Origin of the sequence: Mycobacterium sp. GA-1285 (assembly GCF_001499905.1) — a bacterium.
Lineage (GTDB): Bacteria > Actinomycetota > Actinomycetes > Mycobacteriales > Mycobacteriaceae > Mycobacterium.
Genome location: NZ_LQIS01000003.1, coordinates 1 through 115,343, shown reverse-complemented (window position 1 = coordinate 115,343; position 115,343 = coordinate 1). Strand labels below are relative to the sequence as shown.

Below are 115,343 nucleotides of genomic sequence, written 5' to 3'. Positions count from 1 at the left end.
CATCGGCTGAACCACCGGGATCGAACGCCCCGCGTGTGAACAACGTCGCCATCATCGCCGTGACCAGCAGGGGCGAGCCGAGGAGGACCGCCACGGTCAACCGGTTCCGGAACAGGACATCGACATTGCGGCGTGTGAGGACCCGCCATTGCCGAAACCTGCTGGTGTGCTTCACTTCTGAGTCGCTGACCGGGACACGCGCGGGCGCCGGGCCGAGCCGGGCTTCCGACGTCGGGGAGCTGTCGGCGAACCGCCGAGCCCAGATCTCGGGCGTGTGCTCACCAGCCAGCCGTTCGTACACCTTGGCAAGATCTGCGACGCCGAAGTAGCGCCGTGCCTCGGCCGGGCTGCCGGTGAAAGCCAGGTGGCCGTCGCGAGCCAGGAAGACCACCCGGTCGCATCCGTCGATGCCGGCGGGCTCATGCGTCGTGAGGACGACCGTCACCCCGCGCTGACTGAGCCGACGCAGCAGACGCATCACATCGGCCGCGGTCGACGGATCGAGCCCGGAAGTGGGTTCGTCGAGGAGGAGGAGACGAGGCCGTGTCAGTAACTCGACGGCGATACTGGCCCGCTTGCGCTGGCCGCCGGACAGCGAACGGACCGGCACCTCGGCGCGGTCAGACAGATCGAGGTCACGCATGGTGTCCTCGACCATCCGGTCCGCCTCGGTCGTCGACGTGCCGGCGGGCAACCGTAGCCGCGCGGCGTAGCGAAGCGTGCGGCGCAGGGGCATCTCGAGATGAATGATGTCGTCCTGGGGCACGTACCCGATTCGGGAACCAGTCGCGGCACGGCCACCGCGGACGACGCCGTCGTGCCGGACCAGCCCCGCAGACGGTGGTTGCACACCCGCGAGAATTTCCAGCAAGGTGCTCTTGCCGGCTCCACTGCCGCCGGCAATGGCGACCAACTCGCCCGGTTCGATCGACAACGACAGCTCCTGCAGAATCTGCCGCGCGCCGACGTGACGGCTCACGTTGCGTGCGTCGACCCGCACGCCGCCCGGCGATGCCGGCGAAGGGGGCTCTCCGAGCTGCTCGGTCGTCGATGCAGTCAGTTCGGTCATGATCGTTCTCTCCTCAGTGGTGAAGCCCGCTCGATCGGTTCTCGGCGCCGCCGCGTACGGGTTTGCCATCCACCGATATTGGGTTGCGGCCACCGGCCACACATGGGGCAATCGCCTCAACTTTCGATCGGCTCAGTCAGGCTCGCGGCCTGTCGCGTGGTTCGCACAGATGGCGTCGATGTCAGGTGCAGAATGAGGGCGTGCACCCCGTCCCGATGCCGCGTGACCCGGGGAAAGGCCTGCGTAGAGCCGAGTTGCTGGCCGCGATCTCCCTGGCGATCGACCTGGGCCTCGGGCAGCCGATGGAACACATGCTCCGGTCGTCACTGATCGCTACGCGCATCGCCGAACGGATGGGTTTCGACGCCGGCCAACGGGCGATCGTGTACTACTCGAACTTGGTGGGATGGATCGGTTGTCACGCGGACTCACACGAGCTTTCGGAACTCTTCGGAGACGACATCGCCTTTCGAGCCGACACCTACGCGGTGGACATGACAGGGCTGCCCTTCCTGCGTCTGATGCTTGACCACGTCGGGCGGGGGTTGCCGGGTTGGGAGCGCGTCATTCGTGCGGCCGCCTTCACTCTCACTGCACGCGATCGGGTCGCCAGACTGATCCAATCGCATTGCAGCTCTGCCGGGGTGCTGTCCGATCGAATGGGGCTCGACCGGCAGGTCGGTGAGGCGCTCGCGTATATCTTCGAGCGCTGGGACGGCCGCGGTATGCCCAAGGGTGCTGCGGCGGATGAGATTCCGGCTGAGATTCACATCGTGCGCCTTGCCGATGTCGTCGAGGTCCATTTGCGGACGGGTGGGCTCGGTCAGGCCCTCGAGGTGGTCCGTTCCCGGCGTGGCACGCAGTTCAGTCCTGCCGTAACCGACGTCTTCGAACGCGACGCCGCCTCGATCGTCGACGGGCTCCTCGAGATGGACGTCTGGTCCGCGGCGTTGGCACAAGCACCGGACCGCAACCGTATCCTGCAGGGCGAGGAACTCGACGAATTGTTGAGGGCCATGGCCGATTTCGTCGACCTCAAGTGTCCGTGCTCGCCCGGCTACTCGCGTGGCGTCGCGGATCTGGCGGCCGCCGCGGCACGCCACCTGGCGATGCCGAAAGCCGACGTCAGCCGCCTCTACCGGGCAGGCCTGGTGCACGGCCTCGGCAGGATGGGCGTGTCCAACCAGATCTGGGAGAAGAAGGGAGCGCTGACCACGGCCGAGCAGGAGCGGCTGCAGATGTATCCGTACTTGACCGGACGCATATTGAGCCGGGTCGGCGGCCTGGAGTCGGTGGTTTCCGTCGCGACCAAGCATGAGGAACGCATCGATGGGTCCGGCTTCCCGGGTGGCCTCGCAGGCGGCGAGTTGAGTGTGCCGGATCGATTACTCGCCGCGGCTGTGGCATATCAACAGCTTCTCGAGCCGCGCCCACAACGGCCCGCTGTCGATCCTGGCGATGCCGCCCGTCAGCTACGCGACGAGGCGCGCGCAGCACGTCTTGATTCCCAGGCGGTGGAGGCGGTGCTGGCGGCGGCCGGGCATCGGGTATCGCGCCGACCGCCCGGATCGGCGGGGCTCACCGCCCGCGAGCTCGAGGTGCTGCGACTGGTCGCACAGGGCCGGTCGAATCGCGAAATCGCCGCCGAGCTGTTCATCGCCGAGAAGACGGCACGCAACCACGTCGAGCACGTCTACACCAAGCTGGGCGTCAACAACCGCACGCAGGCGAGTCTGGCGGCGATCGATCTGGGTCTCGGCTCTCCGCCCTACCAGCGACAGGGCAGCTGACATGTTGGAGCCGTGAATGTCCGGGGCCGGGTGCGGCTTGTGAGTCAGTGCGCGCGGAGTATCTCCCCGGCGCGGCGGTGGTCGTCGTCGGCGTTGAGTGTCAGCACGCCGACGACGTCGCCGCCCGCCTCGTACCAGACCGTGAACCCGGTGTGGTGATCGACGAACCGGGCCTCTACCGGCACCCCGTCGAAGTCGACACCCCAGCCGCGGTACTTGAGCACGGAAGTGCCGATGGTGCAGGAGAATCCGGGCACGGTGTCCCACGCCGCGGGGAAACCGGCGGCGGTCAGGCCGGCGACGTGGCCCTGATGCGCGGCGTCGCGCCAGTGTTCGGCCGGGACGGGACGGCCGGCGGTGACGTTGTGCGCCAGCGCCGCATCGCCCGCGGCGTACACGTTGCGCGCCGACGTGTGCATGTGCGAGTCGACGACGATGCGCCCGTCGCGGGTCTGCAGTCCGGCGGCTTCGGCGAGGCGGATGTCGGGGCGTACGCCGGTCGCGCACACGACGAGGTCGGCGTCGACGGCCTCACCGCTGTCCAACACCACGCGGTTGCTTTCGATCGCGGCGACGGTCGTCTCGCCGGCGAACCGGACTCCGTTGTCCGACAGTAGTTTCGCGACACGTTCACCGGCCTCGAGGCCGAACCGTCGCTGTAGCGGGACATGTTCGCCAGCGACGACCATCGTCGCGACCCCACGCTCGGCCAGGCAGGACGCGGCCTCGCAGCCGATCAGTCCGCCGCCGATCACCACGGCGCAGTCGGAGTAACGGGCGGCCATCTTCAGCGCGACCGCGTCGGCGAACGACCGAAGCGTCAACGCGGACTCGATACCGGGAATGGGCGGTCGCACCGCGACGGAGCCGGACGCCAGCACGAGATGCCAGTAGGGATAGCGCTGGCCGCCCGCCGTCACGACCTCATGACGGTCCAGGTCGATCGAGTCGACGGTGATGCCGCGGATCAGATCGACGGCGTTGCGTTCGAACCAGCGCTCGCTGTGCAGGGCGAGCGTGGTGTCGCGGCCACACAGGAAGTCCTTGCTCAGCGGCGGCTTGGCGTACGGCAGCGCCGGATCGGTGGTCAGAATGCGCACCGGGATATCCGGGTGCTTGCTTCGAAACGTCTCGGCAGCACTCAGCCCGGCAGGACCGCTGCCGACGGCAATGAACCCTGGCGCCACCACAGGATGGGAGTACCAACTTCGGCGCCGCGGTAACCGTCTTGTGGCACCATCTGCGCATGAAACCCGACGACGACCCGGAAGCGCGCATTCGGCAGCTGGAGCAGGCCCACAACGGTGCCGTCGAACTGGGCACGTCGCAGCGGGCTGCCAACGACTACCAGACATCGGCCCTGCCCCCGCCGGTGTACGGTCCGCCGCACCAGTCGCCCTACACCGCGCCGCCGTTCGGCGTCTCCTTCCCGCCGGGGCCGACGAAGAGCGGCGCGCCGTTCGGGTTGATCTTCGGACTGGTCGGGGTCGTCATGGTGGCCATCGTCGTCGGCATCGGTGTGTTCGTGTGGACGCTGTCGTCGGCGCCGGAGGAGATCACGGGTCGCCCCGAGATTGCCAACGCGCCTGGAGACGAGCCCCGCTCCGGCAACGTCACGATCGGACCCTCGCGCGAGGCGCCGTCCGTATTGCCCACGCGGGCCGACGAGCCGCCGAAGGTCGCCGTCGCGCCGGCCGGCGGGCAGTACAGCGTGTCCGGGGTCGACGAGGACAAGACCATCGAATGCAACGGCAGCGACATCAGCGTCAGCGGTGTCAACAACACGGTGACCCTGCTCGGTCACTGCGTGCGCGTGACGGTGTCGGGCGTCGAGAACCAGGTGACCGTCGACAGCGTCGACCGTATCGGCGCCTCCGGGTTCGACAACCAGGTGGTCTACCACTCCGGCGCTCCCGAGGTGGACGCCACCTCGAGGAACACCGTCACCCGGGGTTAGGTGCGCCAGCCCAGGATTCGCTCGGCCAACTCCGGGCCGCAGTCCTCCTGCACGAAGTGGCTGCCGTTGATGCGTGCATGTGGTTGATCGGCCGCGCCGGGAACGTGCTCGATCAAGGGGCGATCAGCGCGGCCGAGGATGGGGTCCTTGGCCCCGAAGATGCACAGGAACGGTTTCTCCCAGCGCCCCAACGCTTCCCACGCCGCACGGTTGGCCGGTAGCGCGGGATCGTCCGGCTCGGTTGGCACCAGTGCGGGAAATGCGCGGGCGCCGGCCTGAAATCGCTTGTCGGGGAACGGCGCATCGTATCCGAACCGGATGCGCGCAGGCACGTCGGTGACCGTACCGAACGCGACGATGCGTCCGGCCGGAAAGACCGGCGAGTGACGCGCGAAGGCGCGCCAGAGGCGGAACGGCAGGTTGGCCGGGGTCTGCCCGGCCGGCAGGAAACCGTTGGCGACGACGATGCGCGCGATGCGCTCGCCCTGCTCGGCGGCGATGCGTAGCCCGATCAACGAGCCCCAGTCCTGCACGAAGATCGTGGTGTCGCGCAGGTCGAGCGCCGAGAACCACGACGTCACCCATTCGACGTGACGCAGGTAGGTGTAATCGTCTGTGCGACTGGGTTTGTCGGAGCGTCCGAACCCGATCAGGTCGGGTGCCAGAACGCGGCAGCCTCCGGCGGCCAGTGGCGGAATCATGGTGCGGTACAGGTAACTCCACGTCGGTTCGCCGTGCAGCAGGACGACCGGCGGGCCGTCGCGTGGGCCTTCGTCGACGTAGTGCATGCGCAGCGGCTCGGTGTCGGACGCGGTGACGTCGACGTAGTGCGGCGCGAACGGGTAGCCCGCGAGTTTTTCGAAGCGGTCGTCGGGCGTGCGTAGAACGTCCATTTGGTGCTCCTATCCGCCTCCTGCAGCTTAGGACGTATCCCCCGGTTCATGTGCCGGGCTGATCGGGTCCATGCGCGCCACGGGGCGTGACGGGTCCGAACTCCACTGCGACCATGAACCGGGAAACAGCGCGGCGTCCACTCCGACCGCCGCGAGGCCCGCGATCGTCACCGCCGCCGTCACACCCGAGCCGCAGTAGACCGCCACCTCGTCGTCGGCCACATCTTCGAAGACCCGGGCCAGCTCGTCGTCGGCCAGCAGCGTGCCGTCGTCGGCCAGCAGGCGGGTGCTCGGGATGTTGACCGCACCGGGGATGTGCCCGGCGACCGGGTCGACCGGTTCGATCTCACCGCGAAACCGTTCGGGTGCCCGCGCGTCGAGCAGGACTCCGCCCGGTTCGAGCAGCGCGTCGGCGGTGACGGTCCGGCGTGCCCCGGCGTAGAGATCGTCGTGGGCGACGGTCACGTCACCGGGCGCCGGTTCGACGGCCCCGGACTCCAGCTGGCCGCCGGCCGCCGTCCACGCCGCGAGCCCGCCGTCGAGGATGCGGACGTCGTCGATCCCGGCCGCCGTCAGCACCCACCAGGCGCGCGAGGACCCGGCGCGGTTCCAATCGTCGTAGACCACGACCGGCACCCCGTCCCGCAGGCCCCACCGGCGGGCGGCGGCTTGAAGCGCGGGTCCGGACGGCAATGGGTGCCGTCCGCGACCGTGCACGGTGTGATCGCTCAGTTCGTCCTCGAGCGACACGTACACCGCTCCGGGCAGGTGTCCCCGTTCGTAGGCGGCACGTCCGTCGGGCTCGGCGAGCTGCCAACGCACGTCCAGCAGCGTCAGCGGTTCACCCGCGTCGAGTCGCCGTGCCACCTCTGCGGCCGAGGTCCACACGGTGTCGCGCGTGTCCATACCTCAGACGGTAGCGGCGACCGGTGGTCCGATCTCCTCGGCCAACGTCTCGATGACGCGGGACAGTTCGTCGACCACCCAGCTGTCGCTGCGGCGCCGGTACACCTCGAGCAGCGAGCGGTAGTACCACAGATGCTCGTGTGGGTCGTCGGTGTTGAAGCGCTGCCACACCTTGGGCCCGAAGCGGCGCAAGTCGCGCAGGATCGCCCTGGCGTTGTCCAGTTTGTCGGCCATCGACACGCGAATCGCGCTGTCGGAGGCGGTGTTCAGGTGTTCGATGTAGCGCTGCTTCCGCTCGCGCCACGGCGGTTTGGGGGTGACGACCGTGTCGCTGCACTCCTCGACGATGGCGGCGACTTCGGGTCCGAAGCGCTCCTCGATCTTTGCGAGCGTCACGTCTCCGCCCTGGTCCTCGGCGGCGTCGTGCAGCAGCGCGGCGATCGCCTCGGTCTCGGTGCCGTCGGCTTCGATCACGAGTCCCGCGACCGACAGCAGATGACCGACGTAGGGCACCTCGCTGGCCTTGCGGGTCTGGGTGCGGTGCAGTTCGGCGGCGAACGCCAGCGCCTCCTGAAATTTCGGGCCCAGGCGCGGTGACGTCGTTTCGGTCACGTCATGCTCCTTCCTTCAGACCCACAGTGGCGGCGTTGCCGGCCGCGGCATCAGCGAGGGGCTTCCCTCACCCGATCGTCGACAAACGTCGACCGCCACGGCAAACGGGGGACGGTGTCGGACCGACCTCCTATCGTGGGCTGCGATGGCGCTTCACATCCATCGGGCGGAACGCACCGATCTTCTCGCCGACGGGCTCGGCGCCCTGCTTTCCGATCCCTTACCTGACCCGTTCGCCGAGGAATTGGTCATCGTTCCGGCCAAGGGTGTCGAGCGCTGGCTCAGTCAGCGGCTGAGCCACGTGCTCGGGCGTGGCGTGGGCACCGACGGCGTCTGCGCCGGTATCGCGTTTCGCAATCCCCGCTCGTTGATCGCCGAGCTGACCGGCACCGAGCGGGAGGACCCGTGGTCGCCCGAGACGATGGTGTGGCCGCTGATGGAGGTCATCGACGCCGCCTGCGTCGAGGACTGGTGCACACCGCTGGCCACTCACCTCGGCCACTTCGAAACCGGCGAGGAGAGAGAGCTGCGGCAGGGCCGGCGTTACGCGGTCGCCCGCAGGCTCGCGGGGCTGTTCGCCTCCTACGCCCGCCAGCGCCCGCAGCTGCTGGTCGACTGGGAGAACGGCGCCGACGGTGACATCCCGTCCGACCTCGCCTGGCAGCCGCCGCTGTGGCGCGCACTCATCGAGCGCATCGACGCCGACACACCGCACATCCGGCACGCGAAAACCGTTGTGCGGCTGAGGGAATCCCCGACCGACCTGCCCGCACGGCTGTCGCTGTTCGGGCACACCCGGTTGCCCAGCACCGAGATCGAGCTGCTCGACGCGCTGTCCACCCACCATGACCTGCACCTGTGGCTGCCCCATCCCAGCGACGATCTGTGGCAGCAACTCAAACAAACGCACGGCCAGATTCCCCGCCGCGAAGACACCAGCCACCGCCGAGTCGGCCATCCCCTGCTGGCCACCCTCGGCCGCGACCTTCGCGAACTGCAGCGTGCGCTGCCCGACGATGCGCACACCGACGAGTACCTCGGCGGCCGCGAGCACCCGGACACCCTTCTCGGGTGGCTGCAGTCCGACATCGCCGGCAACACGATCCGGCGAGAAGGCCGCGCGCACTCCGCCACCGACCGTTCGGTGCAGGTGCACAGCTGCCACGGGCCGGCCCGCCAGATCGACGTGCTCCGCGAAGTTCTGCTCGGACTGCTCGCCGACGACCGCACACTCGAACCCCGCGACATCCTCGTCATGTGCCCGGACATCGAGACCCACGCACCGCTGATCGTGGCCGGTTTCGGGCTGGGAGACATGATCACCGGGGTGCACCCGGCGCACCAGTTGCGGGTCCGGCTCGCCGACCGGTCACTCGTCCAGACCAATCCGCTGCTCGGGGTCGCCTCCCAGCTGCTGGCGTTGGCCGGCGGGCGGGCCACCTCGAGTGAGGTGCTCAACCTCGCGCAGGCCGCCCCCGTGCGCGCGCGCTTCGGCTTCACCGACGACAACCTCGAAGACATCACCCGTTGGGTGCGGCAGGCCAACATCCGCTGGGGCTTCGACGTCGAGCACCGCAGACCGTACGGCGTCGACTTCGTCCAGAACACATGGCGGTTCGGCATCGACCGCGTGCTGGCCGGGGTGGCCATGTCCGACGACTCCCACGCCTGGCTCGACGCCACGCTGCCGCTGGACGACGTGAGCAGCAACCGGGTCGACCTGGCCGGCCAACTCGCCGAGTACATCGATCGGCTGGGCCGTGCGGTCCAGTCCCTCGCCGGGACCCGACCACTCGCGCAGTGGCTGCAGGCGCTGACCGACAGCATCGGCTTGTTGGCCCGGGTGAACGACGACGATGCCTGGCAGACAGCGCAACTCGAGCGCGAGTTCGCCGATGTGCTCGCCACCGCGGGCCCCCGGGCCCACACGATGATGCGGCTGAGCGATATTCGCGCGCTGCTCGACCGCCACCTCGCGGGCAGGCCGACCCGCGCCAATTTCCGCACCGGCACCCTGACGGTGTGCACGATGGTGCCGATGCGGTCGGTGCCCCACCGGGTCGTGTGCCTGGTCGGTCTCGACGACGGGGTCTTCCCCCGGTTGGGTGTGGTCGACGGCGACGACGCGCTCGGCCGCGAGCCGATGACAGGGGAACGCGACATCCGTTCCGAGGACCGGCAATTGCTGCTCGACGCCATCGGCGCGGCCACCGAGACGCTGGTGATCACCTACACCGGCGCCAACGAGTACTCCGGTCAGGAACGCCCGCCGGCCGTTCCGCTCGCCGAACTGCTCGACACGCTCGACCGCACCACCGGACAGCCGGTCCGCGACACGATCGTGGTGCGACATCCCCTGCAGCCGTTCGACACCCGCAACGTCATTCCCGGCGAACTGATACCGGATGTGCCGTTCACGTTCGACTCCACGGTCAAACGCGCGGCACTCACCCGCGCGGCCGAACGCGCGCAACGGCCGCGATTCGTTTCGGGACCCCTGCCCGCACCCGCGGCCGACGACGTCGTGCTGGCCGACCTGGTCGCCTTCTTCCGCGATCCCGTGAAGGGGTTCTTCCGCGCGCTGGACTACACGTTGCCGTGGGAGGTCGACGGGGTCGAGGACGCGATGCCCGTCGACATCGATGCACTCGAGGAGTGGACGGTCGGCGATCGTGTACTGCGAGACATGTTGAGCGGCATGGATCCCGACCAGGCACGCCAAGCCGAGTGGCGCCGCGGCACGCTACCTCCCGGCCATCTCGGATGGCGTCGCGCGAAGGAAATCTGTGAGCAGGCCTCGCTCATCTCCGATGCCGCACGGCCGTACCGGGGTGCCGATCCGTCCGCGGTCGACATCGACGTCGAGATCGGTGGGGGCCGCCGCGTGTCCGGCACCGTGACACCCGTCTACGGCGAACGGCTGGTCTCGGTCACCTATTCCAAGCTCGACGGCCGGCACCTGTTGCAGCCGTGGATCCTGTTGTTGGCGTTGCTGGCTCACGATCCCGGCCGGGAGTGGAAGGCGATCAGCATCGGACGAGCCCGCCGTGGCGCCAATCCGCGAGTCGAATCCATCGGCCGACCCCCGGGGCCGGCGCGTGAGTTGCTGGCCGACCTGGTGGCGATGTACGACGAGGGCCGCCGCGAACCGCTACCGCTGCCGGTCAAGACGTCGTACGCGTGGGCCGAAGCCGTGCACGGTCACGGGGACCCCGAGCAGCGAGCCGGCTACAAGTGGCGCTCCGGCAGCTATCCCGGCGAAGAAGATGAGCCCGCATACAGACTGGCGTTCGGCAAGCCGACCTGGTTGAAGCACCTCGTCGAACGCGGTCTCGACACGTACGCCGGTCGGCTGTGGCTGCCGATGCTGCGGGCGCTGGAGACGTGATGGAACCCTTCGATCTCCTCGGTGATCTGCCCGCCGAACGCTCGACCACCCTGCTGGAAGCCAGCGCAGGCACCGGTAAGACGTTCGCGTTGGCCGGGCTGGTCACCCGCTATCTCGCCGAGGGTGTCGCGACGCTCGACCAGATGCTGTTGATCACCTTCAGCCGTGCGGCGACGCAGGAACTCCGCGACCGGGTGAGGCGCCAGATCGTGGACGCCGTACAGGCTTTCGCCGATCCGGCGAGGGTCGACGCCAACGAGATCATCGGGTACCTGCTCGACGGGACCCCGGACCAACTGGCCGAACGCGAAACCCATCTGCGCGACGCGCTGGCCGCGTTCGACGCCGCGACGATCGCCACCACCCACCAGTTCTGTCAGCTGGTGCTCAAATCGCTGGGCGTGGCGGGTAACAGCGACTCCGGAGTCACGCTGGTCGAGAGCCTCGAGGAGCTGGTCACCGAGATCGTCGACGACCTGTACCTGCACCACTTCGGCCGCGAGCGCGACAATCCGCTGCTGACCTATCGCGATGCGCTGCGGCTCGCCAAGGAGGTCGTCGAGCACCCCGCGACCGAGCTGCGGCCCGAGAACCCAGAACCGGACTCCCGCGCCGAGGTCTGCGTCCGCTTCGCCACAGACGTTCTCGCCGAGCTGGAGGTTCGCAAGCGGCGTAAGGGAATTCTCGGTTACGACGACCTGCTCAGCCGCCTGGCCGATGCGCTGGAGGCCGACGGCTCGGCCGCGCAGCTGCGCATGCACCAGCGCTGGCCGATCGTGATGGTCGACGAGTTCCAGGACACCGATCCCGTGCAGTGGCGGGTGATAGACCGCGCTTTCACCAACCGGTCGACGCTGATCCTGATCGGCGACCCCAAGCAGGCGATCTACGCGTTCCGTGGTGGCGACATCGTCACCTACCTGAGCGCGGCGTCGAAGGCCGACATCCAGAAGACGTTGGCCACCAACTGGCGCAGCGACGAGGCGCTGGTGACCCGGCTGCAGGCGGTGCTGCGCGGCGCGCAGTTGGGCCACGAGAAGATCGTCGTGCACGACGTCGCTGCCAAGCACACAGGTTCGCGGCTGGCCGGCGCACCGTGCACCGAGCCATTCCGGCTGCGGGTCGTGCGTCGAAACACTTTGGGCCGCAGCGGGATCAGTGTCTTGCCGATCGATCAGCTCCGCGACCACATCCCCAAGGATCTGGCAGCCGACATCGGTGCGCTGATCGACGCGGGTGCGACGTTCGACGGTCGCCTCCTCGGCGCCGGCGACATCGCGGTCATCGTCGAGAAGCACAAAGATGCCCGGGTCTGCTACCGCGCCCTGTGCGACGCCGGCATCCCCGCGGTGTACACCGGCGACTCCGACATCTTCGCCTCCGACGCCGCCGACGATTGGTTGGCATTGCTCGAGGCGTTCGACCAACCGCACCGGCCCGGCGTCGTGCGCGCGGCGTCCGCGACCATGTTCTTCGGGGAGACCGCCGAATCGCTCGTCGCGGGCGGCGACCGGCTGACCGACCGCATCGCGGAGACGTTGCGGGAGTGGGCCGGTCACGCCCGCGAGCGCGGGGTGGCGGCGATCTTCGAGGCCGCGCAACTCGCCGGCATGGGCGACCGGGTGCTGTCGTGGCGCAACGGTGAGCGGCAGATGACCGACCTGGCCCACATGACCCAGCTGCTGCAGGAGGCCGCCCACCGCGAGCACTTCACACTGCCCGCGCTGCGGGACTGGTTGCGGGCCCAGCGCGACGAGCGCAGCGGCGCCGCGGAGCGGTTCCGTCGCCTCGACAACGACGCCGCGGCCGTTCAGGTGATGACCGTGTTCGTCGCCAAGGGACTGCAGTTCCCGGTCGTCTACCTGCCGTTCGCGTTCAACCGTCACGTGTTCGAACCGGAGCTGGTGCTCTACCACGAAGGCGATACGCGGTGCCTGCACATCGGCGGCAACGACAGCCCGGACTTCCACGCGGTCTCGAAGGTGGGCCGCGAGGAGGACGCCAGCGATGACAGCCGCCTGATGTACGTCGCGATGACACGGGCGCAGTCGCAATTGGTCGTCTGGTGGGCGCCCTCCCGCGACGAACCGAACGGCGGGCTGTCCCGCCTGCTGCGCGGCCGACGGCCAGGTGAGCAGATGGTGCCCGATGTCATTGTCCCCGGCAAGGTTTCCGACGACGCCGCGCTGGCACGCTTCAAAGAGTGGGAAGCCGTCGGCGGTCCGACGATCGAGGAGTCGGTGCCGCGTCCGAGGCCTTCACGTCACGAGCCACCGAGCCCCATCGAAGTCGAGGCCCGCCACTTCCACCGTCCCATCGACACGGCATGGCGCCGGACGTCCTACAGCGGCCTGATCCGCGCGGTCGAGGCAACACCCGTCAGCAGTGAACCCGAAGTCGTCGAGCTCGACGACGAGGTCGCCGAAATCCCGTTGACCGCTGCGGCCGCCGGCGCCGACGTACCGTCGCCGATGGCCGAGCTGCCGACCGGCGCGAAGTTCGGTTCGCTGGTGCACGCCGTCCTCGAAACGGCGGATCCGTTCGCCGCCGACCTCGCCGCGGAGCTGGAGGATCGCATCCGCGAGCATTCCGTGTGGTGGCCGGTCGACGTCGACGCCGGCGAGCTGGCGGCGGCGATGGTGCCGATGCACGACACTCCGCTCGGACCGCTGGCAGGCGGCGCAACGCTTCGGCAGATCGGGCTGGGCGACCGGATGCGGGAGATGGACTTCGAATTTCCCTTGGCGGGTGGCGATCTGCGCGTGTCCACCCCCGACATCCGGCTCGCCCACGTCGGTGAGCTGCTGCGTGCCCATCTGTCCACGGACGACCCACTCGTGTCTTACGCGGAGCGGTTGACCGGAGCGGGACTGGGACCGCAGCCGCTGAAGGGATATATGTCGGGCTCGGTGGACGCGGTCCTGCGGATCGACGGTCGCTACCTCGTGGTCGACTACAAGACCAACTGGCTCGGCGACCCCGATCGAGTCCTCACCGCAGCCGACTACTCGCGGCCGCGGCTGGCCGAGGCCATGCTGCACTCCGACTACCCGCTGCAGGCGCTGCTGTACACCGTTGTGCTGCATCGATTTCTGCGGTGGCGGTTGGCCGGATACACGCCCGAACACCACCTGGGCGGCGTGCTGTATCTGTTCCTGCGCGGGATGTGCGGGCCGGACACCCCGACCGTAGACGGCCATCCCGCCGGTGTGTTCAGCTGGCAACCGCCGGCGGCGTTGATCACCGCCCTGTCGGATCTGCTCGACGCGGGCAGGGCCGCAGCGTGACCGGTGTGGAGTGGCGGCGAGCGATCAGCGCCACCGGACTGCTGCGCACCTTCACCGACGCCGAAGTCCTCGACCCGTCGGATGTGCATGTCGCGCAACGACTCTGCGATCTGGTCGAAGCGCCCGACGAGCGAGTGTCGCTCGCGATCGCGCTCGTGGTGCGGGCCCTGCGCAACGGTTCGGTATGCCTGGACCTGCGGACAGTCGAACAGCAGGTGAGTTTCGACGGGCTGCCGTGGCCTGCCGTCGACGACTGGCTCGCCGCCATCGCCGCACACCCGTTGACCGGCCAACCACCGGTGCTGCATGTCGACGGGGACCTGCTGTACCTCGATCGGTACTGGCTGGAGGAACAACAGGTCTGCGACGACATCTCCTCGATGATCGCCGAGCGGCCAGCCCAGGCGGTGCCCGATCTCGAGAGGTTGTTTCCAGCGGGCTTCGAGGAGCAACGCGCCGCGGCGGAGCTGGCGCTCTCGCAGGGCTTGACGGTGCTCACCGGCGGCCCGGGCACGGGTAAGACGACGACGGTCGCGCGCCTGCTCGCGCTTCTCGCGAGCGGGACGCGACCGCGGATCGCGTTGGCGGCGCCGACCGGCAAGGCAGCGGCGCGGCTGCAGGAGGCCGTGCAACTGGAGGTCGACAAGCTCGACGCGGTCGACCGCGAAGCGCTGTCAGGACTGCACGCGACCACGTTGCACCGCCTGCTCGGTAGTCGCCCGGACACCTCGGCGCGGTTCCGGCACAACCGCGCCAACAGGTTGCCGCATGACGTGATCGTCGTCGACGAGACGTCGATGGTGTCGCTGACGATGATGGCGCGACTGCTGGAGGCGGTGCGGCCGGACGCCCGGCTCATCCTGGTCGGCGACCCGGACCAGTTGGCGTCCGTGGAGGCGGGTGCGGTGCTCGCCGATCTGGTCGACGGCCTCGGGGAGGGCCGGATCGCGGAGTTGAAGACGTCGCACCGGTTCGGCGAGTCGATTGGGCGGCTGGCCACCGCGATCCGCGCCGGCGACGAGGACACCGTCATCGACGTGCTGCGCTCCGGCGGAGAGCACATCGAGTGGGTCGACACCGAGCAACCATCCGACCAGCTTCGTAAGGTGTTGATGCCCAACGCTATTGCCTTGCGCACCGCGGCGATTCTCGGTGACGCCGATGCGGCGTTGAGCATCTTGACCGAACACCGGCTGCTGTGTGCGCATCGGCGCGGCCCGTTCGGCGTGCGGTACTGGAACTACCAGGTGGAGCGCTGGCTGTCGGAGTTGACGGGCGAGCCGATCTGGTCGACGTGGTACGCCGGACGACCGGTGCTGGTGAGCGCGAACGACTACGGGCTCAACCTCTACAACGGCGACACCGGTGTCACGGTGCTCCGCGACGGTGTGCTGCGCGCGGTCATCGCGGGCACCGAGCGGCTGGAGTTCGCGACCAGCCGGCTCGCCGAGGTCGACACGATGCATGCAATGACGATCCACAAATCGCAGGGCAGCCAGGCCGACGAGGTCACCGTGCTGTTGCCCCCGCAGGATTCGCGGCTGCTCTCCCGCGAGCTGTTCTACACCGCGGTCACCAGGGCCAAGAAGAGGATCCGGGTCGTCGGTCCGCAGGCCTCGGTGCGGGCCGCCGTGCAACGCCGGGCGGTCCGAGCGTCGGGTCTGGCGCGGCGGCTGCGCAACGCCTGACCCCCTTTCCTTCTGCCGCGAACGTGGGTTACCCGCACGTTTTCGCGCTCTGATGCGTGCGGGTAACCCACGTTCGGCGAGGGGCAGGACGCGCTCGCGATGTTTAGCGTCACCTGCACACAGGGCACTCCCTTCCGGCGATTGTGGCGTAGCACACACCACCGGGTGGACGGAGCCGGCAATGAGCACGGAGAACCAGGTCACGCCGACGGACGTCGACAAGGCACTACTCGGAAGCGCGACCTACCGAAGTCTCGGCGAGCAGAAGCTCTCCCCGCAGGAGGAACGGTTCGAGAAGGGGCGCCGCACGATCGGCCTGTTCCTCGCCCCGTTGCTGACCGTCGTCTTCCTCGTCCTGCCGATCGACATCCCGCGCGAACAACAGGTGCTCGGCGCGGTCCTGCTCGGCGTGATCGCGCTGTGGATCAGCGAGGCGGTGCCGATCCCGATCGGCGGCCTGCTCGGCGTCGCGGTCGCGGTGTTCCTCGGGGTCGCACCGGTCGACGATGTCCTCGGCCCCTTCGGATCGTCGACCATCTTCACGTTCATCGGGGCGTTCATCCTCGCCCAGGCGATGCTCAAACACGGTGTCGCGCGGCGCTTCGCATTCCGCATCCTGGCCCTGCCGCGGGCCGGTCGCTCCACCACCGGGGTCATCATCGCGTTCGGCGCGATCACATGCCTGCTGTCCGCATTCGTCTCCAACACCGCGACAGTGGCGATGCTGCTGCCCACCGCGATCGGCATCCTGTCCGTCGTCGCCAAACTGCTGCAGCAGCGCGGCGACGTCGAACCCGACTTCGACCCGCACCGGCTGCGGGTCGACTTCGACCCGCACCGGCTGCGGGTGGGCACCGCCCTCATGCTGATGCTGGCCTACGGCGCCAGCGTCGGTGGCCTGCTCACCCCCGTCGGCAGCCCGCCGAACCTGATCGGGCGCGGACTGATCGAAGAGGCCACCGGTGAGCGGATCAGCTTCGGCCAGTGGATGGTCATGGCCATCCCCATCTGCTTCGTGATGTTCCTTCTGCTGACGCTGATCCTGCTGCGGCTCAACAAGCCCGAGATCAAACGCATCGACGGCGTGGCCGAGTACGTCGCCGGCGAGCGCGAGAAGTTGGGGTCGCTGTCGCGGGCGGAGAAGAACACCCTGATCGCCTTCGGCATCACGGTGACGCTGTGGGTCCTTCCCGGCGTGGTCGCGTTGATCACCGGCACCGAGTCGAACACGTACGAATTCGTCAGCGATCGCCTCGACGAGGGAGTGGTCGCGGTGTTCGGCGCGTCGCTGCTGTTCCTGCTGCCGACGGACTGGCGCAGCAGGGAATTCACCTTGCGCTGGAAGGACGCTGCCGAAATCGACTGGGGCACAATCATCTTGTTCGGCACCGGCATCATCTTCGGCTCGCTGATCTCGTCAACCGGGCTGGCCGAGACCATCGGCACCTCCGTCAACGACGCACTCGGCCTGTCGAGCAGCGTCGCGATCACCGTCTTCGCGGTGCTGCTCGCGATCATCGTCTCCGAAACCACCAGCAACACCGCGTCCGCTGCCGTGGTCGTGCCGATCGTCATCCCCGTTGCCGTGGCCGCAGGCGTGAACCCGTTCGTGCCCGCACTGGCGGCGACGTTCGCGGCGTCGTTCGGCTTCATGCTGCCGGTGTCCACCCCGCAGAACGCGATCGTCTACGGCTCGGGCGTCGTCCCGATCACGAAGATGATCCGCTCCGGCGTCGCGTTCGACATCGCGGGCGCGATCCTGATCATCATCTTGTTACCGCTGATGATCAGCCTCCTGGGGTTGGGTACATGACCGCACCGTCGGCCGAGCCGGCAACCCGATCAATCGCCGTCATTCCCGGTGACGGGATCGGCACCGAGGTGATCGTGTCGGCGCGCGCGGTGCTGGACGCCGTGGGGCACAAGCACGGAATAGCGTTGTCCTACACCGAGTTCGACTGGTCGTGTCAGCGCTACGCGGAGGAGGGCGCGATGATGCCCGCCGACGGAATCGACACACTGCGCGGGTTCGACGCCATCCTCCTGGGCGCGGTCGGGTGGCCGGGCGTCCCCGACCACGTGTCGCTGTGGGGGCTGCTCATCCCGATCCGCCGCGCCTTCCGCCAGTACGTGAACATGCGACCGATCCGGGTGTTCGACGGCGTCGAAAGCCCGCTTCGGACGGCCGATGACGTCGACTTCGTCGTGGTCCGCGAGAACGTCGAAGGCGAGTACAGCGAGATCGGCGGGCGGCTGAACCGCGGCTTCCCCGACGAAATGGCACTGCAGGAATCGGTTTTCACGCGAAGCGGGGTCGGCCGCATCGCGGACTTCGCGTTCGAGCTCGCGCGCACCCGACGCGGTTACGTGACATCGGCGACCAAGTCGAACGGCATCGTGCACACGCTGCCGTTCTGGGACGAGGTGGTCGCGGAGCGCGCGTCGCGCTACCCGGACGTGCGGTTCGACAGCGAGCACATCGACGCGCTGGCCGCCAAATTCGTGTTGCAGCCGCGGCGGTTCGACGTCGTCGTCGGCTCAAACCTGTTCGGCGACATCCTCAGTGACCTCGCGGCCGCGGTGGCGGGTTCGATCGGGATAGCCCCGTCGGCCAATCTGGACCCCACCAAGCAGTACCCGTCGATGTTCGAGCCCGTGCACGGCTCGGCACCCGACATCGCCGGGGAGGGCATCGCCAACCCGATCGGCGCGGTGTGGTCGGCGGCCCTGATGCTCGAGCACCTCGGACACGCGGCGGCCGCCGCTGAGGTGATGGCCGCCGTCGAGTCGACGTTGGCGGCCCCCGAGACCCGGACCGGGGACCTGGGTGGGCGGGCGTCGACATCGGAGGTGACCGACGCGCTCGTCGCACGTTTGGGGTGAAGGGACAACTCAGCACATACAGGTTCGCCTGACGGCGTCGTCAGTTTCACGTACGGTGGGGCCGTGGCCGAAGTCGACCGCAGTCGCGTCATCGCCGCCAGTCCGACGCAGATCTGGGAAGTCCTCGCCGATTTCGGCGGCATCGCGTCGTGGCTTGACGTCGACCACTCCAGCATCCTGACGCGGGGACAGGACGGCGCGATGGTCGGAACCGCCCGGCGCGTGCAGATGGGGCGCAACACCCTGGTCGAAAACGTCACGGAGTGCGACCCGCAGTTCGTCCTCGCCTACGAGATCGAGGGCCTGCCCAAGTTCGTGGGCAAGGTCGGCAACCGCTGGAAGCTCGAACCGACCGGCGGTGGCGAGACGGTGGTGACGATCACCAGCACTGTGCGGAAGGGCCGCGGCAGAACGCAGCAACTCGTCGAACGGTTGGCCTGCCGGGCGTTGGCCCGCGGATCCGACACCATGCTCGCCGCGCTGGCGAGGCGATTGGAGAACAGCTCATGACAGATCGACCCGACATCATCATCGTGATGACCGACGAGGAGCGCGCCGTGCCGCCCTACGAGGCGCCCGACGTCCTCGCCTGGCGCCGAGACACGCTCACCGGGCGCGCCTGGTTCGACGAGCACGGCGTGAGCTTCCAACGGCACTACACCGGATCGTTGGCCTGTGTGCCCAGCCGTCCGACGATCTTCACCGGCCAGTACCCCGATCTACACGGCGTCACCCAGACCGACGGCATCGGCAAGGTCTACGACGACTCCCGCATGCGATGGCTGCGCCCGAACGAGGTGCCCACGCTCGGCAACTGGTTCCGCGCGGCAGGCTACGACACGCATTACGACGGCAAGTGGCACATCTCGCACGCCGACCTGACCGACCCGGCCACCGGTCACCCGCTGGCCACCAACGACGACGACGGCGTCGTCGACCCGAAGGCGGTGCAACGCTACCTCGACGCAGATCCGCTTGCGCCGTACGGCTTTTCGGGATGGGTCGGTCCCGAACCCCACGGTGCGCCGCTGGCCAACGCCGGGATCCGGCGGGATCCGCTGATCGCCGACCGCGTGGTGGCATGGCTCAAGGACCGCTATGACCGGCGCCGTGCGGGAGACGTCGACGCCATGCGGCCGTTCCTGCTGGTGGCCAGTTTCGTCAACCCACACGACATCGTGCTGTTCCCGGCGTGGCAGCGGCGCAGCCCGGTGCGCCCGTCGCATCTCGATCCGCCACCGATCCCTCCGGCGCCGACCGCCGACGAGGACCTGTCGACCAAGCCCGCCGCACAGATCGCGTTTCGGGAGGCCTACTACTCGGGTTACGGGCCGGCGCCGGCCATCGACCGCACCTACACCCGCCAGGCCCAGCGGTACCGAGACCTGTACTACCGGCTGCACGCCGAGGTCGACGGCCCGATCGACCGGGTGCGACGCGCGGTCACCGAGGGCAGCTCGGAGAACGCAGTGCTGGTCCGCACCTCGGATCACGGCGATCTGCTCGGCGCGCACGGCGGCCTGCACCAGAAGTGGTTCAACCTGTACGACGAGGCGACGCGGGTGCCGTTCGTGGTGGCGCGGATCGGTGCCCACGCGACTGAACCGCGGACGGTGACGGCGCCGACGTCGCACGTGGACATCGTCCCGACGTTGCTGGGCGCCGCCGGTGTCGACGTCGAGGCCGCGGCGGCGACGCTGGCCGAAACCTTCTCCGAGGTGCACGACCTGCCCGGCCGCGATCTGATGCCGGTGGTCGACGGCGGTCCGGTGGACGAATCGCGCGCGGTGTACGTGATGACGCGCGACAACGTGCTCGAAGGTGACACCGGCGCGTCGGGTCTGGCTCGCAAGCTGAAGTTGTCGGCGAAGCCGCCTGCGCCGCTGCGGATCAGGGTGCCGGCGCACGTCGCATCGAACTTCGAGGGTCTGGTCGTACGCGTCGACCAGGCCGGCGGTCAGGGCCATCTGTGGAAGCTGGTGCGGACCTTCGACGATCCGGCGACGTGGACAGAGCCAGGGGTGCGTCATCTCGCGGCGAACGGCATGGGCGGTGAGGCCTATCGGACGTCACCGCTCGACGACCAGTGGGAGCTGTACGACCTGACCGAGGACCCGACCGAGGCCCGCAACCGCTGGACTGATCCGGACCTGCACGACCTGCGTCAGCACCTGCGCATGCAGCTCAAGCAGTCCCGCGCACAATCCATACCGGAACGGAACACTCCCTGGCCGTACACCTCACGTCGCTCCCGAGTGTGAAACCTCGGCGAAATTCGGCCCGACAGTCGTTCAGCCGCGTCGACCTTCGCTGCGAAGTGTTTGCTGACCACCGAGCCGGAGGCTGTACGGTTCTCCGGGGTTGATATCCCAGTCTCGCGGTAAATGTCACGGCAGCGATCTGACATCCCGCCGCCAGTGGCCCAGCCACATCCTCAGCCGTGACCCGGCGCGCTGCCACCACCAGCGCCCCCGAGGTGAGTACAGTCGGGATGCCTGACAAGCTCCGCACCTCGCTCCGACCGAAGCGACGGATCACCTAGGTAGAGGAAATCGCCCGGCAGCGCTGCCGGGCCACGCAACACCTACATACGGCGTCGTCACGCCGGGAGCTGAAGGATCTAGTGAGTCAATTCACCGAGACGATGTACCGGAACGCCCGGTGGAGCACCAGAGGGATGGTCACCGGCGAGCCGGTCGTCCCCGTACGGCACACCTGGGCCGAAGTCAACGAACGGGCCAGCCGGATTTCGGGCGGGCTGGCCGCGGCGGGTATCGGACACGGCGACGCGGTCGCCGTGCTGGCCGGCGCCCCGGTCGAGATCGCGCCGACCGCGCAAGGCATCTGGATGCGCGGCGCCAGCCTGACCATGCTGCACCAACCCACACCCCGCACCGATTTGCTGCGCTGGGCCGAGGAAACCACCGCAGTGATCAACATGATCGCCGCGAAAGCCGTCGTCATCAGCGACCCGTTCATGGCTGCCGCACCAGTGCTGGACGGGTTGGGCATGACGGTGCTGACCATCGAGTCGCTGCTGGCAGGCGCTTCCATCGACCCGGTGGAGACGACCGACGACGACGTCGCTTTGATGCAACTGACGTCGGGGTCCACGGGTTCGCCGAAAGCTGTTCAGATCACTCACGCCAACATCGTCGCCAATGCGGAGGCCATGACGGTCGGCTGCGATTTCGACATCGACAACGACGTGATCATCAGTTGGCTGCCTTGCTTCCACGATATGGGGATGACGGGCTATTTGACCGTTCCGATGTACTTCGGCGCCGAGCTGGTCAAGATCACACCGATCGACTTCCTGAACGATACGCTGTTGTGGGCCAAGCTGATTCACAAGTACAAGGGCACCATGACGGCCGCCCCCAACTTCGCCTACACGCTGTTCGCCAAGCGGCTCCGGCGGCAGGCCACGCCAGGCGAGTATGACCTGTCGTCGCTGCGCTGGGCGTTGTCGGGCGCCGAACAGGTGGGTCCGCAGGACGTCGACGATCTCTGCGAGGCGGGCAAGCCGTTCGGTTTGCGACCTGAGGCGATCGTGCCGGCATAGGGAATGGCGGAAACGACGGTGGCCGTGTCGTTTTCCGAGTGCGGCCGCGGGATGGCGGTCGACGAGGTCGACGCCGATCTGCTGGCCGTGCTGCACCGCGCGGTCCCCACGGCCAAGGGCCACACCCGGCGGCTGGTCAGGCTCGGCAAGCCCTTGGACGGTCTGGAAGTACGGGTCATCGACGAGGACGGCGCGGACCTGCCCCCGCGCGGTGTTGGCGTCCTGGAGGTGCGTGGCGACCCGGTGACCAGGGGCTATACCACAGCGGCGGGGTTCATCCCGGCGCAGGACCAGCGCGGCTGGTACGACACCGGGGACCTCGGCTACCTCACCGAGGACGGCGAGATCGTGGTGTGCGGACGCGTCAAGGACGTCATCATCATGGCCGGTCGCAACATCTACCCGACCGACATCGAACGTGCCGCCGGTCGCGTCGACGGGGTGCGGCCCGGCTGCGCAGTAGCGGTGCGGTTGGATGCCGGGCTGTCGCGGGAGACATTCGCGGTGGCCGTCGAATGCAAGAACTTCGAGAATCCAAGCGAGGTACGCCGCGTGGAACGGCAGGTCACGCATGAGGTCTTCGCCGAGGTCGACGTGCGACCCCGCAACGTCGTGGTGCTCGCGCCGGGCATGATCCCGAAGACACCGTCAGGCAAGTTGCGGCGTGCGCACGCGTTGACGCTTGTGAGCTGATATCGCCGCGGCGCAATTCGGGCCGGAGACCAAGTCTCCTCGGCAGTCGATGTCCAAAAGTCCGGCAAGTCTCTGAAGGAGAAACGGGCGGACAAGCAGGCCAAGGCCGCCGCCAAATCGGCTTCCGCCGATGCGGTGGGCGATCTCAGGAAGCGCTGAGGCTAGTCACCTCAAGATCCTTTCGACCTGAATACCTCCGCTTGCTGAGCAAGCTGCCCGATGTTCACCACCACTACGCCGGCCAGCCGAATTTTCGTTCCGACGCCGTTTCGGGAGCGTCATCGCTCGTCGCCGTGAGGAACCGGTCGGGCAGGGCCAGCTTGTGGATGGTCCGTAGGGTCAAAAGGTATTGACGCACAAGCGATCCGGACGTGTAGGGCAGGCCGTACTCGTCACACAGGCCTCGGACCCGCACCGCGATCTGCGCAAGGCGGTTGCTCGGAAGGTCGGGGAACAGGTGGTGCTCGATCTGATAGCACAGGTTGCCACTCGAGAATGCCAGCAGGGGACCGGCTTTGAAGTTGGCGGCGCCCAGCATCTGACGCAGGTACCAGTGTGCGCGGCTCTCCTCGTCGACGGCGTCGGCGGTGAACTTCTCGGCCCCATCGGGAAAGTGACCGCAGAAGATCACCACATACGCCCACAGATTGCGGAGGAGGTTGGCGACCGCGTTCGCGGCCAGGGCACGACGCCAGCGCCGTCCGTTCAGCGCCGGGAAGACCACGTAATCCTTGACGGCCTGGCGGGCGATCTTGCGAGCCAGCTTCCTTCTCTCCAGCGTCACGCGCTCGGTGTCCCCCTGGGCGCGGTCGCGTTCGGAGTGAACGCCGTGCAGGGCGATTCCCCACTCGAAAATGCTCGCCAACAACAGGTTTCGCAGCGGCTGCAGTAGATGAACGGGACTCCACGGAATGTCCCGGGTGATCCGCATGATGCCGAACCCGAGGTCGTCGTCCACGCCCACGACGTTGCTGAACACATGGTGGCGGTAATTGTGCGAGTACCGCCATTGCGACGAGACAGCGACCATGTCCCATTCCCATGTACTGGAATGGATTTCAGGATCGTTCAGCCAATCCCATTGGCCATGGCTGACGTTGTGGCCGATCTCCATGTTCTCGACGCTCTTGGCGAACGCCAACGCGGCCGTGCCCAGTAGCCACCCGGTACGGGACCGGCTGGTGCCGATGAGCAGCCGCGCGAGCACTTCGAGCGCTCGCTGGAACTTGATGGTCCGGCGGATGTAGGCCGCGTCGCGTTCCCCGAGCGAGTCTTCGACCTCACGGCGGATAGCGTCCAGCTCGGCACCGAGGGCCTCGATGTCCGCCTTGGTCAAATGGGTATACGCACCGACATCGGTGATTGCCAATAGGTGTCCTGTAGGCGTTCGGGTGGTGGGGCGGGCTCGTGTGTGAACCCGGCGTGATTGCGGACCACCGGCCGAAATCGACGGAGACGACGCAGTGCGTCGGCGTTGCCGCCAGTCTAGAGAAGCTCGCCAGGCGTGTCGATGCCGCTGCACAAAGGCCCACATCGTCGGCCATCGGCTCACCGCGGCCATACGACGGTTCGCGTCGCGGGATCCGTCGCAGCGCCTAGCCTGATGTGATGCTGACCGAGCTGATCGAGTTGCCCGCAGGCACCTTCCGGATGGGGTCGGTCGACTTCTATCCCGAGGAGGCGCCCGTCCACGATGTGGCCGTGGAATCGTTCTCGATCGAGCGCCACCCGGTCACCAACGCCCGGTTCGCCGAGTTCGTCGCCGACACCGGGTACATCACGCTTGCCGAGCAGGAGCTCGACCCCGCCGCCTACCCGGGCGCGTCGCCCGAGGACCTCGTTCCCGGCGCACTCGTGTTCCGCCCGACCCGCGGACCGGTCGACCTTCGCGACTGGCGGCAGTGGTGGACCTGGGTGCCGGGCGCCAGCTGGCGACACCCGTTCGGGCCAGGATCCTCGATCGACGACCGACTCGACCACCCCGTCGTGCAGGTCGCCTATCCGGACGCGGCCGCCTACGCCGCCTGGGCGGGCCGCCGCCTGCCGACCGAAGCTCAGTGGGAGTACGCGGCGCGAGCCGGATCCCGTTCCCGATACGCCTGGGGCGACGACCCGCAGCCCGACGGACGCCTGATGGCGAACACATGGCAGGGCCGCTTCCCGTACCGCAACCAGGGAGCGCTGGGCTGGGTCGGCACCTCGCCGGTGGGCACCTTCCCGCCCAACGCACTCGGCCTGGTCGACATGATCGGCAACGTCTGGGAATGGACGACGACGCCGTACGGGCCGCGCCATCGCCCCGACGCCCAGAAGGGCTGTTGCGCGCCGCCGACCGGTGACCCGTCGAAATTCCAGACACTCAAGGGCGGCTCACACCTGTGCGCACCCGAGTACTGCCATCGCTACCGTCCGGCCGCCCGGTCGTCTCAATCGCAAGACAGCGCCACCACGCACATCGGATTCCGCTGCGTCGCCGACTGATGGACCGCGTAGGCTACGCGGCCTGCGTGATGTGCGATCCACCAGGCCTTTGCCGAGGCAACGGATTATTGACACCCGTGACAATCCGGCGTTGAGTCTAAGTGCCTTCGCGTCCACCTGAGGGCGCGCCGAGGCTTGCACCCGGCCGCCCGGCCCCGCGCAAATCGATCGAAGGGGCTGCTCATGTTGGACGTGGACTATTGCGTCGTGGGTGCCGGATTCGCCGGCCTGACCGCGGCGCTGCGCTTGAAGCAGGCGGGCCACTCGGTGGCGCTGCTGGAAGCCCGCGACCGCGTCGGTGGCCGCACCTTCACCGAGGTGCGCGACGACGGAGCGTGGATCGACCGCGGCGGTGCGTGGATCGGCCCCGGACAGGACGCGATCTACGCGCTCATGAAGGAATTCGGGGTCCCGAGCTACAAGCAGTACACCGACGGCGACGCGATGATGTACGTCGACGGCAAGAAGTACCGCTACACCGGGACGATCCCGTTGTCGATGAGCCCGTGGGCGGTCGCCAACATCGGCGCGGTCTTCCTCGAGCTGACGCAGATGTGCAAGGGCATCCCGATCGAAGCACCGTGGACCGCGCGCAAGGCGCAGAAGTGGGACCAGATCAGTTGGGCGGCGTGGCTGGACAGGAATACGTTGTCCAAGCCCGCTCGCGAACTGTTGGAAAGCGCCGTTGCGGGGCTGTATACGTCTGCGCCGTCAGAGATCTCACTGCTGTTCGTGCTGTATCAGATGGCGGCGGCGGGCGGCCCGAGCTTCGTACTGGGGGTCAAGGACGCTGCCGAGGACGAGCGCCCCGTCGGCGGCATGGGCGCCATTCACCGTGCGGTCACGGCCGAACTCGGCGACGTCATCCACCTGTCGCAGCCGGTGCGCAGCGTCGAGCAGAATGCCGACGCGGTGATCGTGCGCTCCGAGGACATGGTGGTCACCGCGCGCCGAGCGATCGTCGCGGTGCCGATCTCTATAGCAAGCCAGATCCTCTATGAGCCAATGCTTCCCGCGGATCGCTCGTTTCTGCATCAGCGGATGCCCAGTGGGGCGGTCTACAAGATCGCCCTGGTGTTCGACGAGCCCTTCTGGCGGGCCGATGGTCTGTCAGGACAGTCGTTCGGGCCGGGATCACCTGCGAACCTGACGATCGACTCGTGCACGGACACCGGGACTCCCGGGATGCTCACCGTCATCACCGAAGGACCGAAGGCGCGTCGGTTGACCGGCCTCGACGACGACGAGCGTAAGAGCGCGGTGCTGGCCGCTGTCGCGGAAAGATTTGGCGACAAAGCACTTTCCCCGGTGGACTACGTCGAGCAGAACTGGACCGTCGAACGGTACTCCGGCGGCGGGATGATCGCCCACGCCCCACCGGGTGTGCTCACGGAGTTCGGCCCCGCGCTGCGCGAGCCCTGCGGGCGCATCCACTGGGCCGGCACGGAGACCTCGGCGGTGATGTATGGGTTCATCGACGGCGCCGTGCGTTCCGGCGAGCGCGCCGCGACGGAGGTCATGGAGCGCGAAGCGGTGGCGGTTGTGTGACCGAAGGGTCACTCACCGGGTCGTGCGCTTCACGCCACGCCTGCCAGATTTCGGGGCGCAGCCGACCGCGGTCGGGTACCGGCAGGCCCGCACCGCGTGCCCATGCGCGGACTTCGGCGGTGGTGGGTCCCCCATCCGGGCCCGCGGCTGCGGGTGTCGCGATGTCGATCTGCGTTCTGGAAATGCGCTGCAGCGCAGCCTCTTCGGTGCTGGCCCAGGTGTGTGCAGCCGCAAGAAAGCGGTACGTCCATTCCTCGGCGAGCTGACGTGTCTCACAGAAGACGATCGGCACTCCGGGCCATCGAATCTGCAGCTCCGCGAGGGCATCGGCGACCACGGCGGGGCGGACGAAATTGTGCCGAAACAGCTGCGAGTAGCGGTCTTCCACCACAACCGCCGCGCGCGGAAGCGCCGAAAGATGGGCAACCTGAAATCGAAGCTTGCCGTTGGTCAGACCGGACACAAGATCGGGCAGTGATTTTCGTTCCACGCTGGCGACCAGCGACCCGTCGACGGTGATCCCGTAGTCACCGCACGGCAGCGCCCGCTTCACGATGTCGACCTGCTGCGAGCTGAACGTGTAGGCGTACCGCTCATGCGAGTCCACCAGCACCTGCAACTCTTCGATGCCTTGTGCACGCGCGGTCGGCGTCCGCACGTTGGGGCGTGCTTGTTTACGGGTGCGCGGCGACTGCCAGAACACCACCTCGCGGCCCCGGGCAGTGGTGAAGACCAGCTGGGAGCGGTTCTCCCTCCCCCGCTGGAGGATCACGTCGATGGCCGCGCCTCGGCGCCGGCATGATCGGAGTGGAAGCCGTTCGATGACCTCGGCGTCGGCGGGCCATTCGTCGAGGCTCATCGGGTGGCAGTACAGCGCCTTGACGCGAGGCCAGGTCCCCGACGTCCGGAACACCAGATCCCCGCCCGGTTGGGGAAGTCGCAGGAGGTACCGCAGCCGCGAATCCGGCTGCGGGTTCGCCGCGATCACCAATTCCGCCACGCGCTCCAGTCTGCCCGGTTTCGCCAGGATGCGGCAAAACACCGCGGATCTGTTCGGCAAGCCGGTGTTCACCGCCGAAGAGTTCTTCGCGTGGCTGGCGGATCGCTGATTCAAGTTCAGGCGCACCATGTCCGCAATTGGGTAGCGATCTCATGCACATCGTCGATCACACCTGACGCGATGGCGATCATGAAGTCGAAGCGCGCATCCTCATCAGCTGTCACCCACTCATCGTTGAGACCGAGAAACACCTGACACGCCGTCCACGCCAAGCGCTTATTGCCGTCGACGAGCGCATGGTTGCGGCAAAGCGAATGCAGCATCGCGGCCGCCTTCGTGTGGATGTCGGGATACGCCTCGGCCCCGCCGACGATGGTCCTCGGACGTGCCGCCGCCGATTCCAGCAGGCCGTAATCCCTGACGATGACCTCGCCCGGAACAGCCCGCTCAGCGATCAACTGCAGGTCGTCGAGGTCCAGATAGACGGTCATGTGTCGGCGAGGCGCCGCAGCAAACCTTGCTCACGTTCGATCACCTTGTCCAACACGGCTTTTACGTCGTTCTGATGAGAGCGACGCTCGATGTACTCGTCGATGGCCGAAAGCGCCACCGCCTGCATCGAACGCCCCTCGGCCTCGGCCTGCCGGCGCAGCGCTTCCGTCTGCTTCTCGCTGGTCCGTAGTGTCATGCCCATTCGCGCGATGATACCACTCTGATACCACACTCCCGATCGATCGTGTCGCCCCCGGAAGTATGGTCGACTCATGGCGAACGTGAAGACGCGTGTCGAGCGGGTTGCCGAGGCGCTGCTGGACGAACGAGGAGCGGTCCGAACCATCGACGTTCTCGTGGGCCTGGGCTGGCTCGCGCAACCGAACATCGAGCGGTGGGATCAGGGCCGCTTGCCACGGTTGGAGATGCGCGTGCAGGTCGGCGGCGATAAGGTCGTCGAAGCCGCGGAAGCCCTGCGGCACTGGGCCGAAGAGCGCGGACTCGAACGCCGTGAAGCCAGCTATGGCGACCTCATCTTCACCGCCGACGGCGATCCCGACGTCGAACAGGCTTACCGCACGCACTGGGCGACGGCGAACCACGTGCAGCCGGTGCCCGAGCAGCCGCGTCCCCGCGACATCGTCGTGATCTCACCGCACAACGCATGGGACTGTGCGGCCTGCGGCGAGGCCCACGACCCCGGTGATCTCCTTCTCAAGAGCACGGTGGGCACCCTGTGTCTCGACTGCGCCGACCTCGGCCACCTCGAGTTCCTACCATCCGGTGACGCCGCGCTCACCCGCCGCGCCAAGAAGGCTAGCCGGCTGTCCGCCGTGGTGGTGCGCTGGGCCAGGCGACGCAATCGCTACGAACGACAGGGCATTCTGGCCGAGCCGGCAGCTATCGAACAGGCCGCGCAAGAATGTCTGTCGGACGCAGACATCCGGGCAAGGCGCCGCGACCGCGACAAGATTCGTCGCGCCGATGAGGACGTGCGCTTCCAGGCCGAGTTCGCCGCCGCGATCCGTGCGCAGTTTCCCGGATGTCCTGCCGCCCGTGCGGAGGCGATCGCATTGCACGCCGCCGCCCGCGGAAGCGGCAGAGTGGGGCGCAGTGCCGCTGCGCGACAGCTGAATTCAGAGGCAGTCCTACTCGCCGTCGCCGCGTCGATCCGCCATATCGACACCGATTACGACGACCTGCTCATGTCCGGTGTCGACCGCGATACCGCCAGGGCGCGGGTGTACGACCGCGTCGAGGATGTCCTCACCGCCTGGCGCGAGGGTGCCACCATGCTCGACACCTGACGCGATTTCAACTGTCACACCATAGATCTCGGTGGACACCGCATCGCGGCGTAGGTCAACGTATCCCCCAGTTCCCGACGGCCGAAACGACATGTCGCCAGTCGGGCGCGACGATCGAGCCGTTGCTGACCGGTGAGCGGGGCGATGCGTGCCGCGTGGGCGAGATCGCTGTCGTCGCGCTCGACGATCTGCAACTCGAGGTCGAATTCACAGAGGCCAATAAGGCGAATGGCGTCGTCGAGACTCACTGCTGTGCGTCCTGGCGGTGGAAGTACCGCCACAGCCGCGCGCCCCCGGAGAGCGCCACGAGCACGCCGAGGCCGCCGATCACGATGCCGGCGAACAGCGACAGAAACATCGGATCGACGGAGTCGCCGGTCGTCCCGGCTCCGAATATCCCGCCGACGAGGAACCCGAACAGCGGTGCCAGCACGGCGACTGCCGTTCCCAGCAGCGCCCGCCACAGGCCGGGCGGCGTCGGCTCGAGCACGACGGGACGGCCGTCGTCCGGGGCAACGTCGGACTCGCCGACGGCCGCGGGGTCAGGTGTGGTGCTACTCATCGGATTTCACCCTCCTGATGTGGGGAACCGCCTCACTGGGGCCGCCGGTGTCGACGGCCTTGTCGGACCGTGAACCTTCGAGGAACGGGCGCACGATGTCCATCGGGATCGGGAAGACGACGGTGGAGTTCTGGTCGGCGCCGAGTTCGAGCAGGGTCTGCAGATACCGCAATTGCAGTGACGCCGGGCTCTCGCTGAGGGTGATCGCGGCGTCGCGCAGTTCGGTCGACGCCTGCAGTTCGCCGCGTGCGCTGATCACCTTCGCGCGCCGTTCCCGTTCGGCCTCCGCCTCGCGGGCCATCGCCCGCTGCATCATCTCGGGGATCTCGACGTCCTTGATCTCGACGACCTCGACGACGACTCCCCACGGTTCGGTCTGCTTCGCGATCGACGCCGCGAGATCCTCGTTGAGATCGGCGCGGTGCGCCAGCAGCGTGTCGAGGTCCGCGCGTCCCACGACCGAACGCAGCGTGGTCTGCGCGATCTGCGACGTCGCGATCGCGAAGTTCTCCACGGCCATCACCGATTTCGTGGGATCGGTCACCCGAAACAGCACGACGGCGTTGACGCGCGCGGTCACGTTGTCGCGGGTGATGACCTCCTGCGGCGGAATCGTCAGGGTCACCGTCCGCAGGTCCACTCGCACGAGCTTGTCGATGCCAGGCAGGACGACGACGATGCCGGGCCCCAGCGGTCCGCGCAGCCGGCCGAGGCGAAACGCCACCCCACGCTCGTACTCCTTGACCACGCGTACCGACGCGACCGCGACCGCCAGCAGCGCGATCGCGAAGAACACCACGACCACCAACCACGCGTCCATCAGAGCACCTCCCGCGATTCGGCTCGCCGGTCGGACGCATACGAGCTACGACGCCGGATCTCCGCTTTGGCCAACCGCTCTCGTTCCTCGACGTTCTCGTCGAGCGACTGGAACACGACCCCGTCCGGCACCGCGGGGGTGCGGCGCAGATGCGACCACAGCGGCAACGACAGCACACCGACGACGACGGCGGTTCCCAGCAGCAGCAGCGCCTCCGGCGCGGTGTCGGCCGCGATCGCGGTCACCAGGGGCAGGATGACCGCGATGACGGTGACGGCGCAGGCGATTCCGCGGTGGAACCGCGCCGCTTCCGATGCCGGCCAACTGTCGATCGCCCGGCTCACCTCGCGTCCGTCATGCGACGAGGTGCAGGTGTGCTTGACCGGGCAGGCGTTGCAGATCGACGGGGTGCCCCGGTAGCGCATGACCCGGTTGTCGGGGTCAAAGGACGTGGGCCACAACCACTGATCCTCCGGGCATTGCCAAGCATCGTGGTCCTCGTGGTAGACGAATGCGCCCGTGCGGTGCCCCTCGATTTTGGCTGCAGCGCGCCGGGCGAATGTGTCGATCCCGTAGGCAATGGCGACGAGCACCAGCGCGTAGCCGATCGTCAGCCAGGCGGCGATCCCGATGCCGGCGATCACGGGCCCTCACCGCTTTCGTCGGGCGTCACCCGCCGGTCCGACGCGTACCGACTGCGTCCCGGTACCGCCATACCGGTGCGGTCCTCCTCGGCGTGGGCGTGCTCCTCGACGAACAACGTCTCGGCGGGCAGCGTGTGTGTGGTCGCCTTGATGCCGTAACGCACACCGAGCCAGGCGATCCAGACCAACGGCAGGACGCCGCCGAGGATGAACAGGAAGTCACCGGGCATGCGCAGCCACTCGAGCACGACGTTGCCCGACTGGGTGATGTAGTTCAAGGTGCGGGCCTCGTAGTAGCCGTCGTTGACCGAGTGCCACAGCTGCAGCACGCCGAGCGGCAGCAGCGTGGCGAACACCATCCACGCCAACCCGATGTTGAGCGACCAGAACGACAGCTTCGCCAGCTTCTCCGGCCAGCGTTGCGGCGGGATGATGTAGCGAAGCGCGAAGAGCGCCAAACCGACGGCGAGCATGCCGTAGACGCCCATCATCGCGCCGTGCGCGTGGTTGGCCGTCAGCGCGGTGCCGATCTGGTAGTACGACACGATCGGCAGGTTGATCAGGAAGCCGAAAATGCCTGCGCCGACGAAGTTCCAGAAGCCGACGGCGACCAGGAACATCACCGCCCATCGGTGTGGGAACGGCGCGCTGCTGCGCGACTGCTGCCGCGAACCCAGCTGCAGGAACGTCCACGCCTCGACGGTCAGGAACGTCAGCGGGATGACCTCCAGCGCGGAGAAGAACGCGCCAAGAGCCATGTGCTCCACAGGAGTTCCGGAGAAGTACAGGTGGTGCATCGTGCCGATCACGCCGCCCATGGAGTACAGGATGATGTCGAGGAAGATCAGCTGGATCGCGATCTTGCGTCGCACCACGCCCAACATCACGAAGATGTAGGCGACCATGACCGTGGTGAACAGCTCGAGGAAGTCCTCGACCCACAGGTGCACCACCCAGAACCGCCAGAATTCGGCGACGGTCAAGTGGGTTTCGGTGCCGGCGAGCATGCCGACGGCGTAGAACGCGGGGATGGCCAGCCCGGCGTAGAAGAACAGCCACGGCATGTTGAGCTTGCTCTCGGTTTTCAGCCGAGACCGGATCGCGCGGAAGATGATCGCCATCCACAGGAACAGCCCGATCACCAGCAACGCCTGCCAGAAGCGCGGCAGGTCAAGGTATTCCCACTGCTGGTCGAAGAAGATCGAGCCCTTCGCCCACTCGACGCCGAAGGTGCTCAGCGCCGTGCCGATCAGGGTGCCGGCGACGACGACGAACAACGCGCCGAGCAGGCCGTAAGTCAGCCAGGACTGCCGGCGCGGTTCGCGGCCGGAGATGATCGGCGCCAGGAAGATCCCCGCGGCGAGGAACGACGCCGCGGTCCACAGCAGCGACAGCTGCACGTGCCAGGTCCGCGCCAGGTTGAACGGCAGCAGCTGGGCCAGGTCCAGACCGAAGAAGTTGCTCAGCTCGGCGCGGTAATGCTCGATCGCGCCGCCCAGTATCGCCTGGGCAAGGAAGAGCACCACGACGACGAGGAAGAACCACGCGGTCGCCTTCTGGGACGGGGTGATCGCGACCTCGCCGGGCTGGCGGAACTTCAGCGACGGGGTTTCGGTTGCATGCCAACCGATTTTGCGGCTCCACCGGCCGTAGAGGGCGAACAACGCGCCGAGCCCGGCGAGCAGCGCGATCAGCGACATCGCCGACCAGACCAGGATGTCGGCTGTCGGGGTGTTGTTGACGCGCTGTTCGGGTGGCCAGTTGTTGGTGTACGAGTAGGAGTGGCCGTCGCGTTGGGCCGCACTGGCCCAGGCGGTCCAGCTGAAAAACGCTGTCAGCTCCTTGATTTCCTGCGGGTCGGTGATGACCTGCGGGATGAGGCCGTACTCGGTGGAATCGGTGCCGAAGAAGTCGGCGTAGTAATCGCGGATCTTCTCGAAGGCGCTCACCTGCTCGGCGGTGAACTGCAGCGTTCCGGTTGCCTCGTCGTAGCGGTTGGTCCGCATCATCTCGACGACGGAGGCGGTCGGGTCCTGCGCTCCGGCGTCGCGCAGTTCCTGGCCGACGTGGTCGGCGGACAGCCGCAGGTATTCGGCGGTGTAGTCCGGTCCGAGGTAGCCGCCGTGACCCATCACCGACCCGTACTGCTGCAGCCCGCGGCGAAGGAAGATCTGCTGCCCGGCGGTGATGTCTTGCTCGGTGTAGAGCGTCTGGCCGTCGGGTCCGACGACGCGCTGCGGCAGCGGCATCGAGTCGGAGTAGGTCCGGGCGGCCAGCATGCCCATGATCAGGAAGCCGAACACCATCACCAGGGCGACGCCCTGGACCCAGCCTTTGGAGATGGCGAGTTCTGCCTTGCTCGGCGCGGGCTCCAAGAACTGATCTGTCACGGCCATCCCTTCCGGCGACATCGGTTCACGATCTCAGCGTCTAGCCAAAGTAACGAAAGGCGTCGCGGAAGTGGTGGACGTTTCGAAAGTTCGCGTCGGCCTTGTCCGTTGTGAGTGGAGGCTAGCCAAAGCGCGCGTGGCAAATCGCAGGCCGCGCGTAAGGTGCGACTGTGCACGTCGACGTGATGACCACCCCGCAGCCGCTACAGGAGATCGGTGAGCTGGCTCGGCGGACGCAGACGGCCGGCTTCTCGGGTTTGCTGTTCACCGAGACCGGCCGCACGCCGTACATGAATGCGGCGGTAGCGGCGCAGGCGGCGCCGGGGTTGGAGTTGTCGACGGGCGTGGCAGTGGCGTTTCCGCGCAGCCCGTTCGTGACGGCGGCGACGGCGTGGGAGTTGCAAGAGGCGACGGCGGGACGGTTCCGCCTTGGTTTGGGCACTCAGGTCCGCACGCATGTGGTGCGCCGCTACGGGATGGAGTTCGAGCGCCCGGGTCCGCGGTTGCGGGATTACGTGCTGGCGGTGAAGGCGTGCTTCCATGCGTTCCGGACGGGCAAGCTGGAGCACCGCGGCGACTTCTACAGCCTGGACTTCATCACGCCACAGTGGAGCGCGGGCCCGATCGACGCGCCCGATCCGAAGGTCGACGTGGCAGCGGTGAACCCGTGGATGCTGCGGATGGCCGGCGAGGTGGCCGACGGGATCCATGTGCATCCACTCGGCGAACCCGGATACATCGAGCGGCACGTGCTGCCCAACGTGGCTGAAGGAGCGGCGAAGTCGGGGCGCTCGACCGATGACATCGCCGTGATCGTGCCGGTGATGACGATCGTCGGCGACACCGGCGAAGAGCGCCATCGTGAGCGGGAGCTGGTGCGCACGAGCATGAGCTTCTACGGCAGCACGCCCAACTACGCCTTCATTTGGGACGAGGCGGGATTCGAGGGCACGACGGCACGCATCCGGGAGAAGCAGAAGGCCGGTGACTTCGCAGGCATGGCCGCGTGTATCAGCGATCAGCACATCGCGACGTTCGCGACGGAGTCGACGTGGGACGGGTTGGCGGACGCGCTCATCGCGAAGTACGGCGGGGTGGCGTCACGCGTCGTACTGTACAACGCGCTGGCGGACCCCGATCGGTTCGAGCGTTACGGCGAGGTGGCGCAGCGCATTTCGCAGCGCTGATAGATCCGGGCGGCCAGGCGGACTCGCCTTGACCGAGTCACCACTGGCTGCCGCATTCGGTGCAGGTCCAGTCGTCGTTACGGCGGACACAGCCCCGGTAGTCGTCCCAGGGCGGAAAGTCCAGATGAAAAACGTGCCCGAACTGCGCGCTCTGCGTCCGCTGGGCGCCGCAGTAGGGACACCGCGGATGCTGGGAGAACAGGTAGTCGATCAGGCTCGTGAAGCCGCCCTCACGCATGGCGGTGTCGCAGCGGGGGCACAGTACGCCGGGCCAATCGGCGGGAAGCTCTGGCAGCCAACACTTGTCGGGTATCGGGCCGTAGAAGTAACTCGGCACGTTGGTCGCTTCCCTGATCACCGGCTGCGGTTGCGGGCGTTCGGGGAAGTCGACCGTGCGGATGCGAATCCTCCAGCAGAGTGATCACCGCGTCCTTCCAGTCGACTCCCTCGACGATATGAAGACGTTCGATTGCAGTTTGCGTCACTACACCATTATTCCAGGTACATATGGCGATTCAAGCATTCATCAGTTTGCTGCTCCTGTTGAATCACCACAGCACGGCGATGGCGGCGGCGGCGAACGACAAGACGCCGATCGACCAGAACATCGGGCGCGGTATCGGGTGGCCGGTGCGCTTCTGACGGGCGCTGCCCATGCCGAGGACTCCGCCGAGGATCACGAGGATGACGAGTTTGACCCCGATCTTCGGATAGTTGAGTTCGATGCCGGCGGGCCACGGCGCGGCCAGCGCGAGTCCGGTGAGCAGCGAAAGCAGCAGCCCGTAGTCCATGGCGCGCGTCGTGCGGAAGCGTCGCGCCAACGCCTCCGCCGCCCACCCGCCGAACGTGATCGCGAAGCCGACGATGTGCAGCAGTACAACTACGTTGCGTAGTAGCTCCATGAAGGAGAGCTTAGCGCGACGTCGGAGTACTGGCGATGCGGTTTCACCGACACGCCAGCCCGGCCCAGAGTCGCCGGCGTGACTGTCTGGGCACGGTTCGGCGCTGAAGGACAATCGGCCCTGTCCGCGTAGCGCCAGAAGCTCCTGAGCCATTCTGGTTTACAACCCGGTAAATGGGGAACAACCCTGTCCGACAGGGCTTTCCAGATGCGGAGCGTGGGCCCCGCCCACGCCTTCGCGACTGAAGGGTTGGTCAAGCCTAGCGCCAGGAGGCCAGCATGTCGGCCAGGAATATCACCGGATTCGCGGGTGCTTGCGAAGAGGCCGTGGCCGCCACGCTTGACGCCATTGCCACCGCCGGCGACGAACGACGACGGCACCTGACGGCTGCGAAGTCGGCTGTCGACAAGGCTCTACGCGATGCCCATCGCGGAGACGAGTGGTATCTAGCCGATCAACTACGACGGGCGATCAAAGAAGTTGAAGCCCGATCGCTCAACGCCGCATAGATCCGGAGGGAATGGGAGATCAGCTCACGCTGAATCATCCTTTCGCAGCCGATTCAGGGCGGGTGCGGGCATTGCGTTGAAAGTCCCGGCTCGATTCCGCGCGTCAGACCCTGCGGCGTCTCGGCGCTTCCGCTCCGAGTCGGCGGAAGAGCTCCGCCGGCCGCCCCCTTAAACCGGTCGTCGTGGTTCCGGTCGCGACGAGGTGTGGCTCCATTGCGCGCCGGAACGTGTCGCGCTGCAGCGCGCGGCCGGCGATCGCTTCGTGTGCGATCCGCAACTCCCGCAGAGTGAACTCATCGCCGAGAAGTCCATCCGGATCGGGCTTTTCGCGATAGCGCGCCTGAACATCGTCGACCGCGAGCTCGATGATGTCCGCGTGGTCGTACGGCAGCCGCCCAGGCGAATCGATCGACACCAGCCTCGTTGTCTCAGCAAAACGGTCGGCCAACTGTTCTTGCCGAACCACCTGGACGTGAGCCACGGACAAGACCCACCCGCGGTCATCTCTCGCGGGATCGTCGAAGACATGGAGTTGTCGCGGACGCAGGCCCCGCACGTTGGCCTTCGTCCGTAGCGACCGATCCACCGCGTCCGCGAGCCTCTCCCCTTCGTGCAGGAAGGTACCGGGCAGCGCCCACCCGGTTTCGTGCTGGGGGCGCCGCACTTCGAGCACCACGAGCCCGAGATGGTCGTCGAGGGTGAGCACGGCCGTGTCCACGGCGACGGAGGGCCGCGGATAGTCCTCGAGGGTCCGTCCGCTGGTGTCTCGATACCGTCGCTCGCTCATGGTCGCGGCCACAGCGTACCGCGTCTTGACATTTAGCGCATATTCGCGCAAACTTGCATTGGGAGGAGGCGGCTGGATATGAGTTCTTTCAACGATCGGATAGAGGGTGTGCTGCTGGCGACCGCGGCCGGCGACGCGTTGGGCGCACCCTACGAGTTCCACCCGCCTCGCGGGTTCGAATCCGAAGTGGCGATGGTCGGCGGTGGCGGGTGGGAACCAGGCGAGTGGACCGACGACACATCGATGGCGATCGCGATCGCGGAGGTTGCCGCGACGGGCGCAGATCTCCGCCACGCCGCCGCGCAGGACGCGGTCGTCCGACGGTGGCACGAGTGGATGCGCGATGCGAAAGACGTTGGCATCCAGACGCGTTCTGTCTTGACGGCCGCCTCGCGCGGCGGTGAGATCACCGCGGCGGGTGCCCGCGCTGAATCGGCACAGTTGCATCAGCGTAAGGGCCGCACCGGAGGCAATGGCGCGTTGATGCGCACAGCGCCTGTCGCACTCGCATATCTCGACGACGAGGATGCGATGGTCGACGCAGCCCGGGCGATCAGCGAGCTCACCCACTTCGGTCCGGACGCAGGCGATGCCTGCGTGTTGTGGTGCAGCGCAATCCGCAACGCCGTACTGACCGGCGAACTCGATGTGCGGATCGGGCTGCGTCACCTCGAAGCGGACCGTCGCAAGCTCTGGGCGAAGCGTCTCGACGACGCTGAAGCCGCGCGTCCGTCGTCATTCCCCAACAATGGCTGGGTCGTTACCGCGCTGCAGGCGGCGTGGTCTGCGATCGCGACCACGCCGGTGCCACGGGATGATCCGCGCGCCGGTGTTTTCCGGGCAGACCATTTGCGACTTGCCCTGGATGCGGCGGTCCGAGCGGGATACGACACCGATACGGTCGCGGCGATCGGTGGCGGTCTCCTAGGTGCAACATATGGCGCGTCGGCAGTGCCCGGTAGTTGGCGACGGCTACTGCACGGCTGGCCGGGAATGAATGCGCATGGCCTCGTGCAGCTTGCCGCGGCGATCGAGCGCAGGGGCAAGCCCGACCAATTCGACTTCTCCTACCCAGGGTCGGCGATCGACACCTTCGCGCGGCACCCGTACGACGACGCCGTCCTTCTCGGCGGCATAGGGGTACTGCGCAAACTGCCTGGGGGCGTGGACGCTGTTGTTTCATTGTGTCGGCTGGCCGACGAGGACGTGATCACCGGATTCCCGCAAGCCGAAGTCCGCCTGATCGATCAGATCGACTCCGACGAGAATCCGCACCTGGACTTCGTCTTGTTGGACACGGTGCGCCTGGTCGAGCAGTTCCGGCGCGAGGGACGCACCGTACTCGTGCACTGCGTTGCCGCGTACAGCCGCACACCCACCATCGGGGCGCTGTACGGCGCCCGACTGCGGGGCGTCGACGTCGAGGACGCGATACGCGACATCCAGGCGGTCCTGCCGGCTTCGTATCCGAACCATGCTTTCCGAGAGGCGTTGCGACGCATAGGACCAAAGACCGAATGGCGGGATCAATGAGCAGACACGGCTACTACAAGGAGATCGGCGGCGGGGTGTACTGGGAACCGGCCAACCCGTACTGCTTCTACGGCGAGGACTGCGACACATGTAACCGGGACGGCCGGTACAACGACGACGACGACCGCAAACCGCCGTGGGAGTACGACTAGCTCTGAGCGGGAGGCAGATTCAGCCGCCGCGCCAGATCCGGCCCACCCACCTCACGGATGAACTCGGGATCGCCGCACACCACGAGTCGGTCACGCGCCCGCGACAGTCCGACGTAGAGTCGTTCGCGGGAGCGCTCGAACTGGCTCGAATCGTTGACCACCAGGACGACCGCGCGTCGCTCGAGACCCTTGAAGCCGAGCACGTGGCCGTAGAACACCTGGTCGTTGTCCCAGAAGCTGTCCCAGTACGCCTTGTGGCCTGCCTTCTGCCGCTCGGTCTGCTCGGGGTGCCGGCTTCCGGTCGTCAACAGTGCGAGATCCTCGGGCCGCCAGCCCTCTTCGAGGAGTGCCTCGATCTGATCGTCGCCGACGTCCAGCGCGTCCTCGCGACTGCAGGAGACGAACTCGACCGCCGGCCCCTCCCCTCCGAGAAACCGCATCGGGTGGTCGACCAGCGGTTGGAACGCGTTCGCGATCTGGCGCGTGTTGCGCAGGTTGTGATCGAGAATCAGCGGGACCAACGGCACCGGTGGAGACCCGTAGCGATTGAAGACACGCTGCCCTTCGTCGGTGAACACGTACAGGCCGCCCTCGTCGGGATCCTTCAGCGCGATCAGCAGCGGTTCCCACCACGAGTCGGCGAAGTCCTGCGCCTCGTCGACGACGATGGATTCGAAGCGATGACCGGTTTCCAATTGCATAGCCAGCTCGGCCATTTGCACGGGGAGATCGTGTTCCCAGAACTTGACGGTCTCGTCGGTGCGCAGTGACTCGTCGGGTCCCTCGGGTGCGCCCCACAGCATGCCGAGGGCATGGAACTCGCCGACGTAGCCGGGCTGTTGTCGCCGCGGCCAGGTGGCGGTGATGCGATCCAGGTACGACGCCAGGCCGTGGGAATAGCAGACGAGCGCGACGCGCTGCCCTCGCTGCGCCAGCCGACGAGCCTGTTCCATCGCCAGGAACGTCTTGCCGCTGCCCGCGCCACCGCGGACCTCGATGCGGTTGAGCAGCCGAGTCGCGTCGAGGATGACGGCCTGGTGCTCGGTCAGCGCGTCGGCGGCATCCTCGTTGGCCATCGCCCGGGCGACGACGTCGCGCTGCGGCAGCCCACGCCCGCTGAGCGCGGTGATGATCTGGTCGATGCCGTCCGCGTTGAGCAGCGGACGGTTGAGTTCCTGGCTGACCAGAACGTAGCGCAGCTTGCCGTCGATGTCCTTGAGGTCGTTGCGGTCGATGACCTTCCAACGCGGGCAGTCCGACAACGCGAAGTCGTCGGGCAGTTCGGTGTTGGGCAGCACAACGACGTGGTCCCAGCGCAGCCGGCCCTGTGTCCAGCGGGGGTCCTTTTCGATGTAGTCGCGCAGGGCGTAGCACGCTTCCCGCGCCTGGCGGACGGGCTCGATGGTGTACTCGCGCCCACCGCGCTTCTGTCGCCAGCTCTCGCCGTCGTGCCAGACTTCGCCACCCTTGACCTCCAAGCAGACGATGCCGGCGCCTTCGATGGCGACGACGAAGTCGACCTCGTGGTCCTTGAGGTGGTCGGTGACGCGTTGGCCGGCGATGACGAGGTCGTTGGGCTGAAGTTGCTCGAGGAGCGCCTGGTAGACCCGTCGTTCGGCGCGGTTGGCCAGCCGCGGCGTATCGGTGGGCGTGATGGTCATCGGCGCGTCCGTGCCGTGCTTCGATGCCACCACCGCATGTCGAACCCCTCCCCCATGAGCTTGGTCTCGATGTTAGCCACGGGGTCCGTCACTGCGGGTGAGGCTGGTGCCGCGGATTTGTCGGTGGGTCGGTTTATGGTCACCCTCAAGCGCTAAATCAAGGGGGGATCATGCGCGAACGTGGGGTAATCGCGGGTGCGCTCGCGGTCTGCGGATCGGTGCTGTCGTCGACTCCGGCGCACGCCGATCAGTACGACTTCATCGCGCAGCTCGACAACATGGGCGTCTACTACAGCTCGATGGTCGACATGATCGACATCGGCAAGGAGCTCTGTCACGAGCTTCGCTTCGGGGCGCCGCCGCCGGCGGTCCTGGGCAAGCTGCAACGAACGGGGTTCGCGCCGGCGGAGTCGGCGATCGTGCTGCTGTCGGCAGTCAACACGATGTGCCTGGACGCCAAGCCGGCGGTCGTCGAATGGGCGCGCGGGATCGGCTACACGCAGCCGCTGTAGGTGCTCGAGATGTTCGCCAAGGTGTACGGGCGGTCGTGATGGCAAGCCGCGGTTCGGATTCCGGTGGAGTGGCCGGTGTCTTCGGCATGCTGATCCTGATCTGGTTCGTCGTCACCTACTACTGGATCATCATCGGGGTTGGCGTCGCGATCGGGCTGTTCTTCGCGATCCGGGCGATCGTCCGACGCGAGCAGGAGCGCCGGCTCGCCGCCGCACGCGAGGCCGAAATCCTGGCTCACCGTGCCGACCGGCAGCATCGGTGGGCGCGTCGCGGCGACGCCAGGGGGATCTACGGCGTCGAGGGCGCAAAGTTGATGAGCTCGCTCTCGCCACAGCCATCCGTACCGCCGGCCGATGCGGCCGAAGAGAACCATGGCTTCGCCGAGATCGTCCATACCTCAGCCGAACTCGACATGCTGTTGGCTGAGAAGCGGAGGGAGTGGCGGTGGGCGGCGTTCGTGTCCGTTCTCGTCCAACGACTCGCGGACGTGCGGCCGCGGCTCCGCGATCTCGATCTCGGCTACACAACGGCGCGGGGTCCCTACGCACCCAACGGTCCGCAGGTGGCCGCTTTCGTCGAGGACTGCCTGGACGACCTCTACGAACTCGCCCATCAGGTCGAATCCTTCATCCGCGCACCAGCACTCATGGACGTGTTCGGTGACAGCGACGACGAGAGCACCGCCGATGCCGAGGGCATCGTGCACGCGGCCAACCGGCTGATGGACTTTCACGAGCGGTTCCTCGAGCTGGCCGAGCGGTGCCGTGATGTCCGCGTGCCATCGGCGTACACCGGGCTGCTCGCCGACTGCAAGCTGCTGATGGATATCCCGCTCGACGGCTTCCATGCGTTCATCGACGAGCTCGCCGAGCTGGTCGAGGAAATGCCCACGGTGGCGCGTTACGCATCAGGCGATGTCGATTACGGCACGGTCGTGCTCGAGGTCGTCGTCGATGACGACCTCATCGACCGAATCGACAAACAGGTGCGCGCAGCCGCGAAGGGTTAACGCCCGGGCGGCAGTTCCCGGGGGCCGCTACGTGCGCTCAATTCACGAGGGCCGCCCCCGGTGAGTTCGGCGCGGTCGTCGCCCCCTTTCGGCACTGCGGGCGACGAGTGCTCCGCACCGCCGCCAAGCAGGCCGTAGCCCTGTTCGTCAACGTCCCCCCACACCGTCGAGGTCGTCTGTGGCCGAGCCGCCGCTTCGGAATCACGTTCTCCCGCAACGTCTTCACCCTCTTCGAGGTGAGTGGTCACCTTTCGGGTGCGTCGCAGCGAGAAGTGGATCTCCTCGGTTTCCTCGAAGATGTGCCGCGCGCTCCGCAACGGCTTGGTGGTGGTGTCGATCGCGTTGACGATTATGGGCGGCACCAGGGGGCGAATCCAACGCGCGGCGGCGCGGGTGACGTCCGGGATAGCGGGGATCAGCGGCCGTCCGGCTTCATTGGCCGGCTCCCCCGGTCGGTCGTCGTCAACCGGTGCCGGCAGGTTCTCGGGTGCGTCGGCCGCGGGCACCCGCTCCTCGACCGCACGCAGGCTCGCCGCCTCTGCTTCGGCGGCGATCGGCAGGTACACATCCTCTGACTGCGGAATGCGTTCCGCACGTGCGGGAATCGGCGGCTCGATCGCTTCCATCACCCGGCGGCGTTGCTGTTCGCGGTCGATCTCGAGTTGTGCCTCGACGGCGATCCGGGCGCTGGCCAGTTGCTGTTCGGCCCACATGGTGTCGATGGCCGCGCGCACCTCGGCGCGTTTCACCGCGACCGCTGTGTCGGCCTGCAGTTCGGCACGTTCCCGCTCGACATCTGCGGCGATCCCGCGGTCCTGCGACGTCTCACCCCGCCACCGCCGCAGCATCAGCGGCAGCAGGGTCAGCAGCACGAAGAAGCCGTCGACGAGCAGCCGCAGGACCAGGGCAGCCGGGTGGGCGAGCGTGTGGTCGTTCATGGCGACCCACCGCGCGCCCAGTCCTCGGTCCGCATCGGCCGTGGCGGCCTGTCGGGCCTGCGCCAACGCCTGCTCGTCGTCGGCGATCTGAGCGTCGATGACCGGTGCGCGACGGTCACGCTCGGCCAGCGTGGCGTCGAGCGTCCGCTGAGAGTCGGCGAGGTATTCGTTCGCTGTTCGATTTTCCGGACCGGCGCCGGGCACCCCGGTGATGACGGTCTGTGGGCACTCGGGGCTGGGGTTGAACTCACAGCGAGCCACCACCAACGCTTCCTCGCGGCGCTGCACGGCCTTCTCGACGGCGGCGTCGAGCTCGCCGCGGGCGGTGCGGCTGCGCTCCAGATCGGCGGCGGATTGCGCGACCGCCGGGGTCGACTCGGCCGTGCGCGCCGCCCGCTCGTCCAGCAGCCGCTCGACCGATCCGTTGAACACGACGATCGCGGCAAGCTCGCCGACCACAAGCCCGACCACGACCGCAACAGCAGGACGCCCGGCGACAGCAGGGCCGTGGACCGCACCGGCGGCGATCGCGCGGCTCAACGCACCGGTCAGCAGGCCGAACACCGAGGCCGCCGCGATGACGGCCGCCGTCGGCCAGGACGTCGCCCCAGCCATCGCGAGGGCCGCCACCAGCCACGCCAGCAGCGCCGCAACCAGGACCACGACTCCGGCGCTGATCAGGGTGGACCGCTCATGGCGAGGACTCGGCTCATGGCGCTCGCCACCGCCGAGCCAGACGAGCGCCGCCGCGACCGGCGAGGCAACGAGGTCGTGCTCAGAAACTTTCTGGGCGGACATCAAAACTCCAACAATCTTGCGGGTAGGTGCAGGCGTGACAGAGCGCCGACCGACGACAGTGTCGGTGGAGTGACCAGGTGAAACCCCCCGTTAGTCGCATGATCACGCCGATGCGAATGTCGAGATTCTCTCACAGGCCTGGAGCGGTGCGTCGCCGCAGGCCAACAGCAGATCGTCGATCTCTTGGGAAGGCCCATCGCCGATCAGGGCTGACGTGCCATGACGGCACGGCCTCGCCTCGTATGGTGGCCGCATGCAGAAGGCTCGGATCGTCCACATCGCCCGGCAGGTCGGGGCGTTGATCGTCACGGCGGTGACCGCGGCGTCCACACTCAACGGGTACCGACCGCTGGCGCGTAAGGGTTACCCGTCGATTTTCTCGTTCGGTTTCGGCCTGGTGGTCAGCGAGTTCCCGCTGCAGACGCTGGCGAGCCAGCTCGGCGGGCTGGCGTTGACGGCTCGCCGGCTGAGCCGACCCGTGCGCGTGCTCTCGTGGGTGGTCGCCGCCATCTCGGCGGCCGGTCTGCTGAACTTCAACCGCGCCGGCCACAAGGCCGGTGTGTCGCTGACCGAGGCGTTGGATGCCGGCCTGGGCCCCGACCGCCGCACCGACTCAACGGGCCTGTGGCGCCGACCCGCTGGCGCCGGCACGGCCAAGAGCCCGGGCGCTCTGCGGATGATGCGGATCTACCGCGACTATGCCCATGACGGCAACATCAGCTACGGCGATTTCAGCAGCGCCAACCAGCTCGACATCTGGCGGCGACCCGACCTCGACCGGAACGGCAAGGCGCCGGTGCTGTTCCAGATCCCCGGTGGCGCCTGGGTGACGGGAAACAAACGCGGACAAGCCCATCCGCTGATGAGCCATCTCGCCGAGCTCGGCTGGATCTGCGTGGCGATCAACTACCGGCACAGCCCACGCAACACGTGGCCCGACCACATCGTCGACGTCAAACGCGCGCTGGCGTGGGTCAAGACGCACATCGCCGAGTACGGCGGCGACCCCGACTTCATCGCGATCACCGGCGGCTCGGCCGGCGGGCATCTGTCGTCGCTGGCGGCGCTGACGCCCAACGACCCGCGGTACCAGCCGGGCTTCGAGGACGTCGACACGCGGGTGCAGGCCGCGGTGCCGTTCTACGGCGTCTACGACTTCACCCGCTTCGAGGACGCGATGCATCCGTCGATGCCCGAGCTGCTCGAGCAGATGGTCATCAAGCAGCCGCAGAAGTCGGCCTTCGAGACCTACTTCGAGGCGTCGCCGGTGAATCACGTCACCCCCGACGCTCCGCCGTTCTTTGTCCTGCATGGAACCAACGACTCGCTGGTGCCCGTCGAGCACGCGCGGGCGTTCGTCGCGAAGCTGCGTGACGTCAGCACCCAGACAGTCGTGTACGCCGAATTACCGTTCGCCCAGCACGCTTTCGACATGCTGGGCTCGGCGCGGGCCGCCCACGCGGCGGTCGCTGTCGAGCAGTTCCTCGCCGAGGTCTACGCGACGTGGCAGCTGGCGACGCAGTCAGAGGGAATCAGCGCGACCTCATAAGACCGGAGATCAGCGGACTGCGCGATTACTGGTTTGCCCCGCCGAGCCAATACCATCGCTGACGCTATGACCGAGACTGCACTGACGGCTGCGCCGAGCGCCGACGCCTCGCCACCTGGCCGGATCTCCGCCGAGGCGGACCGCCGCAGGACCTTCGCCGTCATCAGCCACCCCGACGCCGGCAAGTCGACGTTGACCGAGGCGCTGGCGTTGCACGCCCGGGTCATCACCGAGGCCGGCGCGGTGCACGGCAAGGCAGGCCGGCGCGCGACGGTGTCGGACTGGATGGAGATGGAGAAGGCCAGGGGCATCTCGATCACGTCGACGGTGCTGCAATTCCCGTACCGGTCGAGCGTCGTCAACCTGCTCGACACCCCCGGTCACGCCGACTTCTCCGAAGACACCTACCGGGTGCTGACGGCCGTCGATTCCGCGGTGATGCTCATCGACGCCGCGAAAGGCCTTGAGCCGCAAACCTTGAAGCTGTTCCAGGTCTGCAAGCACCGTCAAATTCCGATCATCACGGTGATCAACAAATGGGACCGCCCGGGCCGGCACGCGTTGGAGCTGATGGACGAGATCCAGGAACGAATCGGGTTGCGCCCCACGCCTTTGACGTGGCCGGTGGGCATCGCAGGCGACTTCAAGGGTGTGCTCGACCGCCGAAGCGGAAACTTCATCCGGTTCACGCGCACCGCCGGCGGTGCCACCGCGGCCCCCGAGGAGCACATCGCAGCGGCCGACGCGCACAGCGCTGCCGGTGACGACTGGGATACCGCCGTCGAGGAGTCCGAGCTGCTGTCTGCGGACGGCTCCGACTACGACCGCGAGGAATTCCTCAGCGGGCAGGCTTCACCGGTGCTGTTCACCTCGGCGGCGTTGAACTTCGGCGTCAATCAGCTCCTCGATGTGCTGGTCGAACTGGCGCCGTCGCCGAGCGGGGCGCTCGACGTCGACGTCACGCGGCGCGCGGTCGAATCACCCTTCAGCGCTTTCGTGTTCAAGGTGCAGGCAGGGATGGACTCCGCGCACCGCGATCGCATCGCCTACGCGCGGGTGGTTTCGGGCACCTTCGAGCGCGGCGATGTCCTCACGCATGCCGCAACAGGTAAGCCGTTCGTCACCAAGTACGCGCAGTCGGTGTTCGGCCAGCAGCGCGCCACGCTGGAGACCGCGTGGCCGGGCGACGTGATCGGGTTGGCCAATGCGGCCGCGCTGCGCCCGGGTGACACGCTGTATCGCGATGTGCCCGTGCGGTATCCGCCGATCCCGAGCTTCTCCCCCGAGCATTTCGCGGTTGCGCGGGGAACCGATCCCAGCAAGCACAAACAGTTTCGGCGCGGGATCGAGCAGCTCGAGCAGGAAGGCGTCGTCCAGGTGCTGCGCTCAGACCGGCGCGGCGATCAAGCGCCGGTGCTGGCCGCGGTCGGGCCGATGCAGTTCGAGGTGGCCGTGCACCGGATGGCCGCAGAGTTCAGCACCCCGATTGCGTTGGAGTCGTTGCCCTACCAGGTGGCGCGGGTCGTCGAACCCGCCGACGCCGAGTTCATGGACAAGCAGGTGTCGGCCGAGGTGCTGACCCGCAGCGACGGCGTCATGCTCGTGCTGTTCTCCACCCCGTGGCGACTGGAAGGCTTCCAGCGCGACAACCCCGACATCAAGCTCGGCTCCCTGGTGGCGGCGTAGGTCGACGCTCCTCGGGCGCCGTATCAACCCGGCGGGTCGAAGGTCACGACCTTGCCGCGGTTGATCGACACCCAGTCCCTGGCCTCCAGGTAGGGGCGGAAGGTGTCGGTGATCGCCTGCTGGTCGGCGGGCGTCTTGGGCCGCTGCAGCTCGTAGAGGTGCGGGAACTCGGTCCAGGCGACGACAGAGTCCCACAGCCGCAGCGCCGCCTCCCCCGCCGGCGGGTCGATGAGCACCGGCCCGAACAGGCACTGCCCGTCGGGAAAGAACAGGGTCGGCACTCCGTATCCGCCGGCGTCGACGACGCGCTGGTGGTCGGCCATCACCTCGTCGCTGGTGGTCGGGTCGCCGATGGCCTGGTCGACGAGCCCGGGATCGAAGCCGAGTTCCTCCAAAAGGGCTCGGGCGACGGCCTTTTCGTGTGGCTTGTGCCCGTCGACATGCAGAGCCCGTGCCGCGCGTTCGTACCATGCGTCGACGTCGGCCATCGACTGCCGGCGCAACAGCGCACCGATGCGCATCATCGACCAACCGTAAGACCACTCCCGCTCCCACGGGTGCTTCTTGCCGTCCTGGCGGTTGATCTCCTCGAGGCTGAAGAAGCGCCAGTTCACCTCGAGCCCGCTCAGCTCGCGCACCTCGCGGATCCACCGTGATGTCTGATACGCGAACGGGCACATGACATCGAAGTGAAAATCAACGGCGACAGGACGATTAGTCACAGCGGAACCTCGGATCGGCGCGGCCACTGGTCGCCATCCTGCCAGCTGGACATGCCGGAGTCGACAGCCGGCGTCGACCCGTCCAGCGGCGAAGGAGGCCGGGGCAGCTGCGCCATGAGGTGGCGGTAAATTTCAGGCCCGCACGGTCGGCCATAAGAGGTCGAAGAGTCGCGCTTCCCAGTCTCTGGCGACGCGCCCGGCGCGTGCGCGCTCGGCGATGACTGCGCCGACCACCGCGTCGATGAGGGTGGCGCCGTCAAGGTCGGCGCGAAACGATCCGTCGGCCTCGGCCGCATCGATCACCGCCGTCAGTTCGGCTCGCTGCTTGACGAGGATGCGCCGGAAGAGCTTGGTGAAGTCCGGGTCGTCGTCGGTGAGCATGGCGGCGAGGCCGCCGAAGCCGATCCCGACCTCGATGGCCTTGACCGCCTCTGCGATGAGCCAGCGGAACCGATCCGGTGCCGCGGTTGATGCACCGAGCGGTTCAGGAGAGGTCACCTGCGACAACGCGGCGGAAAGCATGTCGCGGCGGTCGCGATGTCGCCGGTAGATGGTGGTCTTGGCGATGCCGGAGCGCGCCGCCACCGCCTCGACCGTCACGGACTTGGGCCCTCTGTTGCGCAGGAGCGCCAGGGCGGCATCGGTGATGCTGTCGTCGACGTCGCGTCGCTGTGCCATCGCACCTCCTATGACCGGGAATATCGCCGACTGCAAAAACGCTACGCTATACGTAGCGCTACGCTGTGCGTAGCGTTTCGGTGAAGCTTTCGAGAGGTGATATTGATGTTGAAGGCGATAGGTCGTATTCCGCCCACCGCAGTTGCGTATGTGTGCCTGCTGCTGAGCTTCGCGGCGCTCGGGACATTCGTGTACGCGCTGGCCGCTCAGAGTGCGGTGGCCGGGATCATCGGGGCCGGCATGGTCGCGTTGATGGTGGCGGCAGTGGCGGGATTCCGCGCTGGTGCGCGCAAGCGCTCCGAGTCCAACGACAGCGGTATCGAGATTCCCAGCGAGAACATCTGGGCGCGACCGCTGCGCCGCGAGCAGATCGACCACTATCTGTCGACGTACCGAGGTGTGCGCGACAACCACGAGCAGTTGTTGAAAACGGCCACATCCGTGCCCGCCGAGCCGACGAGGGAAATGGAACGGCAAGCCGCCTGACGCTTGGCACGCTGCGCCGGTACTGACGTGCCGTGGCGCCCGGAGGTCCCCCGGCGCGACAAAACCCGGATACTAAGCTCTGCTCGTTGGTGGCGGTGTAGATCTCCGCTTCGGCGAACCGCCGCCGACCAGGTATCCCGTCGTCGGCGTCGGGCTGAATGGGTCGACCCAACTTCGTAAACGCGCCAATTCGCGAGCAGCGGCGATCGACGCGATCGAGCCGCTTTTCGTCGCGGCGAAGGCACGGTTACCGGCCTCTCGCGCTGCCGCATCGATGGCGTCGCCGTCGACATCGATGTCGGCCGACATCCTCGCGTGTAGGACCGCCTCCCTGAGGGGATCCCCGCCATCACCGCTCATGAACCCGCCTTTAGCCATGGCTGCCACCGCACTGGCGGGGCTCGTGCCACTGAGGCGCAGTTCGCTTGGGTCGTCGAGTTTCGCGTGTTCACGGAGCGCCTGCACCGTATACGCAGCAACCTCATTCGGTTCCGTCCGCGGGACTTCGACGGCGGCGCCTTCCTCGTCACTCCACGAATGCGCACCCAGACTGAACCAAAGGCGGCCTGCCGCGTCGCACCGGAACTCGACGAGCGGAGGGGCCACAGCGGACTCCCGCGATATGGTGAAGACGTCGCGGGGATGCAGCATTCCCGCGATATACGCGGCGACGAAGGTCTTGAAAGACCGCCACTGGGCGTCCGAAGTGAACTCACTCATCACGCCCCCGTCCGCGATTCGTCTGCACAGCAACGCGTTTCGCTCTTGACGTCACGCGCAAGTTATCCAGCCGGCTAGCCATACGACACTCCGAAGAAGTCGGGCCCCTGCTTGCAGAGGCGCTCTTGCCGGGCACCGGTCGGTGCTCGACCGCGTCGTCATCCGAGCCACCCACGAGCGTGGGGTTGGCGTGCCGTCAAGTCGGAGCTTGGCGACGGCAACTCATGACGCTGCCGTCAAGGTAGCATGCGCCGCCGACAATCGGCGGCGATCGCGGTGACGGCGTACGCCCCCGGCGGCGTGTGAGTTACCGTGGCCACGTGTTCGGTCAAGGCTCGACCCCGCGACCCGAATTGCGTCGGCCCCGGCGGGACGAGGTGGCGATCTATCGCATCCGCGTCGACCTCGACGATGCCCGGCCGCCGATCTGGCGTCGACTCGATCTACGGTCAGATTTGACGCTGGACGTCGTGCATCAGGTTCTCCAGGCGGCCTTCAGCTGGGATGATTACCACCTCCATCGATTCTCGTTGGGCGGCAGGCCTTTCGATCGTGGTAGCCAGGTGTTCCTGTGTGCGTACGACGCCGATAACCCCGAATTCGGAGACGACGACGGTCCGGAGGCCGCGCAGGTGCGCCTGGACGAGACTTTGCAGGACCCAGGGGACGAGCTGCACTACCTCTATGACTACGGCGACAACTGGGAGCTGACACTACAGCTCGAGCAGGTGACGTCGGCCCTCGACGACTTCCCCACCGCGGTCCTGGTCGATGGCGGCCGTGCGGCGCCGCCGGAGGACTGTGGCGGCTTGACCGACGCCGAGCATCTCGCCCAGGTGCTCGATGATCCGGCCCGGTTCGAACCCGACGAGATCAACAGGGCGCTTCGCGGCACCTACTTCGTCATGCGCGAGGCCGGCGTCGATCCCCGCCTGGCCGATCTCGTGCACCGGCTGGAACCGACGCCGCTCGGCGCGGGGCTGGTCGACCGGGTGGCGCGACTGGCTTCGGAGCCGACGACGGTCGACGATGCTGAGCTGAGGGCGTCGCTGCGGGCGTATCAGTGGTTCCTCGATAGAGCGAGCGACGACGGTATCCCGTTGACGTCGGCTGGTTACCTTAAGCCGGCTGACGTCGCTGTATCGACGAAAGTCGTTCCAGCGATGGGTGATTGGCCGGACGATAGTGATCGAGAGGTGCATTGTCCTCCCCTGCTGGAGTTCAGGCAGTCGCTACAGTCGCTGAGACTGCTGCGCAAGCACAAGAACGCGCTGCTGTTGACAAAGGCCGGTTCCGCCGCGCAGCGTGATCCGGCGGCGCTGTGGGACCACTTGGCTCGGCGGTTGGTGCCCGCCGATGAACGCACCTTCGAAGGCCAGGCGAGCCTGTTGTTGCTCGCTTATGCGGGCGGCAGTGAGGATGGCCGCCTGCTGACTGACAAAATCGCCGCTGCACTAACCGAACTCGACTGGCGCCACGGTGACGGTGAGGTCGTAAGAGGCTACGATCTCTACCGACTGCCGGCACATACTGTGCTCGTCAATGTCTCGGACAAGCCTAGGGTTTGGGCGGACCGCGCCCGGATCAGCCCGGCGGCATCCGCGCTGGCGCGGGCCGCGTTGCGACGCCGCGCCTGATCAATCGTGGACGCCGCTCAAGTGACTCCAGCGCCGAGCGAGGCGTAGACCGCGGCTTCGAATTTGAGGATTGTCTCGACCATCTTGGCGTCGAAGAACGGCAGCAGCTGCGTGGCGATGACGGCGCCGATCCCCGCCTTGCGGTCGATCCAGAAGAAGCTGTTGAACAGTCCCGACCAGTCGGCCGAGCCGGCGCTGCGCATACCGGGCAGGTCGACCAGGTACAGGTGGAACCCGAGGCCCCACCCCTGCGGCACGTCCAGGAGCTCGACCGGGTTGGCCAGCTCGGGGACCGTCGGTTCCATCTTCTTCGGTAGCGGCGCGCCGTCGAGATGGTCGCGCAGGGCAAGTTCCACAGTCTCCTGTTTGAGGATGCGCGTGCCGTAGAGTTCGCCGCCGTTGAGCCAGGCGCGTACGAATCGTCCGTAGTCGGCGATCGTGCCGTAGGACCCGTGGCCGGCGGCGTTCCACTCGGGGTTGGCTGGCAGGTCGAGGTCGGTCGGTACGAGGCTGCCGTCCGGTGCCCGAAAGCGGATGGGCAGCAAGCGAGAACGCTGCTCGTCGCTAGGGGCGAATGTCGAGTCGGTCATCCCGAGTGGTTCGTAGACGTGCTCGGCGAGGTAGTCGGCGAGCGTCTGGCCGCTCACGGCCTCGACGACCATGCCCAGCCAGTCAGTGCTGACGCCGTACTCCCAGACCGTGCCGGGATCATTGACTAGCGGCGCGTGGATGCCCTGCTTGAGTCCGTCGAGCGGGGTGGGAAAGCCTTGCTCGGTGCAGAAGGTGAAGAGCTTCTGGTTCATGAAGTGGTAGCCGCAGCCGGCGGTATGGTTCATCAGCTGCCGGACGGTCGCCTGTGTCTTGGGCGCGCGGAGGACGGGTTCACGGCCCTCGTAGCCGTCGAGCACTTTGAGCTCGCCGAATTCGGGCACGATCGAAGCGACGGGCGTGTCGAGCTCGATGCGTCCCTGTTCGACGAGCTGCAGCGCGGCGGTGGTGGCGACGGCCTTGGTCATGGATGCGTTGCGGAACATGCTGTCGGGCTTCGCATCTCCTGCAGCACTCTGGTAGAGGACGCCGTCGCGGCCAACGATTGTGGCAGCAACTCCGTGTAGCGACCCGTCGGCGGTCACGCTGTTCAGTAGGTCGTCAATACGCTCGAACCCCATCTCAAGCTCCTTTGCTTGGGGATGCAGAGTCATCATCGCACGCTATATAAGGCGTGCCGCCGGAGGTACGCAACCCACCGCAGTCACAGCCGCGACGACCCGCCGCTGTGCATAGATGTTTCGCGGACAGCGCGATGAAAGTCTCGCGATAAGCTCCCGCGCTCAACGTCTTCATGTGCGCGATCCGGTCGGAAGCGTAGATCAAGTAGGACTTTGTCTCGAAGGCGTTTGCCCACCCGTTGCCCCAATCCTCGCAATAATGGCGTAGTGCACTTGTTCTGTGATCAGCTGACTCGGCAGATTCGCCATGTCAGATGACAGCGTGGACCCGCTACTGCTTGGACAGCGCGTCATAGCCATACTGGAAACCGGGCTACGTACCGCGACCTACAAGTTGGCGACGTTGATGGCGCTCCTCGAACACTGCATCGAGAACCTTCCTGATTCGCCCGCTGCGACGCTGAAAGTACCGCTGGTAGAACTCGCTCACCGAATACTTGACATTTATTGGCCGCAGGTGCAGCCCTTTGATGGACACGAACTACGCCAATCGACGCAGCCACGCGCGCGGATCTTGATCGCCGTAACTACGTTGCGTGCTGCTTCGGGCCGTTTGACAAGATCGGTAGATGTAGCGCGACTGCGTGTGCCGACCGCATACGAGGCCGCGATCGACGAGGTCGTCATGTGCCTCGCGCAACAGCCGTTGCATCGGCTTCAGAGACTCCCCGGCTCATCGACCAGCGACCCCTTCTTGTATGACGACTCGTTCCTTCATGACCACGTATCGCGGTCGACGCTGTGCAAGCACGAGGATGCGATCGAGCTGAAGCCCGGAGTGGCGCACTCCTTGGCTCGTCTTGCGGGGCTGCTCAAGCCGGCACTGGAAATTATGTGGGTCGAAGACGTGCGCCGGATGAACAAATTTCTCGACGCTGAGGTCCCGGATGTCGCTGGTCATCTGTTCGGGCGGGAGCGCACAGCTCTTGCTGCGGTCCGAGAACCATTCAAAGAGGCGTTCGGACCGCATTGCTTCTATTGCGGCGTCCATCTGCCGGCGAACAATCCGATTGACCACGTTCTCCCCTGGTCGCTCGTAGGGATCGACGGTTTATCGAATCTCGTCCTCGCATGCACGCGGTGCAACGGCGACAAAAGCGGGGCGTTACCCGCGGTGCACCTCGTCGACCAAGTGCTGCAACGGGATCGGCAGGTTCTCGAGCAGATAGCCACCCAGCTTCAGTGGCCGACACAGCATGAGCGTGTCGTCGCCGCGGCGCGCGGAATCTATCGCGGTCAACCTACAGGAGTACCGACGTGGTCGGGGTTCAAAGCTGTTGAGCGGCTGGATATCAGCTTCCCACGGTCGTGGATTAATTCATGATCGCCCGCCGCAAGTGTTTGACCCGGCGGCGGATTGGTGTCAGAGTCATGTGCTGCAGATTGAGCGGTGGATCAAGCTGAGCAAGCACTTCTCGTTCGATCCGCCCCAGCGAGTCCCTGTCTTGATAGGGGAAGGCGACGAGCCGTAGATGGCTGTGCATCCACCGAGTGAGACCTTCTTCGTCGATCTGCGTGACGCCGTCGGAGTGCGCGACGATCGCGCCAAGTGTGCGCCGGAATGTGGAGAATTCGTGGTTTCCTCCGAGGTGCATCGTCATGACACGCAACCACAGTGTGTTGTTGGAACGCATACCGCTTGGCCAGCGAGTCGCGCCGGCAAGGCCGGCATAGATGAGCCCCGGCGTGACCTCTTGTCCCAGGCCACGGCTTAGATCGTCGGCGCCCTCCTCGTCGACCCACCAGCTGTATAGGCCGGGCGAGTCGCTTGATGTTCGGCCTCGATCGATGAACTGTTGCGGCGATAGTGCTGCGGTCATATCGCTCAGCCCCTTCACGCAACGCTCGACATCGTCGGCGGCTGTGGCGACCTCGGTGGCAGTATTGCCGTACCAAGCAAGGCGCGATCCCATCTGCAGACCCTCGAGCGGGTCAACGATACGCGCGTCGCGCTTCTCCAGCTCTGGGCGAACCACTTCGAGATACGCTGACGCGGCATGAATCTCGATGATCTTGTCCTGCAGCGGCCCAGCGAGCAGCTCCAGTCTGGCTGCTACCCATACACCCCACGCCCTGCGGTAGGACGCTGGAGTCTCGGGTAGGTACCGCTCATATGGCGCCAACCATTCGTCGGGCGCGACGAGCCCGTGTTCAGCGGAAAGTATGAACCACGGAACGCGTGCCTTCTCGGCGTATGCCCGCTGCTTCTTGAATAATGGCGAGATGTAGAGATCCTTTGCAGCGGAAGGTCGAGCCGTCTTGGACTTTACGCAAGTGACAAGGATGATGTCCGCGGCCGAGTTGTCGATCATGCGACCGCAACCGTCGACGCTTGAAAGACCTCTGTTGGCATCGACCGATGCAACCGCCAGGTAATGGCCATCGGTCGGTCGCCTTCGTGAGATACGTAATCTGCGGGCCCGAGAAAAGTGTAGGGCGATGCGCCTAGGGCATTCGTCTTGGCTTCACGGACGAATAGAAGGACGTAGGATCCTCGCGCTCGGTGGTGGATATAACGCTGTCCGGTCGGCGATTTGGACGAGGTCGTGGATTGTGACTCCCAATGAAACAGCTCTGGGCTCAACGCGAAGTCGCGGTACATCGTTGTCGGAGAGTAATCACGATCCGATTTCTTCAAAGTAATGAGGAAGGCGTCGGCATTAACGGACTGACACCAAGCCACACCCTCACGCATCGTATTCGGTGTCCGCTGTAGAGAAGCGAACCCGAGAGCGGCGAGAAGTTCCTCACGAGAGTACGTCGCGTGCACTTCTAGCGGCACATCTCCGAGCTCGGGCGCCAAGCTTCCTAGGTCGTACGTAGTTCGCCGCGCAGCGTCGAAAGCGATATCGACGACCTGTCGCATCTCATCGGCTACCGGCTCAGTCCGAAGGACGTCGAGACCCGTTGAAATACTGTCGAATCCTCCGCCGTTCGGGAACAGCGAGAAAAACAACATCTCGGCTAGCCGCTTTTCAGCGGGACTTGACGTGTCGATGCGTCCGTAGAGCATCGACTTATAGGTCGCCCATCTTCGTCGGTCGTCCACGTGAGCAAGGGCACGCACCCGCCTGACCAGATCAGGTTCGCGTGCGCCGGCTGACCGATTGATTTTGCCCGCTTCTCTGCAGAGAGTGGTCCAGGAGCGGTTGTTGCGCAGTATGTCTTCTAGGGATCGTCCAGATACATCAAGGTATGACGCCAACTGATCGTCTGGATGAGCACGCACCTCCGAAATCAACGCAGCCCATCTTGGCGCCACCTGCTGGCGAATGTTCTCGATCACCAGCGTTTGTGCGACGCGATCCAAGACGATTTGGCTGCCTGACGGCAGAAATGGAAAGCCGTCCTCGACTTGACGCTGCAGTGCCTTTCCGCCCACGCCGCTCATGGCCCGAAACCGCTGGTCGAATCGGAATTCACGGCGCTGATGACCAACGAAATCCAATGCTGTCAGCACTGTCTTGCCTCGGGTCAATCTAAGACCACGCCCCAACTGCTGTAGAAAGACGGTCGCGCTTTCGGTCGGGCGGAGGAAGAGGACGGTGTCGACCTCTGGGATATCGAGGCCTTCATTAAAGAGATCAACCGCGAAAACGATATTGATCTCGCGATTTCTCAACGCTTGCAGCGCTTCTCTGCGATCAGTCGCTGATGTCTCGGCCGAAATCGCCCGCGCAGATATACCGGCTTCCACGAAGCGTTGCGCCATATATCGGGCATGGTCGACGCTGACACAAAAACCCAAAGCACGAATTTCTCCGATGTCGGACACCTTGCCGCGAAGCTCTTTGATGACGGTCCGCGTGCGCGCATCATTGCCGGTGTACAGGCTGTTTAGCTCTGAGAGGTCGTATCTGCCGCGCCTCCATTGGATGCTTTCGAGGTCCGTTCCGTCGTGAATGCCGAAGTAGTGAAACGGACAGAGGAGGTTCTGTTCGAGGGCCTCCCACAGCCGCAGCTCTGCGGCGACACGCCCGCCGAAGAACTCCCGAACGTCGACGCCGTCAGCTCGCTCCGGTGTTGCAGTGAGACCGACGAGCTCCAAGGGAGCGACATGGTCTAGCAGGCGCCGATAAGACGCCGCCTCGGCGTGATGAAACTCGTCGACTACGACCACATCGAAGTGCTCGGGATCAATCTCCGAAAGCCGACGTGCAGAAAGCGATTGGATGCTCGCGAACACGTGACGCCAGCGTGCTGGCTCCTGTCCATCGACTAACATTTCACCAAACGTCGCGTCGGTAAGTACCTCCTGATACATCCGCCGTGCTTGTTGGAGGATCTCCTTACGGTGTGCGACGAAAAGCAGCTTCAAGTCGCGGTTGTGAACGTCACGAACCAGACGTCGGTAGTCGAGGGCAGCTATGACGGTCTTGCCAGTACCCGTCGCGGCAACGATGAGATTGCGATGCCGATCGTGGATGGTCCGTTCGGCGTCGAGCTGCTCTAGCATCTCGGCTTGATAAGCCTTCGGGTGCACCTCCAGCCCCGAGAGCGTGACGGTCACACGATCGCTACTGCGGCTACCGGATGCTGTCTCAAGTGCCACGCGGAGGCGGTCGCCGTCGTTGCTCGGCGAGTAAGGCTCGAATTCCCGGTTTTCCCAGTAGGAAGCGAATGTAGCGCGGAACTTGTCGAGGAGGTGTGGTGTTGAGATCGCAGACAACCGCACATTCCACTCGAGGCCGTCGACGAGCGCGGCATGAGACAAGTTGCTCGAGCCGACGTAAGCAGTGTGGAATCCGGTCTTACGTCGAAGCAACCATGCTTTCGCGTGCAGGCGAGTGCGGTCGGTCTCGTAGTTGACCCGGACTTCGGCGCCGAATTCGTTCACTAGCGCGTCTAGCGCGCGTGCGTCGGTCGCGCCGAGGTAGGTAGTCGTGATTACCCGTAGCGCTACACCACGTCGCTTTAGTTCTAGGAGCTGATCCTCCAGTAGTCGGAGCCCCTGCCATTTCACGAAAGCGCAAAGGAGGTCCACTTCATCGGCGCTGCCCATCTCGGCACGCAGTTCGGCCGCCAAGGTGGGCTCGTCGCGCGCATTTGTCATGAGGGCGGTGTCAGAGAAGGGCGTCGCGGGACGGGGTAAGCGAAGAGTGCCCAGTGCCGTTGCGGCGGCCACTTCATCGAGCCGAGTGATTATTCCAGGCTCAACGTTCTGGAGCGCCTCACCTTCCGCGAAGGTTTCTGAAAGCACATCGAGGACTCGACGAGCGATATCTGAGCGATCCTCTGCCGAACGGGCCACGCGCAGGGAACGTTCAATAATCGGGAAGAGATGGCGTGCGATCGCCATGCTCTGTTCCGCGTCGTCCACGTTGCTGTACTCAGCGCGGGTGGCATCCTCCAGCGCCAGCTGCCGAACAAGGCGCTCTGTCAGCAGCGATTCATAAACCCCCAAGTCCACGGGGCGGAGGGTAGCCGACTCTTACGGCAAATCGCGTCAGAACTCTCCACACAGGAACCGCGAATGCATCAGAACTTCGCTTCACGGATAACGGTCAAATGGACAGCCGTTTTCTGCGCGAATTGTGCACACCGCCTTCTCCGAGCGCTCGAAGTCTGGCTGGGTCCGCATGGCGAAGCCGCCGAGGAGCGGAAGCTTTTTGATGACGTCGCGCTGCGTGAATACGTGACAGGATTCTTCGTAGCCCTCGGCGCAATTGGCCGGGCCTTTAAGCCACAGTGGCTAGCGAGGCTCTGACCCCGGCAGTTGATCGAGCCAGTCCGACTCTCCACCGGCGGGCACCCCGTTGATCAAAACGAGCGGGACACCCGGCTCAGGAAATTGCTTCAGAAGCACCAAGTTATTGGCTGCGATAGCGCGGGCGTCATAACCGATCGGCAGGCCGAGCCTAATGAGGTCTTGAGTCGGCGCGGGGGCTCCGACGCGGTTGGCCAGCTCGGCGAGCTGATTGTTGTCGAGATCTGTGGCCCCTTGCTCTTCCGGCTGGTGTTCGGCGGAGAAGATCTGCTGAACGAAGCGCCACGCGGTCTCGCTCGATTGCGACTCGCCTGCCACTACGTAGGTCGCATAGATCGCGCGATTGTCGTATGTCTTGCTGGCCGAGTACTTGTCGAGGAAGTCGACGAATCGAAGATTGATGCGGAGCGCCCCGTCCTCGATCCGTTGCCCTATCTTATCGCCTTGGGTGCGGATCATTCTCCCGCTGAACGGGCACAAGGGATCCAAGTAAAGATCGACCTGCCCGAGTGCGTGCGGGTCGCCGAAAGCGATCGCATCCCCTACGGGCGCCGCGACCGCGGCCCGGGCAGTTCCCGTTGCCATTCCGGACATCAGCAGTAGTACGACGACGGCTGCTATCACCCCGTCAGCTCTAATTCTCCGATGCACCCCTTTTCCGTCCATGGCTCCATCATGTCGTGTATTTTCACGGGCGTTATTCGCGCGGGCTTCGGGAACTCAGCATGTCTGGAACGCGATGCCACATCAAGCCCTCATGCGTTGGATTCACACCAGCTCCGAAACCAAGACGAAGGGCAATCCGTTCAGCACAAGGAGATTCGCTGAGACCGATACCAGAAATCGGAGAAACATTCGTCGATGAGATCCGCCGCCGCTACAGCTTAAGACCCGAGCGCACCAACCCCACGCTTTCCGCCACGATCTGCCCCAGGTCCCCAATGCATCCTTCACGCCCCCAATTCTCCACGGCCACAACCAGTGTCGCCGCCAGCACCGCGCCCGCCACGTCGGCCTTCAGATCAATCGCTGAAACGCCGGCATAGCGCGTCCGCACGAAGTCGGTGATCACCGCCGCGAACGACGCCTGCACCACCCGCAGGTGACCGGCCGCCCGCTCACCGATCAGGCTCGCCCGCAGCAGCGCCGCCTGCCGCACCACCTCCAGATCATGCGGGAAGCTCCCCACACTCGCCATCACCGCATCGAACAGCGACTCCGACGCCGGCCGCCGCGCCAGCGCCTCGGCCAGCCACTCCAAGTGCGTTTCATAGTCCGCGAACAGCACCGCTTCCTTCGTCGGGAAGTGCCGGAAGAACGTCCGCTCGGTGACGCCGGCCTCTTCGGCCAGCTGCGACACCGTCACGTTCGCGAACCCGTCCTTCGCGAACCGCGCCAAGGCCACCCGCCGCAGCGCCTCTCTGGTCGCCTGACTGCGCTGCTGATGCAGGTTCACGGGCGTCGCCATAGTCCGCCGATCGTAACGCACAACTTTGTCAGTACCGCCACAAATATGTCAGTACTGACATAGCCTGCCCGCATGACAGATTACGACGCGATCGTCGTCGGCGCCGGCCACAACGGACTGACCGCCGCCGCCCTCCTCCAACGCGCCGGCCTTCGCACCCTGTGCCTCGAGGCCAACACCTACGCCGGCGGCATGGCCGCCACCGTCGAACTCATCGACGGCTTCCGCTACGAGATCGCCGGCTCCGTCCAGTTCCCCACCCCGACCGAAATCACCAAGGACCTCGGCCTCGACACCCTGCCCACCGTCGACTCCGACGTCATGTCGGTCAACATCGGCGAGGCCGGCGAAGAAGCCATGGTCTTCTACCGCGACCCCATGCACCTGATGACCCATCTCGCCGACAAGCACGGAACCGACGCCGTCACCGGCATGGCCGAACTCATCGCCTGGAGCCAAGGTCCCGCACGCGCGCTCGGACGCTTCGACGTCCGCAAGCCGCCCAAGACCCTCGACGAGATGTACGCCTGCGCCACAAACGAATCCGAGCGACGCGCCATCCACGAAACCCTATTCGGCTCCGCGATGGACGTCATCGATCGCTATCTGCCCGACTGCAAGCGCCACGCCGTCATGCGCGGCATGCTCGCCTTCCTCGCCATCAACTCCACCTACCGCGGGCCCTATACCCCCGGCAGCGCCACCTGTCTGGCCTTCGCCCTCGCCGTCCCCGACGAAGGCACCGCCATGATGACCAAACTCGAAGGCGGCATCGGCGCCCTCACCGAGCACCTGCGCGAGATGTTCGAAAGCCGCGGCGGCGAGATCCGCTACCGCACCAAGGTCGAGCAGATCCTCGTCGACAACGGCAAGGTCACCGGCGTCCGCTGCAAGGACGGCCACACCATCACCGCCCCCGTCGTCGTCTCCAACCTCGCCCCCGACACCACCCTCACCGAACTGGTTGTCCCAGAACATCTCTCGGCGCAGCTGCTCGAACGACTTCAGGGACGCGACCACCGCGCCTCCTTCGTCCAAATGCACTTCGCCCTCGATGGACTGCCCGAGTTCGCCCCGCCGTACGACCTGCTCAACGAGCCCGGCATGCAACCGTCCGTCGGCATCTTCGGCTCGCCCGAAGAGCAGCAGCGCCAATGGGAGAACGCCTGCCGCGGCATCGTTCCCGACAACCCGTCGCTCGGCATCCAGATCCCGTCCGTGCACGACCCGAATATGGCCCCGCCCGGCAAGCACGCCGCCAGCGCCTACGCCTACGCGTTCCCCGTCGAGACTCCCCGCGACCAACACGGCCACCTCAAGAACGAGATGGCCCAACGCGTCATCGACAAGATCACCCGCTACGCACCCAACTTCAAAGACACCCAGATCCGGCACATCACCTTCGCGCCGTACCACATGAACACCATGTTCGGCGCACCCGCCGGCGACTTCTGCCACGGCCTGCTGCACCCCGACCTCATGGGCCCGAACCGGCCCGGCCCCAAAGGCTTCCGCGACCTGCCGATCGGCATCGACGGCCTCTACCTTGGCGGCGCCGGCTGCCACGGCGGCCCCGGCATCACCTTCATTCCCGGATACAACGCCGGGTATCAAGTGCTCGACGACCTCGGCTATTCGCGCTGAGCGACATTGTCGCTCGTAGGTTGTCACGACGAACAGTCCCCCGAAACGGCCCCATCAGACCCCCGTCGCTAGGCAACTCTCGGTGGCTCCACAGCGGCGTAGGGAGTGCCGCCGCCTAACGCGGTCAACCAGCGCTGATCAACGCAGGTAGACCTGGCCCTCGTGGGGATACCCGCCGCCTGCCGTAGCGACGTGCACGTGGTCGTAATGGTTGGCGGTGTCCGAGCCGCGGTCCGACATGGCTCTCTTCGAGCCGTCGGGACGATAGATGGTCTGCCGCCAGATGGCGTGCTCGAGGCGGAAGCGTTGCGCATTCGCCAATATGTAGGCGAGGACCTTGTCTCCGAGCTCCACCCCGGCCGCCGAGCGGGCGTTCGGGATCATCACGTCGATCGCCAACCCGTGCGGATGCCATTTCAAGGGATCGGAGCGGACGCCGCCGATATCGAGGATCTCGGGAAACTCCGCACTGACGGCGCGCGCGGCCAAGATGGTGTCGACCTGGAGCCCGTTTTCCGGTGCCCGGCCGTGCGGCAGCACGGGCGGAACGCTCGGGGCGGGCGGCTCAGCGGCGGTCAGGTTTACCGCTACCTGCGGCGGTGGAGGTGCGGCCGCGGCTTCGCAGCACGCACCTGCGTCGCCGACGTCCGGATAACTGTCCGCGCCGACAACGCATAACGTGGCCGCCGAAATCACGCCTGCAACCAGCGTGAAGTGCGGCCAACGCCTGGTCTCGGCTAATGCGTGTCTTCCCATTGCGGGCGCAACATATCTGCCACACCAACGCGTTGACCAATCGGTCGCGGGCTAATGAGCAACTACAACCGTCGATGCTTCAGGCAGCAAATTACCAACTCAGCCGGGGTGTGCCGGGCCGTTCGATCCGCTGGCAGCAAATTGCTCCCGTGTATTCCACGTGGCCAACGTCATCGAGGACCGAAGGATGTGACGCACGCCCCGTATCTGCGCAACGGCTGCTCTGCGACCGGTGCAACGGGTTCACCTTGGTCGCGCCTAACCCAGAACCGGGAACCGCCGCTGCCGCGCCAGCCGGTCGAGCGCTTCCTGCATCACCGCACGCACGTGGGCATCCACCTCGTCGACGTCGGGGTCGGCACCGAACTGCGCGGGAATGTCGATCGGCTTAAGCACCTCGGTGACGATCTTCGACGGCAGCGGGAAATTGGCCGGGATGGTCGACGTGAGTCCGAAGGGCAAACCCAGACCCAACGGCAAGATCTCCATCCGGAAGCGGTGCAGGCCCAAGCGTTTGGCCAGTCGATCGCCTCGCATGAGGAACAGCTGCGTCTCCTGTCCCCCGATGGAAACCGAGGGCACGATCGGCACGCCGGCTTCGATCGCCGCACGCACATAGCCCTTTCGGCCGTGGAAGTTGATCGTGTTCTGGGCGAAGGTGGACCGATAGGCGTCGTAATCGCCGCCGGGAAACACCAACACGATTCCGCTCGAGAGCAATGCCTTGACCGCATTCTCCGGGCTGGCGTGGATGACCCCGATCTTGCGCAGAGTTGCGGCCAGCGGCAACTTGAACAGCCCGTCGTGACCGAGGGTGTAGAGCGGCCGGTCGTAGCCGAACTTCTCGTAGAACGCGGGAGCCAGCACGAGCAGATCCGGCGTCATGGCGCCGCCCGAATGATTGCTCACCAGGAGCGCCCCGCCGGCGGGAGGCAAGAACTCCAACCCCCGGACCTCCGCACGGAACCACAGCTTGGCGATGGGGTCGCACACTTTTCGTACTTGTTCGATGAACTCCGGATCCCACTTGGCCAGCTCGGTGTTGTCGAAATCGTTGCCGCTCATGGTTTCCCACTTCATTGTGTAGCGCCGATAAGGTGAGGCGCCCGAAGCCGGAGGCCTCTATTCGCGATGTGCGTCGAACATAAGCCCTGGTAACCACCCGATTCACCAGCCATAGGACTCTGTTCGTGTGGACGTTGGTCACTTCTGGTGGCCTGCGGCAGCCCGGCCTCGTCGAAACCTGATCGAACGTTCGCGACCCGCTGATTCGGGCGCCCCGCGCTGATCAGCACGTTAGGCTCCGGCCGTGGCCAACTACGTCACCGAGATCGGCCTGCTGATCATCGGCGCGTTCCTGCTGTTTCGCGGGCTGCCCGGAGTGGTGCAACTGCTCGGTTCACTGAGCTGGCAACGCGCCCCGGGCGTGATGCTCGGCTCCGGCGTCGCCGGTTATCAGACCCAAGCCGGTGGCGGGCATGCTGGGGCTAACGTCAAGCGATCCGTCGTCGCCTACCAATACCAGGTCGACGGCCAGACCTTCGTCGGGCAGCGCGGCGCATTCGGCACACCCCTCGGCTTCGGCATGGGCCTCAGCGGCATCGCCTCCGCGCAAGCCGCGCGGTACAGGCCCGGCCAGCCCGTCGACATCTGGGTCGACCCGAAGAACCCGATGAACTCGGTGTTGCGTCGCAGCGCCCCTTCGTCATTGGTGATGACGACGCTCGGCGTCGTCCTGCTGATCGCCGCAGCCGTCGCCTTCTTGGTCTGACGTGTGCGACGCATGGGGCGGACACCGCCACCGGCTACGAATCCCCCCAATCGACGAGCCCGGACTTCACCAGCGCACCGTCGATGAATCGCTGTACCGCTCGTGAGCGGAAGAATCCGGTGTGGCTTCCCGGAAACCAGCAGATCTCGGGTTTGTCCCAGTGCTCCCAGAGCCGGGCGGCCTCGTCCCGCGGATGCACCAACCTGTCGGCGATGCCGACGCATAGGAAACGGCCCTGCACCGGCACGCGAGGCGTGAGTCCCAGCGGGGAGATCATGCGGCTGATGGGCTTGGCCGACGTCAACATCTGACGTAGGTCGAGGTAGTCGCTGACACCGGCGTGGCGAGCGACCAGCTCCACCAGATCGGCGAGCGGAATGCTGACGATCGCACAGCTGAGGTCGTCCTCCAGGCTGGCGACCATTGAGGTGAGGTAGCCGCCGAGCGAGATGCCGTTCAGCCCGACCGGTGAGTTTCCGTCCTGCGATCTGATCCAGGACAACAGCCGCCGGATGTCCCACACCGCCTGAGCGACGCCATGAACGTTGTCGAGAACATCCTCACTGGGAAACGCGGCACCTCCGGGCAGCCCCCGAGCACGAGGGCCGTGCATCGGCAGCACCGGTAGCACGACATTCAAGCCGAGACGCTGATGCAGATGCCAGGCCCGAAACAGCCTCAAATCCAGTGCCGCCCGGCCCATTTCGGCGCCATGCACACATATCAGCCAGGGTCGCGGCTCGGAGTGTCGCAACATCAGGGCGTACTCGCGGGCGTTGGAGGTGTAGCTCAGCCAGCGGTCCCGGCCTGGTTCACCGACAGATGGCTGGTATCCGCTGTCGAAGAAGATGCGCTCGTAAGTGTGGCCCATGCTGTTGACGTTCCTGATGGAGACTTCGGTCAGAGGCGGCGGCGCCGCGAAGAATCTCTCCGGCTCTTGCAGCCAACCGTTGTCGCCATAGAACTCGAGCGCTGCGAGCACCTCGCGATGTATCCGGTCCAGCCGTGTTGCGTCGGGCGCCCGGCGCAGCAGGTGAAATCCCAGCAACACGATCTCGTCGCTCAGGGCCTGCGCCGCCAGCCCGAGGGTCGGCCGAGTTCCGGGAAGCTCGTCGGGCTGCCGATCGAGGTAGGTCGCCCACGACCGAGCGTAGAAACCGCCCGTCCGGGTGAAGGGCCTCAACACCTGGGTCAGCGGTAGAGCTCGAAACCCCAACGGGTTGGGGAGGCCTCGGCTTCTACGCGTGCCGTCGTCCGGTGCAACGGCACCCGTGTGCTCGCTGTCCCGCATCTGTCCTCCACTTCGCCGTCACGCCGATCCAGCCACGGTGTCAGCCCGCAGGCCGCTCACCGGCAGCGACTTCGTCGGGGTACTCGTCGTAGAACGGGACGTAGCCCTCGTCGCGACCCATGAGCACGTACACGGGGTCGTCGACATCGGATCCATAGCCCTGCTCGCGCAGATCGACCTTCTTGGCCTTGACCGTGGCGGTGTGCTCCAGCGACTCGACGACCCGTATGAACAGCGGCACCGCATAATCGGGCAGATGGTCGTACACGGTCTTCGCCAGCGATGCGCCGTCGAATTCTCGATCGCTCTTCAGCACCACGGCCGCCATCCCCGCGCGCCCGTCGGCGCCCGGCACCTTCACCCCGAAAACCGTGACGGCTTCGACAGCCGGATCGGTGGCCACGGCGGCCTCGACGTCCGTCGTCGCCACGTTTTCACCCTTCCACCGGAAGGTGTCACCTAGCCGGTCGACGAACACGGCATGGCGCCAACCCTGCGGACGCAGCAGGTCGCCGCTGTTGAGCCACACATCACCGTCACGAAAAGCGTTGCGCACCAGCTTTTTTTCACTGGCTTCGGGATCGGTGTAGCCGTCGAACGGCTGAGCCTTGGTGATCTTGCTCAACAGAAGACCCGGTTGACCGCGGCGCACTTTGCGGACACGGCCGTCCTCGTCACGAACCGGCTCACCGGACTCAGGGTCGTACTCGACGAACGCCACCGCAGTCGGGCAGAGGCCGGCGGTCTTGGGTATGTGGAAGATGTTGACGAATCCGGTATTGCCTTCGCTTGCTCCGTAAAACTCGAAAACCCTTGGGATATCGAAGCGAGCGGTGAACTCCTCCCAGATGTCGGGCCGCAGTCCGTTGCCGCCGATGACCCGTACCTTGTTTGTGCGGTCGGTGTCCTTCTCGGGCTGATTGAGCAGGTAACGGCAGACCTCGCCGATGTAGACGAACGCGGTGGCGTCGTAGCGAATCACGTCATCCCAGAACCGGGAGGCCGAGAACGACCGACCGAGAGCGAGTGTGGCGCCCGCGCTGATCACGCCCGACACCGCGACGGTCAGGGCCGTGTTGTGGTACAGCGGCAGACAGCAATACACCGTGTCGCTGCTCTTCAATCGCATGCCGAGGGCGCCAGAGCCACCCATCGCCCGCAGCCACCGGTAGTGCGTCATGACGCTGGCCTTCGGCGCGCCGGTGGTTCCGGAAGTGAAGATGTAGAACGCGCTGTCCTTGGCCAGCACCGACGATGTCACCGCCGGGTTATCCGTGGGTGCGTCGGCAGAAAGCCGACCGAACTCGTCGAAGGTCACCGGGTCGGCGACATCTGCGCCCGACTCGTCGACCGCCGCCAGCAGGTCGTCCTCGCCGATGAGGACCTCGGCATGCAGGAGTCCGACACTGTGCGCGAGCACATTGCCGCTCTGCTTGTGGTTGAGCATGCCGGCGATCGCGCCGAGTTTGACGACCGCCAGCATCAAGAGAACGGTTCCTGGCGAATTGCGCATCATGATGCCCACCACGTCGCCGCGACCGATGCCGCGTTCGGCCAGTGTGACCGCGTAGCGGTTGACGGTCTGGTTGGCGTCGCGGTAGGTCAGCGCCTCGTCCTCGAAACGGATGAAGATGTGGTCGCCGTAGCGCTCCGCACGGTCTTGAAAGACCCGGCCGATCGACCGCTTGGCCGATCCACGGGCAAGGAATGCTGTCAGCGTGCCCCGCACGACGACGGGCGCGTCCATGACCAAGGCCGGTATCCGCGTGATGATGTCGGTCAGCCCGACGGTGTCACCGGCCATCAGCGCTTACCCCGGTCGTGGCGGTCACTGGCGCCCGCGCCGGCGAGATTGAGTACGCGAGTTCAGGTCTGCGGCCTGTTCGAGTTCGCGTAGTGCGGGCTCGATGCCATCGGCCAATTCGTCGATGTCCTTGGCGATTTCAGGGGTGGTGACGAAGCCGAAGTCGACCGAACCCCGGTAGCTGAAACAGGTGACATTCAGACCGACATCCATCACCAGCGGACCGATCGGAATGAGTGTCTCCAGCACCGCGCCGGCCATGTAGATCGGGAAGTCGGGGCCGGGCACGTTGGAGACGACGAGGTTGATGGGGGCGACGTTTTCGCCGAGCCGGGCGGCAGTGTATGCGCGGGCGGCGAGGCCGAGCACGCCCGGCGGCGCAGTCTCGGTCAAACCCACGACCTGGTTAGCGGTGAGCGCCTTGGCGACTGCTTTGGCGCCCTCCGCGCCGGCGTGAATGGCTTCAATCCTTCGAGTCGGATCCGAGACGTCTGTGGGAAGGCTGACCGTCGTCGAAGTGATCTGATTACCCACCTCGGCGTCATCGCCACGGGTGGACACCGGTATCTGCGCCAGTAGCGGCCGGTCGGGAAGCTCTCCGCGCTCCTGCAGGTAGCTGCGCAACGCCCCGCAGACCATCGCCAACACGACATCGTTGACCGTCACCCCGAACGCGTCCTTGACCGCCTTGACCCGGTCCAGCGGAACCCGGCTACCGCTGATGCGCCGGTGCGGCGAAAGCGGGGCGTTGAATCGTGTGATCGGGGCGTCGAAATAGCGGGGCGGCTTGTTGGCCAATCCCAGCACCGCCAATTGCTGACGCACTGTCTGCTCGACCATCCGCATCATCCGAAAGGGTGTCATCACTGCGACGTTGAACATGCCGCCGATGGCACGTAGCTCGAAACGCGGCAGGCCGACGCCCACCAGAGACTCCTTCGGCTCCGGCGCCGGCGGCCGCGGTTCGGGCGTCGCGTCGAGCAGGATCTCACTGAGCCCGGCACCTGAAACGCCATCGATGAGCGCGTGGTGCATCTTGGTCAGCACGGCAACGCGGTCGTTCTCGACGCCCTCGATGAACCACAGCTCCCACAGGGGACGCGCGCGATCCAGCTTGTACGACATCAACCGCCCGATGAGGTCATCGAGCTCCTTGCGCCCGCCTGGTGGCGGCACCGCGATCCGGCGAATGTGAAAATCCAAATCCAGCTCGCCGTCCTCCACAAACCACGGACGGTCGAGCCCGAGCGGCGCCCCGGCGACTCGGTAACGCAGCTGCGGCACTTCGGGCAGCCGATCGGCCAACAGTTGACGAACCGCGTCGAAGCAGAAATCCGGAGCATCGGTCGGATCACAGATGACGAGGCCACCGATGTGCATGTGCCAGCTGGGTGTCTCCGCGTACCAGAAGGCGGCATCAACACTCGACAGCCGCTTCATGGTCACCACCGTCCAGCGACGCGCCACCGAGGTAGCTGGGCACGTCTACATTTCTGCTCGAGTTCACGGCGATATCAATATAGCTAAATTAGTAAAGATGGGAGTGAGATCGTCAGTCCCCGGAACCGATCACGAGCCGTCAGGCAATGGCACCCTGGTCGTGGGCGCGGAGCGCACCTATTGTGGTGAGATGGCGGCGGAGGTTGCCGAGCACGTAGATGTATTGATCGTCGGTGCCGGGATTTCGGGCATCGGCGCCGCTTACCGCATACACGAGCGCAATCCGCAGCTGAGCTACGTAATCCTGGAACGGCGTGCGCAAATCGGCGGAACGTGGGACCTGTTCCGATATCCGGGCGTGCGTTCCGACAGCGATATCTACACACTCTGTTTTCCATGGGAGCCGTGGACCAGGCCGGAGATGATCGCCGACGGCGAGCATATCTGGCAGTACCTGGCCGACACGGCGCGCAAGCATCACATCGACGAGCACATCCGGCTCAACACCTACGTGCACTCCGTCGACTGGAACTCCGACACCGACACCTGGACCGTAAACACGCGACAAGACGGGGCGGAGAAGACCTACCGATGCCGATTCCTGTTCCTCGGGACCGGCTACTACGACTACGACAACCCCTACCAGCCGCCGCTGCCCGGGATCGAGGACTTCACCGGGGAGGTCGTCCACCCACAGCACTGGCCGGAATCCTTCGACTACACCGGAAAGCGGATAGTGGTCATCGGCAGCGGCGCCACGGCGGTCAGTCTGATCCCCTCGTTGGCTCAAGAAGCGGCACACGTGACGATGCTGCAACGCACGCCGTCCTACATGATCTCGGCGGTCAAGGAGGAGCCGACGGCCAACGCACTTCGCAGAGCGTTGCCGCTGCGGCTTGCTCACTGGATTGTGCGGTGGCGCAACGCGTTCGTCGCCCAGCTCATATGGATCATCGCACGGAAGGCGCCGAAGTTCAGTAAACGGGCGCTGCGTCGCATCGCGGAGCGCAACCTACCCGAGGGCTATCCGATCGACACTCACTTCGCGCCACCGTACGACCCGTGGGATCAACGCCTGTGCTTCATCGTGGAGGCGGACCTTTACAAGGCGATCAGTGACGGCGGCGTCGAGGTGGTGACCGATCACATCGATCACCTGGACGCCACCGGAATTATGCTCAAGTCCGGCCGGCACATCGACGCCGATGTGGTGATCACGGCCACCGGGCTGCAATTGCAGGCGTTCGGCGGCATCACCGTCAGCATCGACGGCGAGAAGATCGATCCCCATGACCACTTCCTGTACCGGCGACACATGCTCGACGGCGTCCCGAACATGGCCTGGAGCTTCGGCTACATCAATGCGTCATGGACACTGGGCGCCGACCTGACCGCGCGGGCCGTCGCAAAACTGTTGGAATACATGCACGCTCGCGGCTACACCCACGCGTATCCTCGCCTCGGCGAGACGGAGATAAGCGAGCAACCGACGTTCCACTTGCAATCAGGGTATGTGCTGCGGGGTCGACATGTGCACCCGAAATCCGGCACCGACAGGCCGTGGAAGGTCAGCCACAACTTCGTGAGTGATGCGCTCAGACGGCCTCTCGACCGGATCGATGAGTCAATGGTGTTCGGCCGCACCGCAAATTCCGACGAGCCGCAGGCGGTCAGCCGCGGCTGATGAACTTGGTGATGCTGCGGGACAGCGGCTGCGTGAGCCGTGGGGACAGCCGGTGCAGCAGATAGGGTCCCAGGACGTGCAATCTCGGCGATGCGACGATGAGCCGCGGCCGCGCGATCGCGTCGAGCACCGACGCGGCAACCGTCTGCGGCGATGCGGCGTACTTGGCGTAGAAGGCGACGATCTTCTCCTGGTCGCTGGCCAGCTGTCCGCGCATGGTCCCTTCACGCATGATCGCGGTGTCGACGATGCCGGGACATAGCGTGACTACGCGAATGCCGCGCGATCGCAGCTCGGCGTCGAGCGACTGGCTCAGCCCCACCACACCGTATTTCGAGGCGCAATAAGGCGCCATCCGTGCAATGGGGATCAGACCCGCTTCAGAGGCGGTGTTGACGATCGTGGCCGCTGTGCCCTGCCGGAGCAGTCGCGGGATGAACACCTGCATGCCGTACGCGACGCCGAGCAGGTTGACCCCGATGACCCGCTGCCAGTCCTCCACGGTCGTCGCCTCGATGTCGCCGGCGTGGCCGATACCGGCGTTGTTGTGGAGAATGTCGACACGGCCGTCGCTTCCGAAGACAGTCTCAGCGAGCGCCTCCAGATCATCTGGTCGAGTGACGTCAACAGTGTGACCCCGTGCGCCGCCGCCGATTTCAGCTGCGACAGCGGTGGCCGCATCAGTGTTGATGTCCGCGACGTGAACCTTTGCGCCATGCCGTGCGAGCAACTGCGCGGTGGCCCGCCCGATGCCGGATCCCGCGCCGGTGATCACCGCGATCTTGCCGGTCAGGTCGGTTCTTTTCGCCATCGGGGAGGCTCCTTAACGACGACGGCTGACTTCGCCGGAAACGCAACTCGCTTCCGATCGAAAGATACACATGGGCGCAACTACGCCGGTGTGAATTCGACAGGCAACGACGACGGGGATCGGAACGCCACGCCCTTGATCACTGGTTCGGGTGCGGTCGCGTCAAGACGCAGATCCGGTAGCCGGTCGAGCAGGGCATTGATCGCCACCGTTGTCTCCATCCGAGCCAGCGGCATGCCCAGGCACACATGCGGGCCGGCGCCGAACGTCAAATGCGCGAAGTTCTTTCGCGTTGGATCGAAGAGGTCCGGGTTCGGGTAGTGCGCCGGATCCCGATTGGCCGCCGCGACGCTGACACTGACGTTCGTGCCCCTGGGGATGGCGATCCCCCCAAGCTCACAGTCGCATCTGGCCACCCGAACCACGGTGCTGATGGGCGGCTCCCACCGCAGCGCCTCTTCGATCGCGCCTCGCAACATCCCTCGATCGCCGCGCACCGCCTCCAGCAATGACGGCTCGGTCAGCATCGCGACCAGCAGGTTGCCCGACGCCCGGTAGGTCGTCTCAACGCCCGCCGGGAGGATCAACAGCAAGAACGCGAAGATCTCGTTGTCGGTCAGCCGCTGCCCGTCGATCTCCGATACCGCGAGCGTGCTGATCAAGTCGTCCTGCGGAGCTTTCCGTCGCTCGGCGAGAATCTCGCTGAAGTAGTCCTTCAATGTCGCCGACGCCGCCATTCCGATGTCCCAGTCGTACACGACGCTCAGCAGCTCGATCGACAACTGCTGAAATCGGACATAGTCCTGCCGCGGGAGTCCCATCAGGCGCGCGATCACCTGTACCGGGAAGGCGAAGGTGAACTCGCGCACCAGATCTGCTCGCCCGCGCGCAGCGAACCGGTCGATCAGCTCGTGCACGACAACCTCGACGAGTTCCGCGCGCCACCGCTCCAACAGCTTCGCCCGAAACAGCGGCGAGATCAGTGCCCGGTTCGTCCGATGCTCGTCTCCCTCCTGTTCGAGCAGCGTGCGTCCCATCACCGGCCCCATGATGTGCTCATAGATCGACGAGGAGAACCGCTGGGAATCGGTGAGCACCGCCTGGCACTCGTCGTAACCCAGGACCGTCACCCCCGCGACATCGATGTTCTGCGACGGCGTCTCGAAGATCGGGCTGCCGACCATCACCGGATGCTTCTCCCGTGCCTCGCGCAATTTCTCGTGCACATTCTCGACAGCCATCAACAGGCCGTCCTGCAGCTTGGCCGGGTCGAATTCGGCCAACGGCACCCGGTCTGTCATGACGGCGTGACCGTGGTCGTGTCACGCCCCGACCGCAACACAGTCCCCGGCATCGCGCCGGTCGGGACACCGTTGCGGCAGACCTCCACGCCGCCCACCCATACGGACGTGATTCCTTTCGCTTCGGCGACCAGACGTGGTGCGCCACTGGGTAAGTCGTAGGTCGTCCGTTCCGGCCCGTGGTCGACGGTCGCCGGGTCGAACATCACCAGGTCGGCGTGCCAGCCCGGCGTGATCCGACCGCGTCGCTTCAGCCCATACAGCCGCGCCGGCACGTCGGTGATCAGTCGGACCGCCTCCTCCAACGTCACCACCTGGTGCTCTCGGACGCCGTGGCCCAGCAGCGATGTGGTGTAGATGGCGCCGCACATCATGTCGAGGTGTGCGCCGGCGTCCGACCCGCCGATCACCGCGTCCCGGTGGCGCCACACCTCGGCCCGCATCTTCCAGTCCGCCTCATCGTCGCCGAACGGCCGCGGCGAGAGTCCCGTCCGCAGTTCGTCGGCGATCACGACGTCGAGCAGTGCGTCGAACGGCTCCTTGCCGCGGGCGGTGGCTACCTCACCGACGGTGCGGCCCGTCACATCAACGTTTTCGGGGGCGAACGTCTCGACGATGATCAGCCGTCCCCAGTCGGCCAGGCCACGAAGGATTCCCGCCTCCTCGGAATGGGCTCCGTCGTTGAGGCGGCGTCGGACTTCCGGATCGGTGAGCGCTCGCATCCGCTCAGGTGTCGGTAGGTGCATGGTCTCGCTCCAGCCGGGCAGCCCGTCGAGCACGAATCCGGACAGGAACGACAGTCGGATCTTCGTCGCGTGCGGCAGGGTGAGCGCGACAATGCGGCCACCGCGTTGCGCGGCGATTTCCGAGGCTCGCAACTGCTTTTGGTGCCCATCAGGGTTGGCCGCCGACACTCCCAACACGTTCCAGTTCAGCGGACGGCCCGCGGCCTTGGACATGCCGGTGAAGAGGTCGATGTCGTCATCGGTGAAGCCGGACAGACATCCGGGAATGATCGCTTCCAGCTGGGTGCCCGGTTGGGCCCTGACCGCTGCCGCGAGTGCGAGCAGCTCCTCCCGCGAGGCACTGCGTGAGGGCACCGGCTGTCCGTCGCCGTCGTTGTGCGTGGCGGACTGCGACGTCGACAACCCCAACGCACCCTGGGCCAGCGCTGCACCGAGTAACGCGGCCATCTTCCCGATCTGCGCCGCCGAGGCGACGCCGCCCACCGCGTCGTCACCCATCGCCGCCAACCGAATCGCACTGTGGCCTACCAGGAAGCCGGCGTTGACAGCGGTCCTGCCCTCCAACCGCGCGAGCCAGTCGCCGAACGACGACCACTGCCAGTCGAGGCCTGCACGCAAGGCCTCGAGCGGCATGCCTTCGACGCGGGCCAGCATGCGGGTGAGGTAGTCCTGTTGCTCAGGCCCCGCGGGAGCCAGTGTGAAGCCGCAGTTGCCGCCGAATACCGTCGTAACACCGTGCTGGATCGACGGGCTGGCGGTCGGATCCCAGAACAACTGGGCATCGTAGTGCGTGTGTAGGTCGACGAATCCGGGAGCGAGTGTCTGGCCCTCCGCCGCAACCGTTTTCCCTGCCGGCTCGTCGACCTCACCGACCGCGACGATCCGCCCGTCATGCACACCCACGTCACCATGACGGGCGGGCGCTCCGGTGCCGTCGACGATCGAGGCGTCCCGGATCAGTAGGTCGAGCATTGCGGACTCCTATGCTGCGCCGTCGTGGGCCAGCCATCCCTTGTCCGGCAGCGGATGGCCGAACAGCTCCGCGGCGTTGCGGTGGGTGATGCGGGCCGCATCGTCGGCCGACAGCTTCGCGACGTTGCGCGCGACGACTTTCTGGGTGTCGGGCCACGTCGAGTCTGCGTGGGGGTAGTCGCTTTCGATGAGTATCCGCTCGGCGCTGATCGCCTTGAGCGCGCCGAACGCCGACGGGTCGTCGATCGAGCAGAACCAGAAGTTGCGCCGCAGCACCTCGCTGGGCAGCAGGTCACCCTTCCACGCCCCGCCCTCTGCGCCGGACGCGGAGTGGGCGAGGACGAAATCGGCGCGGTCGGCGAGCATCGCGACCCAGCCAAGGCCGCCCTCGTCGAGGGTGATGTTCAGCTTCGGGAAGCGGACCGGGATGCCCGACCAAAGCCAATCTGCGGTTGCGACAAGGGCATTCACCGGGAACAGCGTTGTGATGGTTTCGAACGGGGTGTCCGGCGCGGGGATAGGTGCCCACTGCGCGGAGCCCGTGTGCAGGCAGATGACGGTGCCGGTCTCCTCGCATGCACGAAGGAACGGGTCCCACACTCCGGTGTGCAGACTTGGCAGCCCGCATTGGGCGGGCAGCTCGGGGAAGCTCACCGCTTTGAAGCCGCGCTCGGCGTTGCGACGCAGCTCATCGGCCGCGAGCTGCGGGTCGGCCAGCCACGGAAGCTGAAGCGGGATGATCCGGTCCGGGTATGCACCGGCCCACTCCTCGAGGTGCCAGTCGTTCCACGCCCGCAGCACCGCAAGCCCGAGTTCAGGGTCGTCGCTCTTCCAGAACACCGTCCCCGAGAACCCGGCGATCAGCGACGGGAAGTTCAGCGACGCCCAGATACCCGCGAGGTCCATGTCCGCGATACGCGCGTCGATGTCCCAGCAGCCACGGCGCATCTCGTCGAAGCGTGCGGGCTCCATGCTCCATTCTTCTTTGGGACGGCCGATGACCGCGTTCAGCCCGATGTTCGGATACGTGCGGCCCTCGTAATGCCAGACCTGGCTTCCGTCCTCGGACTCGATGATCTTGGGCGCACGGTCGGCCAGTCCAGCGGGGAGGCGGCCGTCGAACATGTGAGGTGGCTCGATGACGTGGTCGTCCACCGAGATCAGTATGTGCTGTCGTTCCCGGGGTGTCGGGTCTGGCAGCAGCGCCATACCTGACGACTATCGTCGCTTTTCCCGGTCTGTCAATGCTATTTGTATAAAAACACGCTATTACGGCGCCGGCTGGCGGATGAAGGCTCGGGGCTGAGTGAACGCCCGGATCCCGTCGACGCCGAGCTCACGGCCCAGGCCCGATTGCCCGACGCCGCCGAACGGTACGCGCGGGTCCTGTGCCGCCATGCCATGACAGTTGACGCTGACGGTTCCCGCGACGAGTTCAGCCGTGACCCTGTCGGCCAAGGCGTCATCACCGGTCCACACCGATGCGGTCAGTCCGAACTCGGTCGCGTTAGCCGCTTCGACGGCCTCGTCGACGTCGTCGTAGCCGAAGATCGGCAGCACCGGACCGAACTGCTCCTCGGTCGCGAGCGCGGCGTTCGGCGCCACGTCGGTGACCACTGTGGGAAGCACGAAATACCCGCCCGCGTCGGCGTCCTCATCACGGAGCCGGCCCGCGGTGCTGACGGTCGCGCCTTGAGCCGCGGCGGCTTCGATGAGCGCGGTCACCCTGTCGCGCCCGGCTGCGGTGTGCAACGGTCCCAGCGTCACCTCGTCGGCCAAGCCGTCGCCGATGACCTCGCGCCCGCACCGCGCCAGGATGGCCTCCGCGAACTCGTGCACCCGCTCCCGTGGGACGAAGAGGCGCTTGATCGCCATGCACACCTGGCCACCGGTGGTGTATGTCGCAGTGGTCAGCTGCTCGACGAGCCCTTCGCTGATCGTCAAATCGGGGGCGACGATGGCTGCGTCGTTTCCGCCCAGCTCCAGAAGGAGCGGTGTAAGCCGCGGCGCGGCGGCAGCCATCACCGCGCGCCCGGTCGCCGGGCCACCGGTCAACGAGATGATGTCGATACCCGAATGCGCGACCAGCGCCTGCGCCAGCTCGACTCCGGGCGCCGAGAGCACATTGACCACACCGGGCGGCAGTGCCGCCGCGAACGCCCCGCCGAACCGTAGCGCCGCCAGCGGAACCGTCGGTGGCAACTTCACGACCGCGGTGTTTCCGGCGGTCAGCGCCGATGTCAGCTTCGTCATCATCACCGCGAGTGGCCAATTGAACGGAATAACAAGTGCCGCAACGCCATAGGGCTCTCGATGCACCCGGGGATAGGGCGCCTGCGGGTCGATCTGCTCAGGCGCGAGAGCAACCTCCGCCATCGGTCCCAGCACCGCCGCAAGCATCGGTGCGGTGTCGATCTCGAAGCCTGCCTCCGAGAGCACCTTGCCGTGCTCGCAGGTGTACAGCCGTGCGCCGTCATTCTCTTTGAGTTGCTCCGCGGCCGTCGTCGCCGCGGCGGCGACCCTCGCCGCCCGCTCGGCGACGTCCAGCGCGCGCCAGCCAGGCACGGCCTTGCGAGCCGCGGTCACCGCACGGTCAAGCTGAGCGTCATCGGCCGCGGGGGCCTCGCCGACGACATCCTTCGGCCTGGCCGGATTATGAACGGGGTAAGTTCCCGCCGCACCGGGATGCGCCTCGCCGTCGATGGTGAGTGTCGGCAGGGTTGTTGTCGTCATCCCAGGTCCCCCTTGACCGCGTGATGTGGTGTCGCCATCGTAAGTCCGTATGAAGGCGGTCGTACTGCGTGAGGTCGGGCGACCATCCGCGGTCGAAGAGCTGACGCTGCGCGCGGTGGGACGCCACGACGTCAAGGTTGACCTCGTGGCCAGCGGCGTATGCCACACCGACCTGTCGGTGCGCGACGGTGGCATGCCCGCGCTGCTGCCCTGCACCCTCGGCCATGAGGGCGCGGGGATCGTGACCGAGGTGGGCGCCGATGTCTCAACCGTGCGACCCGGCGACCATGTCGTCCTCACCTGGAACGTGCCGTGCCGACGCTGTCTGGACTGCCTGCGCGGTGATTCACACCTGTGCCCCCGCGGACTTGAACATGCCTTCGGAGAACCATATGCTTTCGGCGCCGACGGTGCGGTGTGGCCGTCGATGGGAGCGGGAACGCTTGCCGAGCAGACGCTGGTACCCGCCGACGCCGTTGTGGCGGTGAATCCGTCGATGCCGCTGGACTTAGCGGCCCTACTAGGCTGCGCGGTGACGACAGGCGTGGGGGCGGTGATGCACACGGCGGCCGTTCGGCCGGGCGACAGTGTGCTCGTCATCGGTTGCGGCGGTGTGGGGTTGGCCGCAATCCAAGGAGCACGACTCGCCGGTGCCGCGCGCATCATCGCCGCAGACATGGTGAAGGGTCAGCTTCCCGCCGCGATTGCCAATGGCGCAACCGACGTGGTGGACGCGAGTCTCGACGATCTCGTGACCGCAGTTCGAGAGCTCACCGGGGGCGTCGGCGTGGATCACGGAATTGAGGTCGTCGGTAAGGCCACGACGTACCGCACGGCGTACGACGCGACCCGTCGCGGCGGGACGGTCACACTGGTGGGCGCGGCCGGGGTCGACGACTCGGTGACGTTTCCCGCGCTGTCACTGATGGCGGACGGCAAGACGATGCGGGGCAGCGTCTATGGTGCCAGTGATCCGGTGCGCGACATCCCGGTTCTCGCGGACTTGGCACTGCGCGGCCGGCTTGACCTCAATGCATTGGTGACGCGGCGCATCGATCTCGACGACGTCGAATCAGCCTTCACCGACATGGCTTCCGGCCGTGGAGCGCGCCGGTTGGTGTGCTTCGGCTCCGGCTAGTCGGTGCTGCGGGTGCGCCGCCACCAGGCCTGCGTCACCCGTTCCACGGGCCTCCGCAGCAACACCGTCGCGACTTCGGCCGGCCACAGCCACCACGGCGCCACCGTCCGCGGCCGTTCGACGATCGCCTTGACGACGATATCGGCGGCTTCATCGGCGGACAGGGTTGGTGCGTTGCGCAGGCTTTCCGTCGGCGCGGACATCCGGGTGTCGATCAGCCCGAGGTAGATCGACGTGACGTCCACGCCGTCGGCGTGTAACTCGGGTGCGACGCTGCGAAGCCACATGTCGAACGCGCTCTTCGACGCCTGATACACGCCCCACCGTGGACCGGGCGGTACGCGGACCGCGACGCTCGAGACGTTGACGACGTGTCCGGAGCCACGCTCTCGCATCGCAGGAAGCAGTCCCAACAGAAGCCGGACCGGGCCGAGGTAGTTGATGCCGATGGTGCGATCGAAGTCGTGCGGCCGCTCGTACTGGTCATGCAACGCTCGCCGGATGGACTTGCCGGCATTGCTCACGATGATGTCCGGCGGGCCGTGCTCGTCGAGGAGGCGTGTCGTCAACGTGCTCACGGCGATCGGGTCGCTCAAGTCAGCCGGGTAGCCGATCGCCTGTCCGCCGTCAGCTCTGACGTCCTGCGCGATCTCGTCGAGCTTGTCCCCCGAGCGCGCTGCCAAGAGCACCGTCGCTCCTGCCGCCGCCAGTTTGTACGCGGTGGCTTCACCGATGCCGAACGAGGCGCCCGTGACCAATACCGTGGCCCCAGAGACCCTGTCGCGGAGGCGGTCAAGATCAACCGCTCGTGCTGGATTCACGAGTTTGTCGATCACCTTCGCCGTTGGGTCCATGAAGTGCGGAATGCCCCGGAAGACGTCTGCCGAATCGCGTGGGCATCACCGCTCCCGCTTTCTGGGCCATGCATGTTGCCCGCCGCATCGATTAGCGAGGTACGCGTCCCGCCTCTCCGTATGGTGACTACATGAACGGGTTCACGGTCCGAGCCGACGACGGCGTCGCACTCAACCGCCGACGGCTCCTGCAACTGGCCGGACTGGCGGCCGTCGCCGCCGGTATCTGCGTGCATCCATCGGCCAAGGCGGCTCCCCCGCCCCACGCGGTGTTGTGTCGCGACGCATGGGGCGCGCAGCCGCCCCGGCCCGGCGGGACACCCCACACCCCCGTCCGCATGACGATCCACCACACCGCGGTCACCCTCGGCGACAACGCCAACGCCCCCGCCCGCCTGCGCCAGCATCAGCACTACCACCAGGACACGCACGGCTGGATCGACATCGCCTACCACCTCAGCGTCGACCGCAACGGCAACATCTACGAACTGCGCAAGCCCGAACTCGTCGGCGACACCGCCACCAGCTATGACCCCACGGGCCACTTCCTCGTCGTCTGCGAAGGCAACTTCGACGAAGAACAGATCACCGAGCAACAGCTCAACGGGGCGGCGCTCGCATTCGCCTGGGCCGCACAGCGATTCGACATCCCCACCGATACCCTCGCCGGGCACCGCGACGCCAGCCACGACACTTCATGTCCGGGCGCCAACCTCTACGCCCACGTCGCCGACGGTGACCTCAAGAACCGCGTCGACGGTCTCCTGGCCGCCGGAACGGTCGACCTCCACACGATCTGCGGTACTGAGGCATCCGAAGCGGTCGCCGATATCGAATCGGGCCTTCGCTGAACCGGTGACGCTGGACGGGATGGCGGCGTCTGCGACCGAGCTCTACCGCATCTCGCGTTACCTCTGTGACGCATGAGGTACGAACCGCAGCTGTCTTCCGCGAAAAACCGACATACCCTCTTACAGCAAACTAATGATAGGGAAATCCCTGATTCCTCCGCCGGGGTATCTCCGTACCGTTTACCTCAGAGGAACCTGAAACGGGCTGATCGTCGAAGTTTCCCCAATCAAGCACAAATGCATAGCCAAACGATGCACGCCTGAGAAGCGGCGCCCACCATTCGCCGCAGCAACCTCGACGCGACCGTCTCCGCCGTGTCGTAACCAAACACGGGCACGGCCTGACATGACGTCGCGCCGCTATGTGAAGGCGGTCCCCGAGCATAAGGACACCACGATGGTCTACCCCAACCCGTACTACGACCACCAACAGCCGGCCGTTCCGTGGCCCGACGGTTATGACGACTCAGATCCTCGGCGCGGCAGGCGGAATCCCGTCGTCGCCGCCTCACTTTCCGGAGGCATCGCAGTTCTGGTGCTGGCGGTCGGCGTCCTGGTCGGTCTCCAGCTCAAGGGATCCGATCCCGACGAGACGACCCCATCGAGCCCGGCACCCTCCGTCGTCGCAAGTGCTCCGAGCGCGCCGGTGCCCTCTGTGCCGCAAGAGCCAACCGCGCCCCGGCCCGCACCGGACACCACACGCTTGGACCGGTCAACCTACGACTCGCTGACTGCGCGTGAATTCGCCCTCATGGCGAAGGATCCCGACGCTTGGGCCCGCCGAAAGATCGTCGTCTACGGCGTGATAACGCAGTTCGACTCCGCGACGGGTGCGACGTCGTTCCGCGCGGACACCGGGCCCGCGCCGATGACGAACGTCTACGACTTCGACCAGAACACCCTCGTCACGGCTTATGACGCGGACATGGTCGCCAACTTCGTGGAGAAGGACCGGGTCACGATGTACGCGGAGGTGCAGGGCGCCATGACCTACGAGACTCAGATCGGCGGCTCGACGACCGTGCCGTCGTTGATGGCCAACATCATCGAGAGCACCAGCCGCCCCGCGGCACGCCCGGCGCCGCCGACGTACCCGGCTCCGCAGCCCGATGTCGAGACCACGAGCGGGAACCAACTGCGCGCGATTGCCGCGAGCGACAAGCCGCTCGTGCTCGCCGACCTCGCCGACAGCTGGGTGCCGCAGGTGAGTTCCAAATGGGTGGGATTGGTCGCCGAAGGACGCACGTGGACCCAGTCGGCGATCCTGGCCGAGCACCAACAACTTCGACAGACCTACCCCGGTGTCCGGCTCCTGTGGTCCGGAGACTGGTCGACGTTCTCCGATTCGAACTTCTGGGTGTCCATTGTGGGACCTTCCTTCCCGACCTCCGAGGGCGCCTTGGCGTGGTGCAGGAACGCCGGGCGCGACCGTGACCACTGCTTCGCGAAGCTGGTCAGCACCACCCATCCGGTCGAGGGGAGCACGGACTACAACTAGCGGCGGTGGCGGTACCGGAGCCCCTACCGCCACCTCGACCACACGTAGGGCACCAGCGCACGCAGGAAGTCCAGATCCGGACCGGGTCGGGCACCGGCGAACGCCTCCTCGAAATACTCCTCGGCGACGAGGAGGATGCCTTCCGCGTACTGCCCGGTGAAGTCGATGCTGCCGTACTCGTCCATCAGGGCGCGGATCCGCAGCACAACCTCCCGCGACCGCTCAGAACGCCGCAACCGCAGATACTTCCGGACGAACTCCCTATCCGCTCCCTGCACCGTGGACAGCAGATGCATCAGCGTCAGCGTCCGCTTGCCCTCGTACAGGTCGCCGAGGATCTCCTTGCCGTACAACCGTTCGTCGCCGATGAGGTTGAGCAGGTCGTCACGGATCTGAAACGCCGCGCCGAAGTGAAAGCCGAAGCGCACCAGCGGGGCAAGCTCCGCGGTGCCCCGGGAACCGACGATCGCGCCAACGCGCAACGGGTGGATCGTGGTGTACCAACACGTCTTGTGCATGATCAGCTCGAGATAGTCCGAGGGGCCCAGATCCTCGTCGTGGTCGGCTTGCCAACCCACTTCGAGCGCCTGGCCCTCGAGCGTGCGCATCGCCATCGTGTCGAACTCGGCCCACACCAGGTCGGCCAGGTTGCGGTCCAGGCGGCGGGTGGCACGCCGCAGCACCTGTCCCGCCACGACGGCCAGTCCGTCGCCTGCGTTGAGCGCCGCCGCGATCCCGTAGCTCGCCGCCAACGTCGGCCTCCCACGACGCATCTCACTGCCGTCGGCGATGTCGTCGTGCACGAGAAAAGCGTTGTGCAGCAACTCGATCGCGACGGCGACACCGAGCGCGTCGTCTGATTCGGCACCGAACGCCCGGCTGGCGGCCAGACACAGTGCTGGGCGCAACGCCTTACCGGGTCGGGACGGATACTCGCGCATCGGCGCATAGAGCCAACGGCCCGGCTCCCCGTCCGGCAACGCGTCCAACATCGCGCGCCGCACCGTGCGCGCCACCTCGCGCAATCGCTCGTCGACCGACGCCACCAGGTCGGCCCGATCGGCCGTGCTGGTCATGACGTCGGCGCTCGCATCGTGAGCGCCACCGGAAGCCACAGGCTGTCGTCGGCGTCGACGAGCAGGGTTCCCCGGTACACGCCCGGTTGCGTTGAGTCCGAAACCTCAAGTGCCACAGCGATTCCTCGGCTAGATCGCGGCGGCATCTCCAGCACCTCCGGGTCCAAGACCAACTCGTGTGAGCTGATCACCGAGCCGCTTCGCGCGAGAAGATCGCTGCACCGCAACCGGATTCGCCCGAAATCTTCGTCGGTGCGATTGTGCAACCACACCACCGTCTCGGCACGTCCGGGTATCGTCGACTCCAGGACAACGCCCTGCTGCCCTCCCGGACCGGACAGGTCGAGTTCCGTCTCGCGAGCCCGGCCGCCACCGAGCAGAAACTGCCCCACCATCGACCACCACGCGCGGGTGAGCTGCTCGAGGTCCGGTGAACTCGGCGCTCGATCCGCCGTCATGGTGGAGTCACCATCCGACCGGGTAAGGCGCACGAACCGGTCGACGAGCTGGCTGGCCGCCCGGAATCCCTCCGCTTGGATCGCGCTCAGTGCGCGGGCATTGGCGGCGGGGTCGAACACCGACGCCCACGGAAGGTCTCCAAGGCTCCCCTCCTCGCCAAACGTGCGGGTCATAAGCCGTTTTACCTCCCCGGCAATAGCCTGCTGATGAGGCGATGCCACGGTATGCTAAGCCCACCCCTGGGGGGAGGAGACGCGAATGGCCACCCTTCACTCCGTGCTCGCGCTCTACGGTGCCCTCGACGACGCCGTCGTTGCCCTTGACGACCCCAACGTCACCGAGACAGTCGAGGCGTTCCTGCCGGGAACCACCGGCCCGGGTCGTCAGGGCTGGTTCGGTGATATCCGACGCTTCGTTCGCGAACTTTCGGTGGATCCTGATCAGACCGAATTTCCCTCGCGCACAGCCGCCTTACGTGAGTTCGGCGAGATGCGCAGTGACACCGAGGTGCAGGAGGACGTCGGCATCGAGCCCGTCGAGATGGCCCGGCTCCTCTACGTCATCGGCGCTCACTGGCAGTTGACCGGTCGCGCCGAGGAGGAGCGCGAGCTGTTTGCGAACGCATTGTCGGTGGCCGTTCCGGGCCCAACTGGGCTCGAATCTGACTCCGGTGGCCAGGCGCTGCTGGATTTGTTCGGCGGCGACCTTCAAGGTCAGGAGAGTTTCCTCGAGGTCATTGAAAGGGCAGCAAACGAGGGACTGGTCAGCGAAGAGCTCCTTCTGTATGTGCGCAGCGCGTCGTACAAGTACGGCATCCGGCGCGACGCGTGCGGCGAGTACGCCGTCTTGAAGGTCAGATATTTCCGCGACGGGTTGACCGTCGACAAAGTGAAGAAGGTGGTCGACCCACTCAACTGGGACAACTGCTGCCCGTTCTTCTGCGACATGAAGCCCATCCCGAAAACGCCGGACAGCTACGGCTGGAGCAGGGTGCTGGAAAGCATCAGCACGTTGTGCGGCGTCGTCCCGGGCTACCGCATCAGGACGGCGATCAAGTACTGGAAGGGCGAGAAGGATGATGGCGCGTTCGTCAACTACGACATCGACGACGGCCGCGCCAACACCACCGACGACGGGTTCACTGTCCTCGACCGCGGCTACATCAGCTTCGAGAAGGAAGAGCGCGGCGTCCGCATCACCACCCTGAAGGAGGTGAAGTTCGCCGGCGTACCGCCGCTCGCCACCCTCATGTTCGCCCTCATCGGCGGATACGCCGCGATCGGCGAGCACATGCTCGTCGACTGCGCACTGAACCCGCCGCCGGGCCTCGTCGGTTGGAAGGTATCCGTTCCCACCGGCAAGCCGGCCAAGCCGATCGATCCGACGGTCTGCGCCTCGGCGGCCGCGCCGGCGCCGTGCGGGTGCCAACAGTCCTTCCCTCCCGCCGTCGCCGAGGCCGTCGACCTGTGGGCCAGCTGCGTCACCGAGGTCTCGACCGAATACGCCGAACTGGTGAACCACTGGGCCCAATGCGGTTTCGATCCGACGGAGATGGCCGAGTTCGGCGCCAAAGTATCCGCCCGGATGGCGACCGACCCCTGGCGAATCTTCGGCCTGATGCTCGGCGAGAGCCCACAACACAAGGGGCACTGATGAATTGCAGCCACACCGTCCGCGGGCCAGCCGGTCGCATCGACGTCGGCGAGCCCCACCCGCAACGCCCCCTACCACACGACTGCACGGCCACGATCCGACAACTCACGGATGTCGCGATCAAAGGCAGCCTCGCCTTCACCACCGCTGCGCTCAACTGCTGGTCGTCACAGAAGACCTGTGCACCGATCGGTGACTGTGGCTGCGGATCCGCGAGCGCTGCGAGCGGCGCCGCGAGTTCTTCGAGCGCCGCCGCGCCCACGCCGGCCAAGCGCACCGTGCACTCGCAGAAGTTCCCGACCATCCGCGTCGAACTGCAGCGTCAACTCGCTTTGGCGACACCTCTGTCCAACGGCTACCACTCCATACCGAACGATCGGATCACATTTCTGCCCAGCGCCGGGAGGGATTCGCAACTGAGGCCGCTCGGCGTCCTGGGACCCACCGAAGTGACCTTCCAGATCAAGGTCGACGCCACCGGACTGCCCGGATCGGTCTACTTCGGCGACGTTCGGGTGGGATATCCGGACGGCAAGGGCGACCAGATCGTAAAGGTGTTCATCGAGCTGTGACCGAACGCGATCACCGGCGAGCGGTCGATGAGTTGCTTGATCGAGCGGTGCAAGCCATCAACCGCGGTGACCGGGCGACCGCGACCTCGTTGGCCGAGCGGGTGCTGGCCGTCGACCGCAGAAATCCCGACGCCGAAGACCTCCTGGCGGCGCCGGCGACCGGCGGCGAACTACGCCGGCTGACGCTGCTGTTCTGCGACCTCGTCGACTCCACCGTGCTCTCGACCCGCATCGAGCCAGAGGCGTACCGCATCATCGTCGGCAAGTACCGCGATCAGGTGCAGCGCATCGTCGACCGCTACGAGGGCCACATCGGGTCGACGAAAGGCGATGGCCTGCTCGTGGTCTTCGGCTATCCCCAAGCCCACGAGAACGACGTCCGCCGGGCGGTGCAGGCCGGGCTGGAGATCACCCGCGACGTGGCCCGGCTCAGCGCGCAGGCCCGCGAGCGCTTCGGCGTCGATGTCAGTGTCCGCGTCGGCGTGCACCGCGGTCTGGTGTATCTCGACACCGGCCAAGACGACGTCTACGGATTCGCCGCGAACCTCACCGCGAGAGTGTCCAGCATCGCGCCGCCGGGCACCGTCGTGGTCAGCGATGCCGTCGAACCACTGATCCGCGACACCTTCGACCTCGCATCGCGGCCGCCACAACCCGTGAAGGGCGTGGAGGAACCGGTTGCTCACCACGAGGTGCTCGGCGAGCGGGCTACACCGACCCGAATTGCCTTGGGCCCGTTGGTCGGGCGTCTCGACGAGCTGACCTACCTCGAGAAATGTTGGGCGCGTGCGCAAGCGGGGACCCTCGAGACGGCGGTCGCGTTCGTGGGTGAGGCCGGCATCGGCAAGAGCCGCCTCGCGCAGGCGGCCGTCGACCTCGCCGAGCAGTCCGGGGCCACAGCCCTCACGGTCTTCGGCTCACCGTTCCACACCACCGCGGGCCTTCACCCCATTCGAGATCTACTCGAGCGCCGTTGTGGCATAACCCGCCTCACCGCCCAAAGCGAACGACTACGCCTGCTCGAGAAGGAGATCACCGACCTCGGGCGGGATCCGACGACCACGGTGCCGCGGCTGGCGCCGGTGCTGGGAATCTCCGCCGAGGCGGGTTATCAAGCAGCCGAAGCCGAAGGCGGCAAGCTGTACGAGGACATCGCCGAGACCATTCACGACTACCTCATCGCCTGCGTCGGCCGGGATTCGGCGCTTCTGGTGATCGAAGACCTGCACTGGTTCGACCCGTCGACGGTGGATGTGGTCGATAGGTTCTTGAACGCCCGGCTCGGCCGCATCCTCGTGGTGATCACTGCGCGGGATGCGACCAAGCTGCCCGGTGACGTCAAGATCTTCGACCTCAATCCCCTGACCGACGACGACACCGACGCATTGATCGTCGCGCTCGCCCCCGAACTGTCCACCGATGTCCGCAGATCCGTGCGGCAGCGATGCGACGGGGTGCCGCTGTACATCGAGGAGGTCGTCACGGCGCTCGACCGCGTGCCGCTGACGGCAGCCCATGACGGGCATGTCCCCGATGCGCTGTACGAGTCGTTGTTGTCGAGGTTGCGCGCGACGCGTAACACCGTGCCCGTCGTGGAGGCCGCCGCCACCATCGGCAGGGAGTTCGACCGCCAACTGCTGCTGTCGGCGACGGACCTACCCGAAGCCGACGTCGACGACGTCCTCGGCGCCCTCGAGGACGCCCGCGTCATCGAACGGACGAGCGCCGACACCTTCCGTTTCCGCCACGAACTGCTCCGCGAGGTCGCCTACGAGTTGTCCCCGCCGAGCGTCCGGCGGGCTTTGCACGGCCGGATCGCCGCGGCCCTGGATGCCGGATCTGCCGACGCGAAGCCCGACTGGCGGCTTGCCGCACGGCATTACGACGAGGCACATCGATTCGACGACGGGGCGACGGCGTACCAGCAGGCCGCTTCCGACGCTCGGCGACGCGGGGCCCTCGGAGAATCCCTCGGCTTCCTCAACGAGGCGATCACACGGGTCGAGCGCATGGCGCCGGGCAGCCACCGCGACCGGCGGGAAGTCGAGATCCGGCTCCGCCGAGGCTTTCTCGCGTCGGCGGTCGAGGGCACCTCCAGCGCCTTGGCAGCCATCGATTTCGAACGCTGCCTGCAACTGGTGGGCACCGAACTCACCGAGGAGTTCCTGACCACGATGACGGCGCTGTACGGCTATTTCGCCACCCGCGCGGACCTCAAACGTGCCGAGCAAGTGCTCACCACCGTTCGCGCCGGCCAGGCGGGAAACGTCGCATGGTTCCTGGTGAACAACGATGCAGGGTTCGCGATGCTGGCGTGGTACCGAGGCCAATTCGTCGCAGCGAGAGAAGGTTTGGAATCGGTGGCGGCGCGCACCGACGTCGGCGCCGGAGAGGACGAGGCGCACTGGTTCACTCCCAACGAGCCCCTGGCGTCGATTTACACGCACCTGGCTGCTGCCCGGCTGGTGATGGGCGACTCCGCGGGTGCGCAAGCAGAATTCGACCGCACCGCTCGCCGCGTCGAACACCTCGGTTTCCCGCAGGGCCCGTACAGCGCCGCCTACGCGCGAAGCTACCAAGCGTGGATGTACATCGAAGCCGGCGACCTCGGCCGGGCCGCAACGACCGTCGCCGCATTGGCGGCCGACGCCGAACGGTATGGGTTCGACGCGTTCGCGCTCATCGCCGCGACCCAGCAGTGCACCGTCGACGGGTTGCGGGCACTGGCCGCCGACGATGTCGAGCCTGCCGCTTTGGAAACGCACATCGGCACCATGACTATGCTCGTCGAAGCCTGGCGCGCAGCCGAAGTACGAATGTTTCTCACCTTCTACGACAGCATCGTGGCGAGGCTCCTGTTCGCGGCGGGCAGGACCGGCGAAGCCCGCACGCGGCTCGACGCGGCGCTGCAGCTGGCAGCCGAAACGGACGTGCACTTCTACGATGCCGAGCTTTCCCGGTTGCGGGCGCACACCGAAGTCGATACCGACGCCCGCGACCGCTCCCTGCGGGAAGCTTTAGCGCTGGCGCGCAGTCAAGGCGCGGCCATCTTCGAATTGCGCACCGCCGCCGATCTTCACCAGCTGGGCGGTGACTCGGAGCGCGAGCTCCTCGCCAATGCCGTCGGGCGGTTTCCGCCGGACAGCACCTGGCCCGAGCTGACCCGGGCACGCGCCCTGCTGGCGTGAAACGGCCCGGAGGCAAGGTCGCCGTCCTCGGCGGCGGCATGGCCGGGCTCAGCGCGGCCTGGCGGCTCAGCGAGCCCGGCTGGCAAGACCGGTTCGACTCGATCACCGTCTACCAGCGCGGTTGGCGACTGGGCGGTAAGGCCGCCTCCAGCCGCGGACCTCACGGCCGCATCGAGGAACACGGGCTGCACATTTGGCTGGGCTCCTACGAGAACGCCTTCGGACTGCTTCGCGAGTGCTATACCGAACTCGACCGCGCCACAACGGATCCCGCGGCTCCGATCCACACCTGGGACCAGGCGTTGATTCCCGCCGACAACCTCGGGCTGGCGGACCGGTGGGGTGACGACTGGCTGACCTGGCTGGGCACGTTCACCCGCAACGACGAGCTGCCGGGCGAGCCGGAGTCGGCCGGACGCGAGATCACCGCCGTCGGCTTCCTGCGTCGGGCCGCGCAGCTGCTTGTCGACTTCACCCGCTCACTGCGCGACACCGAGCCGGTCGGTCTGGTGCTGTCGCCATCCCCGCACCCGCCGTCGGCCGAAACCGCCATCGAATCGGTGCAGCGCGCGGCGCTGGCGGCGCTGATCGCCGCGACCAACCCGCAGTCATCGGCGGCGCCGCTCGACGCTGCCGTCGCCGCCGTCGGCGAGACCCTCGACTGCGAACATCGACCCGATCACCGACGGTCATGGCTGCTGGTCTCGCTCGTGGTGGCGGTGGTTCGCGGGCTCGTCGTCGACAACCTCGTGACCGACCCGCGCGGTTTCCGCGCCATCAACGACGAGGACTTCGGACAGTGGATCCTGCGTCACGGCGCTCATCCCGATGTCCTGGAGTTCCCGTTGATCCGCGGTCTCTACGATCTGGTCTTCGGGTATGCCAATGGCGATCCGCAGCGACCCGCGTTCGCGGCCGGGCTTGCCGTATTCCTCACGGGCCTGGTGCTTTTCGAATACAAAGGAGCGATCTTCTGGAAGATGACCGCGGGGATGGGCGAGATCGTGATCGCGCCCATCTATCAGGTGCTGCACAGGCGCGGTGTCCGGTTCGAGTTCTTCCACCGTGTCGACAGCCTGCACCTGGACGCGGAACGCCGACACATCGAGGCCGTCGGTATGGGCCGCCAACTCGCACTGGCCGACGGCGTCGACGAGTACCAGCCATTGGTGCGGATGGGTGGGCTGCCCGTCTTCCCGAGCGAACCGCTCGCCGAGCAGGTTCGGGGTCGCCCCGGAATGCACACGCTCGAATCGCATTTCGGCGACCGCTGCGACGTCGAGCAGCGAACACTGCGGCGTGGAATCGATTTCGATCATGTCGTGCTCGCGGTGTCGCTGAGCATGGTGGAACTGGTCGCCGCAGAGCTCATCGACGATCAGCCCGAGTGGCGGGCGATGACCCACCACGTGCGGACAGTCGCGACTCAGGCGTTCCAGATCTGGCTGCGACCGGACGAACCGGCCTTGGGCTGGCCCCGCCCGGGGGTGACGACCAGTGCCTACGTGCCTCCGTTCGACACGTGGGCCTCGATGCCGCAGACGTTGTGGGCGGAGGGTTGGCCGGCCGACGATCGACCGGGCACCGTCGCCTACTTCTGCGGCGCCTTCGACGCGGCGTGGCCGGCCGACGAACCCCATGACGACTACGTCCGCCGCAGCCGCGACGCCGTGCACGCCGCCGCCGTCCAATATCTCGACCACGATGTCGGGCTGTATCTGCCCGGTGCGACAACCGCCGACGGCTTCGCGTGGCACTTGCTCTGCGGCGTCGACGGGCATCGCGGACGCGACGCGTTGGCCACCCAGCATGTCAGCGTCAACATCGATCCGTCCGACCGCTACGTGCAATCGGTGCCGGGCTCGGACAAGTACCGGCTGCGCCCCGACGAGGGCGGCTACGACAACCTCGTACTGGCGGGAGACTGGACCGACTGCGGCATGAACGCCGGGTGCATCGAGGCCGCGGTCATGTCCGGGTTGCAGGCCGCCAATGCCCTGCTGGGCCGCGGCCGCTTCTACCGAATCCGCGGCTTCTATCTGCCCTGACCACGTTGCCGGACACAGTACGATCCGGCCGTGGCCCGCTGTCGTCGTCGGATGGTCGTCGTTGCGATCGCAGCGGCGTGCACGCTGCTCGTGCAGTGCGGTTCCCCACCACCACCGGCTGCATCCACCCCGCCACCGAGCACGACCACTGCACCACCGACCACCGCCGCACCTCCTCCTCCGGCGCCGACGACCACGCCGCCCCCTGCCCAAGTCCTTCCCGTCACCGCAGCCGAACTCGGTGAAAGTTGGCGACCCGGTTGCCCGCTGGGGCCGGAGCGGTTGCGACGGGTCGAGATCGACTATCTCGGAATGGATCTCCAGACGCACCGCGGCGAGTTGGTCGTGCACGAGGACCTGGTGGCCGAGGTCATCGCGATCTTCGAGGAGCTCCGCCAAGCGCGCTATCCGATCGAGAAGATGCAGACTCCCGACCATTACCCGGGGGCCGAAGACGAATTGTCCATGCGCGACAACAACACTTCGGCGTTCAACTGCCGCGACATCCCCGGGTCCGGCAACTGGTCCCACCACGCGTACGGCCGGGCCATCGACATCAATCCCCTTCTCAACCCGTACATCGACGACGCGGGCGACCTCCAGCCCGCCAACGCCGGCCCCTATCTCGACCGCAACCGCATCGACCCGGGCCTGCTGCACGACGGCGATCCAGCGGTGCGGATTTTCACCGACCGCGGTTGGACGTGGGGCGGTGATTGGCAGAACCCGAAGGACTACCAGCACTTCGAACGGCCGCAATGACATCAGGCACAGAAGAATGCATGTTCTGTATTCGCAACGCATTCCATACCGGATAGTTACCCGGCACTGCTAACCGCTGCGTAGCGTCATGGGCTGTTGCCCACGCCGATGGAGAGCGTATGCCATTCCCCTGGGAATTGAACTGCGACTACCCATACCATCACGAGACCGATCCGGATCCGCCCTGTCAGCCAACTGATCTCGCCTGCCCAGAGGAGACTCCTCCGCCGGTTTCCGAATAGTTCGTTTCCGGCCGGACGCCCGCTGGGCGTGTTTACGATTCAGTCGGAATGGTCAACCTGGTACGCCACCCGGTTCGAGTCCCTCGGGTCGAGAAGCCCCGCGCCGAGGGACGCTTCTATCTGCGCGACGGACGCCGCCTCGGTTTTGCGGAGTTCGGAGCCCCGGCCGGTGACCCGGTGCTGTGGTTCCACGGGACACCCGGCGGCCGTCGCCAGTTCCCACTCCTCGGGCGCCGCGCCGCCGAGAAGCTCAATCTGCGCGTGATCGTCGTCGGCCGTCCGGGAACCGGCCTCTCCGACCCGCACCCCTACGAGTCCGTGGCGGACTGGGCGGCGGACATGACGCACGTCGCCGACGCCCTCGGCGCCCAACGCCTCGCCGTCGTGGGCCTGTCCGGTGGCGGTCCCTACGCCCTTGCCTGCGCCGCCGTGCCGCCGCTTGCCAGCCGAGTCGTCGCGGTGGCGGTGCTCGGGGGCGTCGTCCCGTCGGTCGGACCCGATGCCCTCGCTACGGGCGCCATCGACCTGGCCCGCCGCTTCGCACCACTTCTGCACGGGCTTCGCCGGCCGATCGCCGAGACGGTTCACCTGTTGCTGCTGCCGGTGTTACCCCTCGCGCACTACGCCTGCCAGGCCTACGCCGGCGTGGTGCCCGAGGGCGACCGGCGAGTGCTCAAGGATCCCGAGATGGAGGGCATGTTCATCGACGACCTCGTCCTGATCTCCAAAGGTCGCTTCCAGGCGATCGTCGACGACGCCCGACTCTTCGGTCGCGACTGGCGTTTTCGGCTCAGCGACGTCAGCGCACCGGTGCGGTGGTGGCACGGCGATGCCGACAACATCGTGCCGCTACGGTGCGCGGAGGCCGCCATCGACCTGTTGCCGAACGCGGAACTCGTTCTGCGGCACCAGGAAAGCCACCTCGGCGGCTTCGCCACCGCGGACGAGGTGCTCGGTTATCTGCGATCCCAGCTGGACTCCACGCCATGAACGCCACTTCACCGAGCCTGCCCGCAGGATTCGACTTCACCGACCCCGACATCTACGCGCACCGGCTTCCGGTCGAGGAGTTCGCCGAACTGCGTCGCTGCGCGCCGATCTGGTGGAACGAGCAGCCACCCGACGTGGGCGGCTTCGGCGACGGGGGCTACTGGGTGGTTACCAAACATCGCGACGTCCGGGAGGTCTCGCTGCGTACCGACGTCTTCTCCTCAGCGGCCAAATCCGTGGTGCCGCGCTACAAGGTGGCCGGCGGCGGAGGCCAGGTCGAGGCGGGCCGGGCGTCGATGATCATGATGGACGACCCGGAGCACGCTCGCCTACGCAGAATCGTCGCGCGCGGTTTCACGCCCCGCGCCGTCGAGCGACTGCGCGAGGAACTGAGCAATCGCGCCCAACGCATCGCCGCGCAGGCCGCTGAAGCCGGCTCCGGCGACTTCGTCCTGCAAGTCGCCCGCGAGCTACCGCTGCAGGCCATCGCCGGGCTGCTCGGTGTTCCGCTCGAAGACCGCGAGAGACTCTTCGACTGGTCCAACCGCATGATCGGCGACGACGATCCCGAGTTCGCCGAGTACGACGCGCTCGGTTCGGCGGCCGAATTGATGTGGTATGCCATGCAACTCGCGCAGCGCAAAGCCACCGATCCGGGTGACGACATCGTCACCACGCTGATCGACGCCGACGCCGACGGGCAGCTCAGCGACGCCGAATTCGGCATGTTCGTCGTCACGCTCGCGATCGCCGGTAACGAGACCAGCCGCAACTCCATCACCCAGGGCATGATGGCCTTCACCGACTTCCCCGACCAGTGGGAGTTGTTCAAACGGGATCGGCCGAAAACCGCCGCCGACGAGATCATCCGGTGGGCGACGCCGATCACCGCGTTCCAGCGCACCGCGATCGCCGACACCGAATTGTCCGGCGTGCCGATCAAGAGGGGCCAGCGGTTGGTGCTGTTCTACCGGTCGGCGAACTTCGACGAGGACGTCTTCGATGATCCGTTCACCTTCGACATTCTGCGAAGCCCCAATCCGCACTTGGCTTTCGGCGGTACCGGTGCGCACTACTGCATCGGCGCCAACCTTGCGAGGATGACGGTCGACCTGATGTTCAACGCAATCGCCGACCACCTACCGGATCTGGAAGCCGTCGGCACGCCGGAACGGTTGCGCTCGCCCATGATCAACGGCATCAAGCACTGGCAGGTCGACTACCACACGACCCAGTAGGCTTTCACCCGATCATCTACGACTGAACCGGGGTGCTTACTTCTTGAAAGCGTCCTTGATTTTCTCGCCGGCGTCTTTGAAGTTGGCTTTCGCCTGATCGCTGCGGCCCTCGTCGCGGGTGAGCGGGTCACCGGTCAGGTTGCCGAGCGCCTCCTTCGCCTTGCCTGCAAGGTTGTCGACCTTGTTCCGTGCTTTGTCCGCTGCGCTCACGATGTTCCTCCTCGGACTCTCCTTCCCGCTCGGATACCTCGCCAGCCACGAATGGAAACGTCACATACGGGAGTACCGAGCCAAAGCGAAGCAGTACAACCCGTAGGCCGCGAAACCCGTTGCCGCGACGATCAGGATTGCCTCGCCGTAGTGCGCACGTCCGAGCGCCTTCACCGCACCATCGAGGCCGGTCGACTTGGCCGGATCACTCACATAGGTCGCCACCACCACCGACAGGCCGGCCGCGAACAGCACCAAACCCTCGGCGACGTGGCCACAGATGCCCAGCACCGTGATCAGCCGGCCGCCCGGGACGGTGAGGTCTTTGAGGAATCTCCTCGACGCGCCTTTATGGACGAAATAGGCACCGGTCACCGCGATCGACAGGCCCACGAGCACCAGAACCGCCTTGCCGCCGTCGGACTGCATCAACCTCGCGCTCAAGCCGGCGGTCTGCTCGCTGCCGCGCGTCCGTGCCCCCAGCGCGAACTGGATCGCGGTGAAGGCGACTGCGCAGTAGACCAGCGCCAGCCCAAAAGCCCTGAGCCGGTTCATCAGTGGCGAATCACGCTTGTGCGCCTCGGCGCTTTCACCGGGATGCAGACCCAACACCGTCTCCGCGAATCGCCACATCGCCAACGCGATGAGCCCGCCGGCGACTATCCACAGCGAGAACGTTCCCCCACCCTCGGTGGCCAGGGTCGTCAGCGCGCCGGACTGGTCGGCCTCGCCGCCGAAGCCCAACGCGATCCGCAGGATCGTGTAAGCCACGAGCAGGTGCAGTGTTCCGCTGACCGGATATCCCGCGCGCGCGAAAAACTGGACCACGCGATTTCCGGTGGCATCGTTGACTGCGCCCTTGAAGCTCATGCTCCGGCCGGACCGCCTGACACGCGGCTCGATTACCCCGGCCCATTTCCGGCAAAACGGTACTAAGTCACCGAACACCCACGGTCGTGGGAGTAACCTGCAGTGCGGGGTGGAGGTGTGCGATGAGATTTCGACCGAGTGCACTAGCAGTGGCGGCGGCGGCCGTCGTCTCCGGATGCGGCTTGACCGGGTCGACACCCACCGAACCATCCGCGCAGTCCGGCGAAGTCACCGTCGACGGCACCACCGTGGAAACCCAATCCGTCGAGTGCACCCGGCAAGAGTGGACGTTGCTGATCGACGCGAGCGCCAAGCCGGGACGGGCCGAGGTGTTCTTGGAACTCGGCGGCGCGCAGCCGATCGTCCGGACCGTCAACATACAGAACATCAACGACCTGAACGGCGTCGCCGGCGGCGACAACGGTAAGGCCGAGGCGACCAACGACGGCAGTATCTACACCATCTCCGGCACCGTCGTCGGCTCCGACCCGGGCAATCCGGGCCAGTCGCGGACGATGCCCTTCGAGATCAAAGCGCCCTGCTGAGACTCCGGCCGTAATCCCCCGCGGGACGCCGCACTCCTCCTACGTTAGGGCCATGTCCCTCATCGACCTGGCGCTGCAGCCCATCCGAATCGGACTCCGCGCAACCGGCAACGTCCTCAGAGCCATTACAGCCGAATCATCCGCTCCGCCTTCCGAACTCGTCGTCATCAACGGGATGCCCGAGGGCGTCCCGTCCGCCGCGCTGCGACCCGAGCCTCGACTCCCCGCGCCAAGCGACTGGCCGTTCGGCGAGCACTTTCCGCGCACCTGCGGTACCGGCCGCTACGCCGACGGCGCGTTCTTCTGGACCGACTTCCTCTACGACGACCACGGCGCGACCGGATTGCTCGTCGACATCCCGACCGGCGGACTGGTGCCCCCGCGCGGCACCTACGTCTACCCCGACGGACCCGCGGCCCGCAACGGCGCCGACATCTTCCGCGTGGCGATCGGCCTCACCGACACCCACACATGGTGGCGCGTCGACTGGAACACCCTGCTCGACCCGTCAATCCCCATCGCGCTGTTGACCTTCGACACCGACCGCTCCGCAGCGCCCACCAACAAGTGGCCCGCGAACGCCGGCGCCACCTCCGCCGGCATCGACACAGCCCTGCTCGTCTCTGCAGAGGGCGCGCGGCTGATCGACCTCACCACACAGGCGTCGACACCCGTCGAACACGCTGTCGACATGCAGTCCCGGTCCTTCATCGCGAAGGTGCCCCGCGCACTCGTCAAGCCCGAAGGCACCTGGACGATCCGGCTTGCCGCCGGGTTGGCCAACGCCGCCGGCGACCGCTTCGCCGACGTTCCGGTGAGCCGCGGCGCCCGGCCCGGCCAGCCGAACGTCTACAACGTCGCCTTCCGCACCCACCAGCAGGAGAAGGCGCACCTGAACTTCTGGTCCGATCAGGCCCAGGCCGCCGCACTCAGCGACGGCGACGTCACCGAGTTCTCCGTGGCGATCGCGTGGGACCGACTCGCCGACCGCGCCACCACCGAAGAGCCGGTCGTGCTCGGTACATCCACCCGCTGGTACGTCTCCTCGATCGAACTGGGCCAAGGTGTCGCGAAGACGAACATCCTGAGCACCGATCCACAGTTCCTCGGCCGCGTGCAGCCCTACTCGGTGTGCCTGCCCTCGACCTACACGCCCGGCCGCAAGCTGCCGCTGACGCTGCTGCTGCACTCACTTGCGTTGGGCCAGAACCAGTTCGCCGCGATCGATCCGCGGCTGCTCCATCAGGTCTGCGAGGACCGCGAATCGGTGGTGGTGACACCGCTGGCGCGCGGACCGTCGTGCTGGTACTTCGACGAAGGCGAACTCGACGTGTGGGAGGTGTGGGCGCGGGTGGCCGAACAACTCGGCACCGATCCCAACCGCACGGTGGTCTCCGGCTACTCCATGGGCGGCTACGGGGCGTACAAGCTAGGGCTCACGTACCCGGAAGTGTTCGCGCAAGCCGTGGTGCTGGCCGGACCGCCTGTCTGCGGGGTTCGACTACTGCCGAACGTCGACGTCCCCGGCGACTTGGACCTGAACTCGCACTGCGCCCGCGAAGGCGATACCTGGGAGCTGCTGCCCAACGGGCGATGGCTTCCGTTCGTCATCGCCCACGGCGTGCTCGACCAGTTCGTCCCGATCACTTCCGTGCTGTCACAGGTGCTCGAGTTGGACCGGCTCGGTTACCGCTACCGATTCACCGTCTATCCCTTCGAGGATCACGTCACGTGGATGCTCGACGACGAGTTCGACGACCCGATCGCGCACATGGGCACCGGACTCCGCCAGGCCGACCCCGGACACATCACCTACTCCTGGTATCCGCGACTGGTGCGGCCGGATCTCGGCCTTGGGCCGCAGCGGGTTTGGTGGTTGTCGAACCTGACGGCCGATCCCGCGCTCGCCGGTCGGCGTGGCGCCGTCGCATCCGTCGACGCGCGGTCGTATGCGCGCCCCGACCCGACGCGCACGATCCGTCGCCGCCGCGGCGTCGAACCCGACCTCGACCTGTCCCCCGGCCTGTACACCGAGCTGCTGTGGCGCACAGGTCCTGCCGTTGAACCGATACCCTTCTTGACGCTGAAGCTGACCGGCGTCGCCGACATCACCGTCGATGTCGACAGGGCCGGGCTCGCGTCACTGGACACGTCGTCCATCGACGTCTCGACCGACACCGCCACTCGTGTCGAACTCGCCGCGCTGCCACCCGATGTCGCGGTGTTGCTCGACGGCGAGCCGACCGGTCCAGTGGTGCACGTGCCCGTCGGGCGGCACACCATCGCGCTGACCACCGCGACCGTGCCCTCCAAAGAGGTGATGGCTGCGCTTCTGCGCCGGTAACATCCCGCGCGTGCCGGACGGTACTCGTGTCGACGCCGAGCAGCGTCAGGTGTCGGGGCTGGCCGCTGTCATGACGGTGCTGGCCATGGGGCTCGGCTATGCGATCGCGATCGGCGACCCGACCACGTTCTCGGCCAACCTCCAGCTGGTTTCGACCGGCGTGGGCATCACCGGGTCCACCGCGACATTCGTCGCGAGCCTGGCCACCCTGACGCTGGCGGCCGCCGTCCTCAGCGCCGGCGCACTCGGTGATCTGTACGGCATGCGGCGGATGTATCTGCTCGGGCTGGCGGGGGCCATCGCGTTCAGTGTGCTGGCGGCCGCCGCACCCGTGCCGGCCGTGCTGATCGTCGCCCGGGCGGGCGTCGGCGTGATGCTGGCGTTCCTGATCGGACTGTCGCTGGCGATCACCAACGCGGTGTTCCCGCCGGGGCGGCGGGCGGCGGCAATCGCCGCCTACTTCGGCGTCGGGTACGCGGTCGCCACCCCGATGCCGGCGATCAGCGGCATGTTGGGCCACGCGATCGGTTGGCGCGCATGCTTTTTCGTGGTTCCGGCCATCGGCGCCCTCGGCTTGCTCGTCACGTGGCGCTTCGTGCCCGAGACGGTGCGCGCGGGACGTCGGCTCGACCTGTTGGGGATGGCGTTGTTCGCCGTCGCGCTGCTGGGGCTGATCTTCGGGGTGTCGCGCATCGAGACCGGCATCAACACCGTGGGGCTGGTCGCGATCGGCGTCGGGCTGCTGGCCGGTTTCGCGTTCGTCATGCAGGAGTTGCGCGTCACGGACCCGGCGCTCGACATGCGCGTGTTCCGGTCGGGGCGGTTCAACGCCGCCGTGACCGCCGGCGTGCTCTTCAACATCGTGCTCGGCGGGTCGATGGTTCTGCTGTCGTTCTATCTCGTCACGGTTCGCAAGGAGTCGCACGAGCTGTTCGGCCTGCTGCTGATCCCGGCCACCGCGTTGGCCGCCGTCGCCGCCACCTCCGCCGGCCCCGCCGCGAACCGGTTCAGCCCCAGCACCGTGATGGTCAGCGGGCTCGTGGTCATGCTGGGCGGGTTGCTGTCGATGAGGCTCTTCGACCTCGACACGACGCGTACGACGGTGTTCGCGACCACCGCGCTGATCGTGATCGGCGGCGCCCTCGTCACCACCCCGCAAGCGATGATCATGATGAGCAGCGCCCCAACCGACCTCGGCGGCGCAGTCTCGGCCGTCAAGAGTGCGGTCAACGAAGGCGGATACTCGCTGGGGCCCGCGCTTTTCGCGCTCGTCGGGATCAACCTGTTCCTCACCGACAGCGCCCGCGACCTGTCTCAGTCCGGGATCACGCGAGCCGAGACGCGCGAGGCACTCATGACCGTGCACGGCGGTCACGGGGCGCAGATGGTCAACCCCGAGCAGGCGCGGTTGGTGGTGGAACAGGCCCCGCACAACGCCGTCGACGCCATCCACACGCTGAGCTTGATCATGGCGGTCGGGCCCATCGCGGCGATCATCCTGGCGCTGTGGTTGATCAAGCCGGCGAACCGCTCAGCAAGCGGCCAGTAATTCGTCCAGCGCCGCGTCGAAGCGGTCCGCCAGATCCCAGAGGTCGTTGACCAGTTTGCGGCACGAGATGATCCCGATGTTCAGCTTGCCGCTCAACGACATCACCGTGATGTTCAGACCGGAGCCGTGGAAGATCGGGCCAAGCGGGTAGAGCGCTTTCATCTCTGCGCCCATCGCGTACAGCTTTCCCTGTGGCCCAGCCACATTCGAGATCACCACGTTGTGGATCGCCGCGCGCTTGAGCGGCGTGTGGGACAGCACGTCCATCGCCATGCCGAACAAGGCGGGCGGCAGCGCCTGCGTCACATCGGCCAGCAGCGTCGGTGCGATGTCGGCGCTGTGAGCCTTTGCGCGCGAGCTGGATTCGGCGATGGCACGCAACCGCTCGGCGGGGTCCTCGATGTGGGTCTGCAGGTTGTTGAAGAAGCCGGAAAGCTGGTTGCGGCCGGGCCGGTCGGACTTGTCGTGCACCGACGCGGGGACCACCGCGATCAGTGGCTTGTCCGGCAGCTCACCCCGTTTGAGGAGGTACTCGCGCAGCGCACCGGCGCACAGCGCCATCACCACGTCGTTGACCTTGACGTCGAACGCGTTCTTCACCCGTTTGACGTCCTCGAGGTCGAGCTGTGCGAGCGCGATGGTGCGGTCGGAGGTGATCTCGGTGTTGAACACGGTCGTCGGAGCACGGAACGGGGCGGCCATGGCCGTCCCTGCGCGTGCCCGGGAGATCGTGCTGAGGATCGTCGACATCGTCGCCGGCACAACCCGCCTCAGCTGCCACGGCCGCGTGAACGCGCGCATCAGACCACCCGCCGCGATCTCCAGCGGCTTCGCGCCGCCCGGACCTTCGACCGGATCGGGTGGCGGGCCGTCGGGCTCGACGTCGCAGAGTTTGCCGATCAGGTTGGCCGCCGAGACACCGTCCACCGCGGCGTGATGCACCTTGATCATCAACGCGACCTCGCCCGCCACATGGGGATCGGTTTCGGAGATGCCTTCGATCACCCACATCTCCCACAACGGCTTGCTGCGGTCCAGGGGTGCCGCCGCGATGCGCGCACAAACCTCGACCAGTTCGTTGCGCCCTCCCGGTGCGGGCAGCGCGCTCCGGTGCAGATGGTAGGTCAGGTCCAACTCGTCGTCTTCCACCCACACCGGATGGTCGAGGTTGAGCTGGCTGTTGGCAAGTTTGGCGCGTAGTTCCGGCAGTGCCCTCAGCCGCGTCGCCAGATGCTCGCGAACCCGGTCGAAGTCATACCCGCCGGGGATCGTGGACGTGTCGAGACAGGCGATCGAACACACGTTGAGCGGAACACTGGATGATTCGCTGTAAAGCAGAGTGGCATCAAACGCGCTCAGCCGTTCCATCCATTCGGCGTACCCGGATTTACAACCGCGTCAAACCATGAGCGGTATTAGGGATCAGGACGGCCCTGCGGTGGCTTGCGGAGCGTGGCGGGCGACGGTGGCGTCCATCGCCTCGCGCAGCGCCGGCATCTCACCGATCAACCGCGAGAGGTCGTCGCGGTTGATGTGCAGCACCTCCGCGCGCCCCGTCGTCGTCACGGTCGCGTTGCGCAGCGCACCGCGGCGCAACACCGATTCTCCGATGACCTCGCCCGGGCCGACGACGGCGATGCGGTCCTGGCCGACGTACACGCCGACCTCGCCGCTGAGCAGGATGTAGCAGGCGTCCGACGGGGTCTGTTCCTGGATCAGCGGCCACGGCCCCGACGTGGACGTGCGGTGCGCCGCTTCGACCAGCCGCTTGAGGTCGCTGTCGGAGAACTTCGAGAAGGTCTCGAACTCCCGGAGCCGACTGGCGTCCTGTTCGACTTCCTGTTTGCGAGCCTTTTCGCTCTCGCGTGAGTACCTGCGGTTGTCCATGAGATCCCCCGATCTGCGGAATTCCTGTCCGAACCGTAGTCCTCCTGCGGTGATTTGTGTGCGTAAACGATCGCTCAGCACAAGATCTGTCTGTGTGGCGGCGTGACGTAGTCGAGCCATTTCCCGTAAGCATCGCCACCCGCCGCGCAAACCGCGGAACGGACCTCGCTCACGGTCCTACCTGCGTAGCGGTACACCGCGTAGATCGGGTCGCCCTCATCATCCGCCTGGCGCAGGGAGGGGCAGGACTGATCGGTGCGTAGGTAGGAAGCGCCCGGGTGTTGATTAAGCAGTCGTTGAATGCCTCCGGCATACATACCCGGTGTGGTCACATTCCCTAGCACAACGATGCCCTGGCCGTTACACAGCGGAGTGCTGATCGGCGTGGAAAGACCGAGATCTCCGGACGGCCGGGTTGGCGTACGCCGCGGAGGGGGCGCTGGCTGCGGAGGCGGCGGCGCAGGTTGCGTCACGGTGGACGTCTCGGTCACGGTTTCTCGCCGAGGCGGCGAGGTCTGGGTTGGCGCTCGTTCGTCCCACGGCGGCGACGTTGGCGCTGCGGTGGGAGGTGGGGATGGCGAGTCATTATCGATGACCGCGGCGACGAGGACGACGATCACGACCGCCAGTACCGCCGCGACTCCCATCGCGATCAGCGCGGTGCTTTTCGACGACAACACCTCGGCTACCTTTGGCGCCGTCGTCACCGCTGACGAATCAGTCCGCTCGAGCGAGGGCACGGGGGCTGCTGCGACAGGGAATGCGAACTGTGTTTCCGCGCTGGATTTCGCCCACGCCATATCGCCGTGTCGTAGCGCAGTTGCGAATTCTTCGCAGGTCTCGAAGCGTTGATATGGCTCTTCGGCCATACCTTTCGCCAGAACCTCGTCCATCGACGGCAGATCCGGACGCACGCTTGACAGAAGTGGCCGTGGCGCCGACAAATGGCTGCCGATGACCGCGGCCGGGTTCGAGTGTGCAAACGGCTGGTGCCCGGCGAGAAGATGGAACGCCGTACAAGCGAGTGCGTACTGATCGGCTCGTCCGTCCAATCTCTTCCCGGTCAGCTGTTCGGGCGCGGCGTACGCCACGGAGCCGACGGTCATGTTCGTCGCTGTGATCCCGTGGGTTTCGTTCGCCGCCTTCGCGATTCCGAAGTCAGCCAGCAGGATTCGTCGGTCGTCGGATCGAAGGTCGGTGAGCAGGATGTTCGCCGGCTTGACGTCGCGGTGAAGCAGATACCTTTCGTGTGCGTAGTCGAGCGCATCAGCAATCGCGGATACGATGTCCAGCGCATCCTTCGGCGGCATCCCGTGCGGGTACCGGTTTCGTACCAGCCTTGCAGCGTCGGTCCCGTCGACGTAGTCCATCGCGATCCACAGTTGGCCGTCATACTCGCCTCGATCGTGAACCGCGACGATATGCGGATGCCAGAGCGAAGAGGCAATATCAGCTTCCCGCGCGAAGCGCTGACGGAATTCGGGATCGGCACTCACATCCTTGGGAAGGATTTTGAGAGCTTCCAGGCGGGGTAACCGCGGGTGCCGTGCGAGGTAAACCTCGCCCATCCCCCCGGTACCCAGCAGGCGGATGATGGTGTATCCAGCAAATTCCGCCCCATCAGCAATGGGCATGCTGCAAATCTTACAAAGCCGATTCCAACAGAGAGCCGCAAACGGGAATCAGCTGCGGCAACTGAACGCGAAAGTCCCCCGCCTACCTCCCCTGACTTCCGTATCGTAAGCGTGTGGACAGCACTTCGTCCGGCGAGCGCAAACCGGAAGTAGAGTTCACGCGCCGACGGCTTCTTCGACTCGCGGGTACGGCCGGGCTGGCGGCTGCCGCTGTCGCCGCTTGTGAGGCGCCACCCGGTTATCGCGGAACATCCACGCCATCCGCTCCGCCAGCGCCCGCCGCACCGCTTTCATCGCCAACGACCGTTCCGCCGCCGGCACCCGCGCTTGTGACAACGCCGCCGGTCGTTCCCGCCTCGCGACCCCTGCTCTGCAGAGACGCGTGGGGAGCCACACCAGCACGCCAGGGTGGAGACCCGAACCCCCTCAACCGCATGACGGTCCATCACACCGCTGTAACACTCGGAGACAACAGCAACGCCCCGTCGCGGCTTCGCCAACACCAGCGTTATCACCAAGACACTCAGGGCTGGATCGATATCGCGTACCACGTCAGCGTCGACCGGAACGGCAATCTCTACCAACTGCGCGATCCCGAGATCGTGGGCAACACTGCAACGAGCTACGACCCCACGGGTCACTTCCTGGTCGTCTGTGAAGGAAACTTCGACGAGGAAGAGGTGACACAGGAACAGGTGGAGGGAGCCGCGCTTGCGTTCGCGTGGGCAGCCTCGCGGTGGGGGATCCCCACAGAGACGCTGCGAGGCCATCGAGACGCGAGCGCGGACACCGCTTGCCCTGGCGCCAGCCTCTATCACTACATCGCGTCGGGTGATCTTCGTCGCCGTGTCGACGCCTTACTGGCCAATGGGCCCGTCGAACTCGTGACGCTGTGCGGCCCGGAGGCTACGCAGCGTGTAGTCGACATTGAAGCTGGAAGGTAAAAGCTCACCCGCCGATTGTCTGCAATAGGGCTGGCCGCAGTTGATTCCAAACTGCTTCTGGGTCTGAGCCTTTCAGGACCTCAATGGTCAGAACGGGAATTCCTCGATCGCGACCAAAGTAGGAACCCAGCGAGCCAGGCGTAGGTGCGAATGCGCTCGATTCTTCAACCGGTAGACCGCTGGCTTCTGAGAATCGTTGCGCGATCTCTGCCGCTGGGCCGTCGAAGTTGATGAACTCTCGTCCAGCCCATGAGTGCGCTACGAGAATGAGCGCCGGAGCGATCCGGTCGACCGTCTCGACTATCGCGCGAGCTTCCGGCTCGCTCAATGGAGCTCCACCATTCACCGGATCTGTTGGGTCGAAGTTCTTGGCGGGAAAGTTTCGATTGACGTCAATCCCGTTTGCGTTGAAGCGAGTATTGGCGGCCCGTCCATCCGGGTTGGCGTCTTCCAGGATGGTGAGGGTGACGGTGTCCGCGAGACCTGCTGATTCGAACGCTGTCGGCAATTCAATGGTCGTCGTCAATCCTTCCTTCTCGTCGCCGTGAATTCCCCCGATGAACAACACCTTTCGCGGCCCGCGACCGACATGGAGGATGCGAATCGGCGCGCCCCGAACCGAGCTGCCAATGGTCTGCCATTCGCCCGTGTTCACCGCCGGTGGCGGAGGCGGCGAAATTGTCTCGGACTCAGTCGGAAGAGCACCGGTAGTCACTTGCACCGCGTGCTGATCGGGCTCGCCAGCGGGGCCTGACGCGCCCGTCGCGCTCTCCTCCGAGCGAATGCACCCGGCTGCTACCAGGCTAACGACAGCGAGCAGAGCGACTGTTGCGACGCGCAGCGTCCAAGCAGGAGTCAGCACGACGGCATACCAATCGGCGACCTCAAGTCGGTGTAGACCGCGTTGACATATGCGCCATTGATAAGCTGATACCAAACGTTACTCGGGATCCCCCCGCTCACCTGCGTATCACCCGTCGCATGGCAGACCGCCCTTACGGTCATGCCATCTTTGAGGTCATTCGAATACAGGCGGTCAGCATCGACGTACGGGGCCCGGCGTTGCTTGACACCGCAGGACCCACCCTCGTCGCACGTACCGACAATCGTCGCGAGCCAATAAGGCACCCCCGTTGGAGTAGGGGCGGCGCTGGGTTGCGGGGCGACGGTCACTGTCTCTGTATGCGTCGCAGGTTCACGGGATGGCGGCATCGTCACCGCCGAGCTTCGCTCCGGCCGCGATGTCGGGATCGTGGGCTCTGCGAAGGTGCGGGTCGTCTCCGCGGATGGTTCTGATGTGTCCGATCCATCTCTTCCCAAGGCAACTAGAGTGACGACGATGAGAGCGGCTGCAGCAGCGGCTGCAGCAGCAACTGAAAGCCAAGCCCCCCAATGCTTTCGAGACGAGTCGTCCGATGCGTCTCCGTCTCGCGGGCTTGCCTTCGGCAGCGGAGCCGTGTGCCATCCGCGGCCGTCCCAATAAAGGGTTCCGTTGCCACCGCTCGGGTCTGGATACCAGCCGGGGGGCAGCGGACCCGGTGGACTTGCTCGCTTCATGTCGTGGACCGGGCGTTTGATCGGGGCCTGGGCCGTCGGCGCTGCGGAGATCGCGGCAGCGCCGCTTCCCATGGCCTGCTCTCTCAGAGCTTGTGCGAAGTCGCTACACGTCGCGAACCGATACGTCCGATCCTTCGCGAGGGCAGCCGCCAGTACGTGATCCAGCGAACCGAGTTCAGGCCGCGCGTGCGCGAGGCTCGGTGGGTCTGAATTGAGATGTCGTCCGATCACTACGGCGGCATTCGAATCATGAAAAGGTGGCGCACCCGTGAGGAGATGGAACGCGGTAGCCGCGAGTGAGTATTGATCGGCGCGACCGTCGATGTCCTCGCCCATCAACTGTTCGGGAGCGGCGTAATCTACCGTCCCGACAGTCATGTTGGTGTCCGTCAAGCCGCTGTCGTCATCAACGGTGCAAGCGATCCCGAAATCGGTCAACAGTATTCGTTGGTCTCCCTGATCGTCGCTTTGGGTGAGCATGATGTTGGATGGCTTGACGTCGCGATGTAGCAGGCCCTTCTGATGGGCATAGTCCAACGCTGAACCGACCGCGGAGACGATCGCGACAACAATTTCGGCTGGCATACCGGCGGGGTACTTCCGGCGAAGGAGACTGGACGCATTCTCACCGTCGACGAAATCCATGGAGATCCACAACTGGCCTTCGTGCTCACCGCGGTCATGCACGCCAACGATGTGTGGATGCCACAGCGTGGATGCCAGGTCGGCCTCGCGTAGAAATCGCTCGCGGAAGTTCGCGTCAGCGGTTACGTCGCCGGTCAGCAGCTTTATCGCGTCATATCGGGGCAATCGCGGGTGTTGGGCCAGGTACACCTCTCCCATCCCGCCTGCACCCAGCCTCCGCACGACGGTATAGCCGGCGAACTCCTGCCCCTCCCCCAGTGACATGTCCGGATCGTACCCATCACAGCAAACACATGGCCCACAGCGTGACGCTCAAACTCGCGCTAGGCGCGGCCGGCCTTACTAGCGGGGACCGTCGACCTCGTACGTGCCAGCATCGTCACGGAAGACGACCTGCACCTGGCGCTGGGCCCCGTTAACCGTCACATCGCATACGAAGCTGTTGCCTGGTTCCACCTCTGGATCCGCGCCGCCATTGCACCTGACCGTGGTGACTTTGTTTGCGCCATAGCCATTGATCGGATCTCCGAGAATCTGCGCAACTCCTCGTTCGGCCTGACGTACATCCAGGACGGTGCCGCCGTCGAAGTATCCGAAATAAGTGAGAGCAGCAGCCAACACCACGGCTTCGAACAGGATGATCGCGCTGCCGGCCCAGAGGAAAGTCCGCCGTCGTGACCTCTTCGAGTCGCCTGGCCTGGGTTCAAGCGGCCGATGTGGCGGCGGGACGGTTTGTCGCGGCGGGAGCGACGTTCGCGGTTGCTCGTAGTGAGACGGCCGAATCGGCGGCCGACCCCGAAGCGGCGCACCGCCGGGGCGGGCCCACCACGGTTGGTCCGGGGGCCCGATCACGACACGGCTTTCGGCATGTTGGATCTACGTGAATCGTTGAAAGCAGTCATCGAGGTCACTCGACAGACCGAGTCGGTAAGCGAGGATGCGGGTGAAGCCGGCCGGAGCGGGTTGCCCGTTGACGTCACTCGCGACAACGGGATTGGTCAGAAGACCAGATACTGCCTCGTCAGTATCGCCAGGCGACAGAACGAAGTCGAAGCCCGCCTCGTCGGTCATCTGTCCCTGGGCCACCCCCGTGAGGCAAGCCGTCCGCAACGCGGCCACGGGCGTGTCGAGCCTGACGCCCCGCTCCTGCTGAACCGCCAAGGCGTATCTGGACGTCACCATGGACAGTGCCGTGTTGTCGCCCTGGATCAACACCTCGTCCTCATCCTCGCTCTTGGGTTCACCCACCTCCTGTAGCGCTGGAAGATCGACGTGAATCACGTTGTTGGCGGCGCAGTATGAGACCGGTGCAGCGGGCGTCGCAACCGGGCATCCGGATGGACCGGTGGTCAGCGTGGGCTCATCTGCCGGTTGAAAGATGTCGGTCAGAACCTCCATGAGTTGAGACAGCGTGTCCTCATTGATGGGGCTGTCAAGCACCGGCTCGCCGTACGAGTCATACGTCAGTTGCTGCGGCAAATCGCCGCGTCGCCTATCGATCTCCGCGAGGTCGATTCCCGCGCATTGGTCGGCGCCTCCAGTAAATCCCAGTTGGAAGGCGCTGATGCGGTCCAGCGCCGAGCCATGTGCATCACCTACCGAGTCGGCCGACACCGGGTCCCGGAGATAGATGAGACCCGCGAGGACCTTATTGAGGCCATCACCGGTACTCAGCATGAATCGCCGCGAACTGCCCGCCGCCACCGAATGCATATAGACGCCGGCTAGACAGTCAGCTTGCTGTTCCTTCACGAGCACATCTGTGCGTTGGTCCGCCATGCCACTCATGTATTGCAGCGCGTGCCCGTACTCGTGGGCTAGGACCCCGACAACGCCCATCTCACCGAAATACTCGACGGCCACGGGGACGAGTACACCGCGATCCCATGCAATCGACTCGGTCAGCACGCAGTACATCGCATTTACTAGACCGTAGGTGTCGCTGAGGCAGACCATGGGACTGTCTGGATCCTCCGAGTCGTAAGAGATCAGACCGTCGACGGGTTCGAATTCACCATGCAGGTACTTGCCATAGTGCGTCCGCCAGAACTCTTCGATGTCGTTCAGTGCCGACAAAGACAGATGATCTGCCGCGCTCCCATCTGTGTTCTCGATTGTGCCTACCGGCTGCGGCGCGTTAGGCCGCAGGCCGCTGGGTCCCTCCGTGACCGGGAGTCCGCCAACGCGGTTGGGGTTGAAAAGCATGGACGCAGCGCGACCGTCGACCTTGGTGGGCGCGCACGCAGCGATCAGCAACACGGTGGCAGCGGCTAGGGCGATTCGGACAGACATGGTCACCGCGTCCGGTCAGCCCCCGGAAGCTCATATTGCCCACCTGCCTGGGATTCGTCCGCCGAGCTCCCCGGGTAGACCACCGGAACCCCTTCCCCTCGCTCGATGCACTAGCCACTTTGCCGTGAGATTCGCCGCGAAGCAGCGGAATTCCCCGACTGAACGCGTACGGCTTTGCTAAACCTTGCATGGGAAGCCAGGGCGACCGCGCAGACTCTGCGCGCCGGTGAAGGATTTGCCGCAGTCTGCCTCTCGAAAGGAGGAAGGGGGTGACCACGGGTGGCCCGCGGGTCGGTCAGATGTTCGGGCATTACAAGATCACCGGCCTCCTCGGCCGAGGGGGGATGGGCGAGGTCTATCGAGCCGAAGACACTAAGAAGGGGCGCACTGTCGCGCTGAAGATCCTCGCCGAACAGTTTTGGCAGGATGACAAATTCCGCAGCCGTTTCCAGCGAGAGTCCCGCGCGGCGGCGATCCTGCAAGAGCCCCACGTCATCCCCATTCATGACTGGGGTGAGATCGACGGCCACCCTTACATCGACATGCGCCTGGTCGACGGACAGACGCTTCAGCAACTGCTCGCCGCCGGACCACTTGATCCGGCCCGCGCGGCACTTCTCATCAGTGGGGTGGCCGCAGCGCTCGATGCCGCTCACGCGGCCGGGTTGGTCCACCGAGACGTCAAACCTCAGAACATCATTGTCACTCCGTCCGACTTCCCCTACCTCGTCGACTTCGGCATCGCCGAGACAAAGGGCGACAGCGGTCTCACCGCGACCGGGATGCAGATCGGGACCTTCGATTACATGGCCCCGGAGCGATTCAGTGGTCAGGAAGTCACGCCGGCGGCCGATGTCTATTCGCTGGCGTGCGTGCTCTGCGAATGCCTGACCGGCACCGCGCCGTTCGCGAAAAGCAGCCTCGAGCAGAAGGTGTCGGCCCATCTGATGGCGCCTCCGCCGCGGCCGAGCGCGGTCAATCCCGGCGTTCCCGCCGCGTTCGACGAGGTCATTGCCCGAGGCATGGCTAAAGAACCGGATGACCGCTACGGCAGCTGCGGTGCACTGGGACGCGCGGCTCAGCGAGCGGCGGATTCGGGACACGCAATGGTGATGTCGTCAACCGACACAATGCAGGCACCCGCCTTCTACGCCGCCCGAACCGCCGAACCCCCGCCCTATGCTGCGCCTTCCACGGCACCCCCGATGCCGATTGCGCCTGCTCCTACTGCTCGACCGTGGCTGCTTCCTGCCGTCATCGCTGTCGTCGGAGCTCTGCTATTGGGGGGCATCGGCGTCATCATCGGATTTCTTGCGAGTCCGGGATCGGACCTGCCGACTACCGCGACGCTCGATACCCCTGACCCAACCGAACGGCAGACCAACACCCGAACGGTGCAGCCGAGCACCTCAGGGAGATCTCCTCGACCCCCGGAGGATCCGCTCGGAGTCGGGTCACCACCGCCGCCAGCGGTGGCCGGGCTCGACAACAGTGCGAACCCGCAGAGCTGCGAAGACGATTACTACCTCACGGAACGGTCCGGCGTCGGCACTCGTTCGCGCCGAGGGTCTCGGGAGACGTCCTGTTTCTTCACCCGAAGCGTGCTGAGCTCCTACTGGACGACATACGACGATGCGAGCCGGGAACCTCGGAAAGTGTTGGCTCCTGGCGCTGTGGATTGTCGAACGGTTCTCGGTAGCGGATCTGGTTGTGCGGGACCAAATTTCGTCGTGCAGTGCGTTGCCCACCCCGGCGACGCGTACATCACATGCACCGGCGGGCGGGACGCCGTCGTTTACCTGTATTAGGGGCAGTTGCCTGCGGGTAACAAGTCCATACGTTGGCTAAGCCATTCGGCGATGCGGGTCAGTACCCTTGTGCCGTCCTCGAAGGAGCCGGAATCCGGTTCTGCCGCCATGGTCACGACTGTCGATCCCCGGGAAGTCGAGAGGATGCCCATCTGCCGCACTAGGTAGGCGCCTGCTTCCGATGGCCCCCAACCACCTTTGTATTGGGCCTCCGGTATGGCCGCCAAGCCCCACCTCTGCTCTGGTTCGATCCGGCGCATAAGCGCGAGGATTGGTTCGTTACGGGCGTCGCAGACTGCCGACGATAGGAACACGGCTTGATCCGCGAGAGACCATTGCGTTTGCCCGAATGCGGTGAACTCGGGCCTAACCTTCTCCGATTCGACGACGGTAGGGTCGCCAGCCTCGGCGAGAACATCCTGCACCTTCTGCGCAGCAGTGGCAGGATCGCCGAGGCTCTGCCAGATTGACTCCGCTGCGGAATTGTCCGACCGCGTAACTGCTGCACGCATTGGTTCAGTCACCACCGGCGGATCAGACGCCCGCAGCCCAGCGATCGCGAGGGGCACCTTGATGGTGGACCAAGCCGGCCCAATGCTCCACTCCCCAGCGCTCAGGGGTGCCGGTCCCTGCCCGACAGGACGCACGACGATTCCGACGTCGGCAGATATTTCCGCCGCTAGAGCCTCGAACTCCGCTGTGAACCGCGCACCGCCGTTATCGGCTGGGGCATCGGCTCCAGATACGGATGGGTGCGCCGCGGGGAGTTGCACAGGCGTCGGATTGGGCACCGCCGTGGGGCTGCGGGCGACCGATACCGAGCCGATGGACAGATGCCAGCCCAGCACCGCACCCCCCGTCACGACGGCAAGCGCGAGCACGACAATCAGCCCAATCTGCAGCCGGGACAGCGGCGAACGTCGGTCCGCCACCCGCGCATGGCGGGGCTTCGATTCCCGGTCGCGGAGCGTGTCTCTGGCCATCCACTTCAGTATTGCTCCGAAGTGGACGGAGTCGGTGCAGCAACGCGGCTAGCTGTGGACAGCCACTCCTGTGGTGATTTGTGTACATAAACGAGCGGTGAGCGCTCCTGAATGCACACAAATCGCGCTGTCAGCGGGCCCCGGAGCCGTATTCGAGCGCCGGTTCTGCCGAGTCGACCTTGCCGTTGCTCGAGATCGTCAGCAGGCCGGGTTGCACGTCGTAGCGTGCGCCGTCGGCCGGATTGGTGGCCACGAACCCACCGCCCGTCGGTCGCGCGTTGTTGAGCTGCACATTGGCACCGTCGCGCAGGCGTTCTCCGCGGTACTGATAGGTGCCCGAGCCCGTCTCGCAGATCACCGCCAGCGACTGCGCCGTCCGGATCGCTGCGACCGGCGTGCTACCCGCGTCACATCGTGTGGTGTGCCCGATGAAGCCCTGCGAGTCGGTCCCCGAGACCCCGGCGATCGGCGGTCCGGTGGTCGTGGGCGTCGTTGTCGTGGTCGTCGACGGGGTGGTCGTGCGGGTCGTGGGCGGCGTCGTGGTTTCGGTTGTCGTCGACGGCGGCACAGCAAGCCGCGTCTGCGGCGCCGAACCGCCTCCGTTGTTGCCGAATGCCAGCACCATGGCCAGCACCACCGCCGCGGTGAACAGCACGATCGTCGTCACGACCAGACCGACCTGCGTCGGGCTGAACCGCTTGCGGTTGGCCGGCGGGGGCGGTAACGGTGCGTACGGCTGATACGCGGTGCTCGCCGGGTTCGGGTCGACGGCCGAGAACTGCCGCGTCGACGGCGGTGGCGGCGCCACCGACGGCGCCACCGGCGGGGTGACCGTCGCCGGCTCGGTCGCGGCAGCAGCCGCCTTCGCCAACTCCCCGGCCGTCGAGTACCGGTCCGTCGGTTTCTTCGCCATGCCGCGCGCGATGACCTCGTCGAACGCCCGGCTGATGCCGCGTCGCATGATGCTCGGGCGCGGCGGTGGCGAGAACAGGTGCGCGCCCATGACCTCGCGTAGGTCACCGGAGTCGTAGGGCGCTCGGCCGGTCAGGCATTCGTAGAGCAGGCAGGTCAGCGAGTAGATGTCGGAGGCCGGGCCGCCGCGTTCGCCGCTGATGCGTTCCGGGGCCATGTATGCGCACGATCCGATCACCAGGCCGGTCTTGGTGACATTCGCTTCGCCACCGCCGTGCGCGATGCCGAAGTCGACGATGTAGGCGAAGTCGTCGTGGGTCAGCAGCACGTTCTCGGGCTTGATGTCGCGGTGCACCAGCCCATTCGAATGTGCGGCGTCCAACGCTGACGCGACCTGGGTGATGATCGACACCGCGCGCGTCGCCGGCAACGGACCGTGGGTCCGGATCAACTCCTTGAGGCTGGCCCCCTCGACGAGGCGCATGTCGATGTAGAGCACACCGTCGATGTCGCCGAAGTCGTGCACGGGGATGACGTGCGGTTCCTGCAGGCGCGCCGCGACACGCGACTCACGTCGAAAACGTTCCTGAAAGTTGGGATCGGCCGCCATATCCGGACGTAGCAGCTTGATGGCCACCGTCCGTTCCTTTGCGGTGTCCCACGCGCGGTAGACCTCGCCCATGCCGCCGACGCCGATCAGAGACTCCAGCTCGTACGGCCCGAATCGCGTGCCCAGACGGGAACCGCCCTTCGGGGAGCTCACATGCCATCCTTTCTCTTCGCGACACCAGCGCGGCAACCAGTGGTGTTCCCGCAACGCCGTCTGACGTAACCCGCTCCCCGCAGCGAGTATCGCGGCGACTCCGATGTCGCAGCAGCACAGGCGATTTCCTCAGTGCGCCAGGCTACCGATTATTTCGTTTCGCGGTGAATGCGACGGTCACGACGTCGGCGACCTTCATCGATCCCATCAGCATCGAATACGGCTTGAGTCCGAAGTCGGAGTGCCGCACCTCGGTCTCGCATGACATTCGCCACATGTCGCCGACTGCGCCTACCGTCAGATCGATTACCTGTTCACGCGACTTTCCGTGAATCTGCAGCGTGCCGGTGAGACGGTATCCGTCGCCGGTCTTCTCGATGTCGCTGGTTTCGAACTCGAGTCGCGGAAACCGCTTCGCATTCAGCACTTTCAGTGCGTTCGACCGCGCGAGCGCCTTCTCCGGCCCCGTCAGCGGCGTGACACCGCCCTCGCCGCTGAGCACCTCGAGCGAGTCGACGTCGACGGTCATCGCCACTCGGGTCGGTTCGCCGTCGGACCATTCGACCGTGGCATCCCAGGAGTTCATGGCGATGGTCAGGCGGTGGCCCATCTTTGCCGCCCGGCCCTCGACGCCGGTGCGGATCTCGAGGCGGCCGTCGGATTGATCCATGGTCCACGTGTGAGCGGTCATGCATTCATTGTCGCGGTTTCCGGAGAGTGATCGTGACTGTCGGAACGTCGACGAAGGCCTTTTGTCCCTAGCCGTCGATATCGGGCGAACGCGACACTTCAGCAGGAGGCGAACGGAAGGACTGGTGAGCGATGACCCCGATCACGTGCCCGCAGTGCGACGAAGACTTCGATGAACAGGAAGTTCACTGGGTGACCAACGCCGAGGGCGGGATCATGTATCGCCTGCCGTGCGAGCACATGGCGGTCGGCACCTGGAACGACGGTGTCGTCAGCTACGGCCCCGAACACGTTTGGGAGCGGCCGATCGATCCGGTCCACCATCATCGTTACTTCCACGACCACCGCCACAGCATCATCGACGAGCTGGACAAGATCCTCGAAGAGAAGTTGCACGAGGTCTAGCGCCGCTTGACGACACCTCGCACGGCGCCGGTGAGATCGACATCGGCGGCTCTGCGGCAGCGGCTGTGAACGCCGTCTCTCACACCACGGCATCCGCGTTCGGGAAAGGCCCGGGATGTGTGACGCGCTGCTGAGGGGGTAGCCGGACCCGACCGACCTCCGAGGAGAACGCATGAACGTCGTGGATACGGCCAAGGCACAGGTCAAACAAGTGATCGGAAAGGTCACCGAGAAAGTCACCGACGCGGCGACCACCGAATCGCACATCCAGGCGATCACGATCGGCCGGCCGCGACGCGAGGTGATCGACCTGTTCCGCGACCCGATCGGCCTGTCGCAGGTGTTCGGCGACATCGCGGAGGTCCACGAAGCCGGCCATGACCGACTGCGCTGGACATTCGCCGACGGACCGGCGTGGGACTGCGTGGTCTCGCTCGAGGACGAGGCCCGGCTCCGCTACGTCGACGTCAACCCCGAGAAGGACACGGGGGTCACGCTGGTGTTCCGCGATGCACCCCAGGACCGCGGGACCGAGGTGATCGGCAAGGCGAGCGCCCCGGCGCCCGGCGCGCTGACCGGGCCGCTGCTCTTCAAAGTGCTTTACCGCGCGCGGGCTCTTCTGCAGACCGCGGAAGTGCCGACCATCAAACACAACCCCAGCGCACGCGACTCGCAACGCTGACCGAAAGGCATCCCATGAAGGCACTGGTGTGGAACGGCGTCAACGACCTCGCCGTCGAAACCGTCGACGACCCCAAGATTCTCAATCCGCACGACGTTATCGTCCGGGTCAAGCTCACCACCACCTGCGGGTCGGATCTGCACTTCATCGACGGCTACCTCCCCGGAATGCGCGAGGGTGACGTGTTCGGCCACGAGTTCATGGGCGAGGTGGTCGAGGTCGGCTCGGAGGTGACGTCGACGGCGGTCGGCACCCGCGTGGTGGTGCCGTCGTTCATCGCGTGCAACCGGTGCTGGTACTGCGATCGCGACCTGTATTCGTTGTGCGACACCACCAACCCGAACGCCCATCTGCAGCGGCCGATACTGGGCACGTCCACCGCGGGAATCTACGGCTACACGCATCCGTTCGGCGGATACGCCGGCTCGCACGCCCAGTACGTCCGTGTGCCGTTCGGTGACGTGAACTGTTTCGCGGTACCGGATTTCGTCACCGACGAACAGGCGCTGTTCATGTCCGATGCGGTGCCGACCGGTTACATGGGCGCCGACTTCTGCGACATCGCCGGCGGCGACACGGTGGCGGTGTGGGGCGCGGGTGCGGTGGGCCTGATGGCGGCTCGCAGCGCGCTGCTGAACGGCGCCGGACGGGTGATCTCGATCGACCGGTATCCCGAAAGACTGGCGCTGGCAACCAAACTCGGTGCGGAGGCCATCAACTACACCGAGGTCGACAGCGTGCAGGAGGTGCTCGGTGAGTTGACCGGCGGGCGTGGACCCGACGCGGTGATCGAGGCCGTCGGCATGGAGTCGCACAGCACCGGTGTCCAGCACGTCTACGACCGCGCGAAGCAAGCACTGCGCATGGAGACCGACCGCGCCGCCCCGCTACGGGAAGCGATTCTGGCGTGCCGCAAGGGCGGTGTGGTGTCGGTGCTGGGCGTCTACGGCCTGACCGACAAGTTCCCGATGGGCGTGCTGATGAACAAGGGCCTGACCCTGCGTTCGGCGCAGCAGCATGGGCAGCGCTACATTCCGCAGTTCTTCGACTACGTCCAGCAGGGCGATCTCGACCCGTCGCTGCTGATCACCCACGACCTGCCGTTGGACGAGGGTGTTCGCGCCTACGACATGTTCAAGAACAAGACCGACGGTTGCATCCGGGTCGCATTGCGGCCCTAGGGCGTGTCTGACAAATGGGGTAGCCAGAGGGTGATGGCGCGTAGGACTGCTGCGCCGCGGTAGACGATGGCGAG

General features: G+C 66.1%; 95 protein-coding genes, 1 pseudogene and 1 riboswitch (1 of these 97 running past the window's edge). Of the genes and pseudogenes, 44 read left to right on the top strand and 52 right to left on the bottom strand.

Annotation, left to right across the window (positions count from 1 at the left end; translation table 11 throughout):
• Nucleotides 1-1,069, bottom strand: partial view of an ATP-binding cassette domain-containing protein gene (locus tag AU193_RS03280; protein WP_082682814.1) — the 5' portion only. It extends 656 nt beyond the left edge of the window; 1,069 of the gene's 1,725 nt are visible here — the first part of the coding sequence; the start codon lies at nt 1,067-1,069; its stop codon lies beyond the left edge, outside the window.
• A 215-nt stretch (nt 1,070-1,284) separates the two neighbouring features.
• Here AU193_RS03280 and AU193_RS03275 point away from each other — a divergent pair, with 215 nt between their 5' ends.
• Nucleotides 1,285-2,859: an HD domain-containing phosphohydrolase gene (locus AU193_RS03275; RefSeq protein WP_064420968.1), complete on the top strand. Its 1,575-nt coding sequence runs from the start codon at nt 1,285-1,287 to the stop codon at nt 2,857-2,859.
• A gap of 44 nt (nt 2,860-2,903) precedes the next feature.
• Here the strand turns inward: AU193_RS03275 and AU193_RS03270 are convergent, their stop codons facing one another.
• Nucleotides 2,904-4,049 carry an NAD(P)/FAD-dependent oxidoreductase gene (locus tag AU193_RS03270; RefSeq protein WP_064420913.1) on the bottom strand — a complete coding sequence of 382 codons (1,146 nt, stop codon included), beginning with the start codon at nt 4,047-4,049 and terminating at the stop codon, nt 2,904-2,906.
• 56 nt (nt 4,050-4,105) lie between these two features.
• Between AU193_RS03270 and AU193_RS03265 the strand changes: the two genes are divergently transcribed.
• Complete coding sequence (locus AU193_RS03265) at nt 4,106-4,816, top strand: DUF3060 domain-containing protein (protein WP_064420912.1); 711 nt, start codon at nt 4,106-4,108, stop codon at nt 4,814-4,816.
• On the opposite strand, the gene AU193_RS03260 is transcribed toward AU193_RS03265, so the two are convergent.
• From AU193_RS03260 to AU193_RS03250, 3 genes are read right to left on the bottom strand one after another with little or no spacing between them, the layout of a single operon-like run.
• Nucleotides 4,813-5,709, bottom strand: coding sequence for a haloalkane dehalogenase (locus AU193_RS03260; RefSeq protein WP_064420911.1), 897 nt, complete (start codon nt 5,707-5,709; stop codon nt 4,813-4,815). The genes AU193_RS03265 and AU193_RS03260 overlap by 4 nt on opposite strands.
• Before the next feature lie 27 nt (nt 5,710-5,736).
• Nucleotides 5,737-6,615 (bottom strand): sulfurtransferase, encoded by an 879-nt coding sequence (locus tag AU193_RS03255; RefSeq protein ID WP_064420910.1) that lies wholly within the window; start codon nt 6,613-6,615, stop codon nt 5,737-5,739.
• 3 nt (nt 6,616-6,618) lie between these two features.
• Nucleotides 6,619-7,227 (bottom strand): HD domain-containing protein, encoded by a 609-nt coding sequence (locus AU193_RS03250; protein WP_064420909.1) that lies wholly within the window; start codon nt 7,225-7,227, stop codon nt 6,619-6,621.
• Nucleotides 7,228-7,372: 145 nt separating this feature from the next.
• Between AU193_RS03250 and recC the strand changes: the two genes are divergently transcribed.
• The 8 genes and pseudogenes from recC to AU193_RS03210 all read left to right on the top strand — a co-directional run bounded on the left by recC (nt 7,373) and on the right by AU193_RS03210 (nt 22,731).
• On the top strand, nt 7,373-10,615 hold the full coding sequence (gene recC, locus AU193_RS03245) for an exodeoxyribonuclease V subunit gamma (protein ID WP_064420908.1): 3,243 nt from the start codon (nt 7,373-7,375) through the stop codon (nt 10,613-10,615).
• Entirely contained in the window at nt 10,615-13,902 is a 3,288-nt protein-coding gene (gene recB / locus AU193_RS03240) for an exodeoxyribonuclease V subunit beta (RefSeq protein WP_064420967.1), read from the top strand. Before recC ends, recB begins: the two co-directional genes overlap by 1 nt.
• Before the next feature lie 38 nt (nt 13,903-13,940).
• Nucleotides 13,941-15,590 (top strand): exodeoxyribonuclease V subunit alpha, encoded by a 1,650-nt coding sequence (gene recD, locus AU193_RS03235; RefSeq protein ID WP_064420966.1) that lies wholly within the window; start codon nt 13,941-13,943, stop codon nt 15,588-15,590.
• Nucleotides 15,591-15,771: 181 nt separating this feature from the next.
• Nucleotides 15,772-17,403, top strand: a complete 1,632-nt coding sequence (locus tag AU193_RS03230; RefSeq protein ID WP_064420907.1) for a DASS family sodium-coupled anion symporter — start codon at nt 15,772-15,774, stop codon at nt 17,401-17,403.
• A complete protein-coding gene (locus tag AU193_RS03225; protein WP_064420906.1) occupies nt 17,400-18,473 on the top strand; it encodes a tartrate dehydrogenase in 1,074 nt (357 codons plus the stop codon). Before AU193_RS03230 ends, AU193_RS03225 begins: the two co-directional genes overlap by 4 nt.
• A gap of 63 nt (nt 18,474-18,536) precedes the next feature.
• On the top strand, nt 18,537-18,983 hold the full coding sequence (locus AU193_RS03220; RefSeq protein ID WP_064420905.1) for an SRPBCC family protein: 447 nt from the start codon (nt 18,537-18,539) through the stop codon (nt 18,981-18,983).
• Nucleotides 18,980-20,734 (top strand): sulfatase-like hydrolase/transferase, encoded by a 1,755-nt coding sequence (locus tag AU193_RS03215; RefSeq protein ID WP_064420904.1) that lies wholly within the window; start codon nt 18,980-18,982, stop codon nt 20,732-20,734. Before AU193_RS03220 ends, AU193_RS03215 begins: the two co-directional genes overlap by 4 nt.
• A 362-nt stretch (nt 20,735-21,096) precedes the next feature.
• Nucleotides 21,097-22,731: pseudogene (locus tag AU193_RS03210) on the top strand (fatty acyl-AMP ligase).
• A gap of 232 nt (nt 22,732-22,963) precedes the next feature.
• Here the strand turns inward: AU193_RS03210 and AU193_RS03205 are convergent.
• Complete coding sequence (locus AU193_RS03205; RefSeq protein WP_064420903.1) at nt 22,964-24,100, bottom strand: fatty acid desaturase; 1,137 nt, start codon at nt 24,098-24,100, stop codon at nt 22,964-22,966.
• 239 nt (nt 24,101-24,339) lie between these two features.
• On the opposite strand from AU193_RS03205, the gene AU193_RS03200 reads away from it, so the two are divergent.
• Complete coding sequence (locus tag AU193_RS03200) at nt 24,340-25,212, top strand: formylglycine-generating enzyme family protein (RefSeq protein ID WP_064420965.1); 873 nt, start codon at nt 24,340-24,342, stop codon at nt 25,210-25,212.
• Nucleotides 25,213-25,395: 183 nt separating this feature from the next.
• The gene (locus AU193_RS03195; protein ID WP_064420902.1) at nt 25,396-26,760 is read left to right on the top strand and encodes a flavin monoamine oxidase family protein; all 1,365 of its coding nucleotides are present in this window, start codon (nt 25,396-25,398) and stop codon (nt 26,758-26,760) included.
• Here the strand turns inward: AU193_RS03195 and AU193_RS03190 are convergent.
• The 3 genes from AU193_RS03190 to AU193_RS03180 all read right to left on the bottom strand — a co-directional run bounded on the left by AU193_RS03190 (nt 26,729) and on the right by AU193_RS03180 (nt 28,454).
• Entirely contained in the window at nt 26,729-27,760 is a 1,032-nt protein-coding gene (locus AU193_RS03190) for an ERCC4 domain-containing protein (RefSeq protein WP_064420964.1), read from the bottom strand. The two genes, AU193_RS03195 and AU193_RS03190, sit on opposite strands and share 32 nt — an antisense overlap.
• 116 nt (nt 27,761-27,876) lie before the next feature.
• Nucleotides 27,877-28,251, bottom strand: a complete 375-nt coding sequence (locus AU193_RS03185) for a type II toxin-antitoxin system death-on-curing family toxin (protein WP_064420901.1) — start codon at nt 28,249-28,251, stop codon at nt 27,877-27,879.
• The gene (locus tag AU193_RS03180) at nt 28,248-28,454 is read right to left on the bottom strand and encodes a hypothetical protein (RefSeq protein ID WP_064420963.1); all 207 of its coding nucleotides are present in this window, start codon (nt 28,452-28,454) and stop codon (nt 28,248-28,250) included. Before AU193_RS03180 ends, AU193_RS03185 begins: the two co-directional genes overlap by 4 nt.
• 70 nt (nt 28,455-28,524) lie before the next feature.
• Between AU193_RS03180 and AU193_RS03175 the strand changes: the two genes are divergently transcribed.
• Nucleotides 28,525-29,559, top strand: coding sequence for a DUF2293 domain-containing protein (locus AU193_RS03175; RefSeq protein ID WP_064420900.1), 1,035 nt, complete (start codon nt 28,525-28,527; stop codon nt 29,557-29,559).
• Nucleotides 29,560-29,573: 14 nt separating this feature from the next.
• On the opposite strand, the gene AU193_RS03170 is transcribed toward AU193_RS03175, so the two are convergent.
• The 5 genes from AU193_RS03170 to AU193_RS03150 are packed head-to-tail and all read right to left on the bottom strand — an operon-like array spanning nt 29,574 to nt 33,891.
• A complete protein-coding gene (locus AU193_RS03170) occupies nt 29,574-29,807 on the bottom strand; it encodes a hypothetical protein (RefSeq protein ID WP_064420899.1) in 234 nt (77 codons plus the stop codon).
• A complete protein-coding gene (locus tag AU193_RS03165; protein ID WP_064420898.1) occupies nt 29,804-30,121 on the bottom strand; it encodes a hypothetical protein in 318 nt (105 codons plus the stop codon). The genes AU193_RS03170 and AU193_RS03165 overlap by 4 nt, the downstream gene beginning before the upstream one ends.
• Nucleotides 30,114-30,941 carry an SPFH domain-containing protein gene (locus AU193_RS03160; protein WP_064420897.1) on the bottom strand — a complete coding sequence of 276 codons (828 nt, stop codon included), beginning with the start codon at nt 30,939-30,941 and terminating at the stop codon, nt 30,114-30,116. Before AU193_RS03160 ends, AU193_RS03165 begins: the two co-directional genes overlap by 8 nt.
• Nucleotides 30,941-31,585, bottom strand: a complete 645-nt coding sequence (locus AU193_RS03155) for a hypothetical protein (RefSeq protein ID WP_064420896.1) — start codon at nt 31,583-31,585, stop codon at nt 30,941-30,943. The genes AU193_RS03160 and AU193_RS03155 overlap by 1 nt, the downstream gene beginning before the upstream one ends.
• Nucleotides 31,582-33,891 carry a nitric-oxide reductase large subunit gene (locus AU193_RS03150; protein ID WP_253867592.1) on the bottom strand — a complete coding sequence of 770 codons (2,310 nt, stop codon included), beginning with the start codon at nt 33,889-33,891 and terminating at the stop codon, nt 31,582-31,584. Before AU193_RS03150 ends, AU193_RS03155 begins: the two co-directional genes overlap by 4 nt.
• 254 nt (nt 33,892-34,145) lie before the next feature.
• Here AU193_RS03150 and AU193_RS03145 point away from each other — a divergent pair, with 254 nt between their 5' ends.
• Nucleotides 34,146-35,162, top strand: a complete 1,017-nt coding sequence (locus AU193_RS03145) for a TIGR03617 family F420-dependent LLM class oxidoreductase (RefSeq protein ID WP_064420895.1) — start codon at nt 34,146-34,148, stop codon at nt 35,160-35,162.
• 37 nt (nt 35,163-35,199) lie between these two features.
• Here the strand turns inward: AU193_RS03145 and AU193_RS03140 are convergent, their stop codons facing one another.
• The 3 genes from AU193_RS03140 to AU193_RS03125 form a co-directional block, all read right to left on the bottom strand.
• Nucleotides 35,200-35,520, bottom strand: a complete 321-nt coding sequence (locus AU193_RS03140) for a hypothetical protein (protein ID WP_064420894.1) — start codon at nt 35,518-35,520, stop codon at nt 35,200-35,202.
• A 190-nt stretch (nt 35,521-35,710) separates the two neighbouring features.
• Nucleotides 35,711-36,064, bottom strand: a complete 354-nt coding sequence (locus tag AU193_RS03135) for a hypothetical protein (RefSeq protein ID WP_064420893.1) — start codon at nt 36,062-36,064, stop codon at nt 35,711-35,713.
• A 612-nt stretch (nt 36,065-36,676) separates the two neighbouring features.
• Nucleotides 36,677-37,360: an NUDIX domain-containing protein gene (locus AU193_RS03125; RefSeq protein WP_064420961.1), complete on the bottom strand. Its 684-nt coding sequence runs from the start codon at nt 37,358-37,360 to the stop codon at nt 36,677-36,679.
• A 78-nt stretch (nt 37,361-37,438) separates the two neighbouring features.
• Between AU193_RS03125 and AU193_RS03120 the strand changes: the two genes are divergently transcribed.
• Together AU193_RS03120 and AU193_RS23025 are read left to right on the top strand one after the other, a co-directional pair.
• Complete coding sequence (locus tag AU193_RS03120; protein ID WP_064420891.1) at nt 37,439-38,893, top strand: ADP-ribosylglycohydrolase family protein; 1,455 nt, start codon at nt 37,439-37,441, stop codon at nt 38,891-38,893.
• Nucleotides 38,890-39,045 (top strand): hypothetical protein, encoded by a 156-nt coding sequence (locus AU193_RS23025; RefSeq protein WP_156425096.1) that lies wholly within the window; start codon nt 38,890-38,892, stop codon nt 39,043-39,045. Before AU193_RS03120 ends, AU193_RS23025 begins: the two co-directional genes overlap by 4 nt.
• On the opposite strand, the gene AU193_RS03115 is transcribed toward AU193_RS23025, so the two are convergent.
• Complete coding sequence (locus tag AU193_RS03115) at nt 39,042-40,706, bottom strand: NERD domain-containing protein (RefSeq protein ID WP_064420960.1); 1,665 nt, start codon at nt 40,704-40,706, stop codon at nt 39,042-39,044. The two genes, AU193_RS23025 and AU193_RS03115, sit on opposite strands and share 4 nt — an antisense overlap.
• 170 nt (nt 40,707-40,876) lie before the next feature.
• Between AU193_RS03115 and AU193_RS03110 the strand changes: the two genes are divergently transcribed.
• A complete protein-coding gene (locus AU193_RS03110; protein ID WP_064420890.1) occupies nt 40,877-41,218 on the top strand; it encodes a DUF732 domain-containing protein in 342 nt (113 codons plus the stop codon).
• Nucleotides 41,219-41,256: 38 nt separating this feature from the next.
• Complete coding sequence (locus AU193_RS03105) at nt 41,257-42,228, top strand: hypothetical protein (protein WP_064420889.1); 972 nt, start codon at nt 41,257-41,259, stop codon at nt 42,226-42,228.
• On the opposite strand, the gene AU193_RS03100 is transcribed toward AU193_RS03105, so the two are convergent.
• The gene (locus AU193_RS03100; protein WP_064420888.1) at nt 42,225-43,964 is read right to left on the bottom strand and encodes a DUF4407 domain-containing protein; all 1,740 of its coding nucleotides are present in this window, start codon (nt 43,962-43,964) and stop codon (nt 42,225-42,227) included. The two genes, AU193_RS03105 and AU193_RS03100, sit on opposite strands and share 4 nt — an antisense overlap.
• Nucleotides 43,965-44,217: 253 nt before the next feature.
• Here AU193_RS03100 and AU193_RS03095 point away from each other — a divergent pair, with 253 nt between their 5' ends.
• Entirely contained in the window at nt 44,218-45,513 is a 1,296-nt protein-coding gene (locus AU193_RS03095) for an alpha/beta hydrolase (protein ID WP_064420887.1), read from the top strand.
• A 66-nt stretch (nt 45,514-45,579) separates the two neighbouring features.
• Nucleotides 45,580-47,199, top strand: coding sequence for a peptide chain release factor 3 (locus tag AU193_RS03090; protein ID WP_064420886.1), 1,620 nt, complete (start codon nt 45,580-45,582; stop codon nt 47,197-47,199).
• 23 nt (nt 47,200-47,222) lie between these two features.
• On the opposite strand, the gene AU193_RS03085 is transcribed toward AU193_RS03090, so the two are convergent.
• On the bottom strand, nt 47,223-47,921 hold the full coding sequence (locus AU193_RS03085) for a DsbA family protein (protein WP_064420959.1): 699 nt from the start codon (nt 47,919-47,921) through the stop codon (nt 47,223-47,225).
• A 132-nt stretch (nt 47,922-48,053) separates the two neighbouring features.
• Nucleotides 48,054-48,599, bottom strand: coding sequence for a TetR/AcrR family transcriptional regulator (locus AU193_RS03080; RefSeq protein ID WP_064420885.1), 546 nt, complete (start codon nt 48,597-48,599; stop codon nt 48,054-48,056).
• 105 nt (nt 48,600-48,704) lie between these two features.
• Between AU193_RS03080 and AU193_RS03075 the strand changes: the two genes are divergently transcribed.
• Entirely contained in the window at nt 48,705-49,085 is a 381-nt protein-coding gene (locus tag AU193_RS03075; protein ID WP_064420884.1) for a hypothetical protein, read from the top strand.
• Between the two features lie 72 nt (nt 49,086-49,157).
• On the opposite strand, the gene AU193_RS03070 is transcribed toward AU193_RS03075, so the two are convergent.
• On the bottom strand, nt 49,158-49,808 hold the full coding sequence (locus AU193_RS03070; protein ID WP_064420883.1) for a hypothetical protein: 651 nt from the start codon (nt 49,806-49,808) through the stop codon (nt 49,158-49,160).
• Nucleotides 49,809-49,921: 113 nt separating this feature from the next.
• A riboswitch (SAM riboswitch) is annotated at nt 49,922-50,035 on the bottom strand.
• 90 nt (nt 50,036-50,125) lie between these two features.
• Between AU193_RS03070 and AU193_RS03065 the strand changes: the two genes are divergently transcribed.
• Nucleotides 50,126-51,442, top strand: a complete 1,317-nt coding sequence (locus AU193_RS03065) for a plasmid pRiA4b ORF-3 family protein (RefSeq protein WP_253867585.1) — start codon at nt 50,126-50,128, stop codon at nt 51,440-51,442.
• Nucleotides 51,443-51,459: 17 nt separating this feature from the next.
• Here the strand turns inward: AU193_RS03065 and AU193_RS03060 are convergent, their stop codons facing one another.
• Nucleotides 51,460-52,611, bottom strand: coding sequence for a serine hydrolase (locus tag AU193_RS03060; RefSeq protein ID WP_064420881.1), 1,152 nt, complete (start codon nt 52,609-52,611; stop codon nt 51,460-51,462).
• A gap of 307 nt (nt 52,612-52,918) precedes the next feature.
• Here AU193_RS03060 and AU193_RS22660 point away from each other — a divergent pair, with 307 nt between their 5' ends.
• Nucleotides 52,919-53,995 carry an HNH endonuclease gene (locus AU193_RS22660; RefSeq protein WP_082682806.1) on the top strand — a complete coding sequence of 359 codons (1,077 nt, stop codon included), beginning with the start codon at nt 52,919-52,921 and terminating at the stop codon, nt 53,993-53,995.
• Here the strand turns inward: AU193_RS22660 and AU193_RS03050 are convergent.
• The 4 genes from AU193_RS03050 to AU193_RS03035 form a co-directional block, all read right to left on the bottom strand.
• Complete coding sequence (locus AU193_RS03050) at nt 53,985-54,983, bottom strand: DUF6884 domain-containing protein (RefSeq protein WP_064420879.1); 999 nt, start codon at nt 54,981-54,983, stop codon at nt 53,985-53,987. The two genes, AU193_RS22660 and AU193_RS03050, sit on opposite strands and share 11 nt — an antisense overlap.
• Nucleotides 54,980-58,081, bottom strand: coding sequence for a DUF3427 domain-containing protein (locus tag AU193_RS03045; protein ID WP_064420878.1), 3,102 nt, complete (start codon nt 58,079-58,081; stop codon nt 54,980-54,982). The genes AU193_RS03050 and AU193_RS03045 overlap by 4 nt, the downstream gene beginning before the upstream one ends.
• Nucleotides 58,082-58,363: 282 nt before the next feature.
• Nucleotides 58,364-59,044, bottom strand: coding sequence for a hypothetical protein (locus AU193_RS03040; protein ID WP_064420877.1), 681 nt, complete (start codon nt 59,042-59,044; stop codon nt 58,364-58,366).
• Between the two features lie 211 nt (nt 59,045-59,255).
• The gene (locus tag AU193_RS03035) at nt 59,256-59,846 is read right to left on the bottom strand and encodes a TetR/AcrR family transcriptional regulator (RefSeq protein ID WP_064420876.1); all 591 of its coding nucleotides are present in this window, start codon (nt 59,844-59,846) and stop codon (nt 59,256-59,258) included.
• A 72-nt stretch (nt 59,847-59,918) separates the two neighbouring features.
• Here AU193_RS03035 and AU193_RS03030 point away from each other — a divergent pair, with 72 nt between their 5' ends.
• A complete protein-coding gene (locus AU193_RS03030; RefSeq protein ID WP_064420875.1) occupies nt 59,919-61,490 on the top strand; it encodes an NAD(P)/FAD-dependent oxidoreductase in 1,572 nt (523 codons plus the stop codon).
• Nucleotides 61,491-61,628: 138 nt separating this feature from the next.
• Here the strand turns inward: AU193_RS03030 and AU193_RS23305 are convergent, their stop codons facing one another.
• Nucleotides 61,629-62,246 (bottom strand): hypothetical protein, encoded by a 618-nt coding sequence (locus tag AU193_RS23305; RefSeq protein ID WP_172798202.1) that lies wholly within the window; start codon nt 62,244-62,246, stop codon nt 61,629-61,631.
• Nucleotides 62,247-62,504: 258 nt separating this feature from the next.
• A complete protein-coding gene (locus AU193_RS03020; RefSeq protein ID WP_064420957.1) occupies nt 62,505-63,311 on the bottom strand; it encodes a lysophospholipid acyltransferase family protein in 807 nt (268 codons plus the stop codon).
• 244 nt (nt 63,312-63,555) lie between these two features.
• Here AU193_RS03020 and AU193_RS03015 point away from each other — a divergent pair, with 244 nt between their 5' ends.
• Entirely contained in the window at nt 63,556-64,017 is a 462-nt protein-coding gene (locus AU193_RS03015) for a DUF3592 domain-containing protein (protein ID WP_064420874.1), read from the top strand.
• Between the two features lie 34 nt (nt 64,018-64,051).
• On the opposite strand, the gene AU193_RS03010 is transcribed toward AU193_RS03015, so the two are convergent.
• Genes AU193_RS03010 through AU193_RS03000 form a run of 3 tightly spaced genes read right to left on the bottom strand, consistent with a single transcriptional unit; the run spans nt 64,052 to nt 68,552 of the window.
• Nucleotides 64,052-65,308 (bottom strand): S9 family peptidase, encoded by a 1,257-nt coding sequence (locus AU193_RS03010; protein ID WP_064420873.1) that lies wholly within the window; start codon nt 65,306-65,308, stop codon nt 64,052-64,054.
• A 40-nt stretch (nt 65,309-65,348) separates the two neighbouring features.
• Complete coding sequence (gene fadD6 / locus AU193_RS03005) at nt 65,349-67,112, bottom strand: long-chain-acyl-CoA synthetase FadD6 (RefSeq protein WP_064420872.1); 1,764 nt, start codon at nt 67,110-67,112, stop codon at nt 65,349-65,351.
• Between the two features lie 24 nt (nt 67,113-67,136).
• On the bottom strand, nt 67,137-68,552 hold the full coding sequence (locus AU193_RS03000) for a wax ester/triacylglycerol synthase family O-acyltransferase (protein WP_064420956.1): 1,416 nt from the start codon (nt 68,550-68,552) through the stop codon (nt 67,137-67,139).
• Between the two features lie 190 nt (nt 68,553-68,742).
• Here AU193_RS03000 and AU193_RS02995 point away from each other — a divergent pair, with 190 nt between their 5' ends.
• Entirely contained in the window at nt 68,743-70,236 is a 1,494-nt protein-coding gene (locus tag AU193_RS02995; protein WP_064420955.1) for an NAD(P)/FAD-dependent oxidoreductase, read from the top strand.
• Here the strand turns inward: AU193_RS02995 and AU193_RS02990 are convergent.
• The 5 genes from AU193_RS02990 to AU193_RS02970 all read right to left on the bottom strand — a co-directional run bounded on the left by AU193_RS02990 (nt 70,223) and on the right by AU193_RS02970 (nt 76,799).
• Nucleotides 70,223-71,047 carry an SDR family oxidoreductase gene (locus AU193_RS02990; protein ID WP_064420871.1) on the bottom strand — a complete coding sequence of 275 codons (825 nt, stop codon included), beginning with the start codon at nt 71,045-71,047 and terminating at the stop codon, nt 70,223-70,225. The two genes, AU193_RS02995 and AU193_RS02990, sit on opposite strands and share 14 nt — an antisense overlap.
• Nucleotides 71,048-71,127: 80 nt before the next feature.
• Complete coding sequence (locus AU193_RS02985) at nt 71,128-72,348, bottom strand: cytochrome P450 (protein WP_064420870.1); 1,221 nt, start codon at nt 72,346-72,348, stop codon at nt 71,128-71,130.
• Nucleotides 72,345-74,066: an amidohydrolase family protein gene (locus AU193_RS02980; RefSeq protein WP_064420869.1), complete on the bottom strand. Its 1,722-nt coding sequence runs from the start codon at nt 74,064-74,066 to the stop codon at nt 72,345-72,347. The genes AU193_RS02985 and AU193_RS02980 overlap by 4 nt, the downstream gene beginning before the upstream one ends.
• 9 nt (nt 74,067-74,075) lie before the next feature.
• Nucleotides 74,076-75,275, bottom strand: a complete 1,200-nt coding sequence (locus tag AU193_RS02975) for an amidohydrolase family protein (RefSeq protein WP_064420868.1) — start codon at nt 75,273-75,275, stop codon at nt 74,076-74,078.
• A 60-nt stretch (nt 75,276-75,335) separates the two neighbouring features.
• Nucleotides 75,336-76,799 carry an aldehyde dehydrogenase family protein gene (locus AU193_RS02970; RefSeq protein WP_064420867.1) on the bottom strand — a complete coding sequence of 488 codons (1,464 nt, stop codon included), beginning with the start codon at nt 76,797-76,799 and terminating at the stop codon, nt 75,336-75,338.
• A 49-nt stretch (nt 76,800-76,848) separates the two neighbouring features.
• On the opposite strand from AU193_RS02970, the gene AU193_RS02965 reads away from it, so the two are divergent.
• Nucleotides 76,849-77,937: a Zn-dependent alcohol dehydrogenase gene (locus AU193_RS02965; RefSeq protein ID WP_064420866.1), complete on the top strand. Its 1,089-nt coding sequence runs from the start codon at nt 76,849-76,851 to the stop codon at nt 77,935-77,937.
• Here AU193_RS02965 and AU193_RS02960 read toward each other — a convergent pair.
• The gene (locus AU193_RS02960; protein ID WP_064420865.1) at nt 77,934-78,791 is read right to left on the bottom strand and encodes an SDR family NAD(P)-dependent oxidoreductase; all 858 of its coding nucleotides are present in this window, start codon (nt 78,789-78,791) and stop codon (nt 77,934-77,936) included. The genes AU193_RS02965 and AU193_RS02960 overlap by 4 nt on opposite strands.
• 131 nt (nt 78,792-78,922) lie before the next feature.
• On the opposite strand from AU193_RS02960, the gene AU193_RS02955 reads away from it, so the two are divergent.
• Nucleotides 78,923-79,642: an N-acetylmuramoyl-L-alanine amidase gene (locus tag AU193_RS02955; RefSeq protein ID WP_253867583.1), complete on the top strand. Its 720-nt coding sequence runs from the start codon at nt 78,923-78,925 to the stop codon at nt 79,640-79,642.
• A 346-nt stretch (nt 79,643-79,988) separates the two neighbouring features.
• Nucleotides 79,989-81,140, top strand: a complete 1,152-nt coding sequence (locus AU193_RS02950) for a hypothetical protein (protein WP_064420864.1) — start codon at nt 79,989-79,991, stop codon at nt 81,138-81,140.
• A gap of 23 nt (nt 81,141-81,163) precedes the next feature.
• Here the strand turns inward: AU193_RS02950 and AU193_RS02945 are convergent, their stop codons facing one another.
• Complete coding sequence (locus AU193_RS02945) at nt 81,164-82,216, bottom strand: polyprenyl synthetase family protein (protein ID WP_064420953.1); 1,053 nt, start codon at nt 82,214-82,216, stop codon at nt 81,164-81,166.
• On the bottom strand, nt 82,213-82,848 hold the full coding sequence (locus AU193_RS02940; protein WP_064420863.1) for a hypothetical protein: 636 nt from the start codon (nt 82,846-82,848) through the stop codon (nt 82,213-82,215). The genes AU193_RS02945 and AU193_RS02940 overlap by 4 nt, the downstream gene beginning before the upstream one ends.
• Before the next feature lie 85 nt (nt 82,849-82,933).
• On the opposite strand from AU193_RS02940, the gene AU193_RS02935 reads away from it, so the two are divergent.
• From AU193_RS02935 to AU193_RS02905, 7 genes are all read left to right on the top strand, one after another.
• On the top strand, nt 82,934-84,328 hold the full coding sequence (locus AU193_RS02935) for a hypothetical protein (protein ID WP_064420862.1): 1,395 nt from the start codon (nt 82,934-82,936) through the stop codon (nt 84,326-84,328).
• Nucleotides 84,328-84,900 (top strand): hypothetical protein, encoded by a 573-nt coding sequence (locus AU193_RS02930; RefSeq protein WP_064420861.1) that lies wholly within the window; start codon nt 84,328-84,330, stop codon nt 84,898-84,900. The genes AU193_RS02935 and AU193_RS02930 overlap by 1 nt, the downstream gene beginning before the upstream one ends.
• Entirely contained in the window at nt 84,897-88,088 is a 3,192-nt protein-coding gene (locus tag AU193_RS02925; RefSeq protein WP_064420860.1) for an adenylate/guanylate cyclase domain-containing protein, read from the top strand. The genes AU193_RS02930 and AU193_RS02925 overlap by 4 nt, the downstream gene beginning before the upstream one ends.
• A gap of 38 nt (nt 88,089-88,126) precedes the next feature.
• Nucleotides 88,127-90,136 (top strand): FAD-dependent oxidoreductase, encoded by a 2,010-nt coding sequence (locus AU193_RS02920; protein ID WP_082682812.1) that lies wholly within the window; start codon nt 88,127-88,129, stop codon nt 90,134-90,136.
• A gap of 51 nt (nt 90,137-90,187) precedes the next feature.
• Nucleotides 90,188-90,898: a M15 family metallopeptidase gene (locus AU193_RS02915; protein WP_064420858.1), complete on the top strand. Its 711-nt coding sequence runs from the start codon at nt 90,188-90,190 to the stop codon at nt 90,896-90,898.
• 290 nt (nt 90,899-91,188) lie between these two features.
• On the top strand, nt 91,189-92,130 hold the full coding sequence (locus AU193_RS02910) for an alpha/beta fold hydrolase (RefSeq protein WP_064420857.1): 942 nt from the start codon (nt 91,189-91,191) through the stop codon (nt 92,128-92,130).
• A complete protein-coding gene (locus tag AU193_RS02905; protein WP_064420856.1) occupies nt 92,127-93,368 on the top strand; it encodes a cytochrome P450 in 1,242 nt (413 codons plus the stop codon). Before AU193_RS02910 ends, AU193_RS02905 begins: the two co-directional genes overlap by 4 nt.
• Nucleotides 93,369-93,404: 36 nt before the next feature.
• Here the strand turns inward: AU193_RS02905 and AU193_RS02900 are convergent, their stop codons facing one another.
• Together AU193_RS02900 and AU193_RS02895 are read right to left on the bottom strand one after the other, a co-directional pair.
• The gene (locus AU193_RS02900) at nt 93,405-93,578 is read right to left on the bottom strand and encodes a CsbD family protein (protein WP_064420855.1); all 174 of its coding nucleotides are present in this window, start codon (nt 93,576-93,578) and stop codon (nt 93,405-93,407) included.
• Nucleotides 93,579-93,638: 60 nt separating this feature from the next.
• Nucleotides 93,639-94,448, bottom strand: coding sequence for a DUF1206 domain-containing protein (locus tag AU193_RS02895; RefSeq protein WP_064420854.1), 810 nt, complete (start codon nt 94,446-94,448; stop codon nt 93,639-93,641).
• Between the two features lie 122 nt (nt 94,449-94,570).
• Between AU193_RS02895 and AU193_RS02890 the strand changes: the two genes are divergently transcribed.
• The 3 genes from AU193_RS02890 to AU193_RS02880 are packed head-to-tail and all read left to right on the top strand — an operon-like array spanning nt 94,571 to nt 98,886.
• Complete coding sequence (locus AU193_RS02890) at nt 94,571-94,993, top strand: lipoprotein LpqH (protein WP_064420853.1); 423 nt, start codon at nt 94,571-94,573, stop codon at nt 94,991-94,993.
• Between the two features lie 52 nt (nt 94,994-95,045).
• Nucleotides 95,046-97,337 carry an alpha/beta hydrolase-fold protein gene (locus AU193_RS02885; protein ID WP_064420852.1) on the top strand — a complete coding sequence of 764 codons (2,292 nt, stop codon included), beginning with the start codon at nt 95,046-95,048 and terminating at the stop codon, nt 97,335-97,337.
• 10 nt (nt 97,338-97,347) lie between these two features.
• Nucleotides 97,348-98,886, top strand: coding sequence for an MFS transporter (locus AU193_RS02880; RefSeq protein ID WP_253867581.1), 1,539 nt, complete (start codon nt 97,348-97,350; stop codon nt 98,884-98,886).
• Here AU193_RS02880 and AU193_RS02875 read toward each other — a convergent pair.
• From AU193_RS02875 to AU193_RS02865, 3 genes are all read right to left on the bottom strand, one after another.
• A complete protein-coding gene (locus tag AU193_RS02875; protein WP_064420851.1) occupies nt 98,869-100,254 on the bottom strand; it encodes a wax ester/triacylglycerol synthase family O-acyltransferase in 1,386 nt (461 codons plus the stop codon). The genes AU193_RS02880 and AU193_RS02875 overlap by 18 nt on opposite strands.
• Before the next feature lie 54 nt (nt 100,255-100,308).
• Nucleotides 100,309-100,773 carry a Crp/Fnr family transcriptional regulator gene (locus AU193_RS02870; protein ID WP_064420850.1) on the bottom strand — a complete coding sequence of 155 codons (465 nt, stop codon included), beginning with the start codon at nt 100,771-100,773 and terminating at the stop codon, nt 100,309-100,311.
• A gap of 74 nt (nt 100,774-100,847) precedes the next feature.
• The gene (locus AU193_RS02865) at nt 100,848-102,407 is read right to left on the bottom strand and encodes a serine/threonine-protein kinase (protein ID WP_064420849.1); all 1,560 of its coding nucleotides are present in this window, start codon (nt 102,405-102,407) and stop codon (nt 100,848-100,850) included.
• 329 nt (nt 102,408-102,736) lie between these two features.
• Here AU193_RS02865 and AU193_RS02860 point away from each other — a divergent pair, with 329 nt between their 5' ends.
• Entirely contained in the window at nt 102,737-103,351 is a 615-nt protein-coding gene (locus AU193_RS02860; protein ID WP_371259130.1) for an N-acetylmuramoyl-L-alanine amidase, read from the top strand.
• Nucleotides 103,352-103,355: 4 nt separating this feature from the next.
• On the opposite strand, the gene AU193_RS22655 is transcribed toward AU193_RS02860, so the two are convergent.
• From AU193_RS22655 to AU193_RS02840, 4 genes are all read right to left on the bottom strand, one after another.
• Nucleotides 103,356-104,006 (bottom strand): M14 family zinc carboxypeptidase, encoded by a 651-nt coding sequence (locus AU193_RS22655; RefSeq protein ID WP_172798201.1) that lies wholly within the window; start codon nt 104,004-104,006, stop codon nt 103,356-103,358.
• A gap of 200 nt (nt 104,007-104,206) precedes the next feature.
• Nucleotides 104,207-105,817: a protein kinase gene (locus AU193_RS23745; protein WP_064420846.1), complete on the bottom strand. Its 1,611-nt coding sequence runs from the start codon at nt 105,815-105,817 to the stop codon at nt 104,207-104,209.
• Between the two features lie 78 nt (nt 105,818-105,895).
• Nucleotides 105,896-106,174: a DUF4333 domain-containing protein gene (locus AU193_RS23500; protein ID WP_064420951.1), complete on the bottom strand. Its 279-nt coding sequence runs from the start codon at nt 106,172-106,174 to the stop codon at nt 105,896-105,898.
• A gap of 255 nt (nt 106,175-106,429) precedes the next feature.
• A complete protein-coding gene (locus AU193_RS02840) occupies nt 106,430-107,845 on the bottom strand; it encodes a hypothetical protein (protein WP_064420950.1) in 1,416 nt (471 codons plus the stop codon).
• A gap of 269 nt (nt 107,846-108,114) precedes the next feature.
• On the opposite strand from AU193_RS02840, the gene AU193_RS02835 reads away from it, so the two are divergent.
• Complete coding sequence (locus AU193_RS02835) at nt 108,115-109,653, top strand: protein kinase (protein WP_371259129.1); 1,539 nt, start codon at nt 108,115-108,117, stop codon at nt 109,651-109,653.
• On the opposite strand, the gene AU193_RS02830 is transcribed toward AU193_RS02835, so the two are convergent.
• From AU193_RS02830 to AU193_RS02820, 3 genes are all read right to left on the bottom strand, one after another.
• Nucleotides 109,650-110,636, bottom strand: coding sequence for a hypothetical protein (locus tag AU193_RS02830; RefSeq protein WP_253867577.1), 987 nt, complete (start codon nt 110,634-110,636; stop codon nt 109,650-109,652). The genes AU193_RS02835 and AU193_RS02830 overlap by 4 nt on opposite strands.
• Nucleotides 110,637-110,766: 130 nt before the next feature.
• Entirely contained in the window at nt 110,767-112,311 is a 1,545-nt protein-coding gene (locus AU193_RS02825; RefSeq protein ID WP_064420845.1) for a serine/threonine-protein kinase, read from the bottom strand.
• A 142-nt stretch (nt 112,312-112,453) separates the two neighbouring features.
• Complete coding sequence (locus tag AU193_RS02820; RefSeq protein WP_064420844.1) at nt 112,454-113,002, bottom strand: YceI family protein; 549 nt, start codon at nt 113,000-113,002, stop codon at nt 112,454-112,456.
• 131 nt (nt 113,003-113,133) lie between these two features.
• Here AU193_RS02820 and AU193_RS02815 point away from each other — a divergent pair, with 131 nt between their 5' ends.
• From AU193_RS02815 to AU193_RS02805, 3 genes are all read left to right on the top strand, one after another.
• Nucleotides 113,134-113,406, top strand: coding sequence for a hypothetical protein (locus tag AU193_RS02815; RefSeq protein WP_064420843.1), 273 nt, complete (start codon nt 113,134-113,136; stop codon nt 113,404-113,406).
• Nucleotides 113,407-113,578: 172 nt separating this feature from the next.
• Entirely contained in the window at nt 113,579-114,088 is a 510-nt protein-coding gene (locus AU193_RS02810; RefSeq protein ID WP_064420842.1) for a hypothetical protein, read from the top strand.
• A gap of 14 nt (nt 114,089-114,102) precedes the next feature.
• On the top strand, nt 114,103-115,269 hold the full coding sequence (locus AU193_RS02805) for a zinc-dependent alcohol dehydrogenase (protein ID WP_064420841.1): 1,167 nt from the start codon (nt 114,103-114,105) through the stop codon (nt 115,267-115,269).
• Nucleotides 115,270-115,343: the final 74 nt, after the last annotated feature.

Excerpts from the sequence above, each read along its gene's own strand:
- AU193_RS03275 (WP_064420968.1), top strand. The coding sequence starts at position 1,285 with ATGCCGCGTGACCCGGGGAAAGGCCTGCGTAGAGCCGAGTTGCTGGCC.
- AU193_RS03265 (WP_064420912.1), top strand. The coding sequence starts at position 4,106 with ATGAAACCCGACGACGACCCGGAAGCGCGCATTCGGCAGCTGGAGCAG.
- AU193_RS03260 (WP_064420911.1), bottom strand. The coding sequence starts at position 5,709 with ATGGACGTTCTACGCACGCCCGACGACCGCTTCGAAAAACTCGCGGGC.
- AU193_RS03255 (WP_064420910.1), bottom strand. The coding sequence starts at position 6,615 with ATGGACACGCGCGACACCGTGTGGACCTCGGCCGCAGAGGTGGCACGG.
- recC (WP_064420908.1), top strand. The coding sequence starts at position 7,373 with ATGGCGCTTCACATCCATCGGGCGGAACGCACCGATCTTCTCGCCGAC.
- recB (WP_064420967.1), top strand. The coding sequence starts at position 10,615 with ATGGAACCCTTCGATCTCCTCGGTGATCTGCCCGCCGAACGCTCGACC.
- AU193_RS03230 (WP_064420907.1), top strand. The coding sequence starts at position 15,772 with ATGAGCACGGAGAACCAGGTCACGCCGACGGACGTCGACAAGGCACTA.
- AU193_RS03225 (WP_064420906.1), top strand. The coding sequence starts at position 17,400 with ATGACCGCACCGTCGGCCGAGCCGGCAACCCGATCAATCGCCGTCATT.
- AU193_RS03215 (WP_064420904.1), top strand. The coding sequence starts at position 18,980 with ATGACAGATCGACCCGACATCATCATCGTGATGACCGACGAGGAGCGC.
- AU193_RS03200 (WP_064420965.1), top strand. The coding sequence starts at position 24,340 with ATGCTGACCGAGCTGATCGAGTTGCCCGCAGGCACCTTCCGGATGGGG.
- AU193_RS03195 (WP_064420902.1), top strand. The coding sequence starts at position 25,396 with ATGTTGGACGTGGACTATTGCGTCGTGGGTGCCGGATTCGCCGGCCTG.
- AU193_RS03185 (WP_064420901.1), bottom strand. The coding sequence starts at position 28,251 with ATGACCGTCTATCTGGACCTCGACGACCTGCAGTTGATCGCTGAGCGG.
- AU193_RS03180 (WP_064420963.1), bottom strand. The coding sequence starts at position 28,454 with ATGGGCATGACACTACGGACCAGCGAGAAGCAGACGGAAGCGCTGCGC.
- AU193_RS03175 (WP_064420900.1), top strand. The coding sequence starts at position 28,525 with ATGGCGAACGTGAAGACGCGTGTCGAGCGGGTTGCCGAGGCGCTGCTG.
- AU193_RS03165 (WP_064420898.1), bottom strand. The coding sequence starts at position 30,121 with ATGAGTAGCACCACACCTGACCCCGCGGCCGTCGGCGAGTCCGACGTT.
- AU193_RS03160 (WP_064420897.1), bottom strand. The coding sequence starts at position 30,941 with ATGGACGCGTGGTTGGTGGTCGTGGTGTTCTTCGCGATCGCGCTGCTG.
- AU193_RS03150 (WP_253867592.1), bottom strand. The coding sequence starts at position 33,891 with ATGGTGTTCGGCTTCCTGATCATGGGCATGCTGGCCGCCCGGACCTAC.
- AU193_RS03135 (WP_064420893.1), bottom strand. The coding sequence starts at position 36,064 with ATGGAGCTACTACGCAACGTAGTTGTACTGCTGCACATCGTCGGCTTC.
- AU193_RS03125 (WP_064420961.1), bottom strand. The coding sequence starts at position 37,360 with ATGAGCGAGCGACGGTATCGAGACACCAGCGGACGGACCCTCGAGGAC.
- AU193_RS03120 (WP_064420891.1), top strand. The coding sequence starts at position 37,439 with ATGAGTTCTTTCAACGATCGGATAGAGGGTGTGCTGCTGGCGACCGCG.
- AU193_RS23025 (WP_156425096.1), top strand. The coding sequence starts at position 38,890 with ATGAGCAGACACGGCTACTACAAGGAGATCGGCGGCGGGGTGTACTGG.
- AU193_RS03115 (WP_064420960.1), bottom strand. The coding sequence starts at position 40,706 with ATGACCATCACGCCCACCGATACGCCGCGGCTGGCCAACCGCGCCGAA.
- AU193_RS03110 (WP_064420890.1), top strand. The coding sequence starts at position 40,877 with ATGCGCGAACGTGGGGTAATCGCGGGTGCGCTCGCGGTCTGCGGATCG.
- AU193_RS03105 (WP_064420889.1), top strand. The coding sequence starts at position 41,257 with ATGGCAAGCCGCGGTTCGGATTCCGGTGGAGTGGCCGGTGTCTTCGGC.
- AU193_RS03100 (WP_064420888.1), bottom strand. The coding sequence starts at position 43,964 with ATGTCCGCCCAGAAAGTTTCTGAGCACGACCTCGTTGCCTCGCCGGTC.
- AU193_RS03095 (WP_064420887.1), top strand. The coding sequence starts at position 44,218 with ATGCAGAAGGCTCGGATCGTCCACATCGCCCGGCAGGTCGGGGCGTTG.
- AU193_RS03090 (WP_064420886.1), top strand. The coding sequence starts at position 45,580 with ATGACCGAGACTGCACTGACGGCTGCGCCGAGCGCCGACGCCTCGCCA.
- AU193_RS03080 (WP_064420885.1), bottom strand. The coding sequence starts at position 48,599 with ATGGCACAGCGACGCGACGTCGACGACAGCATCACCGATGCCGCCCTG.
- AU193_RS03075 (WP_064420884.1), top strand. The coding sequence starts at position 48,705 with ATGTTGAAGGCGATAGGTCGTATTCCGCCCACCGCAGTTGCGTATGTG.
- AU193_RS03060 (WP_064420881.1), bottom strand. The coding sequence starts at position 52,611 with ATGGGGTTCGAGCGTATTGACGACCTACTGAACAGCGTGACCGCCGAC.
- AU193_RS22660 (WP_082682806.1), top strand. The coding sequence starts at position 52,919 with ATGTCAGATGACAGCGTGGACCCGCTACTGCTTGGACAGCGCGTCATA.
- AU193_RS03050 (WP_064420879.1), bottom strand. The coding sequence starts at position 54,983 with ATGATCGACAACTCGGCCGCGGACATCATCCTTGTCACTTGCGTAAAG.
- AU193_RS03040 (WP_064420877.1), bottom strand. The coding sequence starts at position 59,044 with ATGGACGGAAAAGGGGTGCATCGGAGAATTAGAGCTGACGGGGTGATA.
- AU193_RS03035 (WP_064420876.1), bottom strand. The coding sequence starts at position 59,846 with ATGGCGACGCCCGTGAACCTGCATCAGCAGCGCAGTCAGGCGACCAGA.
- AU193_RS03030 (WP_064420875.1), top strand. The coding sequence starts at position 59,919 with ATGACAGATTACGACGCGATCGTCGTCGGCGCCGGCCACAACGGACTG.
- AU193_RS23305 (WP_172798202.1), bottom strand. The coding sequence starts at position 62,246 with ATGGGAAGACACGCATTAGCCGAGACCAGGCGTTGGCCGCACTTCACG.
- AU193_RS03020 (WP_064420957.1), bottom strand. The coding sequence starts at position 63,311 with ATGAGCGGCAACGATTTCGACAACACCGAGCTGGCCAAGTGGGATCCG.
- AU193_RS03010 (WP_064420873.1), bottom strand. The coding sequence starts at position 65,308 with ATGCGGGACAGCGAGCACACGGGTGCCGTTGCACCGGACGACGGCACG.
- fadD6 (WP_064420872.1), bottom strand. The coding sequence starts at position 67,112 with ATGGCCGGTGACACCGTCGGGCTGACCGACATCATCACGCGGATACCG.
- AU193_RS03000 (WP_064420956.1), bottom strand. The coding sequence starts at position 68,552 with ATGAAGCGGCTGTCGAGTGTTGATGCCGCCTTCTGGTACGCGGAGACA.
- AU193_RS02995 (WP_064420955.1), top strand. The coding sequence starts at position 68,743 with ATGGCGGCGGAGGTTGCCGAGCACGTAGATGTATTGATCGTCGGTGCC.
- AU193_RS02990 (WP_064420871.1), bottom strand. The coding sequence starts at position 71,047 with ATGGCGAAAAGAACCGACCTGACCGGCAAGATCGCGGTGATCACCGGC.
- AU193_RS02985 (WP_064420870.1), bottom strand. The coding sequence starts at position 72,348 with ATGACAGACCGGGTGCCGTTGGCCGAATTCGACCCGGCCAAGCTGCAG.
- AU193_RS02980 (WP_064420869.1), bottom strand. The coding sequence starts at position 74,066 with ATGCTCGACCTACTGATCCGGGACGCCTCGATCGTCGACGGCACCGGA.
- AU193_RS02975 (WP_064420868.1), bottom strand. The coding sequence starts at position 75,275 with ATGGCGCTGCTGCCAGACCCGACACCCCGGGAACGACAGCACATACTG.
- AU193_RS02970 (WP_064420867.1), bottom strand. The coding sequence starts at position 76,799 with ATGACGACAACAACCCTGCCGACACTCACCATCGACGGCGAGGCGCAT.
- AU193_RS02965 (WP_064420866.1), top strand. The coding sequence starts at position 76,849 with ATGAAGGCGGTCGTACTGCGTGAGGTCGGGCGACCATCCGCGGTCGAA.
- AU193_RS02960 (WP_064420865.1), bottom strand. The coding sequence starts at position 78,791 with ATGGACCCAACGGCGAAGGTGATCGACAAACTCGTGAATCCAGCACGA.
- AU193_RS02955 (WP_253867583.1), top strand. The coding sequence starts at position 78,923 with ATGAACGGGTTCACGGTCCGAGCCGACGACGGCGTCGCACTCAACCGC.
- AU193_RS02950 (WP_064420864.1), top strand. The coding sequence starts at position 79,989 with ATGACGTCGCGCCGCTATGTGAAGGCGGTCCCCGAGCATAAGGACACC.
- AU193_RS02945 (WP_064420953.1), bottom strand. The coding sequence starts at position 82,216 with ATGACCAGCACGGCCGATCGGGCCGACCTGGTGGCGTCGGTCGACGAG.
- AU193_RS02940 (WP_064420863.1), bottom strand. The coding sequence starts at position 82,848 with ATGACCCGCACGTTTGGCGAGGAGGGGAGCCTTGGAGACCTTCCGTGG.
- AU193_RS02935 (WP_064420862.1), top strand. The coding sequence starts at position 82,934 with ATGGCCACCCTTCACTCCGTGCTCGCGCTCTACGGTGCCCTCGACGAC.
- AU193_RS02930 (WP_064420861.1), top strand. The coding sequence starts at position 84,328 with ATGAATTGCAGCCACACCGTCCGCGGGCCAGCCGGTCGCATCGACGTC.
- AU193_RS02920 (WP_082682812.1), top strand. The coding sequence starts at position 88,127 with ATGGCCGGGCTCAGCGCGGCCTGGCGGCTCAGCGAGCCCGGCTGGCAA.
- AU193_RS02915 (WP_064420858.1), top strand. The coding sequence starts at position 90,188 with ATGGTCGTCGTTGCGATCGCAGCGGCGTGCACGCTGCTCGTGCAGTGC.
- AU193_RS02910 (WP_064420857.1), top strand. The coding sequence starts at position 91,189 with ATGGTCAACCTGGTACGCCACCCGGTTCGAGTCCCTCGGGTCGAGAAG.
- AU193_RS02905 (WP_064420856.1), top strand. The coding sequence starts at position 92,127 with ATGAACGCCACTTCACCGAGCCTGCCCGCAGGATTCGACTTCACCGAC.
- AU193_RS02895 (WP_064420854.1), bottom strand. The coding sequence starts at position 94,448 with ATGAGCTTCAAGGGCGCAGTCAACGATGCCACCGGAAATCGCGTGGTC.
- AU193_RS02890 (WP_064420853.1), top strand. The coding sequence starts at position 94,571 with ATGAGATTTCGACCGAGTGCACTAGCAGTGGCGGCGGCGGCCGTCGTC.
- AU193_RS02885 (WP_064420852.1), top strand. The coding sequence starts at position 95,046 with ATGTCCCTCATCGACCTGGCGCTGCAGCCCATCCGAATCGGACTCCGC.
- AU193_RS02875 (WP_064420851.1), bottom strand. The coding sequence starts at position 100,254 with ATGGAACGGCTGAGCGCGTTTGATGCCACTCTGCTTTACAGCGAATCA.
- AU193_RS02870 (WP_064420850.1), bottom strand. The coding sequence starts at position 100,773 with ATGGACAACCGCAGGTACTCACGCGAGAGCGAAAAGGCTCGCAAACAG.
- AU193_RS02865 (WP_064420849.1), bottom strand. The coding sequence starts at position 102,407 with ATGCCCATTGCTGATGGGGCGGAATTTGCTGGATACACCATCATCCGC.
- AU193_RS23745 (WP_064420846.1), bottom strand. The coding sequence starts at position 105,817 with ATGTCACTGGGGGAGGGGCAGGAGTTCGCCGGCTATACCGTCGTGCGG.
- AU193_RS02840 (WP_064420950.1), bottom strand. The coding sequence starts at position 107,845 with ATGTCTGTCCGAATCGCCCTAGCCGCTGCCACCGTGTTGCTGATCGCT.
- AU193_RS02830 (WP_253867577.1), bottom strand. The coding sequence starts at position 110,636 with ATGGCCAGAGACACGCTCCGCGACCGGGAATCGAAGCCCCGCCATGCG.
- AU193_RS02820 (WP_064420844.1), bottom strand. The coding sequence starts at position 113,002 with ATGACCGCTCACACGTGGACCATGGATCAATCCGACGGCCGCCTCGAG.
- AU193_RS02815 (WP_064420843.1), top strand. The coding sequence starts at position 113,134 with ATGACCCCGATCACGTGCCCGCAGTGCGACGAAGACTTCGATGAACAG.
- AU193_RS02810 (WP_064420842.1), top strand. The coding sequence starts at position 113,579 with ATGAACGTCGTGGATACGGCCAAGGCACAGGTCAAACAAGTGATCGGA.
- AU193_RS02805 (WP_064420841.1), top strand. The coding sequence starts at position 114,103 with ATGAAGGCACTGGTGTGGAACGGCGTCAACGACCTCGCCGTCGAAACC.